Source organism: Burkholderia sp. 9775_39 (assembly GCF_015712225.1).
Lineage (GTDB): Bacteria > Pseudomonadota > Gammaproteobacteria > Burkholderiales > Burkholderiaceae > Burkholderia > Burkholderia cenocepacia.
The window spans coordinates 57672-148946 of the sequence record NZ_JACCQC010000019.1; the positions used below are offsets into that span (position 1 = coordinate 57672).

General features: G+C 68.5%; 87 protein-coding genes (1 of these 87 cut by a window edge). 37 read left to right on the plus strand and 50 right to left on the minus strand.

The annotated features are described in order from the left end of the window. From H0X90_RS24115 to H0X90_RS24130, 4 genes are all read left to right on the plus strand, one after another. Positions 1 to 586: the 3' portion of a HAMP domain-containing protein gene (locus H0X90_RS24115; RefSeq protein ID WP_060266092.1), read on the plus strand. 872 nt of this gene lie to the left of the window's left edge; the window shows 586 of its 1458 coding nt (coding positions 873–1458); the start codon falls outside the window, past its left edge; it ends in the stop codon at positions 584 to 586. Continuing rightward, positions 583 to 1230, plus strand: a complete 648-nt coding sequence (locus H0X90_RS24120) for a response regulator transcription factor (protein ID WP_006490644.1) — start codon at positions 583 to 585, stop codon at positions 1228 to 1230. Before H0X90_RS24115 ends, H0X90_RS24120 begins: the two co-directional genes overlap by 4 nt. A gap of 170 nt (positions 1231 to 1400) precedes the next feature. Continuing rightward, positions 1401 to 1772 (plus strand): DUF4156 domain-containing protein, encoded by a 372-nt coding sequence (locus H0X90_RS24125; RefSeq protein ID WP_034202340.1) that lies wholly within the window; start codon positions 1401 to 1403, stop codon positions 1770 to 1772. Between the two features lie 2 nt (positions 1773 to 1774). Then, positions 1775 to 3367 (plus strand): S41 family peptidase, encoded by a 1593-nt coding sequence (locus tag H0X90_RS24130; protein ID WP_012493336.1) that lies wholly within the window; start codon positions 1775 to 1777, stop codon positions 3365 to 3367. Here the strand turns inward: H0X90_RS24130 and H0X90_RS24135 are convergent. Both H0X90_RS24135 and H0X90_RS24140 read right to left on the minus strand, forming a co-directional pair. Continuing rightward, the gene (locus H0X90_RS24135) at positions 3342 to 4271 is read right to left on the minus strand and encodes an alpha/beta fold hydrolase (RefSeq protein ID WP_077189128.1); all 930 of its coding nucleotides are present in this window, start codon (positions 4269 to 4271) and stop codon (positions 3342 to 3344) included. The genes H0X90_RS24130 and H0X90_RS24135 overlap by 26 nt on opposite strands. 4 nt (positions 4272 to 4275) lie before the next feature. Continuing rightward, positions 4276 to 4872, minus strand: a complete 597-nt coding sequence (locus H0X90_RS24140) for a hypothetical protein (RefSeq protein ID WP_006490642.1) — start codon at positions 4870 to 4872, stop codon at positions 4276 to 4278. Positions 4873 to 5278: 406 nt separating this feature from the next. On the opposite strand from H0X90_RS24140, the gene H0X90_RS24145 reads away from it, so the two are divergent. After that, the gene (locus H0X90_RS24145; protein ID WP_034202343.1) at positions 5279 to 5944 is read left to right on the plus strand and encodes a cation diffusion facilitator family transporter; all 666 of its coding nucleotides are present in this window, start codon (positions 5279 to 5281) and stop codon (positions 5942 to 5944) included. A 195-nt stretch (positions 5945 to 6139) separates the two neighbouring features. Here H0X90_RS24145 and H0X90_RS24150 read toward each other — a convergent pair whose 3' ends face one another. After that, positions 6140 to 7330, minus strand: coding sequence for a LuxR family transcriptional regulator (locus H0X90_RS24150; protein ID WP_012493335.1), 1191 nt, complete (start codon positions 7328 to 7330; stop codon positions 6140 to 6142). Positions 7331 to 7612: 282 nt separating this feature from the next. Between H0X90_RS24150 and H0X90_RS24155 the strand changes: the two genes are divergently transcribed. From H0X90_RS24155 to H0X90_RS24165, 3 genes are all read left to right on the plus strand, one after another. Then, positions 7613 to 8551: an alpha/beta hydrolase gene (locus H0X90_RS24155; RefSeq protein ID WP_077189129.1), complete on the plus strand. Its 939-nt coding sequence runs from the start codon at positions 7613 to 7615 to the stop codon at positions 8549 to 8551. Continuing rightward, on the plus strand, positions 8548 to 9672 hold the full coding sequence (ribBA, locus tag H0X90_RS24160; RefSeq protein WP_077189130.1) for a bifunctional 3,4-dihydroxy-2-butanone-4-phosphate synthase/GTP cyclohydrolase II: 1125 nt from the start codon (positions 8548 to 8550) through the stop codon (positions 9670 to 9672). Before H0X90_RS24155 ends, ribBA begins: the two co-directional genes overlap by 4 nt. Positions 9673 to 9873: 201 nt before the next feature. Further along, the gene (locus H0X90_RS24165) at positions 9874 to 11109 is read left to right on the plus strand and encodes an NADH:flavin oxidoreductase (RefSeq protein ID WP_060212418.1); all 1236 of its coding nucleotides are present in this window, start codon (positions 9874 to 9876) and stop codon (positions 11107 to 11109) included. Between the two features lie 4 nt (positions 11110 to 11113). Here the strand turns inward: H0X90_RS24165 and H0X90_RS24170 are convergent, their stop codons facing one another. After that, on the minus strand, positions 11114 to 12241 hold the full coding sequence (locus H0X90_RS24170; protein ID WP_006494863.1) for a 4-hydroxyphenylpyruvate dioxygenase family protein: 1128 nt from the start codon (positions 12239 to 12241) through the stop codon (positions 11114 to 11116). Between the two features lie 358 nt (positions 12242 to 12599). Here H0X90_RS24170 and shiA point away from each other — a divergent pair, with 358 nt between their 5' ends. The 3 genes from shiA to H0X90_RS24185 all read left to right on the plus strand — a co-directional run bounded on the left by shiA (position 12600) and on the right by H0X90_RS24185 (position 16134). After that, entirely contained in the window at positions 12600 to 13907 is a 1308-nt protein-coding gene (gene shiA / locus H0X90_RS24175; protein ID WP_058903117.1) for a shikimate transporter, read from the plus strand. A gap of 204 nt (positions 13908 to 14111) precedes the next feature. Beyond that, the gene (locus H0X90_RS24180) at positions 14112 to 15413 is read left to right on the plus strand and encodes a UDP-N-acetylglucosamine 1-carboxyvinyltransferase (protein ID WP_006485223.1); all 1302 of its coding nucleotides are present in this window, start codon (positions 14112 to 14114) and stop codon (positions 15411 to 15413) included. 349 nt (positions 15414 to 15762) lie between these two features. Continuing rightward, a complete protein-coding gene (locus tag H0X90_RS24185) occupies positions 15763 to 16134 on the plus strand; it encodes a DUF4440 domain-containing protein (protein WP_012493332.1) in 372 nt (123 codons plus the stop codon). 45 nt (positions 16135 to 16179) lie between these two features. Here the strand turns inward: H0X90_RS24185 and H0X90_RS24190 are convergent, their stop codons facing one another. Further along, complete coding sequence (locus H0X90_RS24190) at positions 16180 to 16413, minus strand: AbrB/MazE/SpoVT family DNA-binding domain-containing protein (protein ID WP_011547707.1); 234 nt, start codon at positions 16411 to 16413, stop codon at positions 16180 to 16182. A gap of 148 nt (positions 16414 to 16561) precedes the next feature. Here H0X90_RS24190 and H0X90_RS24195 point away from each other — a divergent pair, with 148 nt between their 5' ends. Further along, positions 16562 to 17335, plus strand: coding sequence for an IclR family transcriptional regulator C-terminal domain-containing protein (locus H0X90_RS24195; protein WP_006485222.1), 774 nt, complete (start codon positions 16562 to 16564; stop codon positions 17333 to 17335). Between the two features lie 18 nt (positions 17336 to 17353). Here the strand turns inward: H0X90_RS24195 and H0X90_RS24200 are convergent, their stop codons facing one another. From H0X90_RS24200 to H0X90_RS24220, 5 genes are all read right to left on the minus strand, one after another. After that, complete coding sequence (locus H0X90_RS24200; RefSeq protein ID WP_069352229.1) at positions 17354 to 19654, minus strand: ATP-dependent DNA helicase; 2301 nt, start codon at positions 19652 to 19654, stop codon at positions 17354 to 17356. After that, positions 19651 to 21345, minus strand: coding sequence for a VRR-NUC domain-containing protein (locus H0X90_RS24205; RefSeq protein ID WP_077189131.1), 1695 nt, complete (start codon positions 21343 to 21345; stop codon positions 19651 to 19653). The genes H0X90_RS24200 and H0X90_RS24205 overlap by 4 nt, the downstream gene beginning before the upstream one ends. 96 nt (positions 21346 to 21441) lie before the next feature. After that, on the minus strand, positions 21442 to 22323 hold the full coding sequence (locus tag H0X90_RS24210; RefSeq protein ID WP_060266071.1) for a MipA/OmpV family protein: 882 nt from the start codon (positions 22321 to 22323) through the stop codon (positions 21442 to 21444). A 203-nt stretch (positions 22324 to 22526) separates the two neighbouring features. Beyond that, positions 22527 to 22838 (minus strand): hypothetical protein, encoded by a 312-nt coding sequence (locus H0X90_RS24215; RefSeq protein ID WP_006479035.1) that lies wholly within the window; start codon positions 22836 to 22838, stop codon positions 22527 to 22529. 315 nt (positions 22839 to 23153) lie between these two features. Then, complete coding sequence (locus tag H0X90_RS24220) at positions 23154 to 23453, minus strand: hypothetical protein (RefSeq protein WP_012493330.1); 300 nt, start codon at positions 23451 to 23453, stop codon at positions 23154 to 23156. A gap of 134 nt (positions 23454 to 23587) precedes the next feature. On the opposite strand from H0X90_RS24220, the gene H0X90_RS24225 reads away from it, so the two are divergent. The 3 genes from H0X90_RS24225 (at position 23588) to H0X90_RS24235 (ending at position 25208) form a co-directional block, all read left to right on the plus strand. After that, the gene (locus H0X90_RS24225) at positions 23588 to 23836 is read left to right on the plus strand and encodes a hypothetical protein (protein ID WP_006491222.1); all 249 of its coding nucleotides are present in this window, start codon (positions 23588 to 23590) and stop codon (positions 23834 to 23836) included. 336 nt (positions 23837 to 24172) lie between these two features. Next, entirely contained in the window at positions 24173 to 24604 is a 432-nt protein-coding gene (locus H0X90_RS24230) for a CBS domain-containing protein (RefSeq protein WP_006491217.1), read from the plus strand. 100 nt (positions 24605 to 24704) lie between these two features. Beyond that, entirely contained in the window at positions 24705 to 25208 is a 504-nt protein-coding gene (locus H0X90_RS24235; RefSeq protein ID WP_006494872.1) for a PRC-barrel domain-containing protein, read from the plus strand. A 22-nt stretch (positions 25209 to 25230) separates the two neighbouring features. Here H0X90_RS24235 and H0X90_RS24240 read toward each other — a convergent pair whose 3' ends face one another. The 4 genes from H0X90_RS24240 to H0X90_RS24255 form a co-directional block, all read right to left on the minus strand. Next, on the minus strand, positions 25231 to 25857 hold the full coding sequence (locus H0X90_RS24240; protein WP_006491229.1) for a DUF4142 domain-containing protein: 627 nt from the start codon (positions 25855 to 25857) through the stop codon (positions 25231 to 25233). Between the two features lie 49 nt (positions 25858 to 25906). Next, positions 25907 to 26452: a hypothetical protein gene (locus H0X90_RS24245; RefSeq protein ID WP_006491228.1), complete on the minus strand. Its 546-nt coding sequence runs from the start codon at positions 26450 to 26452 to the stop codon at positions 25907 to 25909. Positions 26453 to 26531: 79 nt separating this feature from the next. Then, a complete protein-coding gene (locus tag H0X90_RS24250) occupies positions 26532 to 26942 on the minus strand; it encodes a BON domain-containing protein (protein WP_006491223.1) in 411 nt (136 codons plus the stop codon). A gap of 65 nt (positions 26943 to 27007) precedes the next feature. Then, positions 27008 to 28990: an ATP-binding protein gene (locus H0X90_RS24255; RefSeq protein WP_012493329.1), complete on the minus strand. Its 1983-nt coding sequence runs from the start codon at positions 28988 to 28990 to the stop codon at positions 27008 to 27010. A gap of 391 nt (positions 28991 to 29381) precedes the next feature. Here H0X90_RS24255 and H0X90_RS24260 point away from each other — a divergent pair, with 391 nt between their 5' ends. Then, positions 29382 to 30422 (plus strand): sigma-54-dependent Fis family transcriptional regulator, encoded by a 1041-nt coding sequence (locus H0X90_RS24260; protein ID WP_077189187.1) that lies wholly within the window; start codon positions 29382 to 29384, stop codon positions 30420 to 30422. 42 nt (positions 30423 to 30464) lie between these two features. On the opposite strand, the gene H0X90_RS24265 is transcribed toward H0X90_RS24260, so the two are convergent. Both H0X90_RS24265 and H0X90_RS24270 read right to left on the minus strand, forming a co-directional pair. After that, complete coding sequence (locus tag H0X90_RS24265) at positions 30465 to 32264, minus strand: methyl-accepting chemotaxis protein (RefSeq protein WP_006491225.1); 1800 nt, start codon at positions 32262 to 32264, stop codon at positions 30465 to 30467. A gap of 199 nt (positions 32265 to 32463) precedes the next feature. Next, positions 32464 to 32718, minus strand: coding sequence for a DUF3562 domain-containing protein (locus H0X90_RS24270; protein ID WP_059723443.1), 255 nt, complete (start codon positions 32716 to 32718; stop codon positions 32464 to 32466). A 556-nt stretch (positions 32719 to 33274) separates the two neighbouring features. Here H0X90_RS24270 and H0X90_RS24275 point away from each other — a divergent pair. Next, positions 33275 to 33709 (plus strand): hypothetical protein, encoded by a 435-nt coding sequence (locus H0X90_RS24275; protein ID WP_006492218.1) that lies wholly within the window; start codon positions 33275 to 33277, stop codon positions 33707 to 33709. Between the two features lie 475 nt (positions 33710 to 34184). On the opposite strand, the gene H0X90_RS24280 is transcribed toward H0X90_RS24275, so the two are convergent. The 6 genes from H0X90_RS24280 to H0X90_RS24305 form a co-directional block, all read right to left on the minus strand. Next, complete coding sequence (locus H0X90_RS24280) at positions 34185 to 35120, minus strand: universal stress protein (protein ID WP_077189133.1); 936 nt, start codon at positions 35118 to 35120, stop codon at positions 34185 to 34187. Positions 35121 to 35333: 213 nt separating this feature from the next. After that, complete coding sequence (locus H0X90_RS24285; RefSeq protein WP_077189134.1) at positions 35334 to 36716, minus strand: amino acid permease; 1383 nt, start codon at positions 36714 to 36716, stop codon at positions 35334 to 35336. A gap of 33 nt (positions 36717 to 36749) precedes the next feature. Further along, positions 36750 to 36992 carry a hypothetical protein gene (locus tag H0X90_RS24290; protein WP_077021728.1) on the minus strand — a complete coding sequence of 81 codons (243 nt, stop codon included), beginning with the start codon at positions 36990 to 36992 and terminating at the stop codon, positions 36750 to 36752. A 168-nt stretch (positions 36993 to 37160) separates the two neighbouring features. Further along, positions 37161 to 38186 carry a DedA family protein/thiosulfate sulfurtransferase GlpE gene (locus tag H0X90_RS24295; protein ID WP_006485817.1) on the minus strand — a complete coding sequence of 342 codons (1026 nt, stop codon included), beginning with the start codon at positions 38184 to 38186 and terminating at the stop codon, positions 37161 to 37163. A gap of 185 nt (positions 38187 to 38371) precedes the next feature. Then, entirely contained in the window at positions 38372 to 38878 is a 507-nt protein-coding gene (locus H0X90_RS24300; protein ID WP_006485821.1) for a cupin domain-containing protein, read from the minus strand. Between the two features lie 314 nt (positions 38879 to 39192). After that, positions 39193 to 39663, minus strand: a complete 471-nt coding sequence (locus H0X90_RS24305; protein WP_034202359.1) for a universal stress protein — start codon at positions 39661 to 39663, stop codon at positions 39193 to 39195. Between the two features lie 319 nt (positions 39664 to 39982). Between H0X90_RS24305 and H0X90_RS24310 the strand changes: the two genes are divergently transcribed. Continuing rightward, entirely contained in the window at positions 39983 to 42085 is a 2103-nt protein-coding gene (locus tag H0X90_RS24310; RefSeq protein WP_077189135.1) for a PAS domain-containing sensor histidine kinase, read from the plus strand. Then, positions 42082 to 42729 carry a response regulator transcription factor gene (locus H0X90_RS24315; RefSeq protein ID WP_006483707.1) on the plus strand — a complete coding sequence of 216 codons (648 nt, stop codon included), beginning with the start codon at positions 42082 to 42084 and terminating at the stop codon, positions 42727 to 42729. The genes H0X90_RS24310 and H0X90_RS24315 overlap by 4 nt, the downstream gene beginning before the upstream one ends. A gap of 40 nt (positions 42730 to 42769) precedes the next feature. Here H0X90_RS24315 and H0X90_RS24320 read toward each other — a convergent pair whose 3' ends face one another. From H0X90_RS24320 to H0X90_RS24350, 7 genes are all read right to left on the minus strand, one after another. Then, complete coding sequence (locus tag H0X90_RS24320) at positions 42770 to 43174, minus strand: lysozyme inhibitor LprI family protein (RefSeq protein WP_006483706.1); 405 nt, start codon at positions 43172 to 43174, stop codon at positions 42770 to 42772. A gap of 366 nt (positions 43175 to 43540) precedes the next feature. Beyond that, positions 43541 to 43870, minus strand: a complete 330-nt coding sequence (locus H0X90_RS24325) for a DUF4148 domain-containing protein (protein WP_077189136.1) — start codon at positions 43868 to 43870, stop codon at positions 43541 to 43543. A gap of 225 nt (positions 43871 to 44095) precedes the next feature. After that, positions 44096 to 44974 carry a PilZ domain-containing protein gene (locus H0X90_RS24330; RefSeq protein WP_077189137.1) on the minus strand — a complete coding sequence of 293 codons (879 nt, stop codon included), beginning with the start codon at positions 44972 to 44974 and terminating at the stop codon, positions 44096 to 44098. A 79-nt stretch (positions 44975 to 45053) separates the two neighbouring features. Next, a complete protein-coding gene (locus H0X90_RS24335; protein WP_060266040.1) occupies positions 45054 to 47633 on the minus strand; it encodes a penicillin-binding protein 1A in 2580 nt (859 codons plus the stop codon). Between the two features lie 185 nt (positions 47634 to 47818). Continuing rightward, a complete protein-coding gene (gene lhpH / locus H0X90_RS24340; protein ID WP_077189138.1) occupies positions 47819 to 48826 on the minus strand; it encodes a trans-3-hydroxy-L-proline dehydratase in 1008 nt (335 codons plus the stop codon). A gap of 68 nt (positions 48827 to 48894) precedes the next feature. After that, positions 48895 to 50016, minus strand: a complete 1122-nt coding sequence (locus H0X90_RS24345) for a branched-chain amino acid ABC transporter substrate-binding protein (RefSeq protein WP_034202363.1) — start codon at positions 50014 to 50016, stop codon at positions 48895 to 48897. A gap of 127 nt (positions 50017 to 50143) precedes the next feature. Continuing rightward, positions 50144 to 50881 (minus strand): FadR/GntR family transcriptional regulator, encoded by a 738-nt coding sequence (locus H0X90_RS24350; protein ID WP_006481703.1) that lies wholly within the window; start codon positions 50879 to 50881, stop codon positions 50144 to 50146. Positions 50882 to 51144: 263 nt separating this feature from the next. Between H0X90_RS24350 and lhpI the strand changes: the two genes are divergently transcribed. The 3 genes from lhpI to H0X90_RS24365 all read left to right on the plus strand — a co-directional run bounded on the left by lhpI (position 51145) and on the right by H0X90_RS24365 (position 53450). Continuing rightward, complete coding sequence (gene lhpI / locus H0X90_RS24355) at positions 51145 to 52080, plus strand: bifunctional Delta(1)-pyrroline-2-carboxylate/Delta(1)-piperideine-2-carboxylate reductase (protein ID WP_058903103.1); 936 nt, start codon at positions 51145 to 51147, stop codon at positions 52078 to 52080. A gap of 169 nt (positions 52081 to 52249) precedes the next feature. Continuing rightward, positions 52250 to 52654 (plus strand): response regulator transcription factor, encoded by a 405-nt coding sequence (locus H0X90_RS24360; RefSeq protein ID WP_006481701.1) that lies wholly within the window; start codon positions 52250 to 52252, stop codon positions 52652 to 52654. A 16-nt stretch (positions 52655 to 52670) separates the two neighbouring features. Further along, the gene (locus tag H0X90_RS24365; RefSeq protein ID WP_006481707.1) at positions 52671 to 53450 is read left to right on the plus strand and encodes a helix-turn-helix domain-containing protein; all 780 of its coding nucleotides are present in this window, start codon (positions 52671 to 52673) and stop codon (positions 53448 to 53450) included. 22 nt (positions 53451 to 53472) lie between these two features. Here H0X90_RS24365 and H0X90_RS24370 read toward each other — a convergent pair whose 3' ends face one another. From H0X90_RS24370 to H0X90_RS24395, 6 genes are all read right to left on the minus strand, one after another. Beyond that, a complete protein-coding gene (locus H0X90_RS24370) occupies positions 53473 to 53823 on the minus strand; it encodes a hypothetical protein (protein ID WP_006481700.1) in 351 nt (116 codons plus the stop codon). A 154-nt stretch (positions 53824 to 53977) separates the two neighbouring features. Continuing rightward, on the minus strand, positions 53978 to 54217 hold the full coding sequence (locus H0X90_RS24375; protein ID WP_006479066.1) for a hypothetical protein: 240 nt from the start codon (positions 54215 to 54217) through the stop codon (positions 53978 to 53980). A 16-nt stretch (positions 54218 to 54233) separates the two neighbouring features. Further along, positions 54234 to 54524, minus strand: coding sequence for a DUF1488 domain-containing protein (locus H0X90_RS24380; protein WP_006481711.1), 291 nt, complete (start codon positions 54522 to 54524; stop codon positions 54234 to 54236). 111 nt (positions 54525 to 54635) lie between these two features. Continuing rightward, the gene (locus tag H0X90_RS24385; RefSeq protein WP_006494891.1) at positions 54636 to 55034 is read right to left on the minus strand and encodes a DUF488 domain-containing protein; all 399 of its coding nucleotides are present in this window, start codon (positions 55032 to 55034) and stop codon (positions 54636 to 54638) included. A 157-nt stretch (positions 55035 to 55191) separates the two neighbouring features. After that, a complete protein-coding gene (locus tag H0X90_RS24390) occupies positions 55192 to 56394 on the minus strand; it encodes an amino acid aminotransferase (protein WP_069616531.1) in 1203 nt (400 codons plus the stop codon). A gap of 46 nt (positions 56395 to 56440) precedes the next feature. Then, a complete protein-coding gene (locus tag H0X90_RS24395) occupies positions 56441 to 57826 on the minus strand; it encodes an amino acid permease (RefSeq protein ID WP_077189139.1) in 1386 nt (461 codons plus the stop codon). Between the two features lie 319 nt (positions 57827 to 58145). Here H0X90_RS24395 and H0X90_RS24400 point away from each other — a divergent pair, with 319 nt between their 5' ends. After that, a complete protein-coding gene (locus tag H0X90_RS24400) occupies positions 58146 to 58619 on the plus strand; it encodes an Lrp/AsnC family transcriptional regulator (RefSeq protein WP_006479071.1) in 474 nt (157 codons plus the stop codon). A 26-nt stretch (positions 58620 to 58645) separates the two neighbouring features. Here the strand turns inward: H0X90_RS24400 and H0X90_RS24405 are convergent, their stop codons facing one another. Next, positions 58646 to 59503 carry an EamA family transporter gene (locus tag H0X90_RS24405; RefSeq protein ID WP_077189188.1) on the minus strand — a complete coding sequence of 286 codons (858 nt, stop codon included), beginning with the start codon at positions 59501 to 59503 and terminating at the stop codon, positions 58646 to 58648. A 399-nt stretch (positions 59504 to 59902) separates the two neighbouring features. Here H0X90_RS24405 and H0X90_RS24410 point away from each other — a divergent pair, with 399 nt between their 5' ends. Continuing rightward, on the plus strand, positions 59903 to 61576 hold the full coding sequence (locus tag H0X90_RS24410) for a phospholipase C (protein WP_006481710.1): 1674 nt from the start codon (positions 59903 to 59905) through the stop codon (positions 61574 to 61576). A 95-nt stretch (positions 61577 to 61671) separates the two neighbouring features. Then, entirely contained in the window at positions 61672 to 63090 is a 1419-nt protein-coding gene (locus H0X90_RS24415; RefSeq protein ID WP_062885508.1) for a cytochrome-c peroxidase, read from the plus strand. Positions 63091 to 63143: 53 nt separating this feature from the next. On the opposite strand, the gene H0X90_RS24420 is transcribed toward H0X90_RS24415, so the two are convergent. The 5 genes from H0X90_RS24420 to H0X90_RS24440 form a co-directional block, all read right to left on the minus strand. Further along, positions 63144 to 64412 (minus strand): glycosyltransferase, encoded by a 1269-nt coding sequence (locus H0X90_RS24420; protein WP_077021075.1) that lies wholly within the window; start codon positions 64410 to 64412, stop codon positions 63144 to 63146. Positions 64413 to 64631: 219 nt separating this feature from the next. Further along, on the minus strand, positions 64632 to 65942 hold the full coding sequence (locus tag H0X90_RS24425) for an FAD-binding oxidoreductase (protein WP_012493322.1): 1311 nt from the start codon (positions 65940 to 65942) through the stop codon (positions 64632 to 64634). Beyond that, positions 65939 to 66694 carry an amino acid ABC transporter ATP-binding protein gene (locus H0X90_RS24430; protein ID WP_077189140.1) on the minus strand — a complete coding sequence of 252 codons (756 nt, stop codon included), beginning with the start codon at positions 66692 to 66694 and terminating at the stop codon, positions 65939 to 65941. The genes H0X90_RS24425 and H0X90_RS24430 overlap by 4 nt, the downstream gene beginning before the upstream one ends. After that, positions 66691 to 67347 carry an amino acid ABC transporter permease gene (locus tag H0X90_RS24435; RefSeq protein ID WP_034202369.1) on the minus strand — a complete coding sequence of 219 codons (657 nt, stop codon included), beginning with the start codon at positions 67345 to 67347 and terminating at the stop codon, positions 66691 to 66693. The genes H0X90_RS24430 and H0X90_RS24435 overlap by 4 nt, the downstream gene beginning before the upstream one ends. 88 nt (positions 67348 to 67435) lie before the next feature. Beyond that, a complete protein-coding gene (locus tag H0X90_RS24440; protein WP_006482855.1) occupies positions 67436 to 68212 on the minus strand; it encodes an ABC transporter substrate-binding protein in 777 nt (258 codons plus the stop codon). A 159-nt stretch (positions 68213 to 68371) separates the two neighbouring features. Between H0X90_RS24440 and H0X90_RS24445 the strand changes: the two genes are divergently transcribed. Further along, entirely contained in the window at positions 68372 to 69163 is a 792-nt protein-coding gene (locus tag H0X90_RS24445) for an IclR family transcriptional regulator (RefSeq protein ID WP_006482854.1), read from the plus strand. A gap of 54 nt (positions 69164 to 69217) precedes the next feature. On the opposite strand, the gene H0X90_RS24450 is transcribed toward H0X90_RS24445, so the two are convergent. Both H0X90_RS24450 and H0X90_RS35815 read right to left on the minus strand, forming a co-directional pair. Continuing rightward, complete coding sequence (locus H0X90_RS24450; protein WP_077189141.1) at positions 69218 to 69670, minus strand: type VI secretion system amidase immunity protein Tai4; 453 nt, start codon at positions 69668 to 69670, stop codon at positions 69218 to 69220. Further along, positions 69667 to 69903, minus strand: a complete 237-nt coding sequence (locus tag H0X90_RS35815) for a T6SS effector amidase Tae4 family protein (RefSeq protein ID WP_230463858.1) — start codon at positions 69901 to 69903, stop codon at positions 69667 to 69669. Before H0X90_RS35815 ends, H0X90_RS24450 begins: the two co-directional genes overlap by 4 nt. Before the next feature lie 548 nt (positions 69904 to 70451). Here H0X90_RS35815 and H0X90_RS24460 point away from each other — a divergent pair. The 4 genes from H0X90_RS24460 (at position 70452) to H0X90_RS24475 (ending at position 74562) form a co-directional block, all read left to right on the plus strand. Continuing rightward, positions 70452 to 71162, plus strand: a complete 711-nt coding sequence (locus tag H0X90_RS24460) for a GntR family transcriptional regulator (RefSeq protein ID WP_006482853.1) — start codon at positions 70452 to 70454, stop codon at positions 71160 to 71162. A 73-nt stretch (positions 71163 to 71235) separates the two neighbouring features. After that, positions 71236 to 72042 carry an SDR family oxidoreductase gene (locus H0X90_RS24465; protein WP_006494903.1) on the plus strand — a complete coding sequence of 269 codons (807 nt, stop codon included), beginning with the start codon at positions 71236 to 71238 and terminating at the stop codon, positions 72040 to 72042. Positions 72043 to 72077: 35 nt separating this feature from the next. Next, positions 72078 to 73010: a 3-keto-5-aminohexanoate cleavage protein gene (locus H0X90_RS24470; protein WP_006482842.1), complete on the plus strand. Its 933-nt coding sequence runs from the start codon at positions 72078 to 72080 to the stop codon at positions 73008 to 73010. Positions 73011 to 73233: 223 nt separating this feature from the next. Beyond that, positions 73234 to 74562 carry an MFS transporter gene (locus H0X90_RS24475; RefSeq protein WP_058903093.1) on the plus strand — a complete coding sequence of 443 codons (1329 nt, stop codon included), beginning with the start codon at positions 73234 to 73236 and terminating at the stop codon, positions 74560 to 74562. A 64-nt stretch (positions 74563 to 74626) separates the two neighbouring features. Here the strand turns inward: H0X90_RS24475 and H0X90_RS24480 are convergent, their stop codons facing one another. The 3 genes from H0X90_RS24480 to codA form a co-directional block, all read right to left on the minus strand. Then, complete coding sequence (locus tag H0X90_RS24480; RefSeq protein ID WP_012493319.1) at positions 74627 to 75949, minus strand: TIGR00366 family protein; 1323 nt, start codon at positions 75947 to 75949, stop codon at positions 74627 to 74629. Between the two features lie 218 nt (positions 75950 to 76167). Continuing rightward, entirely contained in the window at positions 76168 to 77493 is a 1326-nt protein-coding gene (locus tag H0X90_RS24485) for a chloride channel protein (protein WP_077189142.1), read from the minus strand. 164 nt (positions 77494 to 77657) lie between these two features. Then, positions 77658 to 78893: a cytosine deaminase gene (codA, locus tag H0X90_RS24490; protein ID WP_077189143.1), complete on the minus strand. Its 1236-nt coding sequence runs from the start codon at positions 78891 to 78893 to the stop codon at positions 77658 to 77660. Positions 78894 to 79233: 340 nt separating this feature from the next. Here codA and H0X90_RS24495 point away from each other — a divergent pair, with 340 nt between their 5' ends. Then, the gene (locus H0X90_RS24495) at positions 79234 to 80376 is read left to right on the plus strand and encodes a porin (RefSeq protein WP_077189144.1); all 1143 of its coding nucleotides are present in this window, start codon (positions 79234 to 79236) and stop codon (positions 80374 to 80376) included. A 245-nt stretch (positions 80377 to 80621) separates the two neighbouring features. Continuing rightward, on the plus strand, positions 80622 to 80924 hold the full coding sequence (locus H0X90_RS24500; RefSeq protein ID WP_006482838.1) for a DUF4148 domain-containing protein: 303 nt from the start codon (positions 80622 to 80624) through the stop codon (positions 80922 to 80924). Positions 80925 to 81049: 125 nt separating this feature from the next. On the opposite strand, the gene H0X90_RS24505 is transcribed toward H0X90_RS24500, so the two are convergent. After that, the gene (locus H0X90_RS24505) at positions 81050 to 81997 is read right to left on the minus strand and encodes a LysR family transcriptional regulator (RefSeq protein WP_012493318.1); all 948 of its coding nucleotides are present in this window, start codon (positions 81995 to 81997) and stop codon (positions 81050 to 81052) included. A gap of 188 nt (positions 81998 to 82185) precedes the next feature. On the opposite strand from H0X90_RS24505, the gene H0X90_RS24510 reads away from it, so the two are divergent. Continuing rightward, positions 82186 to 84369: an FUSC family protein gene (locus H0X90_RS24510; RefSeq protein WP_077021069.1), complete on the plus strand. Its 2184-nt coding sequence runs from the start codon at positions 82186 to 82188 to the stop codon at positions 84367 to 84369. Between the two features lie 136 nt (positions 84370 to 84505). After that, complete coding sequence (locus H0X90_RS24515; RefSeq protein ID WP_006482828.1) at positions 84506 to 84718, plus strand: hypothetical protein; 213 nt, start codon at positions 84506 to 84508, stop codon at positions 84716 to 84718. Between the two features lie 138 nt (positions 84719 to 84856). Here H0X90_RS24515 and H0X90_RS24520 read toward each other — a convergent pair whose 3' ends face one another. After that, positions 84857 to 85966 carry a P1 family peptidase gene (locus tag H0X90_RS24520; protein WP_060212396.1) on the minus strand — a complete coding sequence of 370 codons (1110 nt, stop codon included), beginning with the start codon at positions 85964 to 85966 and terminating at the stop codon, positions 84857 to 84859. A 64-nt stretch (positions 85967 to 86030) separates the two neighbouring features. Continuing rightward, positions 86031 to 87437 (minus strand): APC family permease, encoded by a 1407-nt coding sequence (locus H0X90_RS24525; RefSeq protein WP_006482833.1) that lies wholly within the window; start codon positions 87435 to 87437, stop codon positions 86031 to 86033. Positions 87438 to 87567: 130 nt separating this feature from the next. Here H0X90_RS24525 and H0X90_RS24530 point away from each other — a divergent pair, with 130 nt between their 5' ends. Next, positions 87568 to 88368 (plus strand): helix-turn-helix transcriptional regulator, encoded by an 801-nt coding sequence (locus H0X90_RS24530; RefSeq protein WP_006482848.1) that lies wholly within the window; start codon positions 87568 to 87570, stop codon positions 88366 to 88368. 24 nt (positions 88369 to 88392) lie between these two features. On the opposite strand, the gene H0X90_RS24535 is transcribed toward H0X90_RS24530, so the two are convergent. Further along, entirely contained in the window at positions 88393 to 88770 is a 378-nt protein-coding gene (locus tag H0X90_RS24535) for a nuclear transport factor 2 family protein (RefSeq protein ID WP_006482852.1), read from the minus strand. 375 nt (positions 88771 to 89145) lie between these two features. On the opposite strand from H0X90_RS24535, the gene H0X90_RS24540 reads away from it, so the two are divergent. Further along, positions 89146 to 90030 (plus strand): LysR family transcriptional regulator, encoded by an 885-nt coding sequence (locus H0X90_RS24540; protein ID WP_058903089.1) that lies wholly within the window; start codon positions 89146 to 89148, stop codon positions 90028 to 90030. Between the two features lie 173 nt (positions 90031 to 90203). Further along, positions 90204 to 91136 (plus strand): AEC family transporter, encoded by a 933-nt coding sequence (locus H0X90_RS24545; protein WP_196222401.1) that lies wholly within the window; start codon positions 90204 to 90206, stop codon positions 91134 to 91136. Positions 91137 to 91275 lie beyond the last annotated feature (139 nt).

Below are 91275 nucleotides of genomic sequence, written 5' to 3' on the forward strand. Positions count from 1 at the left end.
CGTGCTCGGCCTCAAGCTGACCGAGCTGGAATACGAGGCGCAGCGTCATCCCGACCTGTTGCCGACCGTCGGCGCGGCGCGGCGTCTGGCCGATCACCTGCAGCAGGATCTCGACAACGTGGTGACCGGCTTCAGCCTGCCCGCGATTGCCGAGGACGGCCTGCGTGCGGCCGTTTCGCACGCGGTGCGCGACTTGCTGGCCGGCTCGGGCATCGCGTGGTCGCTCGACCTGCCGGATGCCGCGGCGTGCACGCTCGATGCCGATCCGGCGGCCGCGCACGAGTTGCTGATGATCACGCACGAGGCGGTCGCGAATGCGCTGCGCCATAGCGGCTGTCGCCGCATCGACATCGCGTGCGAACCGGGCGACGCGGGTCACGCATCGGCCGCCCGTCCGCCGGCACACTGGCGATGGAGCGTGCGCGACGACGGCGCCGGTTTCGACCCGGCCGCCGTGCCCGTCGGCATGGGGCTCGGCAATTTGCGCTGGCGCGCGGACGCGCTGCCCGGCGGCAGGCTCGACATCGTGTCGGGCGCGGACGGCACGCGCGTGACCGTCCATTTCAATCCGATGGAGACCACATGACCACCATCCTCGTTGCCGACGATCACGCGGTCGTGCGCGAAGGCATCCGTGGCCTGTTGCGGCTCGATGCGTCGTTCGAGATCGTCGCGGAAACGGACGACGGCGCGTCCACGGTCGAGCAGGTACGCGTGCATCGTCCCGACGTGCTGTTGCTCGACCTGATGATGCCCGGCATGGGCCACGCCGGCGTGCCGGCGGTGATTCGTGCGATTCGGGCGGCCAGCGGCGACACGCACATCATGGTGCTGACGTCGTCCGACGACGATGCGCTGGCACTGGCCGCGATCGACGCCGGCGCCGATTCGTTCCTGCTGAAATCGATGCGCGGCGAGCGTTTGCTGCAAGCGATCCATGCGGCCGTCCACGGCGAACCGACGCTGCACCCCGGCATCGCGCAGCGCATGATCGGTGCGTTGCGCAAGCCGCCGCGCAACCCGTTCGCCGCATTGACCGCGCGCGAGCTCGAAGTGCTGCGCTGCCTGGCCGAGGGCGGCAGCAACGCGCGCATCGCCGCGACGCTCGGCATCACGGAAAAGACGGTCAAGACGCATCTCGGCAACGTGATGTCGAAACTGCATCTGTCCGACCGCACGCAGGCCGTCGCGCTCGCGTGGCGCGAAGGATTGATGGCGCCGAAAACCTGACGTCGCCGGGCGGCCAGTGCCGGCCGCGCGTCGACCGCGCTTCCCCGTATCTACGACTTTCGTCGGATCCTTTCCGTCGCCAGCGCGCGACCTTCGCCCGATGCGCGGCGCGGCCGGCGTCCCTAAAGTGGCGCTGTCGCGCGATTCCGCGCATTCGTTACGGCGAAAACATGAGACCTGCCTGGCTGTTGTGCCTTCCCGTCGCGCTGGCGGCATGCGCGCCGCTCGAACCTTCCGCCGCGGGGCGCGACGTGCGCATCGTCACGAGCGACCCCGGCGGCACCTGCCGCCACCTCGGCGACGTGACCGGCAGCCGCGGCAACTTCCTGATCGGCGGCTTCATCCCCGATGCGACGCTCGAAACCGGGGCGCGCAACGACCTGAAGACCCGCGCGGCCGCGCTCGGCGGCAACGTCGTGGTGCTGCTCACGCAGCGCGGCGTGCAAAGCGGCAGTTTCGACGGTACCGACGGCGGCTACCTGCGGCAGACCGGCGTCACGCTGACCGGCAGCGTGTATCGCTGCCCGGGCGCCGGGGCGTGACGATGCGTGCCTTCGCCACCCTGATATGGAGCCTCGGTATCTCCGGCTGGCTGCCCGGCTGCGGCGGCGACGGCAACGAGCCCGTCGTGCCGGGCGGGCTGCCGTCCGCGCCGCCCGAGATGCTGCGCGCCGCGTGGCAGGACGGCGCGTTCGTGCCGCAGACACACGGTATCTGGGCGCTTGCCGGCACCGGCGCGATCGCCGAGATCGGGCCGCACGGCGCGGTCATCTACAACACGACGCGCACCGGCAACCTGTGCTGGCGCGATCCCGCGTATAACGCGAGCACGGCGGCCGTCTCCGGCCTGATCGGGATGTATGCACGCTGGCGCGGCGGCATGGTCTTCACCGACTCGCCGGACGGCATGCAGCTGCATGCGCGCCCGCTGGCTGCGCTGCCCGACGCGTGTCGCATGACGGGCAACGGCGCGCCGTCGCCGCTCGCGACGTATGACGCGGTCGCCGCCCTGCTGCTCGACTTCCATTCGTTCGCGGCCGACTACGGCATCGACTGGGCCGCGCGTATCGCGCGACTGCGCCCGCAGGCCGCCGCCGCCGGCAGCGACGCGGCGCTCGGGCCCGTGCTCGATGCGCTGCTCGGCGCACCGGTCGATGCGCATACCAGCATCAGCGACGAAAACGATTCGTTCACGCTCGGCTGGCGCGACGAAAACGCGCCGCAGCAGACCTTCCGCCGGTTGCGGCATGCGTGGATGCAAGAGGCACCCGCTACGTCGTTTCCGGCCTGGCTCGGTGTGTGGCACGCGCGGCAAACGCAGGCGCGGCTCGGCCTCCTGCGCGCCGATGCGCGCGGCATCGAATTCGACGGCAGCCTGGTCTGGGGCGTGCTCGACGGCAATATTGGCTATCTCGCGATCGACCGGATGGGCGGCTTTGCGGGCGGCCCGATCGCCGACATCGAGCAGGACCGGGCCCGGCTCGCCGCCACGCTCGATGTCGTGCTCCAGCGGCTCGGGCAGACGCATGCGCTCGTGCTCGACCTCGCGTTCAACCAGGGCGGCGCGGCGCAGATCGCGCACGACATCGCCGCGCGCTTCGCCGACCGCAAGCGGCTCGCCTATACGCGTGCGCTCCCGCAGGCGGCCGGCATCGCGCCGCAGCGATTCCATGTCGAACCGGGCGGCGCCGTGCGCTATGCGAAGCCCGTCGTCGTGCTGACGAGCGACGTGACCGTCAGCGCCGGCGAATACCTGACGCTGATGATGCGCACGCTGCCGCACGCGATCCAGGCCGGCCAGACCACGCAGGGTGCGCTGTCCGGCGGCTTCGGCAAAGGGTTGCCGAACGGCTGGATGATGGGCATCGCGAATCATGTGACGCGCGATGCAGCCGGCGTGTCATACGAAGCACGCGGAATCCGGCCCGACGCGGAATTCGACGTGATTCCGGACGATGCGTCGGACTCGGGTTACGGCCGCGCCGTGTTGCGCGCCGCGGCGCTTGCCGGCGAAGCCGCGCTGTCGCACCGGACCCGGCGCACCATGCGCGACCGACCCAACCACCGCGCGCGAGGGCGGCCCGAAGCGCGACGCATCACGGCGCGGGCCTTTAACGGCCCGACGCGGCTTCCCTGAAGAAATCGAGCAACTGGCGTGTCAGGAAGGCCGGATTCTCGTCCGACAGCCAATGGCCCGTATTCGGCGCAACGGCTCCGCGAACGTCCAGCGCCAGCTCCCTCGCCATGTCGAGTTCCTTGGCGCCGTTGCTCTTGTCGCCCGCGAGCGCCAGCACCGGCATCGGGAGCTTGTGCTTCATGAACGCCTTGAACCGCGTCTCGTCCTGCGGAAACGCGCGATAGAGTTCGAACCCGGCGCGTAGCGCGCCCGGCGCCGCGTAAGCGTCGGCGTAGACGGCGATATCGTCGTTCGACAGCGCGACGTGGGTTCGCTTCTTGTAGAAATCGAGGATGTACGCGCGCTCCTTGCCCGCAATCAGCATTTCCGCGATATCGCGCTGCTGATGCAAGCCGAAATGCCAGATCTGCGGATCGGCGCTGGCCTTCGCTTCGTCCCAGATACGCGTGCCCGGCACCGGAACGTCGAGCATCGCAAGTTTCACGATCTCGGTCGGCCATTGCGCGGCGTACGCATAGGCCACCATCAGGCCGATGTCGCGGCCGACGAGGTGGATGCGCGTCGCGCCGAGCTGGTGAACGAGGGCGCGGATGTCACCCGCCATCGACGCCTTGTCGTAGCCGCCGAGCGGCTTGTCGGATTCGCCCGCGCCGCGGTAATCGACCGCGACGACCCGATACCCGTCTTCGGCGAGTGCCGGCATCACGTGACGCCACGTGTACCAGGTTTGCGGCCAGCCGTGCAGCAGGACCACCATCTCGCCGTCGTCCGGGCCGCCGGTCACGTAATGGAGTCGGACGTCGTCGAGCTGCGCATAGCGTCGGCTGAAGCGCCGCTCGAAACCGGCCGGCAGGCCCGGCGCCGGCATCCCTGGCATCGATTGTTCGGATCGTTCGTTCTGCATGGCGTCATCCGTTGCTGTGTCGGTCGCCCAGCCTGTCGACCTGCTTCACGCCCCGGAGCAGCCATGGCCGAAGTTGCCTCGTGAGGAGCGGCATGATGATCCAGGTCAGCGATGCGGTCAGCAGCGCGGAGCTGAGCGCGAGTTGGACAGGACGCTCCGACGCTGGCAGGAGCGCGTTCAGTAGGTACGTGATCGACAGCAGGGCCGGATAAACGGCCAGCCACGTCACGAGAAACGTTTTCCACTTCGGTGTAGCGGGCTTGCCGGCGATCGCGAACCACGCATCCATGCCGACCGCGGCATCGCGATGCTCGTCCGATATCGTGTCGCCCTTCGCCACCAGCTTTCGTCGCTCCGCGGAGGCCTCCCACGCATGCAGGTGCGCCGGCGAGTCGAACCGATAAATCAGGTAGTTGATGCCGCTGGAATCGCTCAGGCGAACGTTTCCGAGGTGCCCCGGGTAACGCCGCGCCGCCGCGTCGATCTCGCGCGCCCAGCGATCGAATTGCCTTTCCCGTCCCGGATGAACGACGCGACCGACGACGATCGTGCTGGACTCACGCATCGTGTCGGGTGGGTGAAGGTGCTGGCTGTCGTGCATTGAGGCGCTCACGGGAGTGGGCGGTGAATTTCGTCGCCCGGCAACTGCCGGTGGCGGCCGGGAAAACCTCGGATACGCGGTCCGGGCGAACCTGCCGGGCTGTCGCGAAAGCAAACCGCGATCCCGCTCGCAAGCCGGCCGCGTCACTCATTGCGCTTCGGCGCTCCATCGGGCGGCCTGCGGCGACGGCGCGGCAGCGTCATCCGATGCCAGCGAATCCGCTACCAAATGAACGTGCGCTGTAATTTTTTCAGCGCGATCGAAAGCGGTGAGCGCGACGGGTGACCGGTCAGCGGATCGCCATGCGCCGAATCCTCGCGCCGCGCCTTCGTTTCGTCTGTCATTCGCGTGCCACCGTAGGCCGGTAACGTTCGAAGCCGTCCCCGATTCCGACAAGCGATCCGCCATGCAGCGCCCGTCGCGCGCCACGCCCCACGTCTACGCAGCCACGTCCCGCGCCCTCGTCGTCAGCCTCGCGATCAACCTGCTGCTGCTCGCCGTCGAGACGGCGGCGGCATGGTCCGCGCATTCGTCAGGGCTGCTCGCGGACGTCGCGCATGCGGCGATCGACCTTGCGGCCGATGCGCTGATCCTCGTCGCCTGCCGGCTCGACGCGCGCCTGCCGCCGCAGCGTCGCCCGACCTACGAGCCCCTCGCGCTCGCGGGCCTCGGCGCGTTGCTGGCCATCACCGGCGCGCAAATGATCTGGCATGCGCTGACCCGGTTCGATACGCCGCCGGTCGTGCAGCCGGGCGCGACCGCGCTCGCGCTGGTTGCGGTCACGCTCGCGGGCAAGGCCGTGCTGTCCTGCTGGATGCTGCGCAAGGCGCGCGAGACCGGTTCCGCGCTGCTCGAGGCGAGTGGCTGGCACGTGCGGACCGATGCGCTGTCGTCGTTGCTCGCGGCGCTCGCGATGAGTGCGGCGCTGATTGGCTTCGGCCGCCTGGACGACTTGGCCGCGCTCGCGATCGGCGCGCTCGTGATCCGCACCGGCGTCGCCTTCATCCGGCGCGGCTGCGCGCAGTGGCCGGCATGGGCCGATTGGGCGAATCGCTCGACGCGCGGGTCGTGAACTCGGGTAGCCGCACGACCCATCGCCCAATCGATACGCATGAGCGACGGCACGGGACGCAAAAGAGGCTCGCGCGGTGCGAGCCTCTTTTGCGTCAAGTCGCCATCGTCGCGACGCCGGTGAAGTATCGATCGATGCCGATGTATTGCCGGGCGAACGCATCCGTTGCCGCTTGGTCGGCATCGACTACACCATTCACCCGAGCGGCACGACACTCCCGAGCAGAATCCGCACCAGCGTCGCCTGACGCGTGACGCCCGTCTTCGAGAAAATCGCGCGCAGGTGCGTACGCGCGGTGTTCTTGCTGATTCCCGATTCGTCCGCGGCTTCCTCGAGCGTCAGCCCGTTGGTGAGCAGCAGCGCGAGCGATGTCTCGGCCGGCGTCAGGTCGAACAGCTTGCGGATGATTTCCTGCGCGCCCTGCGGCTTGCGATCGGGATCGCGCAGGAACAGCGTGACGGCCGGCCGGCGCCGGTTGTCCTCCGACCAGTCGGACAGCAGCACCGTGCGCACCAGCAGCCCGAGGCGCGGCTTGTCGAAGCTGCGCGTGATCGGCATCGCCTCGACGGTTGCCGCGGCTGTGCCGTGATGCCCCATCACCGCATGGCGGATCAGCCGCTTCAGCGTGCGGTTCTCCTGCGCGTCGGTCGCCTCGATCGTGCCGCGCGCGATCGTCAGCCCGTTGTTCTGCTTGAGGATCTCGTCGGCGACGCTGTTCATGTCGATGATCGTGCCGTTCTCGTCGAGCGCGATCGTGCCGACCTGCATGCGGTCGATCGCGTTCGCGTAGATCGAGCGCTCGACCTCCGCCGAATCGAGCCGCGAATGCAGTTCCACCGCGCGCTTCAGGTGCGGCAGCAGCAGCGCGCAGACCGCCTTGTCGCGCGCGGAGAACTGCTTCGACGCATGGTTGCGGCACACGCGGAACCGGCACTCGACGCCCGACGGCGTGCGCAGGTCCGCGCCGAGGATATAGCGCACGTCCTGCGGCTTCAGGAACTGCTTGTACAGCTCGCTCGACAGCCAGCCCGTGTCGCCGAACACGTCGTCGACCGTGACGACGCGATCGGCCGGCAGGCCGACGAACGGGTCGAGCGAATAGTAGTAGTTGTTGTACGACGCCTCGCCGTCGCCCGGAACGACCGGGCCGAATTCCGAGGCGTGCACGGACAGCGGCGCGCGGCGATCGCTCGCGGCCGCGCGCAGGATCAGCGTCACGTAGTTCGCGTGCAGCCAGCGACGGACGAGCTCGAGCGCGCCGGCCCACGGCGGCGTCTCCAGCGGACCCTGGTAGATCCGCGCCATCAGCTCGCTGAAATCCGCGACGCCGATGTCGGCCTCGTCACTGGTTGCCTGGCTCTCTTGCGGAGCCCATCTCGTCTCCATCAGCACGCTCCATCCTCCATACGACATGTTTGCGGTGCGACCGAGCCGCGCCGCCATGATTTAAGACGCGTCTAAATTCCGGCGTCATCGGGAGATTCACTGAATGGCGAGAATTGGCCATCCGGGCGGGCAAACCATCGTCCGATCGGATGATGTGGCGCCCTGCCCGCTGCGCTGGAATGCCCGTCAGGCCGTGCCGGCAAGCGCCCGGCGCGGACTCAGGGAAAACCGCGACACGGGTTTACCTGATTCAGACCGCATCCGATTCAGACAGGAGTTCCCATGCCGCTCGACCCCCAGGCGCAGGCGCTGCTCACCGCATTCGCCCAGGCCCCCGCGATCGATTTCGCGCAGCTCACCGTTCCCGCGTACCGCGCGAGCCTCGCCGCCGGCGGCGCGTTCGCGCCCGGCGATGCCGTCGCCGCCGAAGCGGACTGGCAAATCCCGGCAGCGGGCCGTCGATTGCCGGCGCGGCTGTATCGGCCCGCCGTCGACGGGCCGTTGCCGCTGACCGTGTTTTTCCACGGCGGCGGCTTCGTGTCGTGCGGCATCGACTCGCACGCGAACCTGTGCCGCAGCCTCGCGCATCGGGCGCGCACGCTCGTGCTGTCGGTCGACTACCGGCTCGCGCCCGAGGCGCGCTTCCCGGCCGCCGCGCACGATGCGTGCGACGCCGTGCGCTGGGCGGCGGCCAGTGCACGCGATCTCGGCGCACGCGCCGGCGCGGTGGCGGTCGCCGGCGACAGCGCGGGCGGCAATCTCGCGGCGGTCGCCGCGCTGCAGTTGCGCGGCTCGGGCATCGCCATCGCGCACCAGTTGCTGCTGTATCCGGTCGTCGATTGCGCGACCGAGCATCCGTCGTACGAATCGCTCGGCAACGGCTATTTCCTGACGGCCGACATGATGCGCTGGTTCAAGGGCCACTACTTCGACGACGGCGCCGATCGCGCGTCGCCGCTCGCGAGCCCGCTCGCTGCGCCGGATGTCGCGGGCGTCGCGCCGGCGACGATCGTCAGCGCCGAATTCGATCCGCTGCGCGACGAGGCCGAAGCGTATGCGCTGCGTCTCGCGCGGGCCGGCACGCCGGTGACGCTCGTGCGCTGGCCGGGCCAGTTGCACGGTTTCGCGAGCATGCTCGGCGCGGTCGACGCGGCCGAGCACGTGCTGACGTTCGGCGCCGACGCGCTGCGCCGCGCCTTCGACGCGACGGAGGCGTCATGACGCTCGCCGGCACGCTGGAGATCGTCGACGAGCTGCGCGCGGGCCGCATGGTCCTGCTCGTCGATGAAGAGGATCGCGAGAACGAAGGCGACCTGGTGATCGCCGCCGATCACGTGACACCCGACGCGATCAATTTCATGGCGCGCTTCGGGCGCGGGCTGATCTGCCTGACGCTGACCGCCGAACGCTGCGCGCAACTGCGGTTGCCGCCGATGGCCGACCACAACGGCACGCCGTTCGGCACCGCGTTCACCGTCAGCATCGAGGCGGCCGAAGGCGTGACGACCGGCATTTCGGCCGCCGATCGCGCGCATACGATCCGCGTGGCCGTGCGTTCGGGCGCACGCCCCGACGATCTCGTGCAGCCCGGCCATGTGTTTCCGATCGCCGCGCGGCCGGGCGGCGTGCTCGTGCGCGCCGGGCACACCGAGGCCGGTTGCGATCTCGCGGCGCTGGCCGGGCTCACGCCCGCGTCGGTGATCTGCGAGGTGATGAACGACGACGGCACGATGGCGCGGCTGCCGGAGCTGAAGGCGTTCGCTGCGCATCACGGGCTGAAGATCGGCACGATCGCCGACCTGATCCGTTACCGCCGCGAGCATGAGTCGCTCGTCGAACGCGTCGGCGAGCGACCGCTGCATACGCCGTGGGGACGGTTCCGTGCGATCGAGTATCGCGACGCCGTGCACGGCGCGCCGCATCTGGCGCTCGTGCGGGGCGAACCCGATCCGGCGACGCCCGTGCTGGCGCGCGTGCACGAATGCCATTCGCTGCTCGACCTGCTCGACGCGGAGCCCTCCGCGCATTCGTGGCCGCTGCACGCCGCGCTGCAGCGCATCGATGCGGCCGGCTGCGGCGTGGCGGTGCTGCTCGATTGCGACCTGCGTGGCGACGCGCCGCGGATGCCGACCGGTACGGCGCGCCGCGACGGACGCGTGACGGGGATCGGGTCGCAGATCCTGCGCGACGTCGGCGTGCGGCGGCTGAACGTGCTGTCGAGCCCGTTCCGGCTGCCGGCGTTGTCGGGGCACGACCTGGAGATCATGGCGTTCATTCCGCTCGGCGACGACGATCCGGAAGGCGCGCGGGCGATGCCGGCGAATTCATTGCGGGCGGCGTGAGGGTCGGCGCGGGTAGCCGGGGCGCGGCACGCTGCCGTTCGGTGCCGTGGAGGGGTGTTTCGTCGATGCCTGCCAGCCACCGTGCGTGCTCGACGGGATCGCGGCGGGCCGCCGCGCGGCACCGCGGCTCATCCACCCGGACGATGCGCGCCCGTCCCGCCGCCGCACAATGGTCGCCGTGCCCATCCTTTCGTCCGCCCCATGGAATCAGCTGACCTCACCACCGCGTTCAGCCCGCTGCAGATCGGCCCGTTGACGCTGCGCAACCGCCTGATCAAGTCCGCCACCAACGAAGGGATGACGCCGAACGGCGTGCCGTCGCGAGCGCTCGTCCGCTTTCACGAGCGCATCGCCGAGGGCGGCGCCGCGTTGACGACCGTCGCATACTGCGCGATCAGCGCCGACGGTCGCACGTTCGTCGATCAGGCCCGGCTCGACGCACCGACGGTCCGGCAATTCCGCGTGCTGACCGATGCCGTCCACCGTCACGGCGCGGCGGCCTCCGCGCAGATCACGCACGGCGGCTGCTTCACGTTCCTGCCGTCGCTGTCGACGAAACGGCCATTGAGCGCGTCGGGCGGCTTCAACAAGGTCGGCGTGATGAGCGGCCGCTTCCTGAAGCAGGCGATGACGCGCGAGCAGATGTCGGCGATCGCCGACGAGTTCGCGCAGGCGGCGCGGCATGCGCGCGACGCCGGCTTCGATGCGGTCGAGATTCACATGGGGCACGGCTATCTGCTGAGCCAGTTCCTGTCGCCGCTGTACAACCGCCGCCGCGACGCGTATGGCGGCGACGCCGCGCGTCGGGCGGCCTTTCCGGTCGACGTGCTGCGCCGCGTGCTCGACGCGGTGGGCCGCGATCTCGCCGTGGTCTGCAAGATCGGCGTGACGGAAGGCGTGCGTGGCGGCGGCACGGCCGACGACGCGTGCGAGATCGCGCGGCGGCTCGAAGCCGAAGGCGCGCACCTGCTCGTGCTGAGCGGCGGGATGAACGTCGAATCGGTATGGCAGTTGTTCGGCAGCCCGCTGCCGGGCGATGCGCGCGCGAATGCCGACAATGCGATCGTGCGGGCCGCGATGGCGCTGCAGACACTCACCGAGCCGAAGATGGGCGCGTTCCGGGAGATGTATTTCCTGGAGCATTCGAAGCAGGTGCGCGCGGCCGTCCGGATGCCGCTTGCCTACCTCGGCGGCGTGCGCTCGCGCGACAACGTCGCGCGGGCGATGCGCGAAGGGTTCGACGCGGTCGCGCTGGCACGGGCGCTCGTGTTCGAGCCGGGTTTCGTAAACGGGCTGCGCGACGGCCGGCTCGCGCAGTCGGGCTGTACGTCGTGCAACCGCTGTGTGGTGTCGATGTACACGCCCGGTGGCACCGCATGCGTGCTGCGCGAGCCGAACGACCCCGCGCCGAACCGCGTGCCGGCCGCCGGCGCCTGATCGTTCAGCCGGCGTCGCGCGCGCGGGCAAGCGCCGCGAGGTTGCCCTCGCCGAACCCGTGGTGCCCCTTGCGCTGCACGATCTCGAAGAAGATCTCGCCGGGGCGGCGCTTGACGAAGGTCTGGAAGAACAGCCTTGGCACACCGTCGCTGCCGATCTCGCCATCGACCAGCACCGCGCGGCGGCGCAGCGCATCGAGGTCGACGCCATGCGCCGGCAGCCGCGCGTCGACGTCGTCGTAATAGCGTGCGGGCGGCTCGATGAACTCGACGCCGTTCGCACGCAGCGCATCGACGCACGACAGGATGTCGTCGGTGGCCAGCGCGACGTGCTGCACGCCCTCGCCCGGATGATCGGGCAGGTACGCATGCATCAGCTCGGTGCGGCGCGTGCCTTCCTCGTAGACCGGAATCCGCACCGCGCCGCACGGCGACACCATCACGCGCGATTCCTCCGACACATGCCAGTGCGCGTCGATCTGATGGATCTCGCGAAAGTGCAGCAGGTCGTGGTAGAAATCCAGCCACTCCTGCATGCGGCCCGCGCCGACGGTTTGCGTGAAGTGATCGACCTGCTGCAGGCCGACGCCCGCGCAATCGAGATCGGTATGCGCGGTCGCGATGTCGATCGGCCGGAAATCGATGTCGAAGATCGAGATGTCGCCGACGCCGCCGCGCTGGCCGTCCCGCCCGCGCCAGCGGTCGACGAAATACAGGTGCGAATCGCCGATCCCCTGGATCGCCGGGATCTTCAGCTCGCCGACCCCGACCTTTTCGCCTTCGAACGCCCATGCGCCGAGCTGGATCGCGCGCTCGAACGCACGCCGGGCGTTCGCCACGCGCAACCCGATCGCGCAGACGCCCATTCCGTACTCCTCCGCATAGCGCGCGGCGAACGAATCGGGCTCGGCATTGATCAGGAAATGCATCTGCCCTTGCCGGTACAGCGTGACGTTCTTGCTGACGTGCCGCGCGATCGCCTTGAACCCGAATTGCTCGAAGCGTTGCGCGAGCGCTTCCGGCACGGGCGCCGCGAATTCGACGAATTCGAGGCCGGCCATCCCGAGCGGATTGGCGGCCGGATCGGCGACGGGCGGCGTATCGCTGGACAATGGGTGGGAATTGCCGGGCATTCCAGTCTCCGGGGGCATGCGGTCGATGGGGATTCGTGCCTGTCGCGTGCGGCATGCGCGGCCGAGGTGACGGCGGCGCATGCGCCCCGAACGGGCGAGTTGTCGATGCTGCAGATTTTAACCAGATCGTTCACGGCGGCACACCCCGGCCGAACGGGATATCGTCGCGCCGCCTAGTGCAAACCCGGAAAGCGTTCGATAATCGCACGGACTTGAACGATAATCGCGCACATTGCCCGTTTGGCCAATTGCCGCCGTGTGGCGCGCGCCCTATTCTCCGTTCACCCTTCGACTTCAATGCAGCATCGGACGCGGCGCCGCCACGATTCCACGATGCGCCGTGCCAGGAGACATTGCCATGACCCCCACCTTCGACACCCTCGACGCCGCAGCCGGCGCCCGTGCGCGCAGCCAGGCCCGCAAGGCCGCGATCGGCAGCTTCGTCGGCGCCGTCGTCGACTGGTACGACTTCCTGCTGTACGGGATCGTCGCCGCGCTGGTGTTCAATTCGGAGTTCTTCCCGAAAGTCAGTCCGACGATGGGCACGCTCGCGGCGTTCGCCACCTTCGGCGTCGGCTTCCTGTTCCGGCCGCTCGGCGGCATCGTGTTCGGCCACTACGGCGACCGGCTCGGCCGCAAGCGGATGCTCGTGCTGACCGTGATGCTGATGGGGCTGTCGACGGTCGCGATCGGCCTGCTGCCGGCGTTCTCGACGATCGGCTGGTGGGCGCCCGTGCTGCTGGTGCTGATGCGCGCGATCCAGGGGTTCGCCGTCGGCGGCGAATGGGGCGGCGCGGCGCTGATGGCCGTCGAGAGCGCGCCGAAGCAAAAGAAGGCGTTCTACAGCAGCGGCGTGCAGGTCGGCTACGGCGTCGGGCTCGTGCTGGCCACCGGCATCGTCTCGATCCTGAGCCATACGCTCGGCGAGGCCGCGTTCAAGTCGTGGGGCTGGCGCCTGCCGTTCGTGTTCAGCATCGTGCTGGTGCTGATCGGGCTGTGGGTGCGCAAGAACATGGACGAATCGCAGGAGTTCGTCGAGAAGGTCGAGCATGGCAACCGCAAGCTGCGCCTGCCGGTGCTGGAAGCGCTGACGCGCCACCCGAAGGCGTTCCTGCTGATCGTCGCGCTGCGGCTCGCCGAACTGTTCACGATGTATATCGTCACCGCGTTCGCGCTCAGCTATTCGACGACGAACCTCGGCATGTCGCGCGACCTGTTCCTGAACATCGGCCTGCTGGTCGGCGCGGTGAGCTGCGTGACGATCCCGTGCTTCGCGTGGCTCGCCGACCGCTACGGCCTGCGCCGCATCTACCTGATCGGCGCGCTGATCGGTCTCGCGTCGGCGGTACCGTTCTTCGTCGCACTGGAAGCGCGGTCGATCGCGTGGATCGTCATCTTCTCGATCCTGCTGGCGAACGCGGCGCACGACATGGTCGTGAGCGTCCAGCAGCCGCTGTTTACCGAGCTGTTCGGCGCCGAATACCGCTACAGCGGCGCGGGCGTCGGCTACCAGTTCGCGAGCGTCGTCGGCGGCGGGTTCACGCCGTTCATCGCGGTCGGCCTCGTCAGCGTGGCCGGCGGTTCGTGGCACCTCGTCGCCGGCTATCTCGCGGTCGGCTGCCTGATCTCGCTGGTGGTCGCGGCGCGGATGCGGGCGGCGCAATGACGGTGTGAGCGGATGGCCGGCCCGACGCGCGGCCGGCCATTGCGTCGGGCCGGACGGCATTCGGCCTGCCGTATCTCGGGCGCGACGTCAAACACTGTCAGTTAAGCGCGCCGATTCCCCCTTTTCCCCTCTGAACATTCCACGCCGCGTGCCGACCAATGGCATCATATGGGCCTACGTCAGTCACCGATACGCCCCCATATCATGTCGAATCTCATCGTCCACGGCGGCACTCCGCTGCGCGGGGACATCAAGCCGTCCGCGAACAAGAACGCCGTCCTGCCGATTCTGTGCGCCACCCTGTTGACCGATCAGCCGCTGCGTCTCGTCGGCGTGCCGGACATCACCGACGTGCGCAAGATCCTCGACATCTTCCGCACGCTCGGCAGCGACGTGTCGGTCGATTTCACGACGGGTCTGCTCGAACTCCACCATCGCGACACGAAGTTCGATCCGGCGGTCCACCGGCTGCCCGAGGCGATGCGTTCGTCGATCATGCTGATTCCGCCGCTGCTCGCGCGCTTCGGCGTCGCGCGGCTCGAAAACGACGTGAAGGGCTGCACGCTCGGCGTGCGCGAGATCGATCCGCACGTCGAGGTGTTCGAGCGATTCGGGGCGCACATCGAGCGCACGCCCGATTCGCTGATCGTCCGTACCGACGGCCCGCTGACGGCCAACGATCACTGGCTCGACTACGCATCGGTGACGACCACCGAGAACTTCGCGCTGTGCGCGACGGCCGCCAGCGGCACGTCGACGCTGATGAACGCGGCGTCCGAACCGCACGTGCAGGAGTTCTGCCAGTTCCTCGCGATGATCGGCGTCGCGATCGAAGGCATCGGCACGTCGCGGCTGTGCGTGACGGGCGGCGGCAAGCTCGGCGGCGGCGAGTTCCGCTTCGCCGAGGATTTCCACGAGATCGCGACGTTCCTCGCGCTCGGCGCGATCACGGGCGGCGACATCACGGTGCGCAACTCGTCGCCCGAGCATTTCCCGCTGATCGACCGCACGTTCGCGAAGTTCGGCGTCACCGTCACGCACCGCGACGGCTGGTCGCGCGCGGAACGCGACGGCCCGCTGCGCGTGCGCCGGCCGTTCACGCAGAACATCCTGACCAAGGTCGAAGCCGCGCCGTGGCCGTACCTGCCGGTCGACCTGCTGCCGATCTTCATCGCGCTCGGCGTGCGCGCGGAAGGCAGTGCGATGTTCTGGAACAAGGTCTACGACGGCGCGCTCGGCTGGTCCGGCGAACTGTCGAAGTTCGGCGCGCACGTGCTGTTGTCCGATCCGCACCGGCTGATCACGTTCGGCGGGCTGCAACTGACGCCGGCCCGTGTCGAGAGCCCGTACATCATTCGCGTCGCGATCGCGCTGCTGATGGTGGCCGCGAGCATCGAAGGTCGCTCGGAAATCATGAACGCGCTGCCGATCCGCCGCGCGCATCCGCATTTCGTCGAGAACCTGCGTTCGGTGGGCGCGAACGTCGAGTGGACGAGCAGCGAGTAAGGGCATGACGGATGCGGCGCGCGGAATAGTCGCGTCGCATCCGGTTCCTCGGCTTTTCATGCCGTATCGGCCGCTTCCATGCGCGGCCGCGCAGCGTTCTGCCATCTGTTTACGGCAGCACACTGCGTGCTGCTTCACGCCTCTTTCCCGCAGTCAGCGCCAGCCCGACAATGCGTCATCGGGGCGTCTACTCCCGCGCCCTGCCGGCATTTTCCCGCTCACGGCACAACCAGATTCAGACCTGTCCAATTGCCCAAGCATGAGCCCGGCCATAGGCTGCCTTTCCTGACCCCGGCGGATAGCGCCAAAAAACCGCGCACCCGCGCTCCAGCAGGACAATGCACCGCCTATGGAACCCCGATTCACCCTGGCGCAGATGCGCGACGTCTGGATCGACGCGTATCGTCACGCCGATGTCGAACAGCTCGATTTCGTCGCAAGCCCGAACTTCTTCGTCCTGCACGAAGCTCACATTCGCACGAAAGCGCAATTTCTTGCGCGAATGCGCGTCGTAGCGGCCGAACGTGCATCGAACAGATCGGGTATCGCATATCGGGACGAAACCATGCAAATCGTTACGCGCGGACAACGGGCGACGATAACGGGCATCGGGACGGTACGAATCAACCAGGCAATCGATTCCCGCTTCGATTTCGTCGAGCAGTGGTGCGTGATCGACGCGCGATGGCGCATTGCCTCGCTCCGCCACGAACACAAGTAAGCTGGACCGCGCCGCGGCTGCGTCCCGGCGCTTGAATGAGTCGACTCAATCCGACTCGTTTGCGTCGTTCCGCCTGAACCTGAAATCGCCTGGCAGCTTGCCTCTGAAACGCCTCAACGGCAGGAGAATTGCTTCGGGGCTCGCGTTGCGGCTCTCAGCCAAAGCACCTGCACGGTAAACGACGATTTCGACTTCGTCGCCTTCACGCAGCCCCCACTCATCGACCAGACCGGCCGGAAGGCGCACGGCCAGACTATTCCCCCACTTCGCAACCCGCATACGACCTCCTTGAATAGATGTCGTCGACTCTATATCTGCCGCTATCCAGCGGACAAGGATGGCGGATCGACCGATTTCCCGTTACCCGACCACTCGCGCGATAATCGCCCACTTCTGCGCGAATACCGCGCGCCACCGCTCATCCGCGATGACGAAAAAGCCCGACCTCGACCGACGCGACTGGATTGCCGGCCTCGAAAAAGGCCTGATGATCCTGGAGGCCTTCGACAGCCAGCACGCGCGCATGACGCCCACGCAGGCCGCCGCCCGCACCGGCCTCACGCGCACGGCCGCGCGGCGCTACCTGCTGACGCTGGAATCGCTCGGCTACGTGTACACCGACGGCAAGCTGTACGGCCTCACGCCGCGCGTGCTTCGGGTCGGCTGGTCGTACTTCGATTCGGCGCGGCTGCCGCGCACGGTCCAGCCTTATCTGCAGCAACTGAGCGCGTCGCTGAACGAATCGGCGTACGTCAGCGTGCTCGACGGCTGGGAACTCGTGTTCATCGCCCGCAACGGCGTGTCGCGCGTGATGACGACCGGCTTCGTGCTCGGCGCGCGCGTGCCGGCGCCGTTGACGTCGCCCGGTGTCGTGCTGCTCGCCCATCATCCCGATCGCGAAGCCGTGCGCGCGTGGCTCGACGAGACCGAACTGCCGCCGTTCACGCCGCACACGATCACCAACAAGGCGCGGTTGCTCGAACAGGTCGACCAGGCGCGCGACGCCGGCTACGCGGCGATCGAGCAGCAATTGCAGGTCGGCGTGCGCGGCATCGCGGTGCCGCTGAAGAACCGTCACGGCGAAGTCGTCGCCGCGCTGAGCACCAACATGCCGATCGGCGCGGAAACGACCGACGCGGCCGTGCGGCGCGTGCTGCCGCACCTTCAGGAAGCCGCGCTCGCGATGCTCAACGTGCTGTAGCGACGACCGGCAACGCCGTCACCCGATCCGCCACCACCGCGGCAGCAGATTGCGCACTTCGCGTCGCCGGTAACGGTCGTCGATCAGATGCACGACGCCCTCGTCGTGCTCGGTGCGGATCACGCGTCCGGCCGCCTGCACGACCTTCTGCAGCCCCGGATACAGGTACATGTAGTCGTAGCCGTTGCCGAAGCGCGCGTCCATCGCGCGCCGCATCTGCTCGTTGACGTCGTTGACCTGCGGCAGCCCGAGCGTCGCGATGAACGCGCCGATCAGCCGCTCGCCGACCAGGTCGACGCCTTCCGAGAACGCCCCGCCCAGCACCGCGAAACCGACGCCGCGTCCGCCCGCGTCGAAGCGCGCGAGAAACGCATCGCGCTCGCTTTCGGCCATGCCGGGCGCCTGCGCCCACACGGGGACGTCCGGATGGCGCGTCTGCATCAGCGCGACCACGCGCCCGAGATAGTCGAAGCTGCTCAGGAAGCCGAGATAGTTGCCGGGGCGCGTCGCATATTGCGCGGCGATCAGGTCGGCGATCGGTTCGAGCGAGCGATCGCGGTCGCGCCAGCGGGTCGACACGTGGCTCGCCACGCGCACCGTCAGTTGCTCGGCGCGGAACGGGCCGTCGACGTCGAGCCAGCCCGTATCGCCGGGCAGCCCCAGCGTGTCGCGGTAGAAATGGAACGGGCTCAGCGTGCCGGAGAACAGCACGGTCGCGCGCGCGGCGGCGTAGCGCGGCGCCAGGAAACCGGCCGGGATCACGTTGCGCACGCACAGCGTCGACTGGACGCGGCGCCGGCGGCCGGCGGCCGCGACGCCGTCGAGCACGGGCTGGCGCGGCATCGGTTCGCCGTGCAGCGTCGCGTCGAAGATCGACGCGCTGTCGAACGCTTCGGCCAGCACGCCGAACTGGATTGCTTCGAAGTGAAAGCGCAGCAGCGCGTCGCCGTTCGCGCGCGGCGCGTCGGTCAGGTGTTCGCCGATCGCCGCGACGAGGTTCTGCACGGCCGACACGATCGGGCCCGGCACGTCGGGATAGGCCGCATAGCGTTCGGCCTGCGCACGATTGAGCGTGCCCCACGCGCGGGCGAGCCGGTCGAACGCCTTGCGCAACGCGGCGGGCGCGGCTTCCCGCGCGGCCGCGAACGCGAACGGATCGAGCGACGCGCTGTACATCTTGCGGGCGCGATCGAGCAGGTTGTGCGCTTCGTCGACGAGCACGCCGACGCGCCACTGGTTCTGCTGCGCGAGCGTGTGCAGCATCGCGCTGCCGTCGTAGTAGTAGTTGTAGTCGCCGATCACCATGTCCGACCAGCGCGCGAGTTCCTGTGCCAGGTAGTACGGACAGACGTCGTGCGCGAGCGCCGCGGTGCGCACCGTATCGCGATCGAGCAGTCCGGCCTCGATCGCCGCATCGCGCGCGGCCGGCAGCCGGTCGTAGAAGCCTTTCGCGAGCGGGCACGATTCGCCGTGACACGCGTTGTCCGGATGCTCGCACGCCTTGTCGCGCGCGACGAGTTCCAGCACGCGCAGCGGCAGCGCGGACGTGCCGGCGCCGAGCGTCGTTGCCGCTTCGAGCGCGAGCGCGCGGCCGGGCGTTTTCGCGGTCAGGAAAAACACGTGGTCGAGCTCGCCCTCGCCGCATGCCTTCAGCAGCGGGAACACGGTGCCGAGCGTCTTGCCGATGCCGGTCGGCGCTTGCGCCATCAGGCACTGCTCGTCGCGTGCCGCGCGATAGACGGCCACCGCCAGTTCGCGCTGGCCGCTGCGGAACTGTCCGTGCGGAAACGCGAGCGCACGCAGCGCCGCGTCGCGCGCGGCGCGATGGGCCGTCTCGCGTTCGGCCCAGCCGACGAAGCACGCGCACTGCTCGGCGAAGAACGTCGCGAGCGTGGCGGCATCGAGCGTTTCCGTCAGCACGGTCTCGCGCTCGGACACGATGTCGAAATACACGAGCGCGACGTCGATTTCCGCGAGATCGCGCGCGGCGCACATCAGGTGCGCATAGACCTTCGCCTGCGCCCAGTGCAGCGCGCGATGGTTGGCCGGCATTGCGTCGAGGCTGCCGCGATAGGTCTTGATTTCCTCGAGCCGGTTCGCCACCGGATCGTAGCCGTCCGCGCGGCCGCGCACGGTGAGCGTGCCCCACGTGCCGGTCAGCGCGATTTCGGTTTCGTAGCGCGCGCCGCGCTTCGACGTGACCGCGCCGTGCCCGGCAATGCCTTCGAGCGCGGTCGGCGCGGGCGTGAAGCGCAGGTCGAGATCGCCGCGCCGCGCGGTGAACTCGCACATCGCCCGCACCGCGACGACGTAGCTCATACGGACAACCCCGCCGCCTCGGCGTGCGCAACGCCCTCGCCGGCCCACTCGACGTCGACGACGCGCACCGGCATGCGGTGGGCGATGCAGTACGCGAGCCAGCGCGTCTGGTTGTCCTGCAGCCGGTCGCCCGGGCCCTTCACCTCGATCAGCTCGTAGCGGCGTTCGGCGGGCCAGAAGCGGACGAGATCGGGCAAGCCGGACCGGTTGCTGCGGATATCCGCGAGCAGGCGCGTGAACCACAGCCGCAGGTGTTCGGGCGGCAGGCAGGCGAGCGCTTCGTCGAGCAGCGCGTCCGTCAGCACGCCCCAGAACACGAACGGCGATTGCAGCCCGGCCTTCGTCGCGAAATGCCGGCGGATCGTGTCGCGGTACGCGCCCGAATCGAGCTGCGCGAAGCAGGCATCGAAGGCCGCCGCGCGGCGCACGGCGAAATCGGGCGCGTGCAGGTCGGCCGGGCCGCGCTGGAACGGGTGAAAGAACGCGCCGGGCACGGCCGCGAACACGGGCTCCCAGCACAGCAGCCCGAACAGCGAATTGATCAGCGTGTTTTCGACGTAGTGGACCGGCGACGCCGGCTGCGCGAGGTGGTCGCGCACCGCGAACTCGACGCTGACGAACGCGTCGGGACGCGCGAGCACGAGCGTTTCGCGCGGCACGTCGGCCGCAGCGGCCGCGCGTTCGACGCGCTGGCCGGCGCGACGCTGCAGGCGCGGCAGCATGCGCTCGACGCGCTGCCGCTCCTCGTCACTCTCAAAGCCGCCGCGCGCGTCGAGCGCCAGCGCAAGCGCGTCGTCGTCGCGCCCGCAGCGTTCGAGCACGCGGATGCGCCGGTGCCGGCTGCCGGGCCACGCGCTGCGCGTGTACGCGTCGAGCGCGGCGTCCCAGTCGGCACGGCGTTCGCACGCCTGGCCGAGCGCGAACAGCAGCTTCGCGCGGCGCGTCGCGAGCCACGGTTGCGCGCAGTCGACTGCGTCCAGCGCGCGGATCAGGTCGTCGAACGGCAGATCGTCGGGCCACGCGTCGAGCGCGTCGCGGCCCATCTGCAGCGCGAGATACGCGTCGACGTCGCCGCGCTGCTGGAACGCGCGCGACGACGGCGCGATCGGCACGCTTTCGTACTGGAACACGCCGAGATCGGCGAGCACGAATTCACTCCAGTCCTGATGCAGATTGCCGAAGAACATCAGCCGCAGCCGGTCGCACAGCGCGCCGACCGTCACACGCAGCACGCGGTCGTCGCACTGCGCGCACCACGCGTCGAGCGGTTGCGCGACGTCGTGCGCGGGCCGCAGCCGGTCGAGCCAGTCGGACTTGCGCTCGCCCGCATGCGCGGCGAGCGACGGAAAGATGCGCAGCAGATCGGCCTTGGTCGACAGCGCGAACAGTTCGTCGAGCGTGAGCGCCGGCGCCGGATCGACCCAGCCGAGCGCGACGAGCGGCGCAGCGGCGTCGAGCGGGCAGCCGATCTCGTCGTACACGAGCTTGCTCGCGCGGAAATCGGACCCGTTGCGCATCAGCATCCGCACGAGCAGCGCGCGCGACGCCTGCGGCAGCGTCGCGAACTGCCGGACGAACGCGTGCTCGTGCGCATCGAACAGGTCGTCGTAACGCTCGCCGAGCCAGGTCAGCGCGCGTTCGAAATTGGTCAGGTAGTAAAACGCCGGGGGCGTGGGTGAGGCAGGCGTCACGGGGATCGATCACTGTACATTTGTACAGGTCGCAATCATATCAAATGTGACGGACGATGCCGCACGTGGCATCGCCCTTTCGCTGCCCGCCACGGGTCAGAACTGGTAATTCACCGACATGTCGAACACGCCGTTGGTCGACTGCTGCGTGATCGGGCTGCGCGCCGCGCGGCCGACGAGCTGCTCGATCGCGCCGTCCATCGTCACGAACCAGTGCTTGTTCACGAACCACACCATCGTCACGCCGAGGCCGGCCGACTTGATCCCCGCCCCCGACGAATAGGTGGGCAACCCAGAGCGCGCGGCCGCGCCCGGGTTCACGCCGAACCAGCTGTTCATGTAGCGGGAATCGGCGAACGTCACGGTCGGCCCCGCGAACCAGAAGAAGTGTTCGTTGCTGCCCGGCATCGGCATGTACGCGGAGAAATCGCCGGTCCAGCCGTTCGACCCGCCGATGCTGCGCCGGACGTCCGCGCGCAGCACGAGCGGGAAATCCTTCGACACCACGTAGTCGGCCGCGAGCTTCATCACGGGCGCCGCGTTGATGTTGTCGAGACCGTTCAGGTGGCCGAGATCGTCGGCCGAACGGCGTCCGAGGTCATAGCCGACCGACAGGCTCACGCGCCAGTTCGGCCCGCGCAACACGTTCGCGCCGAGCCCCTCGCCGGTCGACAGGAAGAACAGGTCGCGATAGCGGATGTCGAAGTTCGGGCCGCCCATCACGCGATAGCGGTCGGAGCCCGCATAGCGCGGCTGCAGCGTCATCGCGGCGCCGACGCTCACTTGCCAGGTGGGGATATTCGGATCGAAGAGTTTCTGGAGCGGTACGCCCGCCGTGTATTGCCATTCGCCGAGCGGCGAAGGCGTCTGGGCCGACGCGTCGCGGGTGCCGGCGGCGGCGAGCGCGGCGAAGGCCGACAGGCCGGATACGAACCGGCGTGCGCCGGGGGACAGCAACAGGCGAGCAACAGGGGTCAAGGCGGTCTCCGTCGGTTGCGCGAAACGAACCTGAAGGAAAGCGCGTCGCGCTTCATCGGCCGCAACAGCCGGCGGCCTGCCGCGCGAACGTAGCGTGCGCTGAATTAACGGACATCCTACGCGACACGCGCGCAGACGCAAAGCGCCCGTTGTGCACGGGCACTTTGCCGAAATCCGGCACGAGCCGGCGAATGATTGCGGAATCAGAAACGCTCGACGTGATAGTCGCCGGCGAGCGCGGCCGGACTGCGCGTCGACATCATCCGCGAGAAGCCGTCGGCGAGCCGGCCGAGCGCGAGTTGCTTCTGGCTCGCGTCCCAGTGCGTGTAGGTGTCATACGCGGCATCGTCGAACGAAACGGTGACGGCGACCGGGCGGCCGCTGGCGCGAAAGCCGATCTGCAGCACGCCGCCCGGCAGTTCCTCGATGTGATAGTGCAGCGAACGCGATTCGAAATAGCGGCCCAGTACCTGAGCGATCGCGCGCTTGTCTGGCGATTGCACGTGAATGTCCATGTCGGTCCTCCTTTTCAAGGTTCGCGCGGCCGCTCGCGGCGCATGGCCTCCGCCCGGCATCCGCATCGGCGGCGGGTTCGACGGCGGATCGCCCTGCGGCAGCCCGTCGGGCACGGGCGGATCGACCGGGTCGTCGTGTCCGGGCGGTGGCGGATCCGGATCGACGTCGGGTGTCGTCGGTTCGGGGCGATGCAGCATGGATGGCGTGTTCATGTCACTCCCGCGCGACGGCGCGCGCATCTCGATGGCGAGGCGAGCGCCCGCAAGCACCGTGCCTGCTCTCGCGCCGCGGCCATCGGGCGTTTGGTTCATCGGTCATTCGTCGTAAGCCGCCATGACGAGCCACATCGTGCGCCCCTCGGCGCTCAGTTGCACGGCGAGCGCGAACGGATCGGACGGCTCGCATCGCGCGATGAGCGCCTGCTGCGCGCGCTCCGGGCCGTCGTAGACGGTGTCGTTCAGTGCGCGTACCTCGTCCTTGCCGTCGAACATGCGGCGCTCCGGCCGATAGACCAGCGATTCGCGTTTCCACGTCGCGAAGCGTTCGCGCACGTGGCCGAAGTCGCCGCCGCAGACGTTCGCGTCGTAACGTATCCTTTCCCTGGCTGCATTCATCACGATGTCCTCTCGTCCATACCGGACGCGTGCGCGTCGTATCCGCATGCCCGGCCCTCGCCGGCTTGCAAGCGCCGTGCCGCGGACACCGCGGGTACGGCGCTTGCGCCTTCTCATCGACAAGGAGGTTGACCATGACCGTTCACGCCCCCGGCCGCCGCGACGCCGTGTCACCGGCTGCCGGACTGCTCCGGCTCGCCACGTCGCGCCCGCCGTCCGAAGACAAGACGGAGGAGCGCATCGACGAAGGGCTCGAGGAGACGTTCCCGGCCAGCGATCCGCCCGCCGTCGGCGGTGCGACGCGTATCGACCCCGCCAAGCCGTCCGGCGAGCACGAACGTCGCGCGCCGCACGTCCCTTCCCCGCCCCGCGATCACGGCTGACGGCGGCACCCGGCGCGCGGTGCATGGCAGCAGCGGCGCACCGGCGAAATCAGGAGCGATCCGATGAAAGTCCTTGAACGCAGATGGCATGAAATCAGCGGCGCGGCCGGCGTCGCGGCGCTCGCCGCGATCGAAAGCGCGGTGGTGCTGGCAATCGTCACGGTGACGGGTATCGGTCACTGACGTCCCGCACCGACCGGCCGCGGCGCCGCCGTGGAAGATGTACAAGCGCGGTGGCAAATTTCTCCGTCGCCCGGCCGCCCAGGCCCGGCGTGCGCGCCGTGCGCGCGGCACGCGACCTGCTCCCGTATCGTTCCGATCACGAAGGAGGCGTTCATGTATCGCGTCAACGAGATCATGTCGCGCGACGTAGTGTGCGTCGCGCCGACCGACACGATCCGCCATGCGGCCGAATTGATGCAGCGCTTCGATATCGGCGTGCTGCCCGTGTGCGACGGCACCGAACTCGTCGCGATCGTGACCGACCGCGACCTCGCGGTGCGGGCGCTGTCGCACGGTCATTCGCCCGATACGCCGGTTCAGGCGGTCGCGTCCCGGCCGGTGCAGTGGTGCGTCGAGGACGATGGCGTCGGCGACGTCCAGCAGCGGATGGCCGACGTGCAGTTGCACCGGTTGCCGGTGCTCGACCGCAGCCTGAAGCTGGTCGGCATGGTGTCGCTCGGCGACATCGCGACGCGCGCCGGCGGTCCGGCGCGCGACGAGCTGGCCAATACGCTCGAGGACGTATCGCTGCCGCGCCGCCGTTGATCGGCGTCCCTCATCACCTCGCGGCCCGTTCTCCCGGCGCATTGCCCGCGCGGCGAATTCGCATGCGCACCGGGTTGCCGCTACGATCAGGAGGTTTTCGATGACAACGGACAAACCGTCGCGCGACCCCGCGCGCATCGTCGGCACCCGTCCGCGCACGGCCGTCGGCGGACCGGGGCCCGACGTGATGGCCGCCCGCACGTTCGAAGGCGATCGCGTGCTGACGATGGATGGCGACGACGTCGGCAAGCTCACCCACATCATGCTCGACGTGCGCGCCGGGCGGGTCGCGTATGCGGTCGTGTCGTCGGGCGGCCTGCTCGGGTTCGGCGACAAGCTGCTCGCGGTGCCGTGGAACGCGCTCGTCCTCGATGCCGAGCGCGAGTGTTTCGTGCTGCCGGTCAACACCGAACGCGTGCGCGAGGCGCCCGGTTTCGACAAGAGCCGGTGGCCCGCGATGGCGGACCCGGAATGGGCCGAAGCACTGCATGCGTACTACGGCCGCTCGCCGTACTGGCTGATCGAGGAAGGCGAAACGGCGCTCGATTCGCCGCCGTACGAGGCGTCGCCGGGCGGCCCCGAGGACGGCACGCGGCAGCACTGACGCCTGGCCGCCGGAAAGCCGATCACTGCGCGGCGGCCACCGTCTTCGCGAGTTGCCGCGCGGCACTCAGGTGCGCGTTCAGCGTCGGCAGCGTGCGGGCCGCGAATGCGCGAAGCTGCGGATCGCGGCCCTCTTTCGCCTCGGTTTCGTAAAGCCGGACCGCCGCTTCGTGCGCGCGGGGCCCGGCCAGCGCCACGTACGCGGCATCGAACGCGCGCCCGTCCTTCGCCCGCAATGCCGTTACCTCTGGATCGACGAGCATGCGCGTCTGCACCGGCACGCCCTTTTGCGCACCGATATGCCGCAATTCGTCCGCGATACGCGCGTGATCGTCGACCATCCTGCGGGCGAACGCCTTCACGTCCGCGTTCGACGAGCGGTCGAGCGCGAGCTGGCCGGCCTGCCGTTCCACCTTGCCGATCATGCCCGCCTTGTCGACGAATTCGGCATCGATACCGATCGGTCGTTGGGTCAGGCCAGCCTCGTCGGCGGTCGGGCCGGGGCGGATGACGCCGGGCGCGACCTGCGCGGATGACGCGGGCGGCGCCTGCGCGTGCGACAGCGCGGATGTCAGGATACTGACGGCGGCCGTCAGCACGATGGCCATCGGCCGCCGCGTGCCGGGTTTCATTCGGTGGAGTGTCGTCATCCGGGCCTCCGTGTCGGGCGACGGAGCGGGCCGGCCGCCCGGTTTGCCGTCACGCGGGACGATGGGCCGACGTGAAGAAATCGGTCCACGCGCCGTTGTGCCACGCGCCCTCGGTACGCTCGACCGACAGCGCGCCGGCCGCGAGCATCGTCCGCTCGGCGAACGTGATCGTGCGCCGCGTCACGTGCGCGGCCAGCACGACGCCGTTCTCGCATTGCTTGAGCGCGCCATGCCCCTCCGGCGCATCGCCGCGCATCCGGCCGAGCGCGCCGCACAACGCGCCGACATAGCCGCCGACGAGCGGCACCCCGATCCACGCGAGCGGCGAATGAAGCCCGACCAGATAGAGCAGCGCGGCCCCGGCGAGCCCGACGACCGCACCGATGGCCACGCCTTCCAGCGCGCCGAGGCCGCCCGGCCGCGCGGCGGAGTCCGCATAGACGTCGCCGCCGAGCCAGAACAGCGCGTGCTGTCCGGGCGGATTGAGAAAGAAGACCTTCACGTCGTCCCGATGCATGGCGTGGCCGCGCAACTGTTCCGCGCAGCGTTCCGCCTGTTCGAGCCGCGAGAAACGGCCCGCGATGATGGTGTCCATGTCGAACCTCCTGCCCGGTGACGCGCAGGGCCGCGGGCGTGCGACGCCCGGTCGGCCCGGCGCTGGCCCGCGCATCACGTTACTTCCGGCGGATCTGCAGCTTGTCGCGCACGCCGCTCACGCCGTCGACGTCGTGCGCGACGCGGATCGCGGTCGCGCGTTGCCGCTCGTCGGGCACGTTGCCCGTCAGTTCGACCACGCGATCGTGAACCTGCACGTCGATGTCCGCGGAAGCCAGCCCGCGTTCGGCGACGAGCGCGGCCCGGACGCGGGACGCGAGCGTCGCATCGCGGATCTGGCCCCCGACGGCCGACGCCTGGCTCGCGAGCTTCGCACGCGTGCCCTCCTCGGCGGCTGCGTGGCGGGGTGTCGCGATCCATGCACACGACAGCATCAGTATGCTCGCGATCGGCACGACCGGCGTCCTGCGTCGGCCGCGTGCAGGCCGGCGGCAGCCGCCGTCGCGCCGCATGCTTTCCGTTGCGTCCATCGCGTCTCCTTTTCGTATGCGGCCGAGTGGCCAGGGGGCCGGCCGGCCGGGCCGCGTGCTCGCCGCTATCGGTCGCGCGGCTTCCCGTCGCCGGCGTCGTCCGGTACGACGTCGACGATCACGCTCGCGAGCGTCGGCATGTCGACCGGCTTGCACAGATACGCATCGAACCCGGCGGCCATCACGCGACGCCGGTCGGCCGTGCCGGCGTGCGCGGTCACCGCCACGACCGGCAGATGCCCGCCGCCGTTCGGCAAATGCCGGATCTGGTCGAGCAGCCAGTAGCCGTCGCCGTCCGGCATCGCGAGATCCGACAGCACGACGCTCGGCTGCTGCCGCTCCACCGCCGCGAGCGCATCGTGCCCCGAACGCGCGGTCGATACCTGTGCGCCCATCGTCTTGAGCGCCGCCGCGAGGCTGGTCCGCGACGTTGCGTCGTCGTCGACCACCAGCACGCGCTGGCCGTCGAGCGCGACCGTATCGGGAGCGCCTCGCGCGCGCGACGTCTGCCCCACCGGATCGTCGGCGTCCCAGCCGGCCGGCAGCGTCACCGTGACGGTCGTTCCGCGCCCGGCGCCCGCGCTCGTCGCGACGACCTCGCCGCCGTGCAGCTGCGCGATATTGCGCACGATCGACAGGCCGAGCCCGAGGCCGCGCTTGGGCGACGTGAACGCGCCTTCCGGCCGGCTGAACGTCTCGAACAGATGCGGCAGGCGTTCCGGTGCAATGCCTTGTCCGGTGTCGGAGACCGACAGCCGCACGCGTTCGCCCGCGCGCGTCAGCGAAACGTTGATGCGGCCACCCGGCGGCGTGAACTTGATCGCATTCGACAGCAGGTTGGACAGGACCTGACGCAGGCGTTCGCCGTCCGCCGGAATCACGCAGGCGGGCATCGCGTATTCCGTCGACAGCACGAGCCCGTTCGCCTGCGCGGTCGCGTCGAGTTCACGCGCGGCGTCGCGCACGATCCGCACGAGATCGACCGGCACGCGCTCGAGGCGCAGCCGGCCGGTCGCGAGCGACGATGCGTCGAGCAGGTCGGCGACCATGTGCGACAACGACCGTGCGCTGCGATCGATCGCGGCGACCGCCTGCTGCACGAAACCCGGCCCGTCGGCATTGCGCAGTACCTCGACCCAGCCGTAGATCACGTTCAGCGGCGTGCGCAGTTCGTGCGACACCGTCGCCAGCAGCTCGTCCTTCAGCCGGTTCGACGCGTCGGCCTGTACGCGCGCGTCGCGGGCGCCGCGCAGCGAACGGAGGTGGTGGCGTTCGTCGCGGCGGCGTTCGCCCGCTTCGCGCAGCGTCAATGACAGGCCCGTGCAGTTGCCCTGCGCGTCGACGATCGGCGACGCGGCGAACGTAGCGCGAAAACGGCCGCCGTCAGGGCGCACGCACAGTACGTCGAGCGGCCCGACCGGCGCGCGCAGGTCCGCGAACGATGCGGGCACCGGATGCCGGCGCAACCAGCGCGGCGCGATCATCGTGACGATGTCCCGTCCGTTCGCCTGGGTCGTATCGATGCCGAAGATGCTTGCCGCGGCCGGATTCCAGCTGGTGATCCGGCGCGCGGCGTCGGTCCCGACGATGGCATCGGGCGACGCGTCGACCACGCGGCGCAGCAGCCCGTCGTCGGGCGCAGCCGCGACGGACGACGGCTCGAGGTGCGGCGGGTACGAGCCGCCGTCGTCGTCATCGATCTCGCGCAGACGATCGTTCGCGAGCAGCGGCTTCACGGCCGTCACCAGCACGCATTCGACGAAACTGATCGCGACGAACGCGCCGGCTTGCGCCAGCAGCGTCGCCAGCGGCGCGTCGCGCCACCACAATGCGCCGATCACGCCGACGCTCGCGGCGGTCGCGACGAGTCCGCCGGCGAACGACGTCAGCCATGCGGCAGCCGCCACGCCTGCGTAGAAAGGCAGCGGCGCAAAGGGCGCGTGCTGGCCGACAGCCCGAATCGCCCACGCCTGCAGCGCGGACGCCAGCCCGACGGCCAGCACGACCCATGCACCCTGCCGCAACACCTCACGGGTCAGAGTCCTCATTGCATCCTTGCATCGCACCGGCTGCCGTCGTGCGGGGCATGCCGCCAGTCGGCCATCCGGCATGCCGTCGAACGCGCCGGGCGAGCGTGAACGCGTCAGCAAACGGCGTGCCTGGCCGGGGCTGGCAGTCGGGTTCGCGGCAACGGCAGGCGGGACCGTGCGCCCGCTCGGGGCCGTGGCCGATCAGGTCGTCGCCGATCTCACGGCGCGCGCGGGCGCACCGTGCGGCCGGCCACTTTTTTCATCGACTTCCTGTAAAAAAGCGCCGGTAGCGACCGGATGGAGCGTCGCGCGCCGAATGCGCGGAAAACCGATGGGAGATTCCTTTCGTGCCGCTCGCCCGCATTGGAAATTCCTATTCAGCGGCACCTTCGTGGTCGTTTCGCTGTCGATGATAAATATTGCAATCAACGGGATGCGTGATGCCGTTTTTCAAAACGGCCCGCGAACGCCTATGGGTGAATCCGCCAACCGGACGAAGCAGCGCGCAGACGACCGCCGGCTGTCCGGCCGGTCCGCCGCGATGCGCACGCTGCTCGGCCGTATCGAGAAAATCGCGCCGACCCGCGCGAGCGTGATGATTGCCGGCGAAAGCGGGGTCGGCAAGGATATCGTCGCGCGCCGGCTGCACGATCTGAGCGCCCGGCGCGACGGCCCGTTCGTGCCGATGAACTGCGGCGCGATTCCGCCTGACCTGGCCGAGGCGCAATTGTTCGGGCACGAGAAAGGCAGCTTTACCGGCGCGGTCACGCAGCGTGAAGGGTTCTTCGAAGCCGCGCGCGGCGGCACGCTGCTGCTCGACGAGATCGCGGAGATGCCCGCGGCGCTGCAGGTGAAGCTGCTGCGGGCGATCGAGTCGAACACGATCGTGCGGGTGGGCGGCACCGAATCGATTCCGCTCGACGTGCGGTTCGTGTCGGCCACCCGCCACAATCCGGCCGACGCCGTGCGCGACGGCCGGTTGCGCGAGGACCTGTTCTACCGGCTCGCCGCGTTCGCGATCTACGTGCCGCCGCTGCGCCAGCGCGACGGCGACGTCGAGACGATCGCGCAGGAATTCGTCGACACGCTGAACGCGCGGCATCGCTCGCACAAGCGGCTGACCGACGCGGCGATCGCCGCGTTGCGCGCGTATTCGTGGCCCGGCAACGTGCGCGAGCTGCACAACACGATCGAGCGCGCGTACATCCTGTCGGACGAAGGCATCGAGGTCGCGCTGCCGAAGCAGCCGGTGCCGGCCGTCGACAGCACGTCGGAAGGCGCGATGGCGCTGCCGCTCGGCGCGACGCTGCACCACGCGCAGCAACGCTTCATCGCGGCGACGCTGCGTCACTTCGACGGCAACAAGCCGCGCGCGGCCAAGGCCCTCGGCATCAGCCTGAAGACGCTCTACAACCGGCTCGCGCTGATGCGCGACCAGGACGGTTCGTGAGCGGCGCGGCCCGCGAGCCGCGGGCCGCGAGCCGCCGCTGCGTCAGGCGACCTTGAACTGGCCGACCGTCGTCGCCAGCGCGTTCGCCTGCGACTGCAGCGCGGTGGCCGCCGCGGTCGACTGTTCGACGAGCGCCGCGTTCTGCTGCACCATTTCGTCGAGCTGCGTGACCGCGCGGTTCACTTCCTGGATGCCGCGCGTCTGCTCGTTCGCCGCGTGCGTGATCTCGGAGATGATGGTCGTCACGTTCGACACGTTGGACACGATCTCGCGCATCGTGTCGCCGGCCTGGCGTACCTGGCCGGACCCGGCCGACACGCTCGCGACCGTCGATTCGACCAGCACCTTCACTTCGCGCGCGGCTTGCGCGCTGCGTTGCGCGAGGCTGCGCACTTCCTGTGCGACGACCGCGAAGCCGCGGCCCTGTTCGCCCGCGCGGGCCGCTTCGACGGCCGCGTTCAGCGCGAGGATGTTGGTCTGGAACGCGATCCCGTCGATCACGCCGATGATGTCGCCGATCCGGCCCGACGCCTCCTCGATCTTCCCCATCGTCGCGACCACGTCCGACACGACCACGCCGCCGTGCGACGCGATCCGCGACGCGGCCGCCGCGCGTTCGTCGGCCTGGCTCGCGGCGGCGGCCGACTGACCGACGGTCGCGGTGATCTCTTCCATCGACGCGGCGGTTTGCTCGAGGCTTGCCGCCGCCGATTCGGTCCGCGACGACAGGTCCTGGTTGCCCGCCGCGATCTCGTTCGCGGCCGTGCGCACCGATTCGCTGGCGTCGCGGATCTGGCGCATCACGTGGTTCAGCTTGTCGACGAAGCTGTTGAACGAGCGCGCGATGTCGGCGACTTCGTCGCGGCCGTCGGCCGGCAGGCGCTGCGTCAGGTCGCCGGCGCCCGAGCCGATCGCGGCCATCGCCTGGCGCACCTGCGACAGGCGGCGGAACGCGGTCGCGGTGATCGCGCCGATGATCAGCGACGCCACGCCGACGATCACGATCAGCGTGATCAGCGACGCGGTCAGCAGCGAACGCATCCCGGCCGTCGCTTCGGTCTTGTCGAGCAGCACCAGCGCGTACCAGTCGGTGCCCGGCACCGGTTTCGCGCGCACCAGCTTCGCGTCGCCGCCGACGCCGACCTCGACCGGCGCATTCGCCGCCGCGATCGACGCCACGCCCAGCGAGCCGAGTTCGGGCGAGACGTCGGCGACCGGCTTCAGCGTGAGCTTCGCGTCCGGGTGCGCGACCACGTGGCCGCTGCTGTCGATCAGCATCCCGAAGCTCGCCGGCGTCGGGCGGATCGACTTGACGTTGGCGATCACGCTGTCCATCGACACGTCCGCGGCGACGACGCCCTTCAGCGCGCCGTCGCGCAGGATCGGCACCGCGAACGTGACGACGAGGTTGCCGGTGCCGGCATCGACGTACGGCGGCGTGACGACCGGCTTGCCGGCCTGCGCGGCCTGCTTGTACCACGGGCGGCCAGTCGGGTCGTAGTCGGGCGGGATGCCGGTCGGGTCGGAGAAGTGGAACGCCTTGTCGGCGTAGCCGGCGTAGACGTTGGTGAAGCCGCCGGCCGCGGCCATCTGCTTGAACACCGGCAGCGGATCGGGGGTCAGCGCGGCATCCTGCAGCGACGCGATCATCCGGCTGCGGGTCGCGACCCAGTCGGCGATCCCGACCACGTGACCGCTGGCGACGGAGGTCAGGTTGCGGTCGATCGCGTCGTCGTTGTACGAGCGTGCGATGAAATAGTTGATCAGGGTCGTGGCGACGAGCGCGAATACGACAATGGCGACGCACGCGGCGAGAATGCGGGCGCGAATGGACGAGAACATGGCAACGACTCGGTAAGGGAGCGCGAACGCCCGGTGGACGAATTCACCGGGTAAACGGCAATCGCGCCGCTTACTTGAGGTCGTTGTGACAATTCAGTGAAACGTATGACGAAAGCCGCCGGCGACTGTCGGCGGATCGTCAGGATGGCCGGCGCCGACGGGCATGCGGCATGCCGGTGCGGCGCCGGGCCGCCGCGCGTTACAGCCGATGGCTCGGGCGCGGATCGGCGTCCGCGGGCGCCGCGTCGGCGCGGGTGTCGCGGTTGAACTCGTCCTTCTGGCGCATCCGCTCGCGCAGGTTGCGGATCGCGAACACGTGGATGTAGTCGTGCACGCGCGCACCGGACGACAGCGCGCGCACTTCGTCGTCGAGCATCGCGCGCAGCTGATCCGCGCCGATCGCACGCTGTTCGGCGGCTTCCTTGAGTGAATCGAGCAAATTGTCCTTGGACATCGACGGACTCCTGACGGACGAGGAACGAAAAGATGACGGTACTGGAAGCTTAAAGACTAGACAGATACGCGGCGTACGATGCGCCGGCACGTGTTTGCGCGTGATCAACGGCACGTTGCGTGCCGCCGCGCCGATCCGTTTCCGAACCGACCCCGCGCGGGGTTCGCGGTGCACGTGGCCCGCACGTGGCCCGCGAACGAGACTGGAAGCCCTGCCACGCCACCCCGGGGCGCGGCACTGACGACGGGCGGCAGGTGAAACGCGCGCGACGCCGATGCAGACGCGAACTTAGACCGGCCGAAATCATGCGTCAAGCGGCGCCCCGCGTGTGCCGCCCATTCGTCGAACGAACCTGCCGGCCCGGCCGGTCGACTGCCGTGCGTGTCAGCGGATTCCGATACGCGTCGCGCATTTTCCTGACAGCGACTTCAGCGCGCGCCGCTTGGCAGCGCACCGTCGCCGCACGATACTGATCACATGAACCAGGCGTTCATACCGGAACATCGCTCAGCTGGCCATCGAGCTGGCACGCGGGGTTCCGCGCAGGAGACCAATCATGGCACATCGCAACTTGCCGGGCCGGGACGGCCAGCGGCGCGCGTCGGGCAACGCGCGCGCCCTGCCCGCCCGGGCCGCGTCGGCCGGCAACCGTCCGTCCGACGATCTCGACACCCTGCTCGCGCTCGCCCGCGAGGCCGGGTTGCTCGTCACGCTCGACGGGCAGATCGGCCGCGAGAAGTATCAGAGCGTCGTGGGGTCGGTTCTCGCGCTGCAGCGGTTCGCCGCGGCGCTCAGCGCGCGAACCGAAGCCGACGCGCCGGCCGTGTCCGAGCCGCGTCGCAAGGCGCGCCCGGGCTGGCCGCATGCGAATCGTCTGCGCAGCCGCACGTGCAGCGCATGCGCGCCGCTCCGTGTCGCTCATCCGCATTCGCGGGTACGGCGCGGCGCGGGCCGCCGGCACGACCTGCGATCGGTTCTTCGTATCCTCTGATCTGAGCGCGTCACCGACGCACGGCACGAGGCGACTGCCATGCCCGCGCGCTGCCGTGCAGGCTTCCAGGTTCGCCGTGGTCCGTGCCGAAGCGACCGCGCGATGACGCGCCGCTCGACGCGGCCGCGTTCAAAACCATTCCTGCGGGAAAGTGAATTCGACGGGGCCAGGCGGAAAGCGGACGGGGTGACTTGCACCCCGCCCGTCCTCCAAGGCAACCGTCGGTTGCCTACCCTCGTGCCAGAGAGTTCCCGGTCGGATGACGCGCCGGACGAACACGTGGCGCGGCTCCCGAAAATGATGTGACGGCGGCGCGTGCGACGGTGATCGTCACTCGCATGCCGGCGCGGTTGCCGTCGCGATTGCACGACCGACCCGCCGCGTCGCCGGATGTTTCATCACTGTCTCACGCGATGTGCGTCGCGTTTCTGATGCAGGTCAATCCAAACCCGCTTCGGTCGCGATGACGCGCGATTCAGTCCGCGCCACGCACCAGCAACACGGGCACTTGCGCGAGATGCGCGACGCGCCGCGCGACGCTGCCGATCAGCCAGGCGGCGATGCCGCGACGGCCATGCGTGCCGACCACCAGCAGCTCCGCGCGCCAGTGCACGGCATCGCGCATCAGCGCATGGGCCACGTCGTCGCTGGTCGGGCGCGTTTCGACGATGCCGCGCTTGGTCGGATTGCCGGTCGCATGGAACAGCGGGCCGATCTTCGCGAGCGCATCCTCGCCCTCCGCGCGGTACGCATCCTCGAGCGAGCGCACCGGCACGACATCGGTCAGACGAACCGCGCGATCGATCACGTACGCCGCATACAGCAACGTCGTCGGCGCCGCGAAGCCGAGCCCGACGCGCACCGCGTGCAGCGACGGCTCGCTGCCGTCGACCGCGAACATCAGCCGCTGCAGCGCGCCGTCCGACGGCCGCGCATAGGTTCCCGGCACGATCAGCAGCGCGCAGCGCGCGCGTTTCGTCAGCGTGTCCGACATCGCGCCTTCGACGAGCCGCAACAGCCCGTGATGCGGATTCGCGCCGATCACCAGCACGTCCGCATGCCACGTCGACGTATCGTTCACCAGTGCGTCCGCCACCGAGCCGCCTGTGACCGACGTATCGACGACCGTCTGTTCGACGTCGATGCCGTTGTCGGCGAACAGCGCCGCGATCCGCTCGCAGGTGGCGTGCGCTTCGCGCGTCATGTCCTCGCGCGCGGACGTCAGCAGCGCATCGATGCGCGGAATGTCGGGCAACACGAGGCGCGGATTGTCGATCGCGCAAATGATGCGCAATCGCATGCCGGGGCTCAGCAGCGTACGCACGTAGCGCGCGGCGGTCAGCGATTCGGGCGTCGGGTCGACGGCCAGCGCGATCCGCGCGAGCGTCGGGATGGGCTGGGCAGGCTGCATGGCGAAGGCCTCCGTGCGTGCACGTCGTCGCTGAACGACGACGGGCGCTTCGCGCGGCAGCGGCGCGCGGCGGCCGGACAGCCGCCGCGGTCGCAGGGATCGGCGGATGCCACGCGAAGCGCGGACAAGCAATGCGTTCGTTCAGCATAGGCCGTCCGGCCCGCGCGTGCATGATCGCGATCAACGATCGCGCGGCACCCTGCCCGCGCCGGCTTACGACTTCGTCGGCATCGACGCGGCCGGACGGTTCGCGTAGAACAGCGCGTACGCGATGCCGAGCAGCACGATCCACACCGGCCCGATCACGAGCGCGACGCGCGTATCGGGCGTGAACGCCATCAGCACGACGACCAGCGCGAGAAACCCGAGCGCGACGAACGAACCGAGCGGATAGAACGGTACGCGAATCGGCAGGCGCGCGATCTTGTCGGCCGACAGCGTGCGGCGAAAACGCATCTGCGCGATCAGGATCACGCACCACGTCCAGATCGCGCCGAACGTCGACACCGACGTGAGCCACGTGAACACGTGCTGCGGCGCGAGATAGTTGAGCAACACGCCGATCAGCAGCAGCGCGACCGACACGGCCACGCCGTACACGGGCACGCCGCTGCGGTTCACGCGACCGAGCGCGGCCGGCGCCTGGCCTTGCTGCGCGAGGTTGTAGAGCATCCGCGCGGTGCTGAACAGGCCGCTGTTGCACGACGACAGCGCCGCGGTCAGCACGACGAAGTTGATGATGCCGGCGGCGGCGGGAATGCCGAGCCGCGAGAACGTCATCACGAACGGGCTGCCCTGCGTGCCGATCTGGTCCCACGGATAGAGCGACATGATCACGAACAGCGCGCCGATGTAGAAAATCAGCACGCGCCAGAACACCGAGTTCACGGCCTTGGTCAGCGACTTCTCCGGGTTGCGCGCCTCGCCGGCCGTGAGGCCGAGCATCTCGACGCCGAGATACGCGAACATCACGATCGGCAGCGCGGCGATCACGCCGTTGATCCCGTTCGGCATGAAGCCGCCGTGCGACCACAGGTTCGAGATGCCGGTCGCGATGCCGCCGTTGCCGATGCCGAACGCGATCATCAGCCCGCCGCCGATGATCATCAGCACGATCGTGACGATCTTGATCAGCGCGAACCAGAATTCGAATTCGCCATACAGCTTGACCGCGATGAAGTTCACCGAGCCCATCGCCATCAGGGCCGCGAGCGCCCAGATCCAGTTCGGCACGCCGGGAAACCACATGTGCATGTAGACGCCGACCGCCGTGATTTCCGCCATGCAGGTGACGATCCACACGAACCAGTAGGTCCAGCCGGTCAGGTAACCGGCGAGCGAGCCGAGGTAGTCGCGCGCATAGCGGCTGAAGGCGCCGGCGACCGGGTTGGTGATCGCCATTTCGCCGAGCGCGCGCATGATCAGGAAGATCGCGAGGCCGCCCAGCAGGTAGGTCAGCAGGATGGCCGGGCCGGCCGTGCGGATCGCGGTGGCGGAGCCGAGGAACAGGCCGACGCCGATCGTCGCGCCGAGCGCCATCAGGTTGATGTGCCGTTCTTCCAGCCCGCGGTGCAACTGGTCTTCTGGTTGTTTCAAATCCGTCTCCTGGCAGCCGCGAGCGGGCCGCCGTCATTGTGTCGATGACAAGGCGCGCCCGTTCATGCCGAGTGTGGCAGCCGAAAACGAAATAATCGCCGCTGTCGATTTCCGAATAAGAAACGACACGGATGCCGCGTCAATCCGGTTGGAATTGCCGCGGATTATCCGAATTTCCCGGAACAATCCGGAAAAACGGATCGAGCCCTTCACGGAATACACCCGAGCGGCCCGCGCGACGCGGCTGTGCGCGTGGCGAGCGGCAACGGGATCCATCGCTTTCGGCGCGAACGACCGCGCGTCGAATGTGCGCAATTTCGCGCACGCAATATGCAGGCGGGATTATAGGGAGGATCGGCGATTTAACGCCAGGTGATTTTGGGGAAAATCGCGGTGCGTGAAAGCGGTGATCGGATTCGAATGCGCGCGGCGCAGCGCGCGCATTTATTTCGACAACGTCGCCCGGACCGTATATTCGCCGTCGAGCCGGCCCTGCTCGGGCCGCACGAAATAACGCGACGAATCCAGATCGGCCGGCAGCGGCTCGACCGGATAACCGTGCTTTTCCCACGCATCGAGGCCGCCCTTCAGCGCGCGGATGTTGTGGATCATCTTCTTGCGCTGCATCTTCGCGATCAGGCGCTTCGCGGTCGCCTCGTTCGGGCACACGCAATAGACGACGATCGGCCGTTTCAGCACTTCCGGATCGAGCAGATCGGGCGAATCGAGATCGACCGGCACCGCGCCCGCAATCCGGTACGGCTCGCGTTCGCGAATCGCCTTGGGCCGCGCGTCGAAGATCAGCGGCGGTTCGCTGGACGTCATCATCTCGACGAGCTGCGGCGGCGAAATGCGCACCTGCGCGAGATAGCGGCGGAACTGCACGCGGCGCACCCAGCGGTACAGCAGGAACGTGATGAAGATCGCGAGGAACGCGTCGAGGATCGTGCCGCCGCTCGCGCGCACCCACAGCACGAACTGGACGATCTGGTCGTGAATCGCTGCGCCGCCGATCAGCCAGAACGCCGCCCACAGCGACGCGCCGGCCAGATCCCAGAACAGGAACACGCCGATGCCGATCGCGGTCGTGCCGAGCAGCGGCGCCGACACGAGGCCGAGGCCCGGCAGGAATTTCGACAGCACGAGCAGCGGCGCGCCGTATCTTTCGAACACGTTACGCGCGAAGCGCAGCGTCGTGTCGAGCGACAGCGAGAAGCGCACGAGGCCGTTCAGCAGACGCCGGCCGCGCGTGCGGCCCATGAAGAACCACAGCGAATCGGCCAGCATCGTCGCGCCGATCGCCGCCGCGAACATGCTGACCCAGGACGCCTGCCCCATCGCCGCCATCGTGCCGCCGAGAATCAGCATCGGCACGGCCGGCACCGGCACGCCGAGCTGCGTGATCAACACGCTCGCGAACACGGCCCACGGGCCGAGCGACGATGGAATAGCAATGGGAAAGTGCCACACGGCGGCGCTCCTGAAAGACATGCAGGCCGCGCGACGGGGCCGTCGGTACGGCGGCGCAACGGCTGCCGCGGCACGTCCGCGACCGACCGGTGCATCATGCGCATTCTAAACGGGTTTGGCCTCGACCGCGCGGAACGCGGGCCGTCGGCACGGGCTTTGCGCCGGGCGTGACGCGCCCGTGACAGTCACGCGTCGGAGCGCTGCGCGAGCTGGGCGACGTGTTCCGCGTAGTCGGGAAACTCGGCCGCCAGCGCGGCCGCATCGGCCAGCTCGAATTCCGCGAACTCGAACCCCGGCGCAACCGTGCAGCCGACGAGCGCGACGTGCTGCGGCGACGCGCAGCGCGCGCCGAACCAGCTTCCGGCCGGCACGACCGCCTGGAACACGGTGCCGGGATGCGTGAGCGGATTGCCGAGCCGGTGGATCGTCAACCCGTCGCGCGCGTCGAGTACCCACACTTCGATCGGGTCGCCCGCATAGAAATGCCAGACCTCGTCGGAGCGGATGCGGTGCCACGACGAATACGCGCCGTCGCACAGCAGGTAGTAGATCGCGGTCGACGCGGCACGGGGCGCGCCGTCGGCCGGACGCACGACCGAATCGGTCGCGCGGTAGGTTTCACGGAAATAGCCGCCTTCGGGATGCGGCTGCAGGTCGAACTGGCGAATCAGGTCGGGCGCGGAAATCGGCATGGCAGATGACGTCGGTAAGGTAGGAAACCGGCATCCGGCGGCCTGCCCGATCTCGATTTACGCGCTCGGATGCCGCCGGATGTCCCTGCGTCGATCGCCGCGGCCATGCGCGCGGCGATCGAGCGGACACCGGCCGATGCTGCCAGAACTGCGTGCCGGGATGCAACCGTCGACGCGCAATCGCGCACCGGCGAGCGTATCGGCAGTGCGGCGCCGCGCGCCGGATCGCTCGCGCCGACGGCCGGCCCGGCGCGCGGCGCTCGGCCGACCGCGGATGTGTGCGCCGCGTCGGCCGCCGTACCGCCCGTCGTCGATCATGCGGCCGCCGACGCCCCCGCCTCGCCATGCCGCACCAGCAGCACGGGCCGGTCGGCCGCGCGCAGCAACGATTCCGCCACGCTGCCGAGCAACAGCCTGCGCAGGCCGTGTCGCCCGCTCGTGCCCATCACGATCAGATCGGCGTCGGCTTCGGCCGCCGTGCGCATCAGCACCGTCGCGATGTCCTCGCCGTACGCGTCGAGCGCGCGCACCGTGCCGCGCACATGCTGCCGCGCGAGCGCCGCTTTCGCATCGTCGAGCACCGGCGTCGCGGCGTCGGCCGCGGCGGCATCGCCGTCGCGCTCGGCCGCGAAGCCGGCGTCGACGTCGACGAGCTGCGGCCGATGCTCGACGACGTACGCACAGGTCACTTCGCCGCCGGACGCCGTCGCGATCCGGATCGCCTCGTTCAGCGCGAGACGCGCGCTCGGGCTGCCGTCAAGCCCGACGAAAATCCGCTTGTACATGGTCCGTCCCTCCGACCGGGCGCGCGTCGCGCACTGCGCCGCCACGACCCGTTACCGCAAGCCGGCCCGGCGCCGGCTTGTCTGCCGAACAGTCTGCCCCACGTGCCGACGCGCGCGTTGACGCGCGTCAAGCGCGCCTCGCGCGCCCGCTGCCCCACGCCGTTTGCCGCAATTTCAACCGCCCCCATTACAAAAAATGTGTAAAACGCGCACAATTTCATCTTGAAAATAGTCGTTGCACGCAGCCGGTGCGAGTTTTCCCGGTTTTGCCGCGCTGCCCGAGTGCCCCGGGTAGCCCGAATAACAGAATGGCCATCGAATGACCGCCAGTGGAACCCCGACGCGTGACGCCCGAGGGCCCACGCGCCTCCAGACCATGTTACGCCAGCCGTTCGCGGCCGGCGTCGTCGCGCTGTGCGCGGGCGCCGTGCTGTCGCTCGGCGTCGCGCTGCTGGTGCGCGAGCAGTGGCAAGGCGCCGTTCACACGCGTTTCGAACGCCGCACGTCGCACGTGACCGCGATGCTGCGCCACGAACTGCAGGCCGGTGTCGCCGTGCTCGAAGGCGCGCGCGGCGCGTTCGGCCTCGTCCCGGACATGACGCCCGGCCAATGGCGCCGGTATGCGGAGACGCTCGATCTCGACAGCGGCCGCTCGCCGGTCCGGCAGATCGGCTATGCGCCGCTGACGCCCGCGGCGCGCGCCGCGCTGGCCGGCGCGAAGCCGTTGCCGGCCGATCCGCTCGCGGCTGCGACGCTCAGCGCGCCCGTCTCGAACTCGCCGGTCGTGCGCTTCGGTGCGTCCGACGCGGTGCCGCTCACGCGCGCGCTGCGCACCGGCGATATCGCGCTCGGCGTTCACCCTGCCGACGACGACACTTCCCGCGACGCCCGTACCCTGACGCTGTTCCTGCCCGTGGCGTCTTCGCCGCTGGCGGCCGCCAAGCCCTCCGGCACGCGGGAAGGCGGCGCCGACGGGATGCTGTTCGCGGCGCTGAGCCCGCGGCGCCTGATCGAGCGGGCGCTCGATGCGGAGCGCGGAATCGACCTGTGGATGACCGCCGGCGGCGATGCGCGCGCGATCGCCAGCGTCGAGACGACGACCGACGAAGCATCGGCGTCACCCGACCTGATGCGGCGCACCGATGTGCTGAATTTCGGCGGCACCGCGCTGACGCTCGCCTATTCCGCAGACGGCCGGCCGAGCGCGACCGGCGCGCAGCGTGCGGCCGGCACCGTGCTCGCCGCCGGGCTGATCGCGTCGTTCGCGTTCGCGGCGCTCGTCCATGCGTTGCTGCGCGGGCGCGCCGACGCCGGTGCAAGCAGCCGCGGCATCCTCAACGAGGCGCGGATGATGGGCATCATCCGTTCGTCGATGGAAGCGATCATCACGATCGACGAGAAGCAGACGGTGGTGATCTTCAACCCGATGGCCGAACAGGTGTTCGGCGTGTCCGCGATGGAAGCGATCGGCGCGCCGCTGTCGCGCTTCATTCCCGAACGGTTCCGCGCCGCGCACGCGAAGCACGTCGACCAGTTCGGCGTGACGGGCGTGTCCGAGCGGCAGATGGGCCGCCAGCGCGTGCTGTTCGGGCTGCGGGCCAACGGCGAGGAGTTCCCGATCGAAGCGTCGATCTCGCAGATCCGCGACGCGTCGGGCAAGCTGTATACGGTGATGCTGCGCGACATCACGGAGCGGCAACGGGCCGAGAATGCGTTGAAGCAATCGCGCGAGGAATTGCGCGAATTGTCCGCGAACCTGCAGAACGTGCGCGAGGAGGAAAAGACCCGTATCGCGCGCGAACTGCACGACGACCTCGGGCAACAGCTCACCGCATTGAAGATGGACCTGTCGGTCGTCGAGCAGCAATTGCGGATGCCCGGCCGCGCGCAACCCGATGAAGGCGTGCAGACGCATCTGCAAGGCATGCGGCGGCTGATCGACGCGACGGTCGCGTCGGTGCGGCGCATCGCGGCCGACCTGCGGCCGGTGATGCTCGACGATCTCGGCCTCGTGCCCGCGATCGAATGGCTCGCGAACGATTTCACGAACCGCTACGGGATCGATGTCGAGCGCCACATCGAAACCGGCGGCCTCACGTTCACCAGCGCGGGCGCGACCACGCTGTTCCGCATCGTCCAGGAAGCGCTGACGAACGTCGCGCGCCATGCGGATGCGACGCGCGTGGCGTTGCGGCTCGACATCGAGGAAGGCTTTTGCGTGCTGCGCGTCGCGGACAACGGCCGCGGCGCGGCGCCCGGCGGCCCGGCCCACGAGGACAAATCGTTCGGCCTGATCGGCATTCGCGAACGCGCCCACATGCTGGGCGGCACCGTGACGATCGACACCGCGCTCGCGCGCGGCTTCTCGATTACCGTCGCCTTTCCGCTCGCCACTGTTCAACAGGACACGCTCATCACATGATCAAGGTGCTCATCGCCGACGACCATACGCTCGTACGCGACGGTCTGCGGCACATCCTCCAGAACGCCACCGGATTCGAGGTGGCCGGCGAAGCCTGCGACGGCCCGTCGACGATCGCGCTGGTGCGTGCGACGCCCGCGCAGGTGCTCGTGCTCGACCTGTCGATGCCCGGCCGCAACGGCGTCGAGCTGATCAAGCAGATCAAGGACGAAAAGCCCGCGCTGCGCGTGCTGGTGCTCACCATGCACGCGGAGCAGCAATACGCGGTGCGGGCGTTCCGCGCGGGCGCGTCGGGGTATCTGACGAAGGAAAGCGCGAGCGCGGAGCTGGTCGGCGCGGTCACGAAAGTGGCGTCGGGCGGTGTCTACGTGAGCCTCGCGATGGCCGAGCAGTTCGCGCAGAGCCTGAACGAGCCGGCCGAAACGCTGCCGCACCAGCGGCTGTCCGACCGCGAATTCGACGTGTTCCGGCGGATCGCCGCCGGCCAGACGCTGACCGAGATCGCGAATGCGCTGTGCGTGAGCGCGAAGACGGTCAGCACCTACAAGACCCGGATCCTGGAAAAGATGCAGATGCCGCACGAAGCGGCGCTCGTGCGCTACGCGATGCGGCACAAGCTGCTCGACGAGACGGACGACGTCTGAGCCGGCGTCGTGCAGGCCCGGTCGGGCCCGCGCGTGATCGTTACTTCGCGGGCACCGGGCACGCGAGGTCGCCTTCCTCGCAGGACAGATAGCCCTTCAGGGTGTCGGTGCGCGCTTTCGTCAGATCGTCGAGACAGGTCGATACGACCATCGGGTATGCACTGCCGTCCTCGGCATTCGCGCTCGAGAAACGGCATTCGGCGTCGCGGTACGCGATCCACGCGCGCTGCGCATTCACGAGCTTGTCGGCAAGCGGCCGCGCGTCGCGCAGGCGCGCGGTGACGGCCTGGTAAGTCCGGTTCAGTTCCCCGTCGGATTTCTTGTACGCGCGATCGGCACACGCCGTCATCGTCGCCTGATCCGTCGCGTCCGCACAATTCGCCTGCGCATGGGCGACGCTCGCCACCAGCGCCAGCGAGCCCAGCAGACCGGTCAAGACACGCATGGATGCTCCTTGTCGTTCGTTGAAGTGTGGAACCCGGCGCCCTGCTGCGCCCCGTGTGAATGGGCCGCGCCACGCGCCGCGGCGACATCGACCGCGATGCTAGCGCACGCGCGGCGGATTGTCAGCGGGGTGCGGCGCGGCAAGTGACGTGATCATGCACGCCAAGGTATCGCGCGGATCCCGCGCCGATCGGCATCCGGCGTTTCGCTCATGCGCGCCGCAGGCTATCCGCGACCGATTCGGCCGACCTCGTGCATCGGGCCGCCCAATGAAGAAGACGCAAAAAAGCCCGCACGCGATACGCGTGCAGGCTTTCTCGATACGGCTTCAATCGCGGCCGTCGAGGGCCGCGCGGCAACGGCCGGCTCAGTGGCCGAAGTACACCGACGAGCGGTCGCTCACGGCCGGCACGGCCGCACGCTGGCCCGACTGCGACGTCGCGGCCGGGTTCGCACCGTAGCCGGTGGCGTCGGCTTGCGCGCCGGCATTCTGCGCGGCGGCGATCTTGGCCTGGGCGGCCTGGATGTTTTCCGGGTAGTTGATCCAGTCGTTCGGGTTGTAGCCGGCCTTTTCGAGCTGGACCAGTTCGGCGCGCACTTGCGCGCGGGTCAGCGGCTGCTGGTTCGATTGGGCGAACGAGACGACCGGTGCGGCCACCAGGGCGGCCAGTGCAACTGCCTTGATCAGCGATTTCATGATGCGTTACCTCCAGGATTGTTTTGTCAGGCGCTTCGGACTCAAGGTCGTTGCGCATGAGTAGAAGTCTAGGAGGCGCGGCTATCAGGGTAAATACTTAAATCGCAAATTCACTGTTGACCGAAACCGTACAATCGAGCGGGAATAAGTCGTTTCGTCAGACGATTATCGGCGTTCGTGCACCGAATGCCGCGATACGGCAGCCGGCACGCGCGGGTCGCGCGTTCAACGCAGGCGATCGGTATCCGCCGACGCCATCTGCCTGTCGAACAGCAGCGCCTTGAGGCGAATCAGGTCGTCGGCATCGATGTCGCCGAACGCCGCATGATGGAGCGTCAGCGCGGGCGGCGCCGGGTCGGCATGCACGGCCCGCACGGTGCCATCGAGCGCCAGCCGCTCGATGCGACCGCCGGTTTCGTACGGAAGCAGCACGCGCAACGGCTCGCCGGTCGCTGCGATCGGCCGGTCGACGGCGATCGACAGCCCGTTCAGGCTGATGTCGTGCACCACCCCGATGCCTTCCGTCCCTTCCGCTCCGCCGCTGCAGCAGGCCGCGATGCGCACCGGCACGCGCGGCTCCGCGCGCGTGCGCAGCCGGTCGACGAACCCTGGCGGCGACAGGACCATGAACGGCGCGGCGCCCGACACCTGCACCGATTCGACCGTCGCGCCGAAACGCGATACCGCGGCCCGGCCGATCGCCACTGCTTCGACGTCGTCGCCGCGGGCGAAATCGAGCACGGTGGCGGGCTGCGGCTCGACGAACAGCGCACCCGACGCGCCGACGCCGATCAGCCGGCAGCGCTGCAGCGCGCGCGTCGTGCCGACCCGGCGGCGGATGCCGATCGCGGCGCCCGCCGACAAGCCCATGCGCGTGGCGGGCGCGGCCGCCGTCGCGGACCCGCGCGGACCGGTGTCGGCGTCCTCGCGCCGGCGCACGGGGCGGAAATGGTCGAACAGGAAAGCGTGCTGCGCCGGGTCGCGCAGCGTCGTGCCGGCCGGCAGCAGCGCGGCGCCGTCGGCGTCGTAGAGGTCGAAGCCGAGCGGGACCTCGGCGGAAAGATCGTCGCGTGCGAGCGCGACGTAATCGGTGGAAAGCAGCATCGGAGAAGCGCGGAGCGACCGCGCGAGCTGTCGTGACAACTTGATTACGGCAGCATCGCGCGGAATCTGAACGGCTTCGTTACTGCGACGCGCCGGTCGCATCGGGCGCGGCCGGCACCGACATCGGCGGCGGAGTCGGCACGGCGGAAGGCGCGGCGCCGCTACCGGCGCTGCTTCCGCTCGTCGTACTGGCGCCTGCCGGCGGCTGCGCAGGCAGTTGCGACGCGCCGGACGACAGCGCCGCGGCCGATGCGGCCACTTCGGACGCCGGCACCCATTCCTCGACGATGCCGCCGGAAGCGACATCCGGCGCCGACGCAGCGGAGGCTGCCGACGCCGCGCCCTCGTCGACCTCGGCCGGACGCTCGACACGCGGCGTCCTGACCGGCGTGGGCGCCTTCTTCGGCTCGGGCGGGAACCACGTATCGAACAGGTCGGTCGCGCGCTCGCGCAGCGACGCGAACCAGCCCGGCGACGGTTCGGTATCGAATTTCGCCTTGGTATCGACGATCCGGGCGCGCTGCGCGCGCTGGAAGAAATCGCCGACGATCGGCAGCGCGCTGTGCGCGCCCTGCCCCCAGTAATCGCTGCGCAGCGTCACGCGGCCGTCGTCGAATCCGACCCACGCGCCGGCGACGAGGCCCGGCTGCATCAGGATGAACCAGCCGTCCGCGTTGTCCTGCGTGGTGCCGGTCTTGCCGGCCACGTCGCCGCGGATGCCGAACCGCGTGCGGATGCTGCCGCCCGTGCCGCGCGTCACGACGTCGCGCATCACGTCGAGCAGCGTCTTGTCGGTTTCGGCGTCGAGCGCGCGCTCGGGCGGCGCCGGTGCGTATTCGGCGAGCACCTCGCCCTGGCGATTCTCGATGCGCGTCACCATCTGCGGCTCGACGTACAGCCCGCCGTTCGCGATCGTCGCGTACGACGCGACCATTTCCTTCAGCGTGACCGGGCTCGTGCCGAGCGCGAGCGACGGCACGCGTTCGAGCGGGCTTTCGCGCACGCCCATGTCGCGCGCCAGCCGCGCGACGGCGCCCGGCCCGACCTTCTCCATCACCTGCGCGGTGATCCGGTTGCGCGACAGCGCGACCGCGTCGCGCAGCGTCATCGGTTTGCCCGTAGGCGGCACGTCGTCGTTCGGCCGCCAGATCTCGCCGCCCTTCAGCGGGATCTCGACCGGCTGGTCGACGAACGTATCTTCCGGCTTCATCCCGTTCGCGAACGCGACGCCATAGACGAACGGCTTGAACGTCGAGCCCGGCTGGCGCCGCGCCTGCGCGACGTGATCGAACGGCTCGCGGGTGAAGTCGCGACTGCCGACCCACGCGCGGATTTGCCCGTCACGCGGATCGATCGCGAGGAAGCCGGCCTGCACGTCGGTCTTGGCCTTGCACAAGGCATGCATGAAACCGCGATCGGCCGCGAGCATCTTCATCGCGGCCGCGTCGTCCTTGCCGGCCTCCTGCGCGGCCTTGTACTCGGGCGACTCACGCATGAAGGTGCGAAACACCTCGTTGTCGGTGCCGCAGCCGTCGCGGCCGCTCCACGCGTTGTTCGCGATGCCCTGCAGCTGATTGCCCTGCAACGTGAGCGCCTGCGTCGCCATCTGCTGGAGCCGCGAGTCGATCGTCGTGCGCACGATCAGCCCGTCCGAGTAGATGTTGTAGTCGTTGCGGTCGGCCCATGCGATCAGCCATTTGCGCAACTGCTGCGCGAAATGCGGCGCCGGCCCGGGCGGCTCCTTCTGGCGCTCGAAGTCGATGCGCAGCGGCCGGCGCTGCAACTGCGCGAACTGCGCCGGCGACAGCTTGCCGTACTTGACCATCTGGCCGAGCACCGTGTTGCGTCGCTGCAGCGCGCGCTCGGGGTTCAGCACCGGGTTGTAGTAGCTGTTGCCCTTCAGCATCCCGACGAGCGTCGCGCTGTCGAGCACGTCGAGTTCGTCGGCCGACTTGTCGAAATAGGTGCGCGCGGCCATCTCGACGCCGTACGCGTTGTACAGGAACGGCACCGTGTTCAGGTAGGTCTCGAGGATCTGGTCCTTGCTGTAGACGGCCTCGATCTTCAGCGCGGTGATCGCCTCCTTCACCTTGCGCGTGAGCGTCGGCGCGCGGCCGATCTCGTCCGGATACAGGTTGCGCGCGAGCTGCTGCGTGATCGTCGAGCCGCCCTGGCGGCTGCCCGAGAACGTATGCAGCGCGGCCGACGCCGTGCGCTTCCAGTCCAGCCCGTGGTGTTCGTAGAAGCGGTGATCCTCGGTCGCGATCAGCGCGTCGATCATGCGCGGCGAGATCTGCTTGAGCGGCACCCATTCGCGGTTCGACGGCTTGAATTCGGCCAGCAGCTTGCCGTCGGCGGACAGTACCTGCGCGGGCTGGTCGACGCGCGCCTTGCGGATGTCGCCGATCCCCGGCGTGAACGGGATGAGCACGATCACGTACCCCGCGAACAGCGCCGGCACGGCGGCGGCCGTGAGCAGCACGCCACGGCGCGTCGGGTGGCGGACATGGTGCCACGCGGTGGCGGCGAGAGGCTTGGCCCGCGCGACGGCGGCCGCCGCGACGGGTTGGGCGCGCGCGACCCATCTGGCACACAAGGCACGCACTGACGACACGTTTCGGCGATTCACGCGGGTGGAGCTCGGCTGAAAAGGCTGCATCGTACCAAACTCGCGCGGCCGGCCGGCCCGCGGCGGCCTTGCGCCGGCACACGCGGGGCGGTTTCGCCGCAACGCTCACGCAAAAAAGGCGCGTGCCCCGCAACCGGAGCGACGCGCCAAACCTGGTACGACAACCTGAACGCCGCGCGACGGGGGCGCGGCAGCGGCGCGACCGACGCCGCGGGTCAGCGCACGAGAAACCCGTACGTGAGCGGATCGCGTTCGTCGACGATCCAGTTCGCGAACCCGCAGACATGCGCGCTGCCTTCCACTTCCGGGATCACGGCCGGGATGTCGCCGACCGTCGTTTCGCGCAGCACGCGCCCCTTGAAGACCGTGCCGACGATCGATTCGTTGACGAGCGTGTCGCCCGCCGCGAGCAGCCCGCGCAGGTAGAGCTGCGCGACGCGCCCGCCGGTGCCGGAGCCGGTCGGCGAGCGGTCGACCTCGCGATCCGCGAACACGCAGCAGTTCGCCTGCGACGAACCCGCGTGGCGCGGCGCGTTCGCGATGATCGTGCCGTAGATATGGTTGATTTCCGGGATCTCCGGATGGACGACCGGATACTTGGCGTTCGCGGCCGCCTTCACTTCCGCGCCGAAGTGAATCAGTTTCTCGACCGCCGATTCGCGCACCGGCAAGTCGAACGGCGCGCCGTCGACATAAAAATAAAACGCGCCGCCATACGCGATGTCGCCGGTCACGGTGCCGAACGACGGCGTGTCGACCGACACGTCGCGCTGCCAGATGAACGACGGCACGTTGACGAAGCGCACCGGCCCCGCGTGCTCGCCGTCCCACTGGACGAACGCCTCGATGAACCCGCACGGCGCATCGATGCCGACCCGCGTCTCGGGCACGGTGCGCTGCACCCAGCCGAGCTCGACGGCCGCCGTCGACAGCGCGATTACGCCGTGACCGCAATGGTCGCTGTAGCCTTCGTTGTGCACGAAGATCACGCCGAAGTCGGCGTTCGGCGACACCGGCTCGGTCAGATAGCCGCCGTACATGTCGGCATGGCCGCGCGGTTCGAACATCAGCGCGCGGCGGATCTCGTCGGCGTGCTCCTTGAGCCACGCGCGGCGCTGGACGATCGTGTCGCCGGGCAGGCGCGGCAGCCCGCTCGTGACGATGCGGAACGCCTCGCCGCCGGTGTGCACTTCGACGGTGGACAGGGATCGGGAAATTTTCATGGCGGATCGAATGCGTTGAAACGAAGGACGGCGGCCGGGCCGCCGTCCGGTGATGGGCGATGCGGCAATTACTTCGCGTACGGTTCCGGCAGGCCGTTGCGGATCACGTAGACGGTGGTCGGCGCGCCTTTCAGGTCGCCGTTCGCGTCGAACGAATAGGTGCCCGCGACGCCCGCGTAGTTCGACTTCGCGAGCTGCGCGCTCAGCTTCGCCTTGTCGGTGGTCGTGCCGGCCTTGACCATCGCGTCGGCGAGCAGCTTCATCCCGTCGTAGTAGTTGACCCCATAGACCTGCGTATCGGTGTGATAGGCGTCGTGGTACTTCTTCAGGAATTCGCGGCCGGCCGCCGTCTTCTCGAGCGCGACCCCGCCCTGCGCGCAGTAGACGATCGACGCGGCCTCGCCCGCGACCTTGCCCATGTCGGCCGAGCAGATGCCGTCGCCGCCGAGCAGCTTCGCGCGCAAGCCCCGCTGCTTCATCTGCTTGGCCATCGGCGCGCCCTGCGCCGCATAGCCGCCGAGGAAGATCACGTCGGGGTTGCTGGCCTTGATCTTGGTGAGGATGCCGAGGAAATCGGTGGCCGACGAGTTCGTGTATTCCTGGTCGACGATCTTGATGCCGTTCGCCTTCGCGACGTTCATGAACTGCTCGGCGACGCCCTGCCCGTACGCGGTGCGATCGTCGATCACGGCGGCGGTTTTCGCGTTCAGCGTCTTCGCGGCGAACGTGGCCATCGTGCCGCCGAGCTGCTCGTCGCTCGCGCCGATCCGGAAGATGTTCTTGAAGCCCTGCTTCGTCAGCGCCGGGTTCGACGCGACCGGCAGGATCGGCACGCCGGCCGTCGAATACACGCGCGACGCGGGGATCGCGACGCCCGAGTTGTACGGTCCGAGCACCGCGACGACGCCCTTGTCGACGAGATTCTGCGCGACCTGCACGCCGGCCTTCGGGTCGGCCTGGTCGTCTTCGGAAACCAGTTTGAACGTGACGGCCTTGCCGGCGACCTTGATGCCGGCCTTGTTGAGTTCGTCCACCGCGAGCCGCGCGCCGTTTTCGTTGTCCTTGCCGTTGGCGGCCTGCGGGCCGGTGAGCGGCGCCGAATGGCCGATCATCACGACTTCCTGCGCATGCGCGGAAGTCAGCGCGCCGGCGGCAACAGCCACCGAGAGCGCGGTCAAGAAGTGTCGCATGATGTCTCCTGATTGGTTTTGTGTGAAACCAATGTAGGACACACGTGGTCACATCGCAAGCAATTTCAAAATAATTGTCAGGATTTTGGTCATATTGAAGACCAGAACGACCACGTGCGCAGGCCGGTCACTTCGGCGCGATGTCGCGCCGCACGCGGCGGATGTGCTGTTCGACATAGAACGCAGCCGCATCGGCATCGCCGGACACGATCGCCTCGTAGATCAGCCGGTGCTCGGACACGTAGAGCCGGATCCGGCCCGCGTCGTAGATGCCGTCGTCCTTCAGCCGCTTCCACAGCGGCTGGTCCATCGTCTTCGCGACTTCGTCCGCGATCTTCACGATCAGCGCATCGCCGGTCATCAGCGCGAGCTGCCGGTGGAACAGCCGGTCGCTCTCGTTCCACAGCGCGCGCTGGTGCGGATCGTCGACGTCGGTGATGGTTTCCATCTGCGCGAGATAGCGTTCGGCGCCGGGGTCGGCGCGGCCATGGGCGGCCGCGAGGCGCGCGATCGCGGGCTCCAGGATCAATCGCACGTCGAGCGTCGACGTCGGGCTGAAGTCGGCCTCGGACGCCGTGTGCGGATCGCCGCGCTGCGCGAGCACGTCGAGCGGCGCCGCGACGACGTAGGTGCCCGAATTGCGTTTCGTGCACACGAGCCCTTCGTTCTGCAGCGCGCCGAGCGCCTCGCGCACCGCCGGCCGGCCGACCTGGAACAGCGCCGCCAGCTCGCGCTCGGACGGCAGCCTCGACTCGGCCGCGTAGCGTCCCGCGCGGATCTCGTCGCGGATCTTTTCGGCTACCTGCTCGTAGATCTGCAGCGGGCGGAAACCGCCTTCGGGTGAGTCGGGACGCGCGGACATCATCGGATGGCTCCTGCCCGTTCGCGGGCGTGGATCTGGAATGGGTTCGCACTATACCGGAGCCGCGCGGGCGGCACGGCAGCGGCGCGCTTCTGGCCAGATATTAGAACCAAAATCCCCACAGCGCTTTATTTTCTGGGTTGCAGGCGCGCCAGCAAGTGGTATAGATTCGATCCACACTGCCCTGTGTCACGGTATCCGGCAGACCTGTGGCGGGCGCGGCATGCGTCCGCCGTTCACGCTCACCGACGCCCACGACGTACACGATGACCGCCTCTTCCCCGATTCCCGTTTTCGACGCGGCCGACACGGCCGCGCTGCTCGACTACCCGGCGCTGCTCGCCACGCTCAGGCAAGCCGTCGCCGAGTACGCGGCGGGCGACATCGTCAGCCCCGAACGCCTGGTCGTGCCGCTGCAAGGCGGCGGCGTGATGCTGTCGATGCCGTCGAGCGCCCACGACCTGGCGAGCCACAAGCTCGTCAACGTGTGCCCCGGCAACGGCGCGCGCGGGCTGCCGACGATCCTCGGCCAGGTCACCGCGTACGACGCGACGACCGGAGAAATGCGCTTCGCGCTCGACGGCCCGACCGTCACCGGTCGCCGCACGGCGGCGATCACCGCGCTCGGCATCCAGGCGCTGCACGGCGCCGCGCCGCGCGACATCCTGCTGATCGGCACCGGCAAGCAGGCGGCCAATCACGCGGAAGCGCTCGCGGCCATCTTTCCGGATGCGCGGCTGCACGTGCGCGGCACGACCGCGGAGCGCGCGGCCGCCTTCTGCGCCGCTCATCGCGCCCATGCGCCGCGGCTCGCGCCGCTCGACGGCGACGCGATTCCCGAAGCGATCGACGTGGTCGTCACGCTGACCACCAGCCGCACGCCCGTCTACCGCGAAGCCGCGCGCGAAGGCCGTCTCGTGGTCGGCGTCGGCGCGTTCACCGCGGATGCCGCCGAGATCGATGCGAACACGGTGCATGGCAGCCGGCTCGTCGTCGACGATCCGGCCGGCGCGCGCCACGAAGCCGGCGACCTGATCGTCGCGCGGGTCGACTGGCAGCACGTCGCATCGCTCGCCGACGTGCTGAACGGCGTCTTCGCCCGCGGCGGCCCGCTGCTGTTCAAGAGCGTCGGCTGCGCCGCGTGGGATCTGGCCGCGTGCCGCACCGCGCGTGACGCGCTGGCCGCGCGCCGCGCCGGCTGATCCGGCCGCGCAACCATTCCAGCCGCTCGCGCGGCATCGCCGCAGCCGGATCGTCCCGGCGATTTCCCGTACGCGGTGTAGGAAATGCCCTACACCGCGTCGAAGCGGCCTACACGAAGTTCCAATTCGGCCGATTTCAATTTCGGCGGCGCAACACGATACTGCCGGCATGAATGCCAGCCTGTCACCCGCCGCGCTCAGGGTGTTCCTCGTCGATCACGCCGTCGCCGTTCGCCAGCGGATCGCGCTGCTCGTCGGCGCGATCCGCGGCGTTGCCGTCGTGGGCGAAGCGGAAGACGGCCAGGACGCGTGGTCGCATATCCGTAGCAGTCGCGCGGACGTGGTGATCGTCGACGTGCGGCTCGCGGACGGCAGTGGTCTCGACCTGATCGGGATGCTGTCGAAGGCCGCACCGCGCATCGTCACGATCGTACTGACGAACCACTCGGCACCGGCATTCAGAGAGGCATGCGCGACGGCGGGAGCCGACTACTTCTTCGACAAGACCGTCGAATTCGACGCCGCATGCCGTGTCATCGAATCCCTGGTGCACGCTCGCGTGCGCCGCCCCTGACGAGCCGGAGCGACTCATGTCCACCGCCACCGCCTTCGCCGCCGACGTGTCCGTCGTACCCCGGCCAACGATTGCCCTGCGCCCGGTCGCGCGCGCCGACGCCGCCAAGCACCCGGCCGCACGCTGTTCAGCCTGCGCGATGCGCTCGATGTGCCTGCCGCCGCATCTGACGGCCGCCGAATACGGCCGCCTCGACGCGATCATCTGCACGACGAGACAGGTGCGCCAGGGCGACGCGCTGTTTCGCACCGACGATCCGTTCCAGAGCATCTATGCGGTGCGCGCGGGTTCGTTCAAGACGGTGATGATGCATCGCGACGGCCGCGAGCACGTGACGGGCTTCCAGATCGCCGGCGAAACGCTCGGGATGGACGGCATCGGCGGCGGCCAGCACTGCTGCGACGCGATCGCGCTGGAGGACAGCGTGGTGTGCATCATCCCGTTCGGCGCGCTCGAAGCCGCGTGCCGCGAGATGAAGCCGATGCAGCACTTCCTCTACCAGATGCTGAGCAGCGAGATCGTCCGCGAGTCGAGCCAGATGCTGCTGCTCGGCACGATGTCGGCCGAGCAGCGCGTCGCGCATTTCCTGCTGAACCTGTCGTCGCGGTTCGAGGCGCGCGGCTATTCGGCGACCGAATTCAATCTGCGGATGACGCGCGAGGAAATCGGCTGCTATCTCGGGATGAAGCTCGAAACCGTCAGCCGGATGTTCTCGCGGTTCCATCGCGAAGCGCTCGTCGAGACGCGCGGCAAGCGCGTGCGCATCATCGACGCGCAAGCGCTCGCGCGGGTCTGACACACGGCGCGGGCGCGCGGCATTACCGGATCGCGTCGCCGGTCGCCGCGTCGCGCAGCGCCACCGTCGCGGCGCCCGCCTGCCACGCGATCAGCGCCTGTTCGGCCTGCGCGAACGCGCGGCGCAGCGCATCGTCCACGTCGACGCCGACGCACGGCGGCAGCGACCTGAGCGTCGCGTCGTGCATCACCAGGTCGAGCCGCACGTCGTACAGGCACGCGCCATCGGCCACCGTGCGCGCGTCGATCGCGAGATGGCAGCCGTCAATCAACGCGCGAAACCGTTCGAGCCGCACCAGTTGCGCGCCGGCTTCGGCCTCGACCGCTGCCGAAACCGTGAATCCGAGGCAGGCGATCTGCATGCCCACGCCCATGTCGTGTCTCCTGACGGGGCCGCCCGCTCGTCGACCGCCTTGCATGTGCCGGCCGCCTCGCGATGGAGGCGGCACGTGTTTCCCGTCGCGCGGCGCGCAGGATTCGATCGCGGCCGGCCGACGGTCTGCCCGCGCCTGGCTGGCGCGGGGCCATTCATACGTTGAAGGTCTGCGACGCCTTCATCTCGATCCACGTCATGCCGGCCCGCAGCCCTTCGATCATCGCCTCGCGCTCCGTCGGATACGCGTGGCTGTGCTCGAACGTATGATGAAACCGCGCGGCGCCGGCGCCGTGCTCGACCGACACGCGGCAGCGGAACTCGCCCGATTCGCACGGGCGCGTCTCCACCTCGACCGACCAGTCGCGTTCGTGAATGTTGCCCTGCAGTGTCATGCGCCCTCCTGCGGTATCAGTCTTCGAGCCGGAAGTGCCCGCTGTGCAGCAGCACCGGCCGGCCGCCGATTTCCTCGAGCATTCGCCGTGCCATCGCCTCGATCGCCGACCGGTGCGCGTCGAATGCGTGCAGCAGATCGCGTTCGAGCAGCGACCGCGCGCCGAAATGGTCTTCCAGCGCCTCGGCCGTGACCGCGCACTGGACGCAACGCCCGTCGACCAGCGCCGAAAACGCGACGACCAGATCGCGCGCGCAGTATTCCGGCGGCTCGGGCGGGAAAGTAATGTGCATCTGTCGGCCTGTCATCGTCGTGATGGCTCCATGACGAGAGCATAGTGGCGCGCGCGGCCGCGCGCTTGACCCACGTCAACCGGTTCGCTGCACCGCACGATCGCGGCGCGGCCGCGCGACGCCGCGTCAGCCCGCGTCGGGCTCGATCACCGCGCCGCGTTCCGCGAGCAGCTCGCGCAGCACGCTGCGGTGGCAATGGCGCTCGTCTTCGCAGTAGCAGCCGATCGACAGCGCGGTGGTCGCCGACAGCGCGGCCAGCAGGTCCAGCACCTTCGCCGGATCGCCGTGCGTCATCTCCGCGCGGAAGTGACGCTTGAACGCTTTCCATTCGGCGTCGGTTTCGGCGGCCTGCGCCTGTGCGACGAGTTCGGGGCTCGGCGACAGCGTCGGCAGCCATACATCATAGTAGTTGCGCGACGCGAATTCCGCCTTCGGCACACCGCGCGGCGGCCGCCGCACCGTGCCGATCCGCAGCCCTTCGCCGGCCGCGCGCGGCGTGCCGAGCTGGATGATCCGGATGCCCATGTCGCTCCTCTGTCGTGCATGCGATCCCGTGATCGTACCGCCGCGCCTGCCCGTGCGTCAGCCGGGCACCGCACATGATCGACGCCCAACAAAAAACCGGCTGCTCCCGTGACGGGACACAGCCGGTTGTGCATCGTGGCGCACCGCGGCGCCGCGGTCAGACGCCGCTCTTCAGCACCTTGCCGATCGCGTCCGCGACGATACCGACGTTCGAGTCGTTCAGGCCCGCCACGCACATCCGGCCCGAGCGCAGGATGTACACGCCGTGCACCTCGCGCAGCGCGTCGACCTGCGATTCGGTCAGGCCCGTGTACGTGAACATCCCACGCTGCTTCACGTAGCGCGTGAGCGCTTCGCCGCTCACGTGGTCGCGCAGGCCGTCGTGGATCGACTGGCGCATCCGGGCGATGCGGCGGCACATCGCCGACAGTTCCTCTTCCCACTGCTTGCGCAGCGCCGGCGTGCCGAGCACGGCCGCGACGACCTTCGCGCCGTAGGTCTGCGGATTGCTGTAGTTCGAGCGCACGGCGCCGGCCAGCTGGCCGAGCACGCGCTCGGCCGCGGCCGCGTCTTCGCAGACGACGCTCAACCCGCCCACGCGCTCGCCATACAGCGAGAAGTTCTTCGAGAACGAGTTCGCGACGAGCGTCGGCACGCCGCGGCGGGCCAGCTCGCGCACCGCGAACGCATCCGCGTCGAGGCCCGCGCCGAAGCCCTGGTACGCCATGTCGACGAACGGCAGCAGCCCGCGCGCCTCGATCACGTCGATCAGCTTCTCCCACTGGCCTTCGTCGAGGTCGACGCCGGTCGGGTTGTGGCAGCACGCGTGCAGCAGCACGATGCTGCGCGCCGGCAGCGCGTCGATCGCCGCGAGCATCGCGTCGAACTTCAGGCCGCCCGTCGCCTCGTCGTAGTACGGATACGTGTTCACCGTGAAGCCGGCGCGCTCGAAGATGAAGCGATGGTTTTCCCAGCTCGGGTCGCTCAGCCACACTTGCGAATCCGGAAAATAGCGCTTCAGGAAATCGGCGCCGACCTTCAGCGCGCCCGAGCCGCCGAGCGTCTGCAGCGTCGCGATGCGGCCGGCCGCGCGGGCCGGGTGATCGGCGCCGAACACCAGCGACTGCACGGCATCGCGATACGCGGCCAGGCCGACCATCGGCAGGTACGGCTTCGGGCCGCTGTCGCGCTGCAGCGCGGTCTCGGCTTCGCGCACCGCGCCCAGCACCGGAATCCGGCCTTCGGCGTCGAAATAGATCCCGATGCTCAGGTTGACCTTCTGGTCGCGCGGATCTTTCTGGAAGTTCTCGTTGAGCGTCAGGATCGGGTCGCCCGGGTACGCGTCGATGTGTTCGAACATGGCTTGAGTCGGTCTCGTTTGGAAGAATGGTCGGTCGTGGCCTGCGTCAGCGTGCGGAGACGCCATCATGCACCGCAAAGCCGGCATTCTTCTGACGGAAGCGATACCCGACCGCGAGCACCGCGAGCCATACCGGGATCAGGTACACCGACAGGCGGAGATCCGGCGTCAGGTACATCACGACGAGAATGCCGGCCATGAATGCCAGGCACAGGTAATTCGTGAAAGGATAGCCCAGACTGCGGAAGGAAGTCTCCTCCCCGGCAGCGCGCTTGGCTTTGCGGAACTTCAGGTGGATCAGGCTGATCATCGCCCAGTTGATGATCAGCGCCGACACGACGAGGCCCATCAGCACCTCGAACGCTTTGCCCGGCATGAAGTAGTTGACCAGCACGCACACGCCGGTCGCGAGCGCCGATGCGCCGAGCGCCGCGAGCGGGATGCCGCGCTTGTTCACCGAGCACAGCACCTTCGGCGCGTTGCCCTGCTGCGCGAGGCCGAACAGCATCCGGCTGTTGCAGTACACGCCGCTGTTGTAGACCGACAGCGCGGCCGTCAGCACGACGACGTTCAGCACGTTCGCGACCAGGTTGCTGCTGAGCGCGTGGAAGATCAGCACGAACGGGCTGCCGCCGCTGACGACCTTCTCCCACGGATACAGCGATAGCAGCACGGCCAGCGCGCCGATGTAGAAAATCAGGATGCGGTAGATGACCTGGTTGGTCGCGCGCGGGATGCTGCGCTTCGGATCGTCGGCCTCGGCCGCGGTGATGCCGACCAGCTCGAGCCCGCCGAACGAGAACATGATCGCGGCCATCGACATCACGAGGCCCGACACGCCGTTCGGGAAGAAGCCGCCGTGCTGCCACAGGTTCCGGACGGTGGCTTCCGGCCCGGCGTGGCCGCTCGCGAGCAGCCAGCCGCCGAAGCCGATCATCCCGACGATCGCGGCGACCTTGATGATCGAGAACCAGAATTCCGTCTCGCCGTACGACTTCACGCTGGTCAGGTTGATCAGGTTGATCGCGACGAAGAACACGAGCGCCGACACCCAGGTCGGCACGCCCGGCCACCAGTACTGCACGTAGATCCCGACGGCCGACAGTTCGGCCATGCTGACGAGGATGTACAGCACCCAGTAGTTCCAGCCGGACAGGAAGCCCGTGAAGTGGCCGAAGTACTTGTTCGCGAAATAGCTGAACGACCCCGCGACGGGCTCGTCGACGACCATCTCGCCGAGCTGGCGCATGATGAAGAACGCCACGACGCCGGCTACCGCGTAGCCGAGCAGCACGGACGGGCCGGCCATCTTGATCGTCTGCGCGATGCCGAGAAACAGCCCCGTGCCGAGCGCGCCGCCGAGCGCAATCAGCTGGATGTGCCGGTTCTTCAGCCCGCGCTTCAGGCCGTCGCTCTCGTTTCCAGAAACCATGTCTTCTCCACTCTGTCCGCTTCCGCCTGGAGCGGTGCGGCGCGCCTCGGTGTGCCGGGCGCTGTTTTGCTGTGCCGGCGGCCGTTCGTGGAGCCGCCGGGTTGGGGACTGCAATCTTCGCGTGCCGGCATTCGATCCGCGTCGGCGTGCCGGCCAGACCCGCCGCCGACTCGTCGCCCACGCCGCATTGCTGCGGCCGCACACGAAAATCCGGCGTCAGTTTAGCGTCGCGACGGCGAAATCGGGTTGCGTAACCCGCTCATGCAAACCCTACATTATGAGATAAGATTGCATCCAGGAGACAGATGAGGAAACAAAAATGCCTGAACCGGTTCTCGATCGCATCGATCGCCACTTGCTGTCGGTGTTGCAGGAGAACGGCCGCGCGTCGAACCTCGACCTGGCGAAGGCCGTCGGCCTGTCGCCCGCGCAGACCTTGCGACGCCACCGCCGGCTGGAGGAAATCGGCGCGATCCGCCGTTACGAAACCCGGCTCTGCCCCGACACGCTCGGCTTCGGCGTCACCGCGTTCGTGCACGTGACGATGGAGCGCGGACATATCCGCGATCTGTCGAAGTTCCAGAAACTCGTGTCGGATCTCGCGCAGATCCAGGAGTGTTTCTCGGTGACGGGCGACATCGACTATGTGCTGAAGGTCGTCGCGCACGACCTGAAGGGGCTGTCGACGTTCCTGCTCGAAACGCTGATGCGCATTCCCGGCGTGAGCGGCGTGCATTCGAGCGTGTGCCTCGACGAGATCAAGTGTACGAGTGCGATGCCGGTGGAAAGCTGACACGCCCGGCGCACCGGGGTGATCCTTTACCCCACCGCCTCGAACGCACTGATCAACAACGCCCCCGCCGCGATCACCACGCAACCGGCCGCCCGGCGCGGCGTCAGCCGCTCGCCGAGATACACGCGCGCGATCAGCGCCGCGAACACCACGCTCGTCTCCCGCAGCGCCGACACCGGCCCCATCGGCGCGCGATCCATCGCCCAGATCACGATGCCGTACGCGAGCGCCGCGAATACGCCGCCGCAGGCGGCCTTCGCGGTTTCGCCGACATCCTGCGTCAACCGCAACGATCCCGCCCGCAGCCGGTAGTACCCGGCCATCAGCGCGCCCGTCAGCACGAACATCCACGCGGTATAGCCGACCGTGCTGCCGCTCTCGCGCACACCGATCCCGTCGACCACGCTGTACGCGGCGATCGACACGCCGGTCGCGAACGCCGTCGGCAGCACCTGCGTCATCCGGTGTCGGGCGCCGCGTCCGCGCTCCAGCCCGATCGCCATGATCCCCGCGCAGATCAGCACGAGCCCGCCTTGCGCACCGAAGTTCAGGCGCTCGCCGGCGAACGCCGCCGCGCCGAGCGTGACGAGCAGCGGCGCCGTGCCGCGCGCGACCGGGTATGCGATGGTCAGGTCGCCGTGTTCGTACGCGCGGACGAGCAGCAGCGTATAGACGACGTGGATCACGGCCGACGCGACGACGCACAGCCAGCTCGTCGGCGTGATCGGCGCGGCGGCCGGCAGGAACAGCAGCGCGAACAGCCCGATCGCGATCTGCAGCACCGTGGCCGAGCGCAGCCGGTCGCCGCTGCTGCGCACCAGCGCATTCCATGACGCGTGCAGGAACGCCGCGCACAGAACGGCAAACAGAACGGGGATCGGCACGCTGAACACTCCCTGACGGTCGGAGGCCGCGCGGTGCGCGGCAGCCGTTCATCGTATGAATGCGTCACCGGATTGTCAAAAAAGCGACGCACGAGACCCCGGACGTGAGCCGGCCGCCACGCGCCCTGCCGCTCCCGCGCCGGATGCCGCCACCGCAGCACGCCCGTGGCGGCATGTGACGTGGAGATTGCACACGGTCCGCCCCTTTCCGTTCTCTTTCGCATCGCCCTGCGTCGTAATGAAACCGATACCGGAGCGCAACCATCGCGAAATCACTCCGTCCCCATATCTTCATACGCGGCTGGTCCAATGCGCGTGCTCCCTCACGAGCTTCGCGCCGAACCGACACGGCGACGGGGCCGTTCTCCACCATCGAAGACCTTACCCTGGAGTTTCCCGATGTTCCGTCAAGCCTTGCTCGTCACTGCCTGCGCAGCCGCAGCGCTGGCGCTGTTCGCCTGCGGCGGCAGCGACGATTCCACGCCGACGCCCGCAGTGTCGTCGCAGGATGCGCTGCAGACCGCCACGCCGATCAAGCACGTCGTCGTGATCTACGGCGAAAACATCTCGTTCGACCACTACTTCGGCACCTACCCGAACGCGACGAACCCGTCGGGCGAACCGGCGTTCACCGCGAAATCCGGCACGCCGACGCCGAACGGCCTGACGGGCACGCTGCTGACCGCGAACCCGAACTTCACGAACACGGCCAACGGCACCGACGCCGCGAACCCGTTCCGTCTCGACCGCACGCAGGCCGCGACCGCCGACCAGAACCACGCGTACACGGCCGAAGAGCAGGCCGAGGACAACGGTCTGGCGGACCTGTTCCCGAAGTACACGGGCAAGGGCTCGTCCGGCGGCGCCGGCGCGTTCGGCACGAAGGGCCAGGTGATGGGCTACTTCGACGGCAACACGGTGACCGCGCTGTGGAACTACGCGCAGCGCTTCGCGATGAGCGACAACACGTTCACGACGTCGTACGGCCCGTCGACGCCGGGCGCGCTGAACGTCGTGTCGGGGCAGACCAACGGGATGCAGATCGTCAAGACGTCGAAGCAGCCGTCGACGCTCGCCGCCAGCTCGTACTACATCAATGACGGCCAGGGCGGCTTCACGATGATCAACGACGTCGACCCGGGCTTCGACGTGTGTTCCAGCCCGACCGACCAGGCCATGATGACCGGCAAGAACATCGGCGACCTGCTGAACGGCGCGAACATCACGTGGGGCGGCTTCATGGGCGGCTTCAACCTGTCGACGACCAACGGCAACGGCACGACGGGCTGCGCGCGCAGCACGGTCGCCACCGCCGTGAACGCCGCGACGGCCGACTACATCCCGCACCACAACTGGTTCCAGTACTACGCGTCGACCGCGAACCCGCAGCACACGCGCCCGAGCTCGATCGCGGCGATCGGTTCGAGCGTCGAGACCGACGGCAAGACTCCCGAACCGGCGAACCACCAGTACGACACGGACGACTTCTTCGCCGCCGTGAAGGCCGGCAACTTCCCGTCGGTCAGCTACCTGAAGGCGCCGGCCGCGCAGGACGGCCACGCGGGCTATTCGGATCCGCTCGACGAGCAGGCGTTCGTGACCAAGGTCGTCAACTTCCTGCAGCAGCAGCCGGACTGGCAGAACACCGCGGTGATCGTCACCTATGACGACTCGGACGGCTGGTACGACCACGTGTACACGGCGCCGACGCGCGCATCGTCGGACCCGGTCGATCAGCTCAACGGCGCCGGCAAGTGCGGCACGGGCGGCACCACCGGCGTGAACGGCGCGACCGTGAACGGCCGCTGCGGCCCGGGCGTGCGCATCCCGCTGGTCGTGATCTCGCCGTATGCGAAGCAGAACTACGTCGATCACACGATGCTCGACCAGTCGTCCGTCGTGCGCTTCATCGAGGACAACTGGCTCGGCGGCCAGCGTATCGGCGGCGGTTCGTTCGATGCGACGGCGGGCGACCTGCGCAACCTGTTCGACTTCACGTCGAAGCCGAACACGACGCCGCTGTATCTCGACCCGACGCTCGGCACCGTATTGAGCGCCGCACCGTCGATCTGACCGTGACGGCATGACCGCAAGGCCGGCGCGTCACGCGCCGGCCGTTTCCGTTTCAACGCGCCGCTTCGCGCGACGCCCGATTTTCGACCGACAGCATGACAGCTCGCCCCGCATTTCCGTCTCCCGATGCCGCCGGCACGCCCGCGCCGCGCCCCCCTTCCCGCCTGCTGCGCCGCGCGGCGTTCGTGCTCGGCGCGGCCGTGATCGGCTATGGCGCGTTCGCGATCGCGTTTCCCGCGCAAGTGCCGGCGGCGATCGGCACCGTGGTCGCCGACTGGACCGGCGCGAACCCGCATCCGGTCGTGCTGCAGCGGCCCGCCGCGCAGCCGCTGTCGGCGGTCGCGCAGCTCGGGCGCGCGCTGTTCCACGATCCGTCGCTGTCGGCGTCGGGCAAGCAGTCATGCGCGTCGTGTCACAGCCCCGATCACGCGTACGGCCCGCCGAATGCGCTCGACGTGCAGCCGGGCGGCCTCGCGATGACGCAGCAGGGCTATCGTCCACCGCCGTCGCTGATGTACCTGTACCGCCAGCCGAATTTCAGCATCGGCCCCGACGCCGGCGAAAACGACGCCGCGCCGAGCGTCGCGCAGCAGGCCGCGGCGGCGGCCGGCGTCGTCAAGGCGCAGAAGGTGGCCGGCACGTCGGCCGCGCCGCAGCTCGTGCCGCAGGGCGGGATGTTCTGGGACGGCCGCGCCGATACGCTGCAGCAACAGGCGTTCGGCCCGCTGCTGAATCCGGTCGAAATGGCGAACGCGAGCGTCGACGACGTCGCGCACAAGCTCGCGCAATCGTCGCATCGTGCGCAACTGGAGCAATTATTCGGCGCGCGCGTGTTCGACCGCCCGCAGCTCGCGGTATCGGAAGCGATGTTCGCGATCGCGCGCTATCAGGTCGAGGATCCGTCGTTCCATCCGTACGACAGCAAGTACGATCGCTGGCTCGAGGGCCGCGCCCGCCTGACGCAGGCCGAACTGCGCGGGCTGCGCCTGTTCAACGATCCGGACAAGGCGAATTGCGCGGGCTGCCACTTGTCGAAACCCGGCAAGGACGGGCTGCCGCCGATGTTTACCGATTACCAGTACGAGGCGCTGGGCGCGCCGCGCAATCGAGCGCTCGCGCAGAACCGCAATCCGGCGTTCTACGATCTCGGCGTGTGCGGGCCGTTCCGCGACGACCTGAAGGACCAGACACAGTATTGCGGAATGTTTCTGACGCCGACGCTGCGCAACGCGGCGACGCGCCACGTGTTCTTCCACAACGGCGTGTTCCACACGCTCGATCAGGTGATGGCGTTCTACAACGAACGCAGCATCTCGCCGCAGAAGTTCTACTCGCGCGGCGCGGACGGCAAGGTCGACGAATACGACGACATTCCGCCGAAATATCGCGCGAACGTGGACGTGACCGACGCGCCGTTCGATCGCAAGCCCGGCGACAAGCCCGCGATGACCGCGCAGGACATCAAGGACATCGAGGCGTTCCTGAATACGCTTACCGACCCGGCTGCGCGGTAAACGACACGCGCCCCGCCGAAGCGGGGCGCGTCACGCCGCCAGGACATCGGCCGTCAGCCGGCGCGCTGCATGCCCTCGCCCGATGGCGCCCGACACCGGCTTGCGCGTTTCACGCGAATCGCCTCGATGCACGCATCGAGCCGCCGGTTGCTTTCCGCAATGCCGAAGCGTGCCGCCCGCTCGAACGCCCGGGCGGCCAGGTCGGCACGCAGTCGGTCGTCGGTCAGCAATTGCGCCATCGCGCGGGCCAACGCATCGACATTCCCGACTTCCACCAGCAATCCCGCGCGGCCGTGGTCGAGAATCTCGCGCGGCCCGGTCGGGCAATCCGTCGATACGATCGCCTTGCCGAGGGCGAGTGCCTCGATCAGCACCATCGGCATCCCTTCGTTCTTCGAACTCAGCACCATGATCGACGCGCCCGCCATCAGCGGATGCGGGTTGTCCATCTGCCCCATGAAATGCACTCGCGCGCCGATGCCGAGCTCGTGCGCGAGACGCATGAGCTCGTCGCGATGGGCGCCGTCGCCGGCAAGCACGAGATGCTCCGCCAAATCGCGCTGCGCGACGAGTTGCGCATACGCGCGCAGCAACGTGCGGTGATCTTTCTGGAGTTCATCGAGCCGGGCGACGGAGACGATGTAAGGCACATCGCTTGGCAACGGGGGACGCGCGGCAGTCGCGTTCTCGCGAATGGCGTCGATGTCGATCGCGTTGGGCAGGACGGTGACTTGCTGCAGCCGGTCGCCGAACATCCGGTCGGCTTCGTCGCCCATCTGCGGGTTCAATGCGGCAATACTGTCGTAGCGGCTGTACTGCTCGAGCAGGCGGCGCATGCGCCGGCCGCGGCCGCCCAGCCGGGCGACGAAGCTGAAGTGATTGACGCCGATCCAGGCCACCCCGAAGCGGCCGGCAAGGCGCCGCAGCGACAAGTCGTAGTCGACGATGACGTCTACGTCGCGCGCCAGTTCGGCGACACGCCGCCCGATGTACGGACGCACCGCGAGCGCGCCGTGAAGGTCACGAGCAATCCGGCCCACTTTGTCGAGCTTGCGTGCGTGGCGGCGGTCCTGGAAATAGCGAAGCCACTGCGGACGCACCAGGATTTCAATGGGGATGTCATCCGGAATCAGGGCGCGAAAGCGCTGCGTCAGCATCGGCGACGCGTACGTGACCGACAATGTGGCCCTGAAACGCTTGCGATCGAGGATGCGCAGCCACTGGATCAGAGACGATTCGATCCCGCCGTTCCCGAAATCGGTTACGTGAAACAACACGCGAACACGCGTGTCCGCACTTTCGGTATACCCCGCGTCGGCCATGATTTCTATTATGTTGTCTATTGTTGGACTATGCACCTGATTTGGGCGCGGCCTTTTATAACATAGGGTATTCCAATAGCCAAGCAAGGACGGGGCGCGGTCGATTTTTCCCTATTGCCGGAATCAGGTAGGGGCGACAGTCGCCGATTGCGAAGCCATCCGCCGGCATCTCACGCAAACGTCGGAGCACGCGATGCGCGGTTCAACCGCCCACCTGCGTCAGGACAGGCTGTCGAGCAACCGATACCAGGCGACCCCGGCCGCGATATAGAAGCGCTGCAGCCCGTGCAACGGAATCGGCCGGATCGGCGACACGCGGAACGGCAGCGGCAATTGCGCATCGCCCGACAGATGCGCGGCCAGATGCTTGCCGAGCGTCGTCGCCATCGCGATGCCGCGGCCGTTGTAGCCGAGCGCGATCGTCACGCCCGGTGCGGGCTCGTGCACGTGCGGCAGAAAATCCGCGGTGATCGCGACGCGCCCGGCCCAGCGGTATTCGAACCGGACGCCCTTCAGTTGCGGATACAACAGCGTCGTCGCGCGTTCCAGATGGCGCCAGTCGCCCGGCGCGCGCGGTTCGGCGAACGGGCCGCGGCCGCCCATCAGCAGTCGCCCGGCCGCATCGCGGCGAAAGTACAGCAACAGGCGCCGCGCATCGGATGCGACCTCGCCGCCGGCGAGGATGTCGCGACCGAGTTCCGGCGCGAGCGGTTGCGTCGCGACGATGAAACTGTTCGCGGCGATCACCGACTGGCGCAAGCCGGGCCATAGCCCATCCGTGTAGCCGTTGGTCGCGATCACGACGCGCGCGGCCGACAGCGTCGCGCCGCCGGACGTCGCGACCTGCCAGCGGCCGTCGGCACGCGTCAGCCCGACGGCGCGGGTCAAGCCGTGCACGACCGCACCGCTCGCCTGCGCGGCGCGCACGAGGCCGCGCGTATAGCTGAGCGGCTGCACGCTGCCCGCGCGGCGATCGATCCAGCCACCCGCATACGCGGGCGTGCCGAGCCGTCGCGCGACGTCGTCGCGGCCGAGCACCTCGACCGGCGCGCCGCGCGCGGCCCACTGCTGCGCGCGGCGGGCGACCGTGTCGAGCATCGCGGCGGTCGGCGCGGGCTGGATCCAGCCCTGGCGACGCGCATCGCAGTCGATCGCGTGCCGCGCGATCAGGTCGAACACGGTATCGGCCGCGCCGCCGACGATACCGGCAAGCTGCTCGCCGGCCGCGTCGCCGAACCGGCGAACGAGTTCGTCGGGGTCGTATTTCAGCCCGGGAATGACCTGCCCGCCGTTACGGCCGGACGCGCCCCAGCCCGGCTGCGCGCCGTCGATCACGCGGACGTTCACGCCGCGTTCGGCCAGGTGAAGTGCGGTCGACAGGCCCGTGAAGCCGGCGCCGACGATCGCCACGTCGCACGATACGGACGCGTCGAGCGCGGGCGTATCGGGCGCCGGCGCGGCGGTCGCCGCCCACAGCGAATCCGGCCACGGCGAGTCGGGCCATCCGGGTGCCGCGTTCGTTGCGCTCATGTTCGATCCGGGTTGTCGGCGCCGTCCGACGCCAGCAGGCGACGCAGGAATTCCTGCGTGCGGGGATGAGTCGGCTGCGTGAGCACGTCGCGCGCCGGTCCGCTTTCGCAGATCGTGCCGTCGTGCAGGAAGCACACGCGATCGGCCACCTCGCGCGCGAACGCCATTTCGTGCGTGACGACCACCATGGTCATCCCGTCGCGGGCGAGCCCGCGCATCACGCCGAGCACTTCGCCGACGAGTTCGGGGTCGAGCGCCGACGTCGGCTCGTCGAACAGGATCGCCTGCGGCTCCATCGCGAGCGCGCGGGCGATCGCGACGCGCTGCTGCTGCCCGCCCGACAGCTCGGACGGATACGCATTCATCCGGTGCGCGAGGCCGACCTTGTCGAGCAGCGCGCGGGCCTGCTCGCGCGCCTGCACGACCGGCACGCGCCGCACGTGCACCGGCCCTTCCATCACGTTCTCGAGCGCCGTGCGGTGGGCAAACAGGTTGAAGCGCTGGAACACCATGCCGACCCGCATCCGCAGCTCGTGGATCCGCTTCGAATGCGCGTCGACCTTCACGCCGTCGATCGTGATCGACCCTTCGTCGTAGGTCTCGAAGCCGTTGATACAGCGCAGCACGGTCGACTTGCCGGAACCGGAGGGCCCGATCAGGCACACGACTTCACCCGGCTGCACGTCGAGGCTCACGCCCTTCAGCACCGCGTGCTGCTGAAACCGTTTATGGATGGAATCGATCCGGATCATGCGCCCCTCCTCAGTGCGAGCCGCTTGCCGAGCCGGTTCACCCCGAACATCAGCGGCAGGCCGAGTGCGAGATACAGCAGCGCGACGAGCGTATACACGCTCATGTTCTGGAACGTCGACGACGCGATCAGCTGGCCGGCGCGCGTGATCTCCGCGACGGTGATCGTCGACGCGACCGACGAATCCTTCAGCAGCATCACGAGCGTGTTGCCGTACGGCGGCAGCGCGATGCGAAACGCCTGCGGCAGCACCACGCGCCGCATGATCATCGGGCCGCGCATGCCGATGGCGTGCGCGGCTTCGATCTGGCCGCGGTCGATCGCCTCGATGCCGGCGCGGAAGTTCTCGGCCTGGTATGCCGAATACGCGATGCCGAGCCCGAGCACGCCGGCCTGGAACGCCGACAGTTGGACGCCGAGATCGGGCAGCACGAAGTACATGTAGAACAGCTGCACGATGATCGGCAGCCCGCGGATCACGTTGACGATCGTGCTGCCGGCCGTCGCGACGGCACGATTGCGCGACACCTTCAACAACGCGAGGATCAGCCCAAGCACCGAGCTGAGCACGAACGCGCATGCGGTGATCTCGATCGTGACCACCGCGCCCTTCAGCAGGATCGGCAGAAAATCGATCGCATTCTGGAAAAACATGAGGTCTCCTATGCGACGTCGGGACGGCGCGCCGCGGTGGATGCCCGCGACGCGCGGGCGATGCCGGTCGGGAATCGCGCGCCGGCGCTCAGCTCATGTGCCACTTCTGCAGGATCTGCTGCAGCGTGCCGTCGCCCTTCATCTTGCGGATCGCGCCGTTGAGCTGTTCGAGCGTCGCGGTGTCGCCCTTGCGCACGATGAAGCAGACCTGCCCCTTCACGACGCTCTGGTATTCGGGCACGAGCCGCACCTGGCGATTGACGCCGTGCTCGATCTGGTACGCGACGATCGGCTGGTCGGCGAAGCCGGCCTTGATGCGCCCGAGCGCGACGTCGCGCATGATGTCGGCGATCGAATCGTAGGTCCGCACTTCCTTGAAGATGCCCTTCTTGTTGAGCGCGTCGACGAACGCCGTGCCGACCTGCGCGCCGACCACCTGCCCCTTGAAATCGTCCATCGACGTATAGCGGCCGGGGTCGTCGGCCTTCACGATCAGGCCTTCGCCGAACGTGTAGACGGTGTCGGAGAAATCGACGACCTGCTGGCGCGCCGGCGTCTTCAGCATCGCGGCCGAGATGATGTCGATCTTCTGCGTGGTGAGCGACGGGATCAGCGCGGAGAACACGGTCTGCTGCACGTCGACGCGAAACCCCGCCGACTTCCCGGCCGCGGTGATCGCATCGACCATCATCCCCTGGATCGAATTGCTCTTGACGTCGAGAAACGTGAACGGCACGCCGGTGGCGGTCGCGCCGACCTTCAGCGTCGGCTCGGCCGCAACGACGCCCGCCGAGGCCGTGGAGAGTGCGATACAGGTGGCGAAACCGGCGGCCAGTGCGCCGAACCGCTTGATGAACGGAACCATGGTGTCTCCTTCTCGAATAATCCGGGCGCCGGCCGGTCGCTGATCGACACTGCGACGATGGCTCGATCTTAAAACGAATCAAAAATATCGTAAAAAGATTTTTCAGTATCGATATGCGATACGCTATGATGCGATATCGAATCGATCCCGCCTCAAGCCATGGAAACGTCGCCCGATCAGTCAAACGACCTGCTGTTCAACCAGTCGCTCGAAAAAGGGCTCAACGTGCTGCGCGCGTTCAGCGCGAAGCGGCGCACGATGACGCTCGCGGAAGTGGCCGACGCGGCCGGGATGACGAAAAGCTCGGCGCAGCGGATGGTCTATACGCTCGAGAAGCTCGGCTACATCCGCAAGCATCCGGTCACGCGGCGTTACCAACTCACGCCGCACGTGATGCGGATCGGCTTCAACTATCTCGCGGCCGATACGCTGATCGACGTCGCGAATCCGTTCCTGTCCGAGCTCACGAACCTGACCGGCGAAACCACCAACCTCACCGAGCCGGACGAGGACGAAATGGTGTACGTCGCGCGTTTCGTGTCGACCAAGTTCGTGCCGATCCACATGCCGATCGGCAGCCGTATCCCGATGTACTGCACCGGCAGCGGGCGCGCGTTCCTGAGCGCGTTGCCGCCGGCCGACGCGCGTGCACGGCTCGACGACATGGTGCGCACGCCGCATACGCCGCGCACGGTCACGGCGCTCGACGAACTCGTCGCGTTGCTCGACAGTGCGCGGCGCGAAGGCTACGCGACCAACCAGGAAGAACTGTTCATCGGCGACATGTCGATCGCCGCGCCCGTGCTCGGCAGCCAGGGGCAGCCGGTCGCGGCCGTGCACGTGGTCGCGCCGACGAGCCGCTGGACGTTCGACGATGCGCGCCGCAAGCTCGCGCCGGCGGTGATCGACTGTGCGCGCGGGATCAGCAATTCGATTCGGACGCTCGAATAGCGTCGACGAAACGGCATGCGGCGCGCCGTTGCATTGCGTAGCGGCGCTTGATCGCTACCGCGGCTTCGGCGAATGCTCGGTTCGATAGGTACGGTTCGGACGCGATACGAGCTGCTTCGCTGCAGCGTCCAGTTCCTTGCCGTGATACAGATCGACGCACCTCAGGAAGTCGAACTTCACATCCGCGACTTCCGATTCGACAACCGGACTCCGATAGTCGCGAGCCAGATACTTCGCGACCAGCGCGTGAATGACGTCCGGCGCACGTTCCATGTCGTAGTAGGTCCAGTCGCGCAAAGCGCTGATGCTGCTGCCGATGTCCTTGCTCGCGCCGGGCGCCTGCTTGTATGCGGTAGCCAGGCACTCCGCGAGCACCATGTCCTTGAAGTACTGGAGGTAAGTTCGTGAGCCGGCCTCGGGCGAAGTTTGTGCGACGTCCTTCGCCACGGCCATCGTCGGTTGAAACGCGAAGCACGCCAACGCGGCAGCGATCCGGACTCCCCTCATGACAGGCTCCAAAAATTTGCGCGATCGGTACGATACCGCGCGCCCGGTTCGTTGAAGTAACAATGGTCGTAACACGTCCGCCCATTGAACAGCGTGGCGTGGCCCTGTGCATCGCTCCACCCCGACACCTCGAACAGGATGACGCCCTGCCGACCCGCAAGCAGCCCTCCGTTCGACGGCGGGTATTTGACGCCCTCAGCCTTCCCCCAGCGTTGCTCGAGAAAACGAATCAAGTCCCGGACACGAAAAAATATTGCCGATTGTCTCTGCCCGAGACCGTTTGCTCGGGGATTCTCGGTATCACCATACCGGCTTCACCCAGGATATAACTCATCCTCACCGCGCAAGTATTGCTCCATCGCTCTGTCGGATTCGGATTGTTGACGTTCTTCTCGACGTATCCACCTATCACTTTCGCAACGCGCTCACCGGAATTTGCCGGGTCGTAGATTCGCTGAGATGCCGCCCATGCAACGGCAAATGATGGACGTTTCACTTTGGCTCCTTGTTGTTGAGATGAATTCGACTCGAGGGCAAACGCATCGAAAACTCGCGACGGCTCATGTGCTCCGGGAACCTTCGAATCCATCGAATCAGGGCGTCATGATGCGCGATTTGAAAGTTTTTTGTAATGACGCCGGCTTCCCGGACGCCGCCCTCTTCTATTGCCCCCCTCGTTTTCCCCAATCCCGTTCGCCTTGACTCCGCTCCTCCGATCGTCAAAACTTCGCATATCGTCAGTGTGATCACAGATCGCAGATCAAACCCAGGAGAGCCCGTCTTGCCGCCTCGTATCGCCCCGCCCGCATTGAAGGTCATCGAACAGGAAACGATGGCCGACAAGGTCTACCAGCAACTGCGCGAAGCGCTGATGAGCGGCCGCTTCGCGCCTGGCCAGGCGCTGAGCCTGCGCAGCGTGGCCGAGGCGGTCGGCTCGTCGACGATGCCGGTGCGTGCCGCGCTCACGCGGCTGCGCGCCGAACGCGCACTGGTCGACGGCCCGAATCGGGCGCTCGTCGTCCCGCCGATGACGCTCGACATGCTCGACGAACTGCGCGACGTGCGGATCGCCCTCGAAGGCTGCATCGCCGAGCGCGCGTGCGCACGGATGACCGACGCGCAGATCGCGGCCGTACGCAAGACCTGCGAGACGATGCAGGCACACGCCGAGGCCGGCCGCTCGCGCGCCTACCTGCAAAGCAATTTTGCGTTCCACAGCGCGATCTATGCGCACGGCGCCAGCGAAAGCACGCTCGCGATCGTCGAGAACCTGTGGATGCGCGTCGGCCCGTTCCTCAACATGGTCGCGCTCGACATCCCGCACATGCGGCGCTCGATGGATGCGCACCGCGCGATCGTCGATGCGCTCGAACGGCGCGACGGCGCGGGCGTGCGGGCCGGCATCGCGCTCGACATCGGGGGCGCCGCGCACGACCTCGCCGAGACGCTGCGGGCCGAACAGACACCGCGGACCGTGAACGCGAAGCCGTAGCGGCCGCCTGCCACGGCCGCCCGATACCCAAGCGGCCGTCATCCCACAACATCAACGATGGAGACAACCCGGCATGACAGCTTCCGACCTGCTGAAACCCTATGACGGCCTGCGCGTCCTCGTGACCGGCGGCGCATCGGGCATCGGTCTCGAAATCGCCGACGCGTTCGCCGAATGCGGTGCGCGCGTGCACGTGTGCGACGCATCGCAAGCCGCGATCGCGGCGCTCGCCGACCGGCCGCCGCGTGCCGCGGCCGGCGCGATCAGCGCGACGCTGGCCGACGTATCCGACCCGGCCGCCGTCGAGCGCGTGTTCGCCGACGTGTCGACCACGCTCGGCGGCCTCGACGTGCTGGTCAACAACGCGGGCATCGCCGGCCCGACCGGCGGCATCGACGAAATCGACCCCGTGCAATGGGAGCAGACCGTCGCGATCAACCTGAACGCGCAATTCCAGTTCGCGCGCCGCGCGGTGCCGCTGCTGCGCGAGTCGAAACACGGCGGCGCGATCATTGCGCTGTCGTCGGTCGCCGGCCGGCTCGGCTACGCGTTCCGCACGCCGTATGCGGCCACCAAATGGGCGGTGGTCGGTCTCGTGAAAAGCCTCGCGATCGAACTCGGGCCGCTCGGCATCCGCGTGAACGCGATCCAGCCCGGCATCGTGCGCGGCCCGCGGATGCGCCGCGTGATCGAGGCGCGCGCGCAGCAGCTCGGCATCGGCTACGACGAAATGGAGCAGCGCTATCTCGAGAAGATCTCGCTGCGGCGCATGACCGATCCGGCCGAGATCGCCGCGACCGCGCTGTTCCTGTGCTCGCCGGGCGGGCACGGAATCACCGGGCAGGCGATCTCCGTCTGCGGCAACGTCGAAGTGCTCTGACGCCTCCTGCATCGTTCATCGAAAGGAATCCATCCGTGGCAAACGCTCGCAAAGTCATCATCACCTGTGCGCCGACCGGCGCGATCCATACGCCGTCGATGTCGCCGTACCTGCCCGTCACGCCGCACGAAATCGAAACGGCCGCGGTCGCGGCCGCGCAGGCCGGCGCGGCGATCCTGCATCTGCACGCACGCAACCCGTCGGACGGCAAACCGACGCAGGATCCGGCCGTGTTCGCCGAATTCCTGCCGCGCATCAAGGCACAGACCGACGCCGTGATCAACCTCACGTCCGGCGGCAGCCCGCACATGACGGTCGACGAACGGCTGCAGCCCGCGCTGCATTTCCAGCCCGAGGTCGCGTCGCTGAACATGGGCTCGATGAACTTCGGGCTGTACCCGATGCTCGAGCGCTTCCGCGAGCTGAAGCATCCGTGGGAGCGCGAACATCTCGAGAAAAGCCGCGATCTCGTGTTCAAGAACACGTTCGCCGACATCGAGACGATCCTCACGCGCTGCGGCGCGAACGGCACGCGGTTCGAATTCGAGTGCTACGACATCTCGCACCTGTACAACCTCGCGCACTTCGTCGATCGCGGGCTCGCGAAACCGCCGTTCTTCGTGCAGAGCGTGTTCGGCCTGCTCGGCGGGATCGGCGCGCATCCGGAGGACCTGATGCACATGCGCCGGACGGCCGACCGCCTGTTCGGCAGCGATTACGTATGGTCGATCCTCGGCGCCGGGCGCAACCAGATTCCGCTCGCGACGATCGGCGCCGCGCAAGGCGCGAACGTGCGCGTCGGGCTCGAGGATTCGCTGTGGATCGCGCCCGGCAAGCTCGCGGAATCGAGCGCCGCGCAAGTCCTGAAAATGCGTCAGGTGCTCGAAGGCCTGTCGCTCGAGATCGCGACGCCGGCCGAGGCGCGCGCGATGCTCGCACTCAAGGGCGGCGACGCGGTGAATTTCTGATCGCCGGGTCGCCACCCCAACACCAGAATCCGCAAGCGCAGTGACAAGGCGCCGGCCCGAGCCGGCCGGCGCCAGGACGCCCTTCATCGCCCCGCTCCGTTCGAGCGCCGCCGGCGCGGCTCCGTCGTCTGCCCATCCGCTGCCCGCACCGCAGCGGCATTTGCCGAACGCGGCGCGCCGTGCTTGCCGTGCGCGCCGGTTCGCCCTTACCGGAGTCGTCCGCATGTCCACTCATCACGCTCAGGCCCTGTCGTCCGCCGCCGGCGACGCGAACGCGTCGCTGAACCGGCTGCTGTTCCGCAAACTCATGCCGCTGCTGATCGCCGCGTACGTGATCAGCTTTCTCGACCGCACCAACATCGCGTTCGCCAAACACTCGATGGGCGTCGATCTCGGCATCTCATCGGCCGCGTACGGACTCGGCGCGGGGTTGTTTTTCCTGACCTACGCGCTCTTCGAGATCCCGAGCAACCTGATCATGCATCGCGTCGGCGCACGCTTCTGGATCACGCGGATCATGATCACGTGGGGCGCGCTGTCGGTCGCGATGGCGTTCGTCAGCGGCGAAACGTCGTTCTACGTGATGCGCCTGCTGCTCGGCGTGGCCGAAGCCGGCCTGTTTCCCGGCGTGATGCTGTATTTGACGTACTGGTTCGGCCGCGAGGAACGTGCGCGCGCCACCGGCTATTTCCTGCTCGGCGTGTGCATCGCCAACATCGTCGGCGGACCGCTGGCCGGCGCGCTGATCGAGCTCGACGGCACGCTCGGTTTCCACGGCTGGCAATGGCTGTTCGTCGTCGAAGGCATTCCGGCGATCCTGCTCGCGTTCGTCGTATGGATGCGATTGCCGGACCGGCCGAGCGCCGCGCCGTGGCTCGCTCCGGAAACCGGCCGCGCGCTCGAGCGCAAGCTGGCCGCCGAACAGGACGCGGGCGTCGCCGCGCACGGCGGCCATGCGTTCGGCGCCGCGCTGCGCGATCCGCAGATCTGGCTCGCGATCTTCGTGTACTTCTGCCACCAGTTGACCATCTACACGGTGATCTTTTTCCTGCCGGGCATCATCGGTGCGTCGGGGCGCCTCTCGCCGTTCGCGGTCGGGTTGCTGACTTCGCTGCCCTGGCTCGCCGCCGCGCTCGGGGCCGGCACGCTGCCGCGCTTCGCCCGTGAATCGCGTCATTCGCGCCGCATGCTGTGCGCGGGGCTGGTGGTCATGGCGGCCGGGATGGTCGGCGCCGCGCATGCGTCGCCGTTGGCGGGGCTGCTCTGCGTGTGCGTGGCCGCGTCGATGTTCTTCGTCGTCCAGTCGATCGTGTTCACGTTTCCGGCGTCGCGGCTGGCGGGCAGCGCGCTGGCCGGCGGGCTCGGGCTCGTGAATACGTGCGGGTTGCTCGGCGGCTTCGTCGGGCCGACCGTCGTCGGCGCGATCGAACAGGCGACCGGCAATGCAAAGAACGGGTTGACGCTGCTCGCGGCCGCGCTCGTGATCGCAGCGTTCGCGAGCCTCGCTTTGCGGCACGGGCACGAGCGCGCCGGCGTGCGGTCGCGCGGCTGAAGGCAGGCTGAAAAAATCCAGCGGACAGGATGCGGGCCTCGCGCCCGCCTCTCGTCTCACTTCGTCAGAACAGATACATCCCGGCGACGAACACCACGCCCGAGAACAGCAGGGTCGTCACGCAGTACCCCATGATGTCGCGTACGCCGAGCCCCGCGATCGCCAGCGCGGGCAGCGCCCAGAACGGCTGCGCCATGTTGGTCCACGCCTCGCCGTACGCGATCGCCATGGCCGCCTTGCCGAGATCGGCGCCGAGCGCCTGCGCGGCCGGCATCACGAACGGCCCCTGCACGACCCAGTGGCCACCGCCCGACGGCACCGCGAAATTGATCACGGCCGAGCTCAGGAATGCGAGCAGCGGGAACGTGTGCACGTTCGCGATATCGACGAACCACTTCGTGATCACGCCCGCGAGCCCCGAGTGATCCATCAACGCCTGGATGCCGGCGTAGAACGGAAACTGGATCATGATCCCGGACGCGCCGCGCGCCGCGCCGGCCACCGCGCGTGCATAGGCCATCGGCGTCCGGTGCAGCAGGATGCCGGCCGCGAGGAACGCGAGGTTCACCGTGTCGATGTCGAGCGCGAAGCCCTTCTGCGCGAAACGCAGCACGAGGAACGCCGCGCACAGCGCCGCGACGAGCATCGACAGCACGCGGCTCTCCTCCATCCGCTCCGCGAACGTCGCGTCGGGCCCGAGCTTGCGCTCGACGCTCGGCGGCTCGGCGAGCAGCGCCGGATCGACGCTGACGACGTCGCCCGGCTTCGGCATCATCATTCGCGCGAGAAACGGCAGCATCACGATCAGCCCGATCGTGACGAACGCGTTGTAGCCGGTGAAGATCGTGTCGGACACCGGAATCAGGCCGATGGTCTTTTCCATCGGATTGCCTTTCGTCGCCGCGACGAGCGGGATCGAACCCGACAGCCCGCCGTGCCAGCTCAGGAAGCCCATGTAGGCGGACGCGACGAGCAGCCGGTAGTCGCTGCCGGCCACGCGGCGCGCGACTTCGCGCGCCAGCATCGCGCCGAGCACGAGCCCGAAGCCCCAGTTGATCGCACAGGCCAGCGCGCCGACGAACGCGACGAGCATCACGCCCTGGCCGGGCGTGCGCGCGGTGCTCGCGAGCGCGACGAGCAGGCGCCGCACGGGCGGCGAACTCGCCAGCGCGTGGCCGGTGACGAGGATCATGACCATCTGCATCGAGAACGCGAGCAGGTTCCAGAAGCCCGAACCCCACATCGTCGTGAGTTGCACGGGTGTGTTCGGCGTGAGGCCGAACGCGAGCGCGAACGTGACGATCGTCAGCAGGATCGCGAAAATCAACGGGTCGGGCAACACGCGGTGGACCACCTGCGTGAAGAAGCGGGAAATGCGCTGGATCAACTTGAGCTCCTCGTTTCCTGATAGGGACATCCGCGCGTATCGTTGTTGGTTGAGGCGCGGAAACGCGCGGATTCTTGCACAGAACCGGCGGACGCGCTTCGGCGCGCAAAATCACGATCGCGTCGTGTCAGGACAGGGAAACGGGGAAAAACGGAGAAAGGCGGCACGATCCGCGCCGCCTTCGAGGGTAATGGCCGCCGCGCGTCAACGCACCGTCGTCACTTCACTGGCTCGCTCAGCGTCGCCACGTCCGTCACCCGCCGCTCGGCGAGCCGCTGCGCGAACCGATACGCGACGAGCGATCCCGCTACCGCCAGCAGCATCGGCACGAGGCTGTCGTGATTCGCACGCGTGAATTCGAGCAGCAGCACGACGGCCGTGACCGGCATCTGCATCGATGCGGCGAGAAACGCGGTCGCGCCGATCAACGCGCATCCGCCGAGCGATGCGCCGGGCCACACGGCGCTCCACAGCCCGCCGAGCACGATCCCGAGCAGCGCACCGTTCGCGAGACCCGGCGTCAGCAGCCCGCCTTCCGCGCCGGCCCGCAGGCTGCCGGCCTCGATCAGCACCTTCAGCACGAGCAGCGCCGCCGCGAGGCCGATCGTCAGCGTGCCGTCGAAACCCAGCGACGCCGGGCCCTTGCCGTTGCCGAGCAATTGCGGAAACCGCATCGACAGCACGCCGATCACCGCGAAGTTGAGCAGCGCGAACACCGGCAGCCGCCAGTCCTTCGGCGCGTCCGCCCGCGCGCGGGTGGTAAGTCGCACGAACCCGTACGCGGCGAAGCCGAACAGCGGCCCGCAGACGACCGACCATGCGACGAGCGGCGTGCTCAGCACGAACGCCGGCACCGTGTACTGGTGTTCGTTGCCGAGACCGAGCCACGCGACGATCGCCGCGATCGCGGATGTCACGACCGCCACGACCAGCGCACGCAGTTCGAACGTGCCGAGCAGCACCTCGAGCACGAAGATCGCGCCGCCGAGCGGCACGTTGTAGACGGCCGCGAGCCCCGCGCCGGCGCCGCATGCGACCATCAGCCGGCAGTCGTCGGGCGTGAGTCCCGCCGCATGGGCAAGCCGCCCGGCGAGCAGCGAACCGATCTCGCGCGGCGCGACTTCGCGGCCGAGCGGCGAGCCGAGCCCGACGGTGACGATCTGCAGCAGCGCGTGAACCATCGTGCTGACGAACGGCATCCGCGGATCGGCCGCGCGCACCGCGCGGCGGATGCTGACGAGCGGCCGGCCATACCGGTAAAGCGCCCACCAGCCGCCGCCCGCGACGATCCCGCAGACGACCAGCACCGCCAACCGGCGCAGCGGCTCGGCGCCGGTCACGCCACTGAGGAAGCTCTCGGCGCCGATCACGTGCGCGACGCTGTAGCCGTACGCGACGTGCTGGATCGCATGCAGCAGCAACGCGAGCAGCATGCCGCCGAGCCCCGCGCCGATACCGGTCAGGACCGTGACGACGGCCACGCGCGCGAACGGGCTGGCGGTCGGCGAAGATGCCGCGGGAGGGGACGGAAGATCGAGGCGCATAAGGTCGGCGAACGGGGATCGAAAAGACGGCATGCAACCCGCACGCCGTCGTCAGCACCGCATCGTAGGCCTGCACCTCTCATGAGACAAACGTATTTTTCGAATCGACTCATGCATTTTATGAATGCACGGCGTCCGGCGGGCCGGAATGGCCCGCCTCCTCGTCAATACGTGATCCGCTCCGGTTCGCGCCGCATGATGACCTGCCCGTGGCGCATCGACAGCGTGGCCTTCGCCTGCCGGCGCACGGCTTCGTAGTCGCTGTCCGCATCCAGCACGACGAGATTCGCCGGACGTCCGACCGCGATGCCGTACCCGTCGCCGAGGTGTAGCGCCGTCGCGCTGTGGTCGGTCACGAAGTCGAGGCAGCGCTGCAGGTCCTGGTAGCCCATCATGTGGCAGATATGGAGGCCCGCGTCGAGCACGCGCAGGATGTTGCCGTTGCCGAGCGGATACCACGGATCCTTGATCGAATCCTGCCCGAAGCACACGTTGAGGCCGGCACGGTCGAGTTCCGCGACGCGCGTGACGCCGCGCCGCTTCGGAAACGTGTCGAAGCGGCCCTGCAGATGGATGCTCTCGGTCGGGCACGAGATGAAGTTCAGCCCTGCCTGTTTCAGCAGCCGGAACAGCTTCGAGCAGTACGCGTTGTCGTACGAGCCCATCGCGGTCGTATGGCTCGCGGTCACGCGTGCCCCCATGCCGCGCACGCGTGCCTCTTCGGCAAGCACTTCGAGAAAGCGCGAATGCGGATCGTCGGTCTCGTCGCAGTGCACGTCGACGAGGCAGCCCGTGCGCTCCGCGAGGTCCATCAGGAAGCGGATCGAGCTGACGCCCTGCTCCCGCGTGTTCTCGAAATGCGGAATCCCGCCAACGACGTCCGCGCCGAGTTCGATCGCCCGCTCCATCAGCGCGCGGCCGCCGTCGAACGATTCGATGCCCTCCTGCGGGAACGCGACGATCTGCAGATCGATCAGCCCGCGCGCCTCGTCCTTCACTTCCAGCATCGCCTTCAGCGCGGCGAGCGTCGGATCGGTCACGTCGACGTGCGTGCGTACGTGCTGGATCCCGTGGTCGCGCAGCATGCCGATCGCCGCATGCGCGCGCGTTTTGGTGTCCTCGTGCGTGATCGTCGCCTTGCGCTCGGCCCAGCGCTCGATGCCCTCGAACAGCGTGCCGCTCATGTTCCACGCGGGCTCGCCGGCCGTCAGCACGGCATCGAGGTGGATATGCGGCTCGACGAGCGGCGGAATCGCGAGACGGCCGCCGCCGTCGATATGGTCCGGGTTCGTCGACGCGATCGGCGCGGCTTGCGCGTCGATGCGCGCGATCTTGCCGGCATCGATGCCGATCGTGAACAGGCCGTCGCGGCCGCGCAGGCGTACGTTGAACAGGTTCATGGGGAGGCCTCTTGTCGTGCATGCGTGAACACGGCCGCGCGATCTGCGTCGACGACCGTGCGGTCCGGGCAATCAGTATGGAGGAAAAGCGGCGACGCGCGCACCTGCCGCGCATGTTGCATCGACGCGACAGCCGGGCTGCGCGGGACGGCAGCCGCATGCCGGCCGTCACGCAGGAACCGCCGGCCCGACGCGCGCGCGACGCCGCGTGTCAGTTTTGTGAAGGACTCTTGCCGGATCAGGAACAGTGCGCTCGCGGCCCCAAGGCCCTTGCGCGTGCGGCGCATTCCTATACTTGCGCCGAACTTTGGTTTCCAGTCCCACACGCAGGAGCTTCCCGATGAAAAAAACCATGATCGCCGGCGCGTGCGCCGCCACCCTGTTCGCGCCGCTCGCCCACGCGCAAAGCTCGGTCACGCTGTACGGCCTGATCGACGCCGGCATCGCCTATACCAACAACGTGAACGGCGCGTCGCAGTGGCGCATGGCGACCGGCACGATCAACGGCAGCCGCTTCGGCCTGCGCGGCACCGAGGATCTCGGCGGCGGCCTGAAGGCGCTGTTCGTGCTCGAGAACGGCTTCAACGTGAACAACGGCGGGCTCGGCCAGGACGGCAAGCTGTTCGGCCGCCACGCGTATGTCGGCCTGAGCCGCGCCGGCTACGGCACGCTGACGCTCGGCCGCCAGTACGACACGATGGTCGACTTCGTCGCGCCGCTGTCCGCGACGGCCGGCGATCTCGGCGATGCGGGCTTCGCGCATCCGTTCGACAACGACAACCTGAACCACTCGCTGCGCATCAACAACGCGGTCAAGTACACGAGCGACACGATCGCGGGCTTCAAGGTCGGCGCGCTGTACGCGTTCTCCAACTCGGCGAATTTCAGCGCCAACCGCGCGTACAGCGTGGCCGCGAGCTACACGAACGGCCCGCTGAAGCTGGCCGGCGCCTACCTGCAGATGAACGGCACGAAGGGCTCGACGAGCGCGAGCCCCGGCGCGACCGATTCGGCCGAGGCGAAGAGCCTGAACCAGGGGGGCTGGTCGATCGGCTCGGACCGCATGCGCACGTACGGCGGCGGCGTCAGCTACGTATTCGGGCCGGCGACCGTCGGCTTCGTCTACACGCGCTCGCAGTACGACAACACCGGCTCGTTCGGCTCCAGCGGCCAGATCGCGTTCAACAACTACGACGTGAACGTGCGCTATGCGGTCACGCCGGCCGTCAGCCTCGGCGCCGCCTATGTGTACACGGACGCCAGCGTGTCGAATCCCGACAGCAAGCACGGCGCCGATCCGAAGTGGCATCAGGTCGACCTGCAGGCCGTGTACAAGCTGTCGCGCCGCACCGACCTGTACGCGGAAGCGATGTTCCAGCATGCGTCCGGCCGCGGCTACCAGGCGTTCATCAACACGTCGGGCGGCGCATCGAGCACGGCGAACCAGGTCGTCGGCACGATCGGCATGCGCACGCGCTTCTGACCGGCAGCGCGCAACGTCGCCCACCTGTACCGAGCCCGTGTGCACGGCGCCCGTGTGCACGGCGCCCGTGTTTGCTCACGGGTCCGGCCGCGGCGGGTGACAGCGCCAATGTTGTTGCTTCTGGAACGCAGCCCTCCTGGAATCGGGGTGTTTGCGCAACGGCCCGCTGCGTAGACTGACGTCGAAGGTCGGAGCCGCGCGTCGCGCGTCGATCCGGCCACCCACCCCGTATTCAGGAGAACCTCGTGAAATCGCTCGTCGTTACCGCCGCCGCTGCCATCCTGCTTGCCGCACCGGCCCTGTCGTTCGCCCAGCAGGCGAAGTCGCCCGTCACGCGCGCGCAGGTGCTGCAGGAACTGATCGATCTCGAGTCGGTCGGCTACAACCCGGCGCGCGGTGAAGTCGGCAACTATCCGGAGGACATCCTGGCGGCGCAGGAACGACTGCAGGCGAAGCGTCTCGCCGAGCGGAAAGCGGCGCAGGCCGCCTACGGCCCGGCCGGGGCGCCTGCAACCGAATCGGGCGCGGCGGCCAAGCCCGCGCTGTGACGACGTGCGTCGCTCGCATCGAGCATGCATGGCGAGCGACGCGTAGTGGATGTTTGCAGGAAACAACCCGCCGCGCGCCGATGCGCGCGCGGGGTTCAGACGGCCTGCGCTCAGGCGGCCTGCGCTCAGGCGGCCTGCGGTTCGCGGTCGATCGCGTTCAGCATCTCGACGTCGCGCGCAATCATTCCCGGCACTTGCGCACGCAACATCTCGACCCAGGTCCGCACCTTCGCATCGACGAAACGGCGCGACGGGTACAGCGCATACACGTTCATCTTCTGCAGGATATGCGCGGGCAGCACACGGACCAGCGTGCCGTCGCGCAGCGCGTCGATCGCCGAATACAGCGGCAGCATGCCGATTCCGATGCCGTCGCGGATCGCGAGCGCGAGCGATTCGGCGGTATTGGTCTGCACCGGCCCGGCGACGTGGATCTGCTCGACGCCTTCGGGCCCTTCAAGCACCCATTCGTGCGTCGGAAACGCCGGCGTGCACAGCGTCAGGCACGCGTGCGCGGCGAGATCCTGCGGGCGGGCCGGCACGCCGTGCCGTTTCACGTAGTCGGGTGACGCACACAGAATGCTGAAGGTCGACCCGAGCAGGTGCGACACGAGTTCCGAATCGGGCAGCGACGACGCGGTGACGACGGCCATGTCACTCGTGCCGTCGAACAGGTCGGGCATGCGCTGCGACAGCGACAGCTCGATCGACACGTCCGGGTACTGCGTGTGATAGCGCGTCAGCGCGGGCATCACGTAGTGGTGACCGACGCTCGCGAAGCTGTGCATGCGCAGCACGCCGGCCGGGCGCTCGTGCGCGCAGCTCGCTTCTTCTTCCGCGCGGTCGACGTCGGCGAGGATCTGGCGGCAGCGCCGCAGATAGCTTTCGCCGGCCGACGTCAGCGCGAGACGGCGGGTCGAGCGATTCATCAGACGGGTGCGCAGGCGCGCCTCGAGCTCCGACACCGCGCGCGACATCGCGCCGGTCGTCGAATTCAGCGATTGCGCGGCGGCGGTGAAGCTGCCCGTCTCGACGACGCGCGAAAACACCCGCATGTTTTGTAGGGTATCCATTCCTGTGAGCAACCTGTAGCGGAGCCGCCATTTTCCTCCACTGGATGCGACAGATTGTTACTTCGGCTGCAACTATCGTTTCCCCGCAACTGCGTTAATGCGCGGGCGCCGCGCTCCTACAATCGGCGCCTCACCAGTCGAACGGGCCGTTCGGACGCGCCGCGGCACCGCGCCGGCCCCCTCTTTTCATGAAGCCACAACCTGCGATCGAGCGATCTTCCATCGAACCGGCACGATGGAGGCCATGGCTCGATCCGCTCGGCAACGCGGCGCGCGACTGGGCCGCGACCGACGGGCTGATCTGGCTGCATCTCGCGAAAACGGTGCTCGCGGCGCTGCTGGCGATGGGCATCGCGATGCGTCTCGAGATGTCGCAGCCGCGCACCGCGATGACGACCGTGTTCGTGCTGATGCAGCCGCTGTCGGGCATGGTGTTCGCGAAGAGCTTCTATCGCGTGCTCGGCACGGCGGCCGGCCTCGTCGGCGCGCTCGCGCTCGGCGGGCTGTTCGCGCAGCAGCCGGAGCTGTACATGGCCGGCATCACGCTGTGGATCGGCGGCTGCATCGCCCTCGCGGTGCGCAACCGCCACTTCCGCTGGTACGGCTTCGTGCTCGCCGGCTACACGGCCGCGCTGATCGGCCTGCCGGCCGTGATGACGCCGCAGACGCTGTTCCAGTCCGCGCTCACGCGCGCCGCGGAAGTCGCACTCGGCATCGCGTGCTCGGGCGCGGTCAGCGCGCTGATCCTGCCGTTGAGTTCCGCGAAGGCGCTGATGCGCTCGTTGAGCGCGCGCCACGCGACGTTCGCGGCGTTCACGGCCGGCGCGCTGGCGGGCGACGTCGCGCGCGGCGATTTCGAACGGCGCTTCGCCGATTTCGTCGACGACATCGTCGGCTTCGAAGCCAACCGCGCGTTCGCGTCGTTCGAGGACCCGCACATTCGCGCGCGCAGCCGCCGGCTCGCGCGGCTGAACAGCGAGTTCATGAACGCATGCACGCGGCTGCATGCGCTGCACCAGCTCGTCAAACGGCTGCGCGCGAATCATTCGGACGCGGTGCTCGACGCGCTGGCGCCGCACGTCGACGCGCTCGCGCTGCGCTTCGCCGCGTTGCGCGACGAACGCCAGCACGGCATCGCACCGGCCACCGGCGCGCTGCTCGAACTGCGCCGCTTCCATGGTGCGTTGCCGAAGGCCGCGCGCGCGTCGCGACGGGCCATCGAGGACCATGCGGCCGGCGGCCTGCTCGACTTCGATACCGCGATCGAGCTGCTGTACCGGTTCATCGGCGAATATCTCGGCTACGTCGATACCTACGCGTCGCTCGATCAGGACGACCACGCATTCGAGCGCTCGGTCACGCATTACGCGGTGAAGACCAATGCGTTCTTCGTCGGCTTCGCCTTCCTGCGCACGGTGGTCGCCGTCGGTGCGATGAGCGCATTCTGGATCGCGTCCGAATGGCCGAGCGGCTCGCTCGCGGTGATCGCCACCGCGATCGCATGCGCGCTCAGCTCGACCTCGCCGCGCGCGCCGAAATTCGTCGCGCAGATGAGCGTCGGCGCGGCGTTCGCGACCGCGGTCGGCTACCTGTTCCTGTGCTACGTCTATCCGAACATCGACGGCTTTCCGCTGCTGTGCGCGGCGCTCGCGCCGGTGCTCGGCCTCGGCGCGTTCCTCGCGATGCGGCCGGGCCTGTCCGGCTACGGGATCGGCTTCGCGGTGTTTTTCTGCCTGCTCGCGGGCCCCGACAACGCGATCGCGTATACGCCGGAAGTGCTGATCAACAACGGGCTGGCGATCGTCGTCGCGATGCTCGCGTGCTCGCTCGTGTTCGCCGTCGTGTTCCCGACCCACATGCCCTGGCTCACCGGCCGGATCGCGCACGACTTGCGCCGCCAGGTGACGCTCGCATGCGAAGGCGCGCCGGACGGCCTCGCGCAGCGCTTCCAGTCGAGCACGCACGACCTGATGGCGCAACTGCGGACGCTGCTGGTACGCCGCACGCGGCAGCATCGCGATGCGATGCGCTGGATGCTGTCGACGCTCGAGGTCGGCCATGCGGTGATCGACCTGCGCGACGAACTGCACGCGTTCTGCGCGTCGAAACCGCCGCAGACGCTGCGCTGGACCGGTTCGATCGACGCGGTGCTGAACGAACTGCCACGCTTCTTCGACGATCCGACGCCCGGCCACCATGCACGCACGCTGAAATCCGTGAATCTCGCGATCCGCGCGGCGCAGCACACGCTGCAGGCGTGGTACGCGGTGCCCGACGCGCGTCGCAGCATGCAGCGGATCGTCGGCTGCCTGCACTTCATGCGCAGCGCGCTGCTCGACAAGGACGCGCCGTTCAACCGGCACCGCCATTGAAGGCCGATGCGCGCGCAACGGGATCGTTGTTCCGGATGGAAATAAGCTCTACAGCCGCGGTGATTAATCTTTAAGCAGTGCGAGCCTATAGTTTCCTCACTGCCAGCGAGACTGGCACTCACCCAGGAGAACTCAAATGAAGCCGCTGCACCTCGCCCTCGTTGCCCTGTCGCTCACCGCTGCTGTCGCCCACGCACAGCCGGCGCCGGCAGACGTCGCACCGCAACAGGCGAACCGCGCCGAGGCGATCAAGGCCGCCGGCCGCGTCGATCGTGCGCAATCGAAGCAGGAAGACCCGAATGCCTGCGTCGGCCCCGTCAGCTTCTGCAACATCTATTTCGGCAGCTGAGCATGACGCCGCGTCGTCACGGCCAGGCCCGTATCGCCCGCACCGCGCGCATGACCTGCGCGGGCGGACGGCGGTCCGGCCGATCGCCGCATCGCCGTTCCGTCCCACGCCGCTTCGATTGAAGCGGCGCTCGCCGTTTCAGGCGCCGCGCCCCGGTCGCCAACCCACTTCGCGCAACGCATCCAGCAAGCGCGCCGGCCCGAGCCCCTCGACCCGCGCCCCGCGCGACGCGACGTCGCCGCCCGCGACCAGCGCATTCACGATCGCCTCCTCCACTGCTTCGGCCGCCGCGACGAACAACGCGGAAATATGGTCGTTGTTGACCATTTGCACGCCGGTGGTCGGCGTACCCTTGCTGCCGTAGTTCGCGGCCGGCAAGCCGTCGTTGCCGGTGGCGAACGCGAGGAAGATGTCGCCGCTCGAATCCTCGGTGCCGCCGCCGACGCGGGCGAGCCCGACGCTCGCGCGCTGCGCGAGACGCGTGCATTGATGCGGCAGCAACGGTGCGTCGGTCGCGATCGTGACGACGATCGAACCCATGCCGGGCTCGCCTTTCGCGTCCGCGTCGCGGAACGGCGAATGCACGTGCCGCAGCACTTCGCCGACCGGGTAGCCGGCCACGCGCAGCATCTCGCGTACGCCGTAGTTCGCCTGCACGAGCGCGCCGACGGTCCAGCCGCCCGCCTCGTCCGCCAGCACGCGCGATGCGGTGCCGATGCCGCCCTTGAACTCGTGGCAGATCATGCCGGTGCCGCCGCCCACGCCGCCTTCGGCGACCGGCCCCGATTGCGCGGCGGCCAGCGCGCGCTGCACGTGCGCGGCGTTCACGTGCTGCCCCCAGATGTCGTTCAGCAGTCCGTCGTAGGTTTCCATCACGACCGGCATGCACCAGTACACGCGGCCGGCCGCCGCTTCGCGTTCGTTCGCGACCAGCGCGTCGCGTACCGCACCGACGCTGTGCGTGTTCGTATAGGCGATCGGCGTCGTCAGCAGGCCCGCTTCGCGGATCCATTCGAGCCCGGTCGCGTCGCCGTTGCCGTTCAGCACGTGCACGCCCGCGAAGCACGGCGAATCGTGCACGGCGCCCGCGCGCGGCTCGATCACGGTGACGCCGGTGCGGATCGACGCGTCGCCGTTCTCGACGTTCAGCGTGCAATGTCCGACCCGCACGCCCGGTACGTCCGTGATCGCGTTGAAGCGGCCCGGCGTGCCGAGTCCGATGCGGATGCCGAGATCCCTCGTGCGCATGATGCAATTCCTCCCGTCTTTCAATGGTTCGGTATATCGGTGCTGCAAGATGTCGATCCGGCGCTCAGAGCGCGCGGAACGCTTCGCTGTGGCGCGCCCAGGCCACGTACATCACGAGTGCCGCGACCAGCAGCCCCGCGATGATGATCAGGTCGGTCGGCTTCGTCGCGGTGGCCAACGTCGTGACCAGCGTATACGCGGCGCCCGCCACCGCGACGAGCGGCGTCACGGGCCACAGCGGCATCCGGTAGTGATGTTCGACGTCGCGGCGCACGAACCGGCTCGCGAGCGCGGCCAGCCCGACGACGAGGTAGATCAGCAGCAACAGGTCGACCGTGAACGCGGTGAGCTCGTCGAGGCTCGACACGAACACGAGCCCGGCCGACGGTATCGCGAGCGCGATCGTCGCCAGCCACGGCGATTCGAGGCGCGGATGGATCGCCGAGAACGCGCGGTTGCAGGTGCGCGACCAGAGCGCATGCCGGCCGCTGCTGTACAGCAGGCGACCCATCGTGATCACGATCGCGATGATCGCGTTGAACACCGACAGGAAAATCCCGCCGCTGACCACCCGCGACACGGCCGGATTGCTCAGCGAGCGCACGACATAGCCGATCGGATCGGCACTCTTCGTCAGTTCCGTCAGCGACGGCGCACCCAGCACGATCGCGGTGAGCGGAACCAGTTCGACGACGAGGATCACGAGCAGCGAATAGATCACCGCCTTCGCGACGTTGCGGTTGCCGCCGCGCAGGTCTTCCGCGAGATACGCGGCCGAGCCGAAGCCGTTGTAGCAGAAGATCGCGGTGCCGATCGCGGGCACGATGGCCGCGAGCGTCGCCGGCACGAGCGCATTGCCGCTCGCGACGACCGGTGCGATCAGCACTTCGGCGCCGCGATGCGGCGACCCGAAGCCGAGCCCCGCGATCAGCATCAGCACGCCGATTTCGACGACCAGGAACGCGCCGGTGATCCAGGCGTTCGTCTTGATGTTCAGCATGCCGAGCAGATAGCTGAGCAGCACGATCGTCAGCGCGACCGACTGGTTGCTGAAGTGCGTGCCGAGCGCGTTGTTCAGGTACGGCGCGGCGCCGCTCGCGAGCACGGCGGGGATGAACACGCTGACCGACAGCACCGTGATGAAGGTCAGGTAGCCGGGCAGCGTGCCGAACACGCGCTTGGCCATCACGTATTCGCCGCCCGCGCTGCGATGCGCGGCGCTGAGTTCCGCATAGCAGAGCGCGAACGCGAGCGCGAGCACGCCGCCGAGCACGAACGACAGCACGGCGCCGCTGCCGGCCTGCTGGATCGCGAACGGCGCGATCACGAAGATCGAGCTGGCCGGTGTCACGCCCGATACGGTGATCATCACTGCGTCGCGCACGCTGAGCGTCTGCGACAGCGCGCGCGGCGCGTCTTCCATTGCGGGCGCCGCTTGCACGCTGCCCGTCGATTCCGACATCATCGCCATTTCGTTCTCCTGCGCCTATGCTGCTCTTTTTTGACAACCCATACTCGGGCCCGATTGATTGCGTGGCAGTCTAGGAAGCCAATTTCAGGACCGCTATTCCCCCTTCGTGTTACGCCCTTCCGGTGGTGGTATGGATCGTCTCTTTTCGGAAATCGCAATGCACCAGGCGCTTGGCCGCGCAATCGATCATCTCGGCCAGCCGCGCTTCTGGCGGTTCCTGGTGCTGCTGCTCAATGAAATGGTGCCGTTCGACAACGCGCTCGCGACCGCGGTCGGCAGCGACGGCGTGCCGCTCGTGCTCGACGAATACGACACCGGCGGCACCGACAGCGCGTCGCCCGTGCCGCTCTACCTGAACGGCGTCTATCTGCTCGATCCGTTCCTGCAGGCCGCGCACGACGGGCTCGCCGACGGTTGCTACCGGCTCGAGGAAGTCGCGCCCGACCTGTTCCGGCAGAGCGAGTATTTCCTCAGCTATTTCCGCGACGCGGTCGGCGACGACGAGATCCAGATTCTCGTGCGGCCGAATGCCGACACGCTGCTGTCGCTGTCGCTCGGTGCGTCGACGCGCTTCGACGTCGAGCCGCTCGGCAAGCTGACGGCCGCGATGCCGTGGGTGCTCGCGGCGATCCGGCAGCACTGGCGGCTGGTGGGTGACGCCGCGCGCGTGATGCCCGACGCCGATCTCGGCGCACGTGTCGAGCAGGCGCTCGCGCGCTTCGGCGCGGGCGTGCTGACCGACCGCGAGATGTCGATCGCACGCATGGTGCTGCGCGGCAATTCGTCGAAGGCGATCGCCGAGCGGCTCGCGATTTCACCGGAAACGGTGAAGGTGCATCGACGGCATGTGTATGCAAAGCTCGGAATTTCGTCGCAACCGGAGCTGTTTTCACGGTTCATCCAGGCGCTGGGTGAGGACGCGGCGGGATGAGTGCGCCGATGCACGCGACTGCCTTCACCCGCCCGCCTCGATGAACCCGCCATCGGGCGCCTGGTGCGGCACGTACCAGCCGAAATACACCTCGGCCTCGACGATCCGGCCGTCGCGTACGCGCAATCGCTCGGCGTTGCGAAACCGCCGTCCGGCGGTCGTGACGGCTTCGTACACGACGAACACGTATTCGCCATGCACCGCCACGTCGACGAACTCGAAGCCTGCGAGCATCGCGCTGTTCGGCCAGCAGCGCGCCAGATACGCGTCGCGGTCGAGCCGGTTGTCGAGCGGGCTCGTGAAATGGAAGTCCGGCGCGATCAGCGCTTCGATCGCGTCGCGGTTCTTGTCGACATACGCGCGATAGCTCGCACGCGCGACTTCACCGGGATCGTCTGGCATCGTCGTTACCTCCGCGAAGGGTCGGGGTGACCGCAACGGCTCGCGTCGCCCCGGCGCATCGATGAAACGGACACGGGCGGCACGCACGGCCACGGCCGCTCACGCGTGCGCGGACCGGCGTGCATGTCCGGCACGACGGCATACATGAAGGCACGCACCGGCCGATCCGCCGGTCCCGCACCGCGCCTGTCGGCGCAGGCCGGGGCGCGCATCGGTTGCCCGTTTCCGCACGCACGGGCATGATGTCCGCCAGCGTGCCGGCGCCAGCCGTCCGCTTCGGCGGTCGTCGATACCCCGAGCGGCATGCCGCCACTGCGCCGCCGGCATCGTCGAGCAATCCGCGTGCCGGCCCCGTTCGCCCATCTCACCGAGCCCATGTCACTCCGCGCCTTCAGAACGCTCGTCGCCATCGCCCGCTACCGGACCTTCGCGCGCGCCGGCGAAGCCATCGGCCTCACCCAATCGGCGGTGAGCCTGCAGATCAAGACGCTCGAAAGCGAATACAACGTGCAGTTGTTCGACCGTTCGCGCCGGCAGCCGGTGCTCACCGAAGCCGGCAACATCCTGCTCGCGCAGGCCGAGCAGGTGCTCGCGATGGTCGACCGGATTCCCGATGCGCTCAGCGACGAGAAGAAGCTGGTCGGCCGGCTGCGGATCGGCGCGATCCAGACCGCGTTGTCCGGCCCGCTGCCCGACGCGCTGCTCGCGCTGCGTGCCGCGCATCCGTCGTTGCGCGTGCACGTGTCGGCCGGCATGTCGGTGGAACTCGCGAACCGCGTCGCGGCCGGCGAGCTCGACGCGGCGATCACGACGCGCCCGGTGCGCCCGCATCCGGCGGAACTGACGTGGACCACGCTGTACGAGGATCGGTTCTGGCTGCTCGCGCCGCCCGGTCATGCGGAACGCGACGCGGGCGCGCTGCTCGATGCGCTGCCGTTCATTCGCTTCGACGCGCAGGCGTGGGCCGGCCGGATGATCGCCGCCGAGCTGCGCCGCATCGGCGTGCGGGTGCGCGAGGAGATGGTGCTGGACAGCGCGGAAACGATCGCGCGCATGGTGGCGCGCGGGCTCGGTGCGGCGATCGTCGCGCTCCCCGACGCAACGCTTGCGCGTCTGCCGCCGGTCACGCGCTTGCCGTTCGGCCGGCCGCAGATGGGCCGCGCGGTCGTCCTGCTCGAACACCAGTCGCGTCCGGCCGAACGTTTCGCCCGCGCGCTGGCCGCCGAAGTGACCGCGTCATCGATGAGAATTTCTCATTGAACACCCGATAATTCACCATTATTCCTGTTGCTTGCGCGTGTTAACTTGGCGGCATCGTCACTCTTTCGATTGCATGTCGCCATGTCGTCCGCCGGATGGATTCCCGCGTCGTTCCGCTGCGTTGCCTGCCGGCCGCGCCGGCGCTCCGGCACGACCCGCATGAAGGCGCGCCGATGATCGGCCCGATCCTGCTCGCGCTCGCGCCGGTCGCGCTGCTGGTCGCGTTCGGTCATGGCCTGCGGCGCACCGGCTTCATCGCCGCAGCGTTCTGGCCGCACGCCGAGCGGCTCTGCTACTACGTACTGCTGCCCGCGCTGTTCGCGGACGGCCTCGCGAATGCGCGGCTGCAATCGTTGCCCGTTTTACCGCTCGCGGCGGCGCTGGTCGGTTCGACCGCATTCGCCGCGGCGCTTCTTCTGCTGGTCCGCCGGTTCGTGCGGGTCGACGGCGCCGGCTTCACGTCGGTGTTCCAGGGCGCCGTGCGTTTCAACAACTATGTCGGCACCGCGCTCGCCGCCGGGCTGTTCGGTGCGAAGGGCATTGCACTCGCGGCCGTCTGCGTCGCGGCGATCGTGCCGACCGTCAACCTGATGTGCGTGCTGGTCTTCGCGCGCTACGGCGACACGCGGCTCGGCGCGGCGGCGCTCGTGCGGCAGATCCTGTCGAATCCGCTCGTCGTCGCCTGCGCGCTCGGGATGGCGATGCAGGCCGGCGGCGTGGCGTTTCCGGCCGCCGTCGAGCCGGCCGTGCGGGCGCTCGGCGCCGCGTCGATGCCGCTCGGCCTGCTGTGCGTGGGCGCGGCGCTGACATTCGATGCGGCCCGCGCATGGTGGCAGCCGGTGTGCGTCGCATCGGCGTTCAAATTCGTGGCGATGCCGCTCATCACGCTTGCGGCCGGCCGGCTGTTCGGGCTCGGCGATGCGGCGCTGACCGTCGCGCTGCTGTTCCAGGCGCTGCCGACCTCGTCGGCGTCGTACATCATGGCGCGCCAGCTCGGCGGCGACGCGCCGCTGATGGCCGGCATCACCGCGTTCCAGACGATCGCCGCCGCGCTCGCGATGCCGGCCGTGCTCACCGCGCTCGCGTCGGCGCCCGCGTTTCGCTGACGACGCCCGCCCAGCCCCCTTCCCCCTTCCCTGAATCGGCCCGCAGGCCGGCCATCGCGCGGTTCGGCATCGTTTAGCCGCGCGCGGCCACGCACGCCTCGCGGCACACGCTTCCTTTCGAGATTGCACGCCACATGAA

Bases quoted from the DNA above. Each gene is read 5' to 3' on its own strand.
- H0X90_RS24120 (WP_006490644.1), top strand. From the start codon at position 583: ATGACCACCATCCTCGTTGCCGACGATCACGCGGTCGTGCGCGAAGGC.
- H0X90_RS24125 (WP_034202340.1), top strand. From the start codon at position 1,401: ATGAGACCTGCCTGGCTGTTGTGCCTTCCCGTCGCGCTGGCGGCATGC.
- H0X90_RS24130 (WP_012493336.1), top strand. From the start codon at position 1,775: ATGCGTGCCTTCGCCACCCTGATATGGAGCCTCGGTATCTCCGGCTGG.
- H0X90_RS24135 (WP_077189128.1), bottom strand. From the start codon at position 4,271: ATGCAGAACGAACGATCCGAACAATCGATGCCAGGGATGCCGGCGCCG.
- H0X90_RS24140 (WP_006490642.1), bottom strand. From the start codon at position 4,872: ATGCACGACAGCCAGCACCTTCACCCACCCGACACGATGCGTGAGTCC.
- H0X90_RS24145 (WP_034202343.1), top strand. From the start codon at position 5,279: ATGCAGCGCCCGTCGCGCGCCACGCCCCACGTCTACGCAGCCACGTCC.
- H0X90_RS24150 (WP_012493335.1), bottom strand. From the start codon at position 7,330: ATGGAGACGAGATGGGCTCCGCAAGAGAGCCAGGCAACCAGTGACGAG.
- H0X90_RS24155 (WP_077189129.1), top strand. From the start codon at position 7,613: ATGCCGCTCGACCCCCAGGCGCAGGCGCTGCTCACCGCATTCGCCCAG.
- ribBA (WP_077189130.1), top strand. From the start codon at position 8,548: ATGACGCTCGCCGGCACGCTGGAGATCGTCGACGAGCTGCGCGCGGGC.
- H0X90_RS24165 (WP_060212418.1), top strand. From the start codon at position 9,874: ATGGAATCAGCTGACCTCACCACCGCGTTCAGCCCGCTGCAGATCGGC.
- H0X90_RS24170 (WP_006494863.1), bottom strand. From the start codon at position 12,241: ATGCCCGGCAATTCCCACCCATTGTCCAGCGATACGCCGCCCGTCGCC.
- shiA (WP_058903117.1), top strand. From the start codon at position 12,600: ATGACCCCCACCTTCGACACCCTCGACGCCGCAGCCGGCGCCCGTGCG.
- H0X90_RS24180 (WP_006485223.1), top strand. From the start codon at position 14,112: ATGTCGAATCTCATCGTCCACGGCGGCACTCCGCTGCGCGGGGACATC.
- H0X90_RS24185 (WP_012493332.1), top strand. From the start codon at position 15,763: ATGGAACCCCGATTCACCCTGGCGCAGATGCGCGACGTCTGGATCGAC.
- H0X90_RS24190 (WP_011547707.1), bottom strand. From the start codon at position 16,413: ATGCGGGTTGCGAAGTGGGGGAATAGTCTGGCCGTGCGCCTTCCGGCC.
- H0X90_RS24195 (WP_006485222.1), top strand. From the start codon at position 16,562: ATGACGAAAAAGCCCGACCTCGACCGACGCGACTGGATTGCCGGCCTC.
- H0X90_RS24200 (WP_069352229.1), bottom strand. From the start codon at position 19,654: ATGAGCTACGTCGTCGCGGTGCGGGCGATGTGCGAGTTCACCGCGCGG.
- H0X90_RS24215 (WP_006479035.1), bottom strand. From the start codon at position 22,838: ATGGACATTCACGTGCAATCGCCAGACAAGCGCGCGATCGCTCAGGTA.
- H0X90_RS24220 (WP_012493330.1), bottom strand. From the start codon at position 23,453: ATGAATGCAGCCAGGGAAAGGATACGTTACGACGCGAACGTCTGCGGC.
- H0X90_RS24225 (WP_006491222.1), top strand. From the start codon at position 23,588: ATGACCGTTCACGCCCCCGGCCGCCGCGACGCCGTGTCACCGGCTGCC.
- H0X90_RS24230 (WP_006491217.1), top strand. From the start codon at position 24,173: ATGTATCGCGTCAACGAGATCATGTCGCGCGACGTAGTGTGCGTCGCG.
- H0X90_RS24235 (WP_006494872.1), top strand. From the start codon at position 24,705: ATGACAACGGACAAACCGTCGCGCGACCCCGCGCGCATCGTCGGCACC.
- H0X90_RS24240 (WP_006491229.1), bottom strand. From the start codon at position 25,857: ATGACGACACTCCACCGAATGAAACCCGGCACGCGGCGGCCGATGGCC.
- H0X90_RS24245 (WP_006491228.1), bottom strand. From the start codon at position 26,452: ATGGACACCATCATCGCGGGCCGTTTCTCGCGGCTCGAACAGGCGGAA.
- H0X90_RS24250 (WP_006491223.1), bottom strand. From the start codon at position 26,942: ATGGACGCAACGGAAAGCATGCGGCGCGACGGCGGCTGCCGCCGGCCT.
- H0X90_RS24255 (WP_012493329.1), bottom strand. From the start codon at position 28,990: ATGAGGACTCTGACCCGTGAGGTGTTGCGGCAGGGTGCATGGGTCGTG.
- H0X90_RS24260 (WP_077189187.1), top strand. From the start codon at position 29,382: ATGATAAATATTGCAATCAACGGGATGCGTGATGCCGTTTTTCAAAAC.
- H0X90_RS24265 (WP_006491225.1), bottom strand. From the start codon at position 32,264: ATGTTCTCGTCCATTCGCGCCCGCATTCTCGCCGCGTGCGTCGCCATT.
- H0X90_RS24270 (WP_059723443.1), bottom strand. From the start codon at position 32,718: ATGTCCAAGGACAATTTGCTCGATTCACTCAAGGAAGCCGCCGAACAG.
- H0X90_RS24275 (WP_006492218.1), top strand. From the start codon at position 33,275: ATGGCACATCGCAACTTGCCGGGCCGGGACGGCCAGCGGCGCGCGTCG.
- H0X90_RS24280 (WP_077189133.1), bottom strand. From the start codon at position 35,120: ATGCAGCCTGCCCAGCCCATCCCGACGCTCGCGCGGATCGCGCTGGCC.
- H0X90_RS24290 (WP_077021728.1), bottom strand. From the start codon at position 36,992: ATGGATCCCGTTGCCGCTCGCCACGCGCACAGCCGCGTCGCGCGGGCC.
- H0X90_RS24300 (WP_006485821.1), bottom strand. From the start codon at position 38,878: ATGCCGATTTCCGCGCCCGACCTGATTCGCCAGTTCGACCTGCAGCCG.
- H0X90_RS24305 (WP_034202359.1), bottom strand. From the start codon at position 39,663: ATGTACAAGCGGATTTTCGTCGGGCTTGACGGCAGCCCGAGCGCGCGT.
- H0X90_RS24310 (WP_077189135.1), top strand. From the start codon at position 39,983: ATGACCGCCAGTGGAACCCCGACGCGTGACGCCCGAGGGCCCACGCGC.
- H0X90_RS24315 (WP_006483707.1), top strand. From the start codon at position 42,082: ATGATCAAGGTGCTCATCGCCGACGACCATACGCTCGTACGCGACGGT.
- H0X90_RS24320 (WP_006483706.1), bottom strand. From the start codon at position 43,174: ATGCGTGTCTTGACCGGTCTGCTGGGCTCGCTGGCGCTGGTGGCGAGC.
- H0X90_RS24325 (WP_077189136.1), bottom strand. From the start codon at position 43,870: ATGAAATCGCTGATCAAGGCAGTTGCACTGGCCGCCCTGGTGGCCGCA.
- H0X90_RS24330 (WP_077189137.1), bottom strand. From the start codon at position 44,974: ATGCTGCTTTCCACCGATTACGTCGCGCTCGCACGCGACGATCTTTCC.
- H0X90_RS24335 (WP_060266040.1), bottom strand. From the start codon at position 47,633: ATGCAGCCTTTTCAGCCGAGCTCCACCCGCGTGAATCGCCGAAACGTG.
- lhpH (WP_077189138.1), bottom strand. From the start codon at position 48,826: ATGAAAATTTCCCGATCCCTGTCCACCGTCGAAGTGCACACCGGCGGC.
- H0X90_RS24345 (WP_034202363.1), bottom strand. From the start codon at position 50,016: ATGCGACACTTCTTGACCGCGCTCTCGGTGGCTGTTGCCGCCGGCGCG.
- H0X90_RS24350 (WP_006481703.1), bottom strand. From the start codon at position 50,881: ATGATGTCCGCGCGTCCCGACTCACCCGAAGGCGGTTTCCGCCCGCTG.
- lhpI (WP_058903103.1), top strand. From the start codon at position 51,145: ATGACCGCCTCTTCCCCGATTCCCGTTTTCGACGCGGCCGACACGGCC.
- H0X90_RS24360 (WP_006481701.1), top strand. From the start codon at position 52,250: ATGAATGCCAGCCTGTCACCCGCCGCGCTCAGGGTGTTCCTCGTCGAT.
- H0X90_RS24365 (WP_006481707.1), top strand. From the start codon at position 52,671: ATGTCCACCGCCACCGCCTTCGCCGCCGACGTGTCCGTCGTACCCCGG.
- H0X90_RS24370 (WP_006481700.1), bottom strand. From the start codon at position 53,823: ATGGGCGTGGGCATGCAGATCGCCTGCCTCGGATTCACGGTTTCGGCA.
- H0X90_RS24375 (WP_006479066.1), bottom strand. From the start codon at position 54,217: ATGACACTGCAGGGCAACATTCACGAACGCGACTGGTCGGTCGAGGTG.
- H0X90_RS24380 (WP_006481711.1), bottom strand. From the start codon at position 54,524: ATGACAGGCCGACAGATGCACATTACTTTCCCGCCCGAGCCGCCGGAA.
- H0X90_RS24385 (WP_006494891.1), bottom strand. From the start codon at position 55,034: ATGGGCATCCGGATCATCCAGCTCGGCACGCCGCGCGCGGCCGGCGAA.
- H0X90_RS24390 (WP_069616531.1), bottom strand. From the start codon at position 56,394: ATGTTCGAACACATCGACGCGTACCCGGGCGACCCGATCCTGACGCTC.
- H0X90_RS24395 (WP_077189139.1), bottom strand. From the start codon at position 57,826: ATGGTTTCTGGAAACGAGAGCGACGGCCTGAAGCGCGGGCTGAAGAAC.
- H0X90_RS24400 (WP_006479071.1), top strand. From the start codon at position 58,146: ATGCCTGAACCGGTTCTCGATCGCATCGATCGCCACTTGCTGTCGGTG.
- H0X90_RS24410 (WP_006481710.1), top strand. From the start codon at position 59,903: ATGTTCCGTCAAGCCTTGCTCGTCACTGCCTGCGCAGCCGCAGCGCTG.
- H0X90_RS24415 (WP_062885508.1), top strand. From the start codon at position 61,672: ATGACAGCTCGCCCCGCATTTCCGTCTCCCGATGCCGCCGGCACGCCC.
- H0X90_RS24420 (WP_077021075.1), bottom strand. From the start codon at position 64,412: ATGGCCGACGCGGGGTATACCGAAAGTGCGGACACGCGTGTTCGCGTG.
- H0X90_RS24425 (WP_012493322.1), bottom strand. From the start codon at position 65,942: ATGAGCGCAACGAACGCGGCACCCGGATGGCCCGACTCGCCGTGGCCG.
- H0X90_RS24430 (WP_077189140.1), bottom strand. From the start codon at position 66,694: ATGATCCGGATCGATTCCATCCATAAACGGTTTCAGCAGCACGCGGTG.
- H0X90_RS24435 (WP_034202369.1), bottom strand. From the start codon at position 67,347: ATGTTTTTCCAGAATGCGATCGATTTTCTGCCGATCCTGCTGAAGGGC.
- H0X90_RS24440 (WP_006482855.1), bottom strand. From the start codon at position 68,212: ATGGTTCCGTTCATCAAGCGGTTCGGCGCACTGGCCGCCGGTTTCGCC.
- H0X90_RS24445 (WP_006482854.1), top strand. From the start codon at position 68,372: ATGGAAACGTCGCCCGATCAGTCAAACGACCTGCTGTTCAACCAGTCG.
- H0X90_RS24450 (WP_077189141.1), bottom strand. From the start codon at position 69,670: ATGAGGGGAGTCCGGATCGCTGCCGCGTTGGCGTGCTTCGCGTTTCAA.
- H0X90_RS24465 (WP_006494903.1), top strand. From the start codon at position 71,236: ATGACAGCTTCCGACCTGCTGAAACCCTATGACGGCCTGCGCGTCCTC.
- H0X90_RS24475 (WP_058903093.1), top strand. From the start codon at position 73,234: ATGTCCACTCATCACGCTCAGGCCCTGTCGTCCGCCGCCGGCGACGCG.
- H0X90_RS24485 (WP_077189142.1), bottom strand. From the start codon at position 77,493: ATGCGCCTCGATCTTCCGTCCCCTCCCGCGGCATCTTCGCCGACCGCC.
- codA (WP_077189143.1), bottom strand. From the start codon at position 78,893: ATGAACCTGTTCAACGTACGCCTGCGCGGCCGCGACGGCCTGTTCACG.
- H0X90_RS24495 (WP_077189144.1), top strand. From the start codon at position 79,234: ATGAAAAAAACCATGATCGCCGGCGCGTGCGCCGCCACCCTGTTCGCG.
- H0X90_RS24505 (WP_012493318.1), bottom strand. From the start codon at position 81,997: ATGGATACCCTACAAAACATGCGGGTGTTTTCGCGCGTCGTCGAGACG.
- H0X90_RS24510 (WP_077021069.1), top strand. From the start codon at position 82,186: ATGAAGCCACAACCTGCGATCGAGCGATCTTCCATCGAACCGGCACGA.
- H0X90_RS24515 (WP_006482828.1), top strand. From the start codon at position 84,506: ATGAAGCCGCTGCACCTCGCCCTCGTTGCCCTGTCGCTCACCGCTGCT.
- H0X90_RS24520 (WP_060212396.1), bottom strand. From the start codon at position 85,966: ATGCGCACGAGGGATCTCGGCATCCGCATCGGACTCGGCACGCCGGGC.
- H0X90_RS24525 (WP_006482833.1), bottom strand. From the start codon at position 87,437: ATGGCGATGATGTCGGAATCGACGGGCAGCGTGCAAGCGGCGCCCGCA.
- H0X90_RS24530 (WP_006482848.1), top strand. From the start codon at position 87,568: ATGGATCGTCTCTTTTCGGAAATCGCAATGCACCAGGCGCTTGGCCGC.
- H0X90_RS24535 (WP_006482852.1), bottom strand. From the start codon at position 88,770: ATGCCAGACGATCCCGGTGAAGTCGCGCGTGCGAGCTATCGCGCGTAT.
- H0X90_RS24540 (WP_058903089.1), top strand. From the start codon at position 89,146: ATGTCACTCCGCGCCTTCAGAACGCTCGTCGCCATCGCCCGCTACCGG.
- H0X90_RS24545 (WP_196222401.1), top strand. From the start codon at position 90,204: ATGATCGGCCCGATCCTGCTCGCGCTCGCGCCGGTCGCGCTGCTGGTC.